Raw genomic sequence first — 113175 nt, forward strand, 5'->3', positions numbered from 1 at the left:
AGATGCGCGCTGCCGTGGGCGTGGCGGTGTTCGCCGGCATGCTGGTCGTCACGCTTGCTGGCCTGCTGTTCACACCGCTGTTCTATGTGCTGCTGCAACGCCGGCGTGCACAGGCAGCGGCCCTTGACCTCGCCCTGAACTGAACCGGAGGCTGACATGAACCGACCGAAATCCCTCTGGCGCTGGACGGCCCTGGCCATTGCAGCCTTGCTCGCAGGTTGCGCCGCACCGGCCACCGCGCCCCTCGACAAAAGCACAGCGGATGCACCGCGTTTCGCGGGCGCCCCCGAGTGGCCCCGCAGCGCGCCCGCAGCTCCTTGGGGCGCGTTGGGTGACACGGCATTGCTGAGCCACATCGAACGCGCGCTTGCGGGCAACCTCGACGTGGCGCAAGCTGTGGAACGCGTGCAGCGCTCGCGCGCACTGGCCGCTGCGGACGCAGCTGCGCGTTGGCCCGCGCTCACCGCCTCACTCGGTGCCGTCGAACGCGAAGACCGACAACGCAGCGGCAGCGCAAGCGCGGGCATCGAGCTGGCCTGGGAGGTCGACGTGTTCGGCCGTCTGCGCCACGCGAGCCACGCGCAGCGCCTGCGCATCGACGCCGCCGTGGCCGACGCCGATGCGGTGCGTCGCGCGGTGGCGGCTGAAGTGGCCCAAGCCTGGTATGCGCTGGCGAGCGCGAACGAGCGTCTGTCATTGACGCAGGCCGTCATCGACAACCGCCGCGCCACGCTGACGCTGGTGCAGCACCGCGCACGCGCCGGCCTGAGCGCACCGCTGGACGAAGCTCGCGCGCGCAGCGACCTGGCCGCCGTGCAGGCCGACGTGCCCGCTCTGCAAGCACAAGCCGCGCTGGCCTTGAACCGGCTGGCCGTGCTCGCGGGCGACACACCCGGAACACAAGCCATGCCGTCGATGGACAGCACCGCCGCGGACCCGGCCGCCATCACCCTGGAGCTGCCGGACGGCGAAACATGGCTCGCATCACGTCCTGACGTCGCCGCGGCCGAGGCCCGTATGCGCGCCCTTTCCATGGACGCCGAAGCCGTTCGTTCGGAATTTCTGCCGCGGATTTCGGTGGGTGGCTTCGTCGGCTGGTTGGCCGGCTCGGCCGTCGGCCTGAGCTCGGCCAGCACGGGGGCCTGGTTGATCGCGCCCTCGGTCAGCCTGCCGGTATTCAACGCCGGGCGCTTGCAAGCCCGCCTGGACGCCGCACGCGCTCAGGAGCACGAGGCATTGCTGCACTATCGCCAGCGCGTGCTGCTGGCCACTGAGGAGGTCGAGAACGCGCTGGCACAGGTGAGCTTCGGTCGCGCCCGACTGACGGCGCTGCAGGAGCGCAGCCGCGAGGCGGTGCGCGCGGAGCAACTGGCGCGGCTACGCTACCAGAGCGGCGCGTCCGATCTGCTGGAACTTCTCGATGCGCAACGCAGCGCCCAGCAAGCCCAGCTGGTTCTCGCCGAGGCGCTCGGGCAGCACAGACAGGACGTGACCCTGTTGCTTCGCGCGCTCGGCGCGGTCTGACGAGCGGCGGGGGCCGAACCGCCCCGGCTTTCGTGGAGGCCGGTTGGTTTACGTCAGGCCTCCGCCATGGAGGTCAGATTGGCGAGATGCGGCCAGTAGTTTGCCTCAGCCTCTGCCGGCGCGATGTAGCCGATGGGCTCAAGCAGTCGTTGGTGGTTGAACCAGGGCACCCATTGCAGGGTAGCCAATTCCACCGATTCGCGGTCTGGCCATGGGCGGCGATGAATCAACTCCGCCTTGTCCAGCCCGTTGATGGTCTCTGCTAGCGCGTTGTCGTAAGTGTCGCCCTTGCAGCCTACCGAATGCGCGATGCCCGCCTCGGCCAGGCGCTCCGTGTAGCGAATGGACACGTATTGCGACCCGCGTTCGGAGTGATGCGTCAAGTCACCATCACGCTCGGGTTGCTGAATCGGACGACCCGCGACAAGTCCCTCACGGTGCAAGGCCAGCACCTACTGGACGAGAACGCGCTGTTCCGGCGTGATAAGTCGGCGCTGTAGCAGATGCGAAGCCGAGAACTGGCTTCGAGGTCGGACGAGGGCTGAGCTCGGAATTTCGGTTTGACCGAATCGAACGTCCGCTTCATTTCAAACCAGCCGCCGATCAAATCGCTAGCGTCCCAGCCGATTCGAGCGCCATTGATCGAGCTGCCGTTGATCGTTGGCAGCCTCGGCTTCGATGGAATCCTGCGGCAACTGCTGTAGGCATTCTTCGAGCGACAAGGGTGGGTCTTGCGTGTCTTCGTTTCCGGGGCGGCGGGCGTGCTCACCCTGTGCGAATGGATTGCGAAAGCCCGGTGGGTCGGGCACGCAGTCGTCCTTGTAAATCGGGGGAATGTCCGACACGAAAGGCGAGAACGAGATGGTCTTCTCGAAGACAAGAGGCTTGCCCGTGGGGGTGGGTGGCAGCGGCGGCAGGGCTGCGATGGCCTGGCGCGCACGCTGCTCAGCCACGACGGACGTGCTCCACAAGGTGTCGAGCGCGACCAGCTTGCCGTCAGCTGCGATCGTGACCTTGAAGCGGACGATGCCCTGATCAGGCCCTTCCACCGCCGTGCCCATCATGCTGCGCACCTGGCGGCCCCAGTTGTAGCGATAGGCCTTGCTGTTCTTGAGCTGGTATCCAGCGGCGAACGCCCAGTCCTGTGCCGTGGGGGCGGGGGGTGCATCCTGGCTTAGGCCAGGGCGCACCGGCGCGGGCGATTTGCGTGCGACATTTGCGCTGCGCGCGCTGCTGGGCACTGCCAGGTCCGATCGGGCAGCACGGGGCCCAGGCGCAATTTCCTGAGGTTCAGAAGGTGTTGGCAGCACCGCTACCTCGAGCACCGAGACAAGCGGCTGCGCTGGTTGCCCTGGATCGGCGGGTCGTGACCAGTCACCACCGACCCATGCCAGCACCATCGCGTGAATGGTCAGTGAGAGCACGACAGCTACTGAGCGCCTGTGTCCGTCGGCCGCGTTTATATATCCGTGCTTGCTGATGCCGTTATTCACCATGGCATCATGTCACTTTTCCCATCGACGCAGGCACCGCCATCCAACGATGCCGCGAGCGCCTAGGTTGGGCCTCGGGGAGCCCGCAGGGCAGTCAGATGGAAGACCGATGCCGGGGTGCCGGCCAGTGCGGATGCTGATCGTCGATCCAGAAGGCGTGGGCATGGTGGGTGCCGTCGTCGTGGTCGTGCTCGATCACCTCAGGATCGTCGGCAGGCCACACCCACCAGGCCACGCACAGCGCCAGCAGGACCGCCACCCCGAGCACGGCAAAAGTGGCGCGCATGCCCCAATGGGCACCGGCCCAGCCGGCCAGGGGATAGAACAACAGCCAGCAGGCGTGCGACAGCGCGAACTGGGCCGCAAACAGCGCCGGCCTGTCGGCCGGGTGGGCCGATCGGCGCAGCAGCCGACCCGAGGGTGTCTGCGCGACCGAGTACGCAATACCGGCGACGCACCAGAGCGGCAGCAACGCGGCATAGCTTGTCACCCACATGCCTGCAGCCATCACGCCGCACAGCAGGGCCACGCCGCCCAGCATGACCGGCCGGTCCGGCCAGCGATCGAGCAGGCGGGGCAAGCCGAGCGCGGCGGCCATGGACCCGGCGCCAAAGCTCGCCAGGGCCAGTGCAAGCGCGTTCTGCGGCAGACCCCATTGCGCCTGGACCAGCACCACGGTGTTGACAAAAACCATGGCGCCCGCTGCCGCGACAGCGAAGCTGATCGCCAGCAGGCCGCGAAGGCGAGGCGTGGCCAGGTAGATGCGCAGGCCGCGCGTGGTGCGGTCGTAGAAACCACGTCGCTCGGCACTGGCGGGGCTGGGCAGGGCCACGGACACCACCAGCAGCGCCGATGCCAGGAAGCCCAGCACGGTACCGCCGAACAAGGCGTGGAAGGACATCACGCCCAGCAATGCAGCCGCCAGCATCGGGCTCAGCAGGCTCTCCAGGTCATACGCCAGGCGCGACAGCGAGAGCGCCTTGGTGTAGTCCTGCTCATCCGGCAGCACATCAGGAATCGTGGCCTGGAAGGTGGGCGTGAAGGCGGCAGAGGCTGACTGCAGCAGAAAGATGAGCAGGTAGATCTGCCAGATCTGGGTCACAAATGGCAGGCTCAACGCCACTGCCGCGCGCAGCAGATCCAGCGTGACGAGCACCGTGCGCCGCGGCAGGCGCTGAGCCATGGCGGTGGTAATCGGCGCGATGCCCACATAAGCCACCATCTTGATGGCCAGCGCGGTGCCCAGCACCAGGCCGGCGCTCTGGCCAGCCAGCTCGAACGCCAGCAGGCTGAGCGCCACGGTGGCCAGCCCGGTGCCGACCAGCGCAATCGCCTGGGCGGCGAACAGATGCCGGTAGGTGCGATGGCGCAGGACGCTCAGCATGGTTTCACCGTTCGCTCGGCTACAGGTAGCGTGTGATCTGCTTGAACTCGTCGAGCGAGGCGGCGGTTGGAGCCGCACCCTTCGCGCCGGCGATGGCGTGCTCGAGACAGTGGTCGATGTGGTCCTGCACCAAGGTCTTCTTGGCCTGCGAGATCGCCTTCTCGACGGCTTGCAGCTGCTGGGCGATGTCCAGGCATTCGCGGCCCTGCTCGATCATGTCGATCACGCTGTTGAGGTGACCGTGGGCGCGGCGCAGCCGTTTGATCAACGCGGGATGGGTTTCGTGGCGATGGGGGTGTGACATGCTCGGACTATATCCTCCCCCCCAGGTTAAGATCGCCCCCGATTCCGACCACCCTGCGCATGAGTCCACGTTCTCCAATCCCGACCTCACGCCCCACCTGGCTGGGCCGGGGCCTGCGCGTCTGGGTGCTGCTGACACTGCTTGTGGGGACCCTGGGCTCCTCGATCGGTGCCATGAACAGCCATGCGCTCGCGGTGCTCGATGCGGTGCGCTCAGCAGACATGCCGCACGGCGCCGACCAGCCGAACGCCCATGATCATTCGAACAATCATTCGCACGATGACCTGTGGCTGGCCGACATCGAGGGGGCTGCGCACTCGCACCTTGGCGCCGACCACTCGCACGACAAGGCCCATGCCTTGCCGGTTCTGATCAGGCTGGCGAATGCTGCGCCATCCGGCTGGACGCGGCGCACCATCGCCTTGTATGAGCGATGGCCGGTGCATCGGCTGGAGCGACCTCCAAAGGCGGTATGACGGCTGCGCTCTGAGCGTCGCCCGTTTCCGTCCTGGCTCGCCCGCAAAGGGCGGCCACCCGTACTTTCTTTTCAGGAGTTTCCATGCCCGGCTTCTTCGAGCCGCGGCCGGCGCTTGCCCAACGGGCATTGCGCTGGCCAGCGGCCTTCTGGCTACCCCTCGCCTTGTTCGCGCTCGCGCTCATGGGCACAACCGCTGCGCTGGCCCACGGCGTCACCCAGGGTGACAAGGGCTACATACAGGAGATATCTGGTGTCAAGCTGCTGCCCTTCATCTACCTGGGGGCCAAGCACATGATGACCGGCTACGACCACATCCTGTTTCTGTTCGGCGTCATCTTCTTCCTGTACCGGCTCAAGGACATCGGGCTCTACGTGAGCCTGTTCGCCATCGGCCACTCCACGACCATGATCCTCGGCGTGTACTTCAACGTCGGGATCAACGCCTTCCTGATCGACGCGATCATCGGTTTCTCGGTGGTCTACAAGGCGCTCGACAACCTGGGCGCCTTCCAGCGCTGGTTTGGCGTGCAACCCGACACCCGGGTGGCCACGCTGGTCTTCGGCCTGCTCCATGGCTTCGGTCTGGCCACCAAGATCCTCGACTACGAGATCTCACGCGATGGCCTGGTGCCCAACCTGCTCGCGTTCAACGTGGGCGTGGAGCTGGGTCAGTTGCTGGCGCTCGCGCTCATCCTGATCGGCATGAGCTACTGGCGCCGTACCGCCGGATTTGCCCGACACGCCTACACCGCCAACGTCGTGATGATGTCCGCCGGCTTCGTGCTGGTGGGCATGCAACTGGCGGGCTATGTTGTCTTCCACGCCTGAACCACATTCTCTGAACACCATGTACAACAGTCCTGTTCCCACCACCGCCGAGCTGCCATCCTCCCGGCAGCTGCTGCGCTCCACCGTCATTGCCGCCGTTGCGGCCGCCGTCCTGCTGGTTACGGTCGTCTTCCCTGCCGAGTACGGCAAGGACTGGACCGGCGTTGGTCGCCTGCTTGGGCTGACCGAGATGGGCGAGATCAAGACCGCGTTGGCGCGCGAAGCCGCCGAAGAGGCCGCTGCCGCAGCGCAGCAGCGAGAAGACGACCACGCCCAGCAGCACGCCAGCGGCCAGGCACATGGGCATGACAGCGCCGCGGCCGAGTCGGCGCCCGCGCCTGCACCTTCTCAGCCCGCGCCACCCCTGGTCATGCCAGCAGCGCCTGCCCCGGCGGCCGCGCCTTCCGCCGCCAGCGCGTCCGCCGTGAGCGCTTGGCGTGACGAACTGAGCCTGGTGCTCAAGCCCGGCGAGGGCACCGAGATCAAGCTGGTCATGAGAGAGGGTGAGAAGGCCTACTTTGCCTGGACAGTGCAAGGCGGAGTGGTCAACTATGACACCCACGGGGACGGCGGCGGTCGATCGATCAGCTACGTCAAGGGCCGCGGCGTTCCGTCAGACGAAGGCGAACTGGTGGCGGCGTTCACCGGTAACCACGGCTGGTTCTGGCGCAACCGTGGCAAACAGGACGTCACGCTGGTCCTGCGCACGCGAGGTGACTACAGCCAGCTCAAGCGGGCCAAGTAGTGCGGGTGGCCTGGAGCATCGCCAAGTTAACTTGACGTGGTCCAGGCCAAATCACGCGAATGTCGGTGACGCTCTAATCAAGCCGAAAAGGTGGATCAGATGCGCGACACCGGTCTGAAGGCGCAATCCGATGGGCTTGCAGATGAGGCGGCTCTAGCAGACATCGGGATGCGGTCAGGCCGCAATCCCGTTCAGACCAATTCGGTACTTCAGTGGCAGTGATAGGGTTGGGAGCCAGAGTGGCAACCATTCTTGTCAGTGCCGCCTGAGTGCGCGTGAGCAAACGATGTGGCGGCCAACGCCACTACGAAAAAGGCCACTGCTTTCCTCATATCCGTTCTCCTGTTCGGGTTGAAGTAACTCAGCATCTTCAAGTGTCGCCAGCGGAGCTAGAGCGACGAACCATGAAGCCGCCCGTCCACACAACGGGCCGCCCGAAATCTAGAAGCATCAGTTGCTCGGCGATATCCCCAATATGTAGGAGCCACCATCGCTGATGTGAGAAAGTGGACATGCCTCCAGAATGATCGAGTCGGCTCGATTGGCTAGGAGTTGCATGACTGTGAGCGAACTAGCCGTCGCAGCGGCGAACGACCGAAACGTCAGATAGAGCGCACATTCAGATGGGCAGATCGACCGGCAGCAATCGCTGCGAAGCAGAAGTCCACCGAATCGCGCGCATCGACGCGCTGACCGCTTTTGGGGTCAGAAACGGGTCACATACTCTGCAACTTACTGGCCTCAGGCACCATCGAAAGACGCACGCGGTTTCGGTCACCGCAGCTTGCCCCGTCTAACGCCCGTCCCCCTCAACCCATCGGCATTTCTCGTGCAGGTGCGCCCAGTAGCGTCCGGCCTCTTCCCCTAGCGATGGAGACGCGCATCTCGATTGCCGTTTTTGTGTGCGCGTGTCGAACCAGTTTGATGGATTCATCTTCGGACAGATCCATCAAGCGCAGAAGGAGCTTTCCTCCCATAGGTTGCGTGGAAGTTGACTCGATCAGTTGAAGCATGAACCCCTTGCTATTCAGAATAGGCACTCCGCGGAGCAAGCAGGGCTGGCTCCAGACTGGGATGTCAGATGCTCCATGGTCCGCCAGTTCGAAGCACTCTCCGTCAACATCCACCTTCTCCATAGATGGCGGCAGTACAGCCTCTGTCGCTCGCTCGATCTCAGCTGCCGTGGCGATCGGCACGAGTCCCCTCGCCGGATCGTTGGTCATGCGCCGCGCCGCAGTTGAAAGTACGGGACGATCAATGATTGCGATCTCGTGGTCCTGACATTTAGCTCGCAAACGATTCCGCCACTCCGCAACGTCCTTCTCGAAGGCCTCGTCACTCGATAGGCAAACATAGCCCTCGAGCATCATGGGCACCAAGGTTTGCTGTGCAACCTCTCGGCAGACCAGCTCAACACATAGCGCTCCTTCCTGACTGGCGAAGCGGAAGTCGAGACAGGTGAAGAACAGCGCACCTTGCTCCTGGAGCATGATGACTACCCTATCCACCCACAGCCGTGCAGCATGCGCCTGTTGCGCCGCGGTTGAGCCTGTCACGATTTCGGAATCGTAGAGAGGTCGATGCATCCCAATCGACTCATTGCGAAGCGCGCGCTTCGTATCACGCAACATTGCGCTGCTCCTGCAAAAGCTCTGCTTTGAGATGCGCCGCAAGGAACAACCCGGAAAAACCCTTCATCGAGTGGGCGCTGCCATCATGATCGGCATCCACAGTGCCTTGTTGCGCAATTTCCGAGCGAACCGATAGGTACAAGGGTGGCCTGCCGCCGCGCGGCGTCACGGAGCGAAGTTGCACATCAATGCCGAGCTCCTGGCGAATTTTGGCCAGCGCGTGCCTGGCGTTACGCTGGTTGTCGGCGGTATCGCCCACATAGTGAAGATGCAGCGACGAGAGGTTCATGCCGCTCGCGCGGATGACGCGCACCAAGGAGATGAAGGCTGGATCCGCGACGACCGTAGGCAGGTAGATGTCGCAACCCATCGATTGAAGAACATAGTCGCCCGCATTCACAACGTCATCGTCGCCCGCATGACGATCCAGGTACATCATCAAACGCTGCCACTTTTCGGAAAGCGCAGCACGCATCACCGGCTCCCAGTGATTTGCCACGAGCCATGCCGCCTTGTTCTTCTCCAGCCTGCGTGGTGACACCACCGCGTGAGCGGAGCGACTCACCAGCCAGAGCTCGTGAAGTACCCGTGCCCAGTCTGCAACGTCAATACCGGCAAGGCGGGCGATATCCGTCGCGCGCTGATCGGCGTTCTGCGATGAACTCACCAACATCAGCAAGCACTGCAGGAGAACTCGCGTTGTCAGCTCACGCGGGCGATAGCCACCCAGAGGCGAATTCGGTTCCTGAAGCGAAATGCCGTACACCTCGTCGGCCCCGCGCAGTGGCAACTTCGTGGCATACGCCTGAATCTCCTTCATGAGCAGACGTTGGCCGTCTGCATCACGAGTCCTCGCGCCAGCACGCGAGAGCTTCTTTCGCAGATTGGTATCCGACTTCGAGAGATGTGATTTCACTGATGCATGGCTGCGAGCAGTCCAGGCAGCCGCTGATTGCGTGCGAATCAGACCATCATTGAGCAGTTGCTGGTCAACCCATACCCGAATACCTTGGCCGAACTGGTGCGTGTAGGTGGTGAACATCAAGTCGTTGGCCGCATGGCCTAGTTCGTTGGCGCGCCGGTCAAAAGGGTTCTCCTGCAGCAAGCCAAGGGTGCAGAAGTCGGTGTCGTTGCCGAAGCTGACCCAGGAATGGCGCAAGTCGTGAGGAACCGATCGCGAATCGCCAGTGGCGCACTTCAGAAGAATCGACATCCACATCCGGATTTCGCTCTCGAACCAGATCGCGCCTGGCTGGTGTGGGTCGCCGAACAGAAGATCGTTCCGTTCGGCCAGTTGCGAGTTGAGTCGTTGTCGTGCGTCTGGGGGCAATGCCAGTGACCGAGCTGGGTCTTCGGCGCGCAAGGTCATGGTTAGACCATGGCGCTTGGCAAGAAGCTCCATCAAGTAGCGGATCACACGCAGGTCTTTCGTATGCGTGAGTCGACGACTCTCCTTGGTTTTGACCCTGGGGTCTGAGCGCGTCGGATTCACGGCAACCTGCAGCCGGTCTTCGAAGAGGTGGAAGTTCTCAAGGCGCAAACGCAGTGCTTCGCCCATGCGCAAGCCGCACTCTTTGGCAAGACCAATGAGAAGGCGTGTCATCGGGAGCGCTGGGCCCTGTTCGCCCTGCCTGATGCACTCGTCCGCCCAGTCCATTGCGCGAGTGGATTCGTGCGGGAAGATGACTTGTGCACGCGGAGCGATGGAGCCCGTTCGCTTTTGAGCTCGCTGGAGTTGGGTGGGCTCAATGACCTCCTGAACAACGAGCAAGTCAAGAATCGCTTGACCCACCGCGCGCACGGAAGGCTTGTTCGATTCTTCTACGCTGGCGTGCACGTCCTCGATGCGCCGCACCAGTTCCTTGACGTCGATGTTCACCAGGTCCATGTCATGCACAGCGAGGAACAGCCGCTTGGCTGCTCCCGAAAAGTACCGGCCGATACTGGACATGGCGAGATGGTGCTCGTGTACCCAGTTCAACGCCACCAAGTGCAGCGCTCTAGGCCAGTGGTGCGAATCGCCAATTCGAGGTCGCAGTGCCCTCAGATTGCGTGAGACAGTGGCGCGAGCTTCGGCCGTGCCGATCCCCGCGTGGGTGGCCCGTACGATGTCATCAACCAGATCGGCAGCTCTATCGCGGTCTGTGGCGGATCCGTTTACCGAGCTGGTGGCATGCAGCGGGTGTCTTAGGCGAGCTTGCGCAAGCTTCGCCTCGCTGATCGCCAGGGCCTCCTCGGTCTCCATGTCGATATCCCGTGTTACGAGTGAGAGATGCGTTGCTTCTCGCGCAGCCGCGCTCGGATCGAGCGCCGCCATCCTGATCTGACCGACAACATGCCCGCGCAGCGCACCAGGCAAGTAGGTCACAGCTTGGACCTTTGCACTCGCGAGCAGTCCCTCCCAGTGCCTCGGCAGGTTTCGCTTCTCGGGGTGGCTATCCATTGTTGAAAGCAGTTCGGCAATGGATTCCTCCAGGGACTGCCATTGGAGCGCCTCACTAACTGCGATGTGGGTGAAAGTGCTGATCGTGCGCTCGTCGTAGACAGGCCGTGTCACCTCGCTGGGAGATTTCACGTATTCCGCGTGTTCGCCGGGCGGCTGTGGAACAGCCCAACGAATTGATGGGCGATCTTGGTAGCGATGAACTTTTTGCAGGGCGGCGTATGCTGGTGGAACGTCTTCCGGTCGAACCACCATGTCGAACCCCACAAGGCAACCCAGCGCCAATGCGCTCGGTGAAAGCAGGGGAGAGGCCTCCAGCAGGAAGGCTTGGAAGTGCTTCAGGGGCCGTGGCGATCGCGAGACCTGTGAGGCATTCAGATGGCTGCGCTGGTGACGTTTATTGTTCGTGCTCATGGAGTACACCTGCTCAAGCCTTGCGCAGCCCGGTGGCCATGCCCAACCCCAGCATCGCGATTTGCTGCATTTGCAGCGTCCCCACCTCATTGGTCAGCTGGGCGATGCTGACGTCAGCGTAGACGGAGGCTGGGCTGTTGCCGGCGACCATGTGGCGCATGAAAAGATCAAGTGCCTTGTCCGAGCAGCCCGAGCGGTGCAGGTAGCTACACCAGTAGTGGCGGCCAACGTTCTCCTCGCAGCGCAGCAAGGGCGGCAGAACGTCCCAGGTGGTTTTGCTGTTGGCAGGCCTTACACCATTCTTGTAGATGCGAAACAGCGCGGGGACGGGTTTGTGCTGAACCACCTCAGCAAGGTGCGCAATTACCTCGGCGCCGACGGTGGTCTTGCCTGCCTGGGGATCTCGCTGGTAGCGGCTGAGCACTGCGGCGCAGTGGGCGTACCAGTTCCCGAGCAGATCGCGCACCAACGGAGTCAGGACCGCGAAACGGCTACCGGTTTTGCCCGGATCTGACTTGTCCGTCAGCGTGAGCATCTCGACGTCTGGCAAGGCCGAGTCGGCGTTCAGTTCGTACTGGGTTGACAAGCGCAAACCCAGCAGGAATGACAGGGCCATGGCGGTGAAGTCCGCATAGGCGTTGTGAACGGCGATGACGGTTGACAACGACATGCGCCTGCCTTTGGGGCAGCTTTCCACGCGCTGAACGTAGTAGCCCCAGATGGCCTGCAGCGAGTGGTCCCGAGGAAGGTAAGGAGAGCCGAAGGCCTGTCCAGGCTCGTGCTGTTGAGGCTCGGTGGACCAACCTTCGCCCACCAGAAACTTGCACCAGTCAGCGACGAAATCGTCGTTGTCAACGCGCACGTACCAAGGCCGAGCACGTCCCACCTGATCGAGTCGCAACATTGCATAGGCCCGGTGCGTGGCCTTCATGCCTGATTCCCTGGCCTGCGTCGGAAAGGCGTTGCGGGCGCGCGCGGCGGTCGGCGTGAACCCTTGGGAATCTGGCTCTTCGACTGAAATCGTCGAGACACCAACCGCGATCTGGTGATCGCGTTCGACCTGGGGAAGTATTTCGACGACGCGGACCACAGCGTGCCAGGCTTCGGGCGCCAGGCGAGCGGACCCGGCGAGGTCACGCAAGGGTGCAAGGAGTTCAATGGGCCAGGGCACGAAGTAGCTGGCTCGAACCGGCAGATAGATCTGGCCCGGGTCTACGTCCCAATGTTTGCGCTCCGAGAGGCGGTTGATCGCGACGTGCAGGCCGCCGCGCTTCAGATCCAGTGTGAGCAACTCGCCGTGCAGTGCCTCTTCACCAAGCGCCAGCGTCATCGCGCCGCGCGCGCTCAATCCTGTGAGCAGAGAGATGGTCTCAACGATGGCGCCAGGCGACTGCACCGCCAAGCGCGAGCGCAAGTCGGCCTGGTAGATGCCCATTTGAGCCGCTGTTTGCTGGCGGTGGTTGCGAACTCCAGAGCGATCCTTGACGTTGGCGTTTAGCCCGGTGCCAAGGATGTGGGCCATGTGCTCTTGCCCAGCCTCGGACAAGTCGGAGTTGGTGAGCGCTCGCCGACCAGTGCGTTGGGTCGCGATGGCCTGTAACTGCCTGACCTTTCCTGCGTAGGCCTTGCGCCAGTATTTGCCGACGCCCAGAGCGTGAAGATCGGCGGCCGTCTCAGGTCCTTCGTGACCAGGCGCTGGAATCTTCTTGAGGTCGCGGCGCAGCAGCTTCAGGTAGTCCACCTGCAGGCGTCGGCCTTGTGCCAGTGCCAAGGCGAGCTCCGCGCCGAGCGCGACAGGAATCTCAAGGCAGCGAGGATCCAGCTCTGTGCACAGCGCCCAACTCCCGTAAGTGCCCAAGCGCCCGGTCATGTGCGCGAGCGGCGTGCCATCCAGGGGGATCTGGCGCTTGGCGTATGCGGCCAATTGACATGCAAGTTCGAATTGGGGTGCCTCCCAGTCTCGATAAAATTGGTGTTCGCGAGCGAACGCCACCAATGCGCCACTTAAGGTGTGGATTGCCTGGCTGAAATTGGGCTGATCGGGCGGCACTTCAATGCAGCCCAGCAGCTGTTGGGAAAGCCCCTTGAGCTCGGACGGTATGCCTGTAAAAAATTCGTCTTGTGGACTGGGAACAGCTTTCAGGAATCCAGGGTGTGACACTTTGGGAGGCTCGCGACAGTTGTTTATCGCTTACCTAATCTCTGCCCATCAGAAGATTCGATCTGCGACTACTCATTAGCTGCCGCGTGAAATCCATCACAGTCAAATCTGGATGCCTTGCAGAGGGTCTGCGCGCGTCAGCTTTTTTCAGGATAACGAGGCGGCGTCGGTAGTCGCAAGTCGTGAAAATGTGACATTGACGATCCTCCTTCGTGAAAACGGAATGATTTTTTTGAGTCAAGGGCCTACTTGATGCAGCGTTCGGTTGCACTGGCCACAATCATTAATTAGTTTCCATTAGGCGAAAATTCGAAACGGCATAAACGTGCCGTTGGGTGTGGACTGACAATTCGTGCCTTGATGGTGACTTGATGGTGACGAGTGGTGCGCCAGGGGTGATGAGTGGTGCCGCGAGAGTGGCGGGTGGCACCAATAACCTGGCTGACCCAGGGTTATTTTGATGTTGTCCAGCGCGTCTCGCCCTGCAGGGCTATGGTCTTCATTACTAAGCGTACTGCTGGAGAGGCCGCCAAGCTTTTTGCGGTGAACTTGTGACAGTCAAGGTGTTGTGGTCGTTGACGGACACTAATTGATGTCACATGTAGGAAGGGCTAAGTCGTTGATCTCATTGATTTGAGCCGACGAATCCCGATTAACGCATCTAGAAATCGCTGTATCTACCCAGCGATTGTCTGGGCTCCGAAGCCAAGGGTCGTGGGTTCGATCCCCGCCAGCCGCGCCAAAGTTCTCACCCGCCCTGGGTGATTTCGACGCCCTGCAGCCTTGCTACGCTCCGATCCACTCGGTGTGTTTCTGGACGTCGATGACTTGCGGTCGGCCCTGAGTCGTGACATGGTCCGTGTCTTCCCATTCGAAGCCACTGGAGATCGCCGTGCCGCTCTACCTCGTCGAACGCCATTTCGCAGAAGCCCTCGATCTCGATCCCGCCAAGGTCAATGCCGTCTCGCAGGTCAATGGCGAACTGGGCGTGAACTGGGTGTTCTCCTTTCTCAGTGCCGACAAGCGCAAGTCCTACTGCCTGTACGAGGCCAAGGACCCGGATGCCTTGCGCGAGGCCGCCCGGCGCAATGGCGTACCGATCGACGCGATCGTGGAGGTTTCCCAGGCCTACGGCGCGCACATTGCCGTTCCGGCCTAGCAACGCCATGGGGGCGCCCCTTCAGCTGGTCGACGGCGAGGAGCCGATGAGCGCCTCAACACGAGGCGCCAGGGCCATCAGGCCCAGGGCGGTGGATTCATCCAGCGCCTGCGCCAGCAGGGCCTGTGCGCGTCGCGCATCGCCTTTGCGGGCACGCCTCAGCAGCATCCAGCCGTAGCGGTGGTGGCCGTGGGCCACCCACACGCGCGAGCCGGCCGCGCTGTGGGCCGCGATCGCCACCTCGAAGTGGGCTTGCGCCTCGTCCCAGCGTTCCAACACAGTGGCCAGGCTGCCCAGCAATCGGTCGGTCGAGCCCAGGCAGGGGCCGCTTGAGTCGCCCAGCAGGGCCATGCCCGCCCGGCTGCTCAGCAGGTCGTAGAGCAGGCCGGCGCGCGACTGGTCTTCGAGGTAGACGCAGACTTCGGCAAGCAGCATGACCGAGGTTGTGCGGGCGGCGTCGCTCAGACGGCCCTGCAGGCGATGCCAGGCCACGCCGTCGTATTCGGTCTGGCAGGCCTCGCGCATGTCGAGTTCGGCGTAGATCAGGGCCAGGCCCGGCTTCCAGGTCTGGGCCTCTGCGTTGGTGCGCACGAAGTGCTCCAGCATGGGCAGCGCCTCGCGCAGGCGGCCTTGCTCGCGCCGCAGGCAGAACATCTGCATGCCGAAGGCGCTGACGACCTTGTCTTCGGCCACCCCGCGGCCGGTCTGCAAAGCCTGCATGGCCCAGCGCTCCGCCTCGTCCAGGCGGCCCTCGTTGATGGCCATCAGCACCTCCATGTGCTGGCACACCGCGAGCCAGAAGGGCGATCGCCATTGCGTGGCCAGCGCCCGGCCGCGGGCGCAGACACTGGCCAGCTGTGCACTGTCACCCACGTGCATCAGGTCGCACATGAAGTACGCCACCAGCTGCGACACCCGTTCGCGCAGATCGAGCTGCTCTGCGAGGTCCCAGGCCTCCCGGGTAGCGGCCAGGCGGTCGTGCAGCATTTCGGGCCAGAACACGGCCGCCGAGATGGCGGCAAGTGCCATGTGCAGGCAGCGCGGATCGTTGAGCTCGCGCGCCAGGGCCACGGCGTTGCGGTGCGCCTCCATGGCCTCGTCGGGTCGATCGCAGTAGATGTAGGCCACGCACAAACGGGAGACGAGTTCAACGCGCACGCTGTCGTTGGCCGGATAGCCGGCGATGGCTTCCAGCAGCATCGCCACCGCCGCTTCGCCCGAGCGGCTGGCCTGGGTGCTGCTGTTGGCATAGCCGATGGCGGCTCTCGCGAACGCGTCGGCCTGATCGCCCTGGCGGGCCAATGTGGCGGCTTGGCGAAACAGCTCGTTGGCGGCGTCCACATTGCCATGCCACAACTGCGCATCGCCCAGCGCCTGCAGCACCCGGCAGCGCCGCTGCAGGTCGCGTGGCTGGTGGCGCTGAAGCAACTGCAGCGCCACGTCGTAGAGGCGCACGGCCTCTTCGAAAGCCAGCACGCGACCGGCGTGCCCGGCGGCGCGCTCGGCGTAGTCCAGTGCCTTGTGCGCGGCCGCACCCGGGCCGGCTTCGCTGAAGTGCACCGCCAGTTGAGACCAGACACTGGGGTCGTCGCTCCCGTGGCGCTGCTCCAGCGCTTCGCCAATGCGCAGGTGCAGGCGGGCCCGTCGCAGCGGAAGCATTTCGTCGTACAGCGTTTCGCGGATCAGGGCGTGGCTGAAGCGAAAGTCCTGCGCATCGGGCATCGGTTCGATGAGGCTTTCGTCCAACGCCTCTTCCAGGGTCTGCAGCAGGGCATCCTCGTCGGTGTCGGCATCGAGGTCGCTCAGCAGCGCCAGGTCGAACCGGCGACCCATGCAGGCGGCCACCGCCAGCGTGCGCGCCGCCGCCGGCGACAGGCGATTGAGGCGCTGGCCAATCACCTCGCGCACGCCTGCCGGAATGGCCTTCAACCAGGGCGCGTCCTCATCCGCCGCGTTCAAGCCCTGAGGCCCCTGGGTGTCGAGCAGGTAGCGCAGCGTCTCGACGAGAAACAACGGGTGTCCCTCGGTGCGCTCGTGCAGGGCTTGTACAAGCCGCGCGTTGGCGGATTGGCCACTGATGGCACTGGCGAATTCCTGCGTCTCGCCGACGCTGAGGCCGCGCATCTCGATGCGCTGGCACCCACTGGCGCGGGTCAACTCGGCCAGGGTGTCGAACAACGGATGTTGGCGCGAGAGTTCCGTGTCTCGGTAGGTGCCGACGATGAGCAAGGCGCAGTCCGAGAGCTCATGGGCCAGAAAGGCCAGCAGTCGCAGCGAGGACGCGTCCGCCCAGTGCAGGTCTTCGAACGCCAGCAGCACCGGTGCATGTTGCGTGACCCGGCGCCAGAAGCCGACCACCGCGTCGAAGAGCCGAAAGCGCGACTGTTGCGAATCGCTGGCGCTGTCGCTGTCGGCCCTCACGCCGAAGCGCTCGGCCACCTCGGGCGCGATGGCGGCAATGTCGGCGATGCCATTGCCCAGCAAGGCCATGGCCTGCTCGTCGCTGCAAGCGTTGAGCTGCCCACGGATCAACTGGCGCCAGGGCCAGAAGGGCGGGGCGCCGGCTTCCTCCGGGCAGCGGCCCCAGCCGACCTCCACGCCTTCGCGCTGCGCCTGCCAGGCCAGTCGCTGCAGCAGGTGCGATTTGCCGATGCCCCCTGAGCCCGCCAGCAGCACCATGCGCCCCGTGCCGCGGCGCGCGCTGTCCAGCGCGGCCATCAGTTGGGCGAGTTCCGTCTTGCGTCCCACGAAGAGATCGGCAGGGCGTTCTTCGGTGGGTGCTGCTCGCGGCGACGGCGTCAACCCGGCGGGCATCAATGCGCCCGACGCGAGCGAAGGCGTCGCGGCCTCATCGCTCACCGACAGCGCGGCCGAGAAGCGGTAGCCCCGGGCGGGAATCGTGGCCACGGCATCACGCCCCAGCAGCTTGCGCAAAGCCGATACCTGCACCGAGAGGTTGTTCTCCTCGACCACCAGACCGGGCCACACCCGGTCCAGCAACTCGGCCTTGCCCAACACGCGATCGCGCGACTCGATCAGGCACACGAGCAGGTCGAACGCGCGCGCGCCCAGCTCGGCGGCCTGGCCGTCGACGAGCACGAGTCGCTGGTCCGGCAGGACCTCGACGCGGCCAAACGTGTAGCGCGTGGGCATGGGGTGCTTTCTCCTCAGGGCGAGACCATACCCGCGTTGGACGCAAAACCGGTTCCCCCATGCGCGCATTGGCCACGTCGCCCTGCTTGATTAGGAACGTTTAGGCGCTGTTTAGGCACGCCAAAGGACGGCAGACCCCCCTCGGCGAGACAGTTCATCCATCGACAACGACCCACCCGGGTCACTCCACCGAAGGACCGAACCATGAACGCCACCACCCTGATCTCCACCGCCCTGCAGGCCGCCCCGATGCCTGTGGGCGAACGCATTCAACAGCGTCTGCGCCAGGTGCGCCGTCGCCTGGCCAAGGCCGCTCCCGCACCGCGTGCCTGTGTCGAGCTGTCGCTGCGACGCGATCAGCTGCACAGCGTGCCCAACCCTCAGGGCCGCGAGGTCCGCTGCCTGGAAGGCCGCCTGTGGCTGACCTTCGAGCACTGCCCGGTGGACGTGTTCCTCGACCCCGGCGACAGCCTGCACTGCGGCACCCACCAGGGCCTGGTGATCGAGGCGATCAAGCCCGCGCGCTGCCTGATCGTCTGAGCGCCGGCTTGTTCAAACCCACTCATTGGAGATCGTCATGACCCAGACCATGCTTGCAGCTCCCGAGTCCGATTCGACCCTCGTCTCGTTCTGGAACCGGATTCTGGCGCCCAAGTTCCTGCGCTTCCAGCACGTGCTGGTTGGTGGCATGTCGCGCCACAGCGAGGCCGTGATGCCACTGCTGCCGATCGCCAATGGCGACCACGCTCTCGATGTGGGGTGTGGCTTCGGCGACACCGCCCTGGCGCTGGCGCAGCGCGTCGGCCCGCAAGGTCGCGTGCTGGGCATCGATTGCTGCCAGGACTTTCTCGACATCGCCGAGCAAACCGCTCGCGACGTCGGCGCACAGCACCTGCAGTTCCAGCGCGGCGATGCCGAGTTCGGTTTGCCGGTCGAAGCCTTCGACTTCGTCTTCGCCCGTTTCGGCACCATGTTTTTCACCAACCCGGTGGCGGGACTGCGTTCGATGCGTCGTGCGCTCAAGCCCGGTGGCCGGATGGCCCACGTCGTCTGGCGCCGGCGCGAGGACAACCCCTGGCTGACCGCGGCTCGCGACACCGTGCTTCGCTATCTGCCGGCGCCCGGCGAGAACGCCCAGACCTGCGGCCCCGGCCCGTTCTCGATGGCCGACCCGGCCCGCACGCGGGCGCAGATGGAGGCCGCCGGCTTCACCGAGATCGAGTTCCGTTGCGTCGATGCCCGCGTCCTGGTGGGCAGCTCGGTGGCCGACGCCATTGCCTTTCAGCTGGCCCTCGGGCCGGCTGGCGAGACCTTCCGCGAGGCCGGGCCGCTCGCAGAAGAACGACGCCCGCAGATCGAGGCCGCCCTGGCGGACCTGTTTGCAGACGTTGAAACCGACAGCCAGGGACTGTGGATGGACAGCTCCTCCTGGCTGATCACGGCCTGCGCACCGGGCGCGCGCTGAAGCGCCCAACCCCTTGTTCTCCCTGTTCTTGTCATTCAACCCCCGAAAGGAAATCACCATGTCCCAAGCCACCCTGACCCCGCCCACCGCCACGGCCCCCACCGCGGCACCCGTCAACCCCAACAAAGCCCTCTGGGAGAAAGGCGACTTCACCCGCATCGCCCGCACCATGCGCGAGAGCGGCGACGCCCTCGTGCGCGGCCTCGACGTGCAACCCGGCATGCAGGTGCTCGACCTGGGCTGCGGCGACGGCACCACCGCTGTGCCTGCAGCACAACTGGGCGCCCAGGTGCTCGGCGTCGACATCTCGTCGCCCCTCGTGCAGGCCGGCAACCGCCGCGTCCAGGCGCTGGGCCTGTCCAACCTGCACTTCCAGGAAGGCGATGCCTGCGACCTGCAAGGCATTGGCGACCAGCGCTTCGACCTGCTGGTGAGCATCTTTGGCGCCATGTTCGCGCCGAAGCCCTTCGATGTGGCCAAAGAGGCGGTGCGCGTGGTTCGCTCCGGCGGGCGCATCGTGATGGGCAACTGGATCCCCAACGACCCGACCCTGGTCGCGCAGATCCTGAAGATCTGCTCGGCCTACTCGCCGCCCCCGCCGGCCGGCTTCATCAGCCCGATGACCTGGGGCGTGGAAGCCAACGTCATCGAGCGCTTCGTCGCCGCCGGCGTGCCCGAATCGAACATCGCTTTCGAGCGCTGCACCTACACCTTCGGCGGCGACCTCTCGCCGGCCGAGTTCCTGAGCGAGTTCCGCCACTACTACGGCCCGACGATGAATGCGTTTGCCGCTGCCGAGCAGCAGGGCAAGGCCGAAGGTCTGCAAGGCGAACTCGGCGCCCTGTTCGAGCGCGAGAACCGCAACCCCAACAAGGGCGCCATCACCATCCCCGCCACCTTCCTCAAAGTCACGGTGACCTGCCCCTGAGCTGCTCCGTATCCATTGTTTTCTCTCCCACCCAGTCAACCCCCGAAAGGAATCACCATGTCACAAGCCATCCTCGCCAAAGCCCCGGTCAGCAACGGCGTCAACGTCGACGCCCTCATGGGCGCACGCGGTGCCTTCGAACAGGCTCCGCAGGCTGCGGCCTTCACCTTCCGCAGCAGCTGCGACTGGATCAGCGGCACCCACAGCCGCAACAGCATCAACGGCTTCTTCGGCCTCGGCCAGGAGCACCAGCGCGCGCGCAGCTTCGCCATCGAGTCGGACCACCCCGAAGTGTTCGCCGCCAAGGACAGCGCCCCGACGCCACCCGAGATCGTGCTCTCGGCCCTGGCCAGCTGCCTCACCGGCGGCGTGGCGGCGGTCGCGCAACACCGCGGCATCCAGCTGCGCTCGGTGCGTGCCACGGTTGAGGGTGACCTCGATGTGCGCGGCATCCTGGGCGTGGACCCGGAGGTGCGCAATGGCTTTTCGGCCATCCGTGTGTCCTTCGACATCGACGCCGACGCCACACCCGAACAGGTGCAGGCGCTGGTGGCGCAGTCGCAAAAGCGCTCGGCCGTCTACGACATCCTGACCAACCCGATCAACGTGTCGGTGCAGGTCGCCAACTGAGCCGCGTGCCTGCCGGAGCCCATGCCATGAAACGCATCACAACGGTCGTGGTGGGCGCCGGTCAGGCCGGGCTCGCCATGAGTCACTGCCTGAGCGAGCGCAACGTCGAGCACGTGGTGCTCGACCGCGGCGAAGTGGCCCAGAGCTGGCGCAGCCAGCGCTGGGACAGCCTGAAGCTGTTGACGCCGCGCTGGCAGAGCCGATTGCCAGGCCTCGACTACCGTGGCCCGGACCCCGATGGCTACATGTCCATGCGCGAGGTGGTGGACTTCCTGTCCGGCTACGCCGAACGCGCCTGGGCCCCCATCGAAACCCACACCAGCGTGCACGCCATCACCCCGCACGGCGACGGCTACCGCGTGGCCACCCAGCATGGCGAATGGCAGTGTCGCCAGGTGGTGCTCGCCACCGGCGCGTGCCGTGTGGCCAACGTGCCCGCGCTGTCGGCGGCCCTGCCGGCGGACGTGGTGCAACGCACGCCCCTGACCTACCGCAACCCCGACCAGCTGCCCCAGGGGCCGGTGCTGGTGGTGGGCGCGTCGGCCAGCGGCATGCAACTGGCGGCGGAGTTGCGCGCCAGTGGTCGCGAGGTCACGCTGGCCGTGGGCGAGCACATCCGCATGCCGCGCCACTACCGTGGGCGCGACATCCAGTGGTGGATGGACCGCGCCGGCCTGCTCGACATGCACGCCGACGAGGTTGACGACCTTGAGCGTGCGCGGCGCGTGCCCTCGCTGCAGCTCATGGGCTCGCACACGCGCCAGTGGCTGGACCTCAACAGCCTGCAGGACGCGGGCGTGCGCATCACCGGTCGCCTGGTGGATGTGCGCGACGGCGAAGCGCTGTTCGCCGGTTCCCTGGCCAACCAGTGCGCCCTGTCGGACCTGAAGATGAACCGCCTGCTGGACAGCGTGGACGCCTGGGCGGATGTCGCCATGCCAGGCCACATGCCGCCACCCCAGCGTTATGCGCCGACCCGCTGCCCCGCCATGCCACCCCTGCGTCTGCCGGTGTCGGGCGGGCGCATTCGCAGCGTGATCTGGGCCACCGGCTTCCGCCCCGATTTCAGCTGCCTGCGGCTGCCGGTGTTCGACACCCGCGGTCGCCTGCGCCACCAGCAAGGCCATGTGGCCCCGGGCCTGGCGGTGCTGGGCCTGCCCTTCATGCGGCGCCGCAAATCGGCACTGCTCGATGGCGTGGGCGACGACGCACGCGAGCTGGCCGATCACCTGGCGCGCAGCCTGGGGCGGCAGGCCGCCTGAGCCCTGCAGGGCGCTCACCCCTTGATTGATGGAGACCACCATGAACCCCCTTGCACCCCGCGACCAACAGATTCAGTGCAACCAGAACCAGTTCATTCGCGAGCTGCGGGCCGACCCGGGCCTGGCCGTGGTCACCACGCGCACGCAAGGTCGGGTCGAAGACGGGCTGACCTGCCACATCCGGCAGGGGCGCTTCGAGGTAGTGAGTGACCTGGGCCGCCGCATGGGCGGCGACGGCGCGGGCCCGTCGCCCAGCTTCTATGCACGCGCCGGCATCGTCGGCTGCGTGGCCATCGGCATCAAGATGGCGGCGGCACGCAGCGGCCTCGGCTTTCGCTCGGTGCATGTGTCGGTGGAGACCGACATGGACGACGGCGCCTTGCTGGGCGTGGGCGATCGCAGCGCCGCACCGCTGGCCACCCGCATAACGATCGCCATCGACACCGACGCCGATGCGCCAGCGGTGGATGCACTGGTGCAACGCGTGTTGGCGATGGACCCCTGGTACCTGGCGCTGCGCGACGCGCAATGCGTCACCACCCGGGTGGACACGGTGGTGCCCGAGTCGGTGTGACCGCGTGCGCCGTTGCGTTGGCCACCGTTCGCGAGGCGTTCAGCGCTCAACGCTGGCGCGAAGAATCTCTTCCGTCACGACTTTCTTCCAGGCCGCGACGCGCGATTCGGTGACCGTTGAGGCATGGGCGGCAATGCTGATGGCCAGGTGGGCAGCGCCCTGGGTGGCCGGTAGCGCACAGCCCATGCCGAAGCCGTCGTTGACCACCGTGCCTTGACTGATGGCATAGCCGGTGCGCTGTGCCAGCAGCACCGCGGCCCGCAGTGCGTCCGCACTCAATCGCGGGTAGCGGGCCAGGCCCGGCGCCACCGCGCGGATGGTGTCCTCCACTTGCGCTGGCTCCAGTGCAGCCAGCAGTGCCGTGGCACCCGCGCCCACGCCCAGCAGTCGTCGTTGCCCCACGTCCACCGGCACAAAGCGCACCACCGCATGGCCATCTGCCTTGGCCAGGCACACCGCCTCGATGCCGCTGCGTCGCATGAGATAGCTGGTGACGCCCGTCAACTGAGCCACCCGGTCGACCACCGGCCGCCAGCGCAGCACGTCTTGCCCGCTGGGCGCCGGCGTGAGGCCGAGTTCGTGCACCAGCGGTCCCATGCGGTAGAGGTGATCGTCCGCGCGCGACACCAGACCCTCCTCAATCAGGCAGGCCAGGATGCGGTGCACCGTGGAGCGGGGCAGGCCCAGCCGCTGCGCGATGCCGGCGAGCCTGTCCCCGTTGGCGCCCGCCTGTGCGATGGCGCGCAGCACGCTCGCGGCTCGGCGGATGGATTGGGTGCCGTCGGTGGATGCGGGGGGCCTCATGGGTGATGGTTCGCGGGTTGTGTGCGGTGGTTTGGAAGTATGTCCATATGGTGGAACGACGCAGATGTGTTTTCCCTAGCCGATCGGGATTTGACTGCCGATTCTCAAATTACTTTCCTAGAATTTTTGCCCTGCAACCTTGTTGCTTGCCCTGTGTTTGTTCCACATATTGAGACAGGAGACGTTCATGACCGCATACCGATTTGTCGGCCGACTTGCCGCCTGCCGCGGGCGCTGGCTGGCCAGCGCGCTGGTGGCTTTCGCCAGCCTGGGCCTGATGGGCGGCGCCCTGGCGCAGAGCGACTTCCCCAACCGCACCGTCAAGCTCGTGGTGCCGTTTGCCGCCGGTGGTTCTGACACCATGGCGCGCGCGTTCGCTGAGAAGCTCAGCGTGATCCTGCAGCAGCCAGTCATCGTGGAGAACAAGCCCGGCGGTGCTGCGCTCATCGGCACGAACCATGTGGCCCAGCAACCGGCCGACGGCTACACCATGCTGTGGTTGGGTGGTGGCAGTCTCACGCCGGTGTTGATCAAGGACCTCAAGTTCGAGATCCTGAAATCGCTGCGTTCGGTGGTGAGCATCGCGCGCGGTGGCATGACGCTGATGGTGCCGGGCTCCATGCCGGTGAACAACTTCGCCGAGTTCCTGGCCTATGCCAAGGCCAACCCGGGCAAGCTCAACTACTCGCACACGGCGGGCAGCATTCTTCTCTCGGCCGAAATGCTCAAGGCCAAGGCCGGCTTCGAGGCGGTGGCCATCCCGTACAAGGGGTCCACGCAGGTGGCCACGGCACTGATGACCAACGAGATCCAGATGGGCATCGACGTGCCGGTGTTCTACCTGGGGATGATCAAGGACGGCCGCATCAAAGCCATTGCGCACGGTGGCCAGGAGCGATCGCCCTCGCTACCCGATGTGCCCACACTGGCCGAGGTCGGCGTGCGCGATCTGACCTTCGCGTTCTCCTACGGCATCTGGGTGCCCGCGGGCACGCCGGACCCGGTGGTCAACAAGCTCAACGCCGCCTTCAACGAAGTGCTGAAGGACCCGGCGATCCGTGATCGTCTGTCGCAAGCCGGTGTGGTACCGGTCGGTGGTGGTGTCGACGTGCATGCGCAGAACGTCAAGGCCGAGCAGGACATGTGGGCCGCAGCCGCCAAGCAGATCGACTACCACCCGCAATGAGCGTACCCGCGCTGTTTTCGCTGGCGGGCAAGGCCGTCGTCGTCACCGGCGCGGGCAGGGGCATCGGCCGCGGCATAGCCGAGTCGCTGGCGCAATGCGGTGCCCGCGTGGTGCTGGCCGGTCGATCGCCCGTGCCGCTGCGCGAGACGCAGCATGCACTTGAGGTCGCGGGCGCCGAGGCGATGACCGTGGTGGGCGACATCACGCGGGCCGATGATCGTGCCCGCCTGCTGCAGGCCGCCCTCGATCGCTTCGGCTACGTCGATGGGTGGATCAACAACGCCGGCAGCGCTGCACCTGAGGACGTCGGCCCGCTCGACACCATCGGCGAGGCGCAATGGGACCGGGTGGTCGATCTCAATCTGAAGGCCGCCTTCTTCGCGTCGCAGATGGCCGCGCACGCCATGTCGCGTGGAGGCGCCATCGTCAACATCACGTCTCGCAGCGCGTCCTACCCGAACCCGGGCACCGGTCACTATGGCGCGGCCAAGGCGGCGCTGGAGAACCTCACACGCACGATGGCGGCCGAGTGGGGACACCGCGGTATCCGGGTCAACGCCGTGGCGCCTGGCGTGGTGATGACCGAAGAGCTGGCCAAGACCTTCAACACGCCCGAGCGCATCCAGCGGCAGGTGGACACGGTGCCGCTGCAGCGCCTGGGTCGCCCAGAGGACATCGGGCCCTTGTGTGCCTATCTCGTCAGCGACGCCGCCGGGTGGACCACCGGGGCCCTGATTCCGGTCAACGGCGGCAGCTTTGTGCCCATGGGCTACCTGAGCTATCTCAACAGGGTCAAGCGCGCGCGCGTCTAGGAAACACCAATGGATTTCTCATGGTCGGCCGAGCAGGCCGAACTGCGCCAACGGGTGCGTGATCTGCTTGCCAGGGAACTGCCGCCCGACTGGGACCACACCAGCCGCCACGGACCGGGCAGCCCCGGGCAGACCGCGTTCTCGCTCGACTTTTGCCCCCGCCTGGCTGCGGCGGGCCTGCTGGTGCCGCATTGGCCGGTGGAGTTCGGTGGCAGCGGTGCACCGCCCTGGCACCACTTCATCATTGGCGAGGAGTTGTGGGCGGCCGGCGAGCCGCGTGGCGCGCAGTACATGAACGTCAACTTCATCGGCCAGACCCTCATGCGCTTTGGCTCGCCCGAGCAGCAGCGCCGATACCTGCCGCCGATGGCAGCGGGCCAGGCGATCTGGTGCCAGGGCTTTTCCGAACCCTCGGCCGGCTCCGATCTGGCGTCTCTGCGCACGCGGGCCGAGCGCCAGGGTGACGCTTATGTGATCAACGGCTCGAAGATCTGGACTTCGTACGCCGGCCTGGCGCAGACCTGCTTCCTGCTGGCGCGCACCGGTGGCGCCGGACGTCAGGGCATCTGCATCTTCCTGGTACCCATGGACACGCCAGGCATCACGGTCCGGGCCATTCCTTCGCTCATCGGCGAGGGTGACATCCACGAGGTCTTCTTCGACAACGTGGTGGTGCCGGCCGACTGCCGCCTGGGCGAAGAGGGCCAGGCCTGGCCCATCATCGGCTGGGCCCTGTCGCATGAGCGGGTCGGCATTGCCCGCTACGCCTTCTCACGGCGCGTGCTCGACGGCATGGTGCAGCAGCTGCAGTCGCAGGGTCGCTTCGACGATCCGGTGGTGCAGTCGCGCGCGGGCCAGGCACTGGCGGCCTGCGAGGCCGCGCGGCTGCTGGTCTATCGTGTGATCGACCAGCGCGCACAGGGGCTGCCGCCCAGCGCCGATGCCAACCTGGCGCGCACGGCGGTGATTGCGGCCGACCACCAGGTATCGGACTTCGGTCTGAGTTTTCTGCCCGATACCTATGTGGGCAACGGCCATCCGCTGCACCTCTCGCACCACGAACGCGCCATCGCCGCCGGCATTGCGGCCGGTGCTGCGGAAATTCAGCTCAACCTGGTGGCCCACGACTTTCTCAAGCTGCCGCGCGAGGCACGGCCATGAACTTCAACTTCAACGACGACCAGCGCGCCTTGCTCGACGCGGTGGATCAGGTGGTGCAGCACCACCGCGCCCGACAACTGCAGGCTCAGCGATTCGAAGCCCTGGACGCGATCGAGGTCGACCTTGAGGCGGGTGGCTACTTCGATGCGCTCGTGACGGAAGGGCTTGGCCCGGTGGCCGCCGCAGCCATGGTGATGGCGCTGGCGCGACTGCCCTTTTGCGTCGAACTCGGTGCGTCGGCACTGCTGGCGCCCGCCTTGGGCCTGCCCAGACCCTGCGCGGTGCTGGGTGCTGATCGCAGCGCACCCGTCCGGCATCTGCCGCAGGCGACCTGTGTGGTGGCCATCGAGGCCAACGGGGTGTTCGTTGCACGACCGGGCGCGGACGATGTGCGCACCGTGGACAGCCTGTGGTCATACCCCATGGGGGCGTTGAACAACCACGCTGCCTTGCATTGGACGAAGCTCGACGCCAATCCGGTGGACTGCCTCGACCGTTGGCGCGTGGCGATGGCGGCCGAGATTGCCGGGTGCCTGGGTGCGGCCCTCGACAGCGTGGTGCAACACGTGAGTGACCGCCGCCAGTTCGGCCGCCCCCTTGGCAGTTTGCAGGCGGTGCAGCACCGGCTGGCCCAATCGGCCGTGGCCATCGAGGGTGTGCGCTGGCTCACGCTAGCGGCTGCTGCGCAGCATGTGGGTTCGGCGCTGGCGTTGGCGCAGGCTCAATGGGTGGTGCGCTCGGTGAGCTACGACTTGCACCAGTTCATGGGCGCCATGGGCCTCACGCTTGAGCACCCGCTGCACCGCTGGACCTACCGCGCCAAGCGTCTGCAGTCGGAGCTCGGTGCCTGCGAGCAGCAATTCCGCTCCGCGGCACAGGCCGCCTGGCCTGCCTGATCCTTTGAAAGCCATTCCGTGAAGCGCCTTCCCCTCACCGGTATCCGGGTTCTGGACCTCAGTCGCATCCTGGCCGCACCTTTGGCCGCCCAATCGCTTGGCGACCTGGGTGCCGAGATCATCAAGGTCGAGCGCCCCGGGCGTGGCGACGAAGCGCGCCGCTGGGGGCCGCCTTTCCTCAAAGACCGTGACGGAAAGGACACGCGCGAGTCGCCGATGTACCTCTCGGCCAACCGCAACAAACGCTCGATCACGATTGACCTGGCGCAGGCCGAGGGTCAGGCCCTGGTGCGGCGACTGGTGGCCTGCAGTGACGTGCTGATCGAGAACTACAAAGTGGGTGACCTTCAGCGCTATGGACTGGACTTCACCTCTCTGCGTGAGGTGAACCCCCGTCTGGTGTATTGCTCGGTCACCGGTTTCGGTCAGACAGGCCCCTACGCTGCGCAACCTGGCTATGACACGGTGTTCCAGGCCATGAGTGGCCTCATGGCCGTCACCGGCCTGCCCGACGGGGTGCCCGGTGGTGGCCCCATGAAGACCGGGCCCAGCCTGGCCGATTTCATGGCGGGACAGTACGCCACGGCCGGCATCCTGGCCGCGCTGTACGAGCGTGACACCCACTCGGGTGAAGGCGCTCACATTGACATCGCCCTGCTCGACAGCACCATCGCCGCGCAGTCGCACTACGTGGCCACCTACCTCGCGACCCACAACGTGCCGCCTCGGCGTGGTACGGAGGGCAATGGTGGCTTGCCGTCACAGGCCTTCGCCTGCGCCGATCGCAGCATCATCGTGATCTGCGGCAGCGAGGACCAGTACCGCGACTTCTGCAAAGTGCTGGGTCACCCCGAGCTTGCCAGTGATCCGCGCTTTGCCACCAACAGCGATCGCCTGCGCCACCGCAGCGAACTGGCTACCACCTTTGGCGCGCTCACCGCGCTGTGGTCGTCGGGCGATCTGCTGGCCGCGCTCAAGCGTGCAGGCATTCCCAGCGGGCCGGTCAACACCTACCCTGAGGTATTCGCCGACCCACAAGTGCAGCACAGGGGCCTCACGATGACGGCCGACCATGCGCAGGCGGGCCCCACGCGCTTCTATGGCAGCCCGATCCGATTTGTCGGCCAGCCCGACCGCGCGCCGATGGCGCCCCCTGTGCTTGGGCAGCACACCAACGAGGTGCTGCGCGATCTGTTGCAGTTCGACCAGGCCAGCATCGATGGCTTGCGCGAGCGTCGGGTCATCTGAGGGGCACATCGCATGGCTGCCTACGAAACCCTGACGGTCGAAGTTGAAGGAGGCGTGGCCCGCCTCACGCTCAACCGCCCCGAGGTGATGAACGCGATCAACCGGCAGATGGCGGCCGAACTCACCGATGCGCTGCACATGCTGGGTACTCGCGACGATGTGCGGGTGGTGGTGCTGCAGGGCGCGGGTGGCAACTTCTGTGCCGGCGGCGACGTGCGTGGCATGCGCGATGCCGGACCACGCAGCAGCGACGAAGCGCGCGAAGGCATGGCCTTGTACCGCCGCATGACCGAGGCCCTGCATGGCCTTGAATGTCCGGTCATTGCAGCGGCCGACGGGGTGGCTTTCGGCGCCGGCTTCAGTCTGTTGTTGCTCGCCGATCTGGTGCTGCTTGGCGAGCGCGCGCGACTGAGCATGGTCTTTGGCCGCGTCGGGCTGATCCCGGACTGTGGAGCGCTGCACACATTGCCTCGGGTGGTGGGCCTGCAGCGTGCCAAGGAACTGGTGTTCTCTGCACGCGAACTCGACGCGAGGGAAGCCGTTGCGCTGGGCGTCGCACTGGAGGTGCTGCCGGGCAACGAACTCCTGCCACGCGCCATGGCCATGGCCGCCGCACTCGGTCAGGCATCGCCGTTGGCGCTGGCACTGGCCAAGCGCGGCCTGGATGACGCCTTCGACATCGACCTTGGTGAGGCCATGGCACGCGAAGCCAATGGCCAGGCCCTGGCCCTGGGCAGTGCCTGGCACCGCGAAGCCGTGCGCCGATTCCTGGCCAAGGAGTCGCCGAGCTTTCGCTGGCCGCCCTCCAGACGCAGCGATTGATCCCGGCGTTCAGCGCCGGAACAGCCGGTGCACCTGCTCGCGAATCCACACCTGCGCCGGGTCGTTGGCGGTGCTGCTGTGCCACACCAGGCGCACTTCGTAGTCGGGTGAGGTGCCTTCGGGCAGTTCCCACACGCGCATGTCCAGGCGCTGACTGAGGATCTCGGCGTACATCTGCGGCACGATGGTCAGCAGGTCGGTGTTGAGCGCGAGGTCGGGCAGGGCGCCGAAGTGGCGCGCACGCAGCACGATGCGGTCTGACAGCTTCAGCCGCACCAGCGTCTTCTCCACGCTGCCGTGAAAGGTGGCGGTGGGCGAAGCCACCACGATGGAGGCCTGCGACAGTTGATCGGGCGTCAGGCGCGCCGTCACGCGGCCGCTGGCCGGTCGCCAGTGCGCCGAGCTCATGGCCACGTAGTGCTCGCAGAACAGCAGCTCGGTGCGGATGCCGCGCTGGCGCGGGTTGAGGATGCCGATGGCGAAGTCGATCTCGCGCGCTTCGAGCGCTCCGGGCAGGTCTTCGGCGGCCACGGCCACATTGGCCAGCCGGGCGTGCGGCGCGTGCGTGCGCAGGGCCGTGGCCAGCGCGGGCAGAAACATCATCTCGCCCAGGTCGGACAGCGAGGTGCGCCAGCGCGCTTCGCTGTGCGCGGGGTCGAAGGCCTCGCGCGCGCTCATGGTCGATTCGAGCCGGTGCAGCAGATCGGTCACCTCGGGCGCCAGGCGCTCGCAGGCGCGGGTGGACTTGAGGCCGTCGGGCGTGCGCACGAACAGCTCGTCGTTGAGGTGGCGGCGCAGCCGTGCCAGCGCGCTGCTGGTGGCCAACTGCGACAGCGACAAGGCCTTGCCGGCGGCGGTGACCGAGCCCGTGCGGTGGATGGCCGCCAGCACGCGCAGCAGGTTCAGGTCGAGTTGGCGGAAGTTCATCTTTGTCGGACGTTGTGCGTTCGGCGTTCGGCGGGTTGAGCGTCGTGGCTCAACGCTCAACGCAAAACGCTCAACCCTCAACGCAAAACGGCCCCCAAGCATATCCACACCGTGGATGTTCGACATCGACACATTCCATTGGACAGATGCGCGGCGGCTCCCTACATTCGCCCGACCCACCGGCTCGACCCCAGGAAGCCGGACACCTCACGACAGTGGAGACAACCGTGGAACGCTCTTTCCACCGCGAAATCGAGGCCCTCAAGCTGGGCCAGGGCGAGACCTTCCATGGCGAAGGCATCCTGGCCGTGACCAAGGCGCTGCTGCAGTCCGGCGTGACCTACGTCGGCGGCTACCAGGGCTCACCCATCACCCACCTGCTCGACGTGATGGTGCAGGCGCGCGACTACATGGACGAACTCGGCGTGCACGTCGAGGCCTGCACCAACGAAAGCTCGGCCGCCGCCATGCTGGCCGCGTCCATCATGTACCCGGTGCGCGGTGCCGTGACCTGGAAGTCGGTGGTCGGCACCAACGTGGCCTCCGATGCGCTGTCCAACCTGGCCTCGCCGGGCGTGATGGGCGGCGCGCTGATCGTGGTGGGTGAGGACTACGGCGAGGGCGCCAGCGTCATCCAGGAGCGCACCCACGCCTTTGCCATGAAGTCCGCGCTGTGGCTCATGGACCCGCGCCCCGACCTGCCCACCATCGTGCGCATGGTCGAGCAGTCCTTCGCGCTGTCGGAGGCATCGAACACGCCGGTGATGATGGAGCTGCGCATCCGCGCCTGCCACGTGCGCGGCAGCTTCGATGCGTCGGACAACGTGGCGCCGGCCATCTCCACGCGCCAGTTGCAGGCGGCGCCCGCGGCCTTCAGCTACGACCGGTTGTCGCACCCGCCCGCCACCTTCAAGCACGAGAAGCTCAAGTACGAAGTGCGCATGCCGGCGGCGCGCCGCTTCATCGTCGATGCGGGCCTCAACGAGACGCTGCCGGGCCGCCATGCGGATGTCGGCATCATCGTGCAGGGCGGCCTCACCAACACCGCCTTGCGCGCGCTGCAACTGGCCGGCCTGGCCGACGGCGACGGCCGCACCGACGTGCCGATGCTGGTGCTCAACGTGGTCTACCCGCTGGTGCCCGACCAGATCGCCGATTTCTGTCGCGACAAGCGCGCCGTGCTGGTGATGGAAGAAGGCCAGCCCGACTACATCGAGCAGGAGATCAACGCCCACCTGCGCCGCGCCGGCGTGACCACCGTTCTGCACGGCAAGGACCTGCTGCCCATGGGCGGCGAGTACACCGCTGAGGTCATGCTGCAGGGGCTGGAGCGTTTCGTGGCCGAGCACCTGCCGCAGGCCAGCGCCGAGCCCGCGCGCGCCATCGGCGCCGAGCTGGCGCAGCTGCGCCGCGAAGCCGCCGAGGCCCTGGGGGGCGCGGTGCCGCCGCGCCCGCCCAACTTCTGCGTCGGCTGCCCCGAACGCCCGGTGTTCGCCGCGCTCAAGCTGGTGCAGCGCGAGACCGGGCGGCTGCACATCTCGGCCGACATCGGCTGTCACTCCTTTGCCACCTTCGAGCCGTTCTCGTTCGGCCAGTCCATCCTGGGCTATGGCATGAGCATGGCCTCCAGCGCTGCGGTGAAGAACTTCTCGGCTCAGCGGCCGGTGGCCATCATGGGCGACGGCGGCTTCTGGCACAACGGCCTGCTCTCGGGCGTGAGCTCGGCTCTGCTCAACCAGGGCGACGGTGTGCTGGTGATCATGAAGAACGGCTACACCTCGGCCACCGGCACGCAGGAGACCATCTCCACGCCGGCGCAGCAGGCCAAGCAACTGGCCGAAGGTGGCAGCGCCACCGCCAGCGAAACCACCATCGAGGACACGCTCAAGGGCATGGGCGTGAAGTGGATCCGCACCGTGCACAACTACCACGTCTCGCGCGTGCGCGACGTGTTGCGCGAGGCGGTGCGCTCGCCTTTCCCCGGCCTGAAGGTGGTGGTGGCCGAAGGCGAATGCCAGCTGGAGCGCCAGCGCCGCCTGCGCCCCATCCGCGCCGAGCGGCTCAAGCGCGGCCTGCGCAGCGTGCGCGTGCGCTACGGCGTGGACGAAGACACCTGCACCGGCGATCACTCCTGCATCCGCCTCTCGGGCTGCCCCACGCTCACCGTCAAGGCCTCGTCCGATCCGCTGCGGCGCGAGCCGGTGGCGCACGTCACCAACGGCTGTGTCGGTTGCGGCCTGTGCGGCGAGGTGGCCGACGCCGCGGTGCTGTGCCCGTCGTTTCACCAGATCGAGGTGATCGCCAACCCCTCGTGGTGGGATCGGCTCACCGACCGCCTCAACCGCTTCTTCATTGGTCTGCTGCAACCGGCATGACCCACGCCGCTCCGCCCATGCCCACCTCCGCTTCTCCCTTCACCCTGCTCATCGCCGCGCTCGGCGGCGAGGGCGGTGGCGTGCTCGCCGACTGGATCGTCGAGTGCGCGCAGCGCCAGGGCCTGCCGGTGCAGGCCACCTCGGTGCCCGGCGTGGCCCAGCGCACCGGCGCCACCAGTTACTACATCGAACTGCAGCGCGAACCCTCACCGGGCGCGAAGCCAGTGTTCGCCCTGTCGCCGGTGCCGGGCAACGTTGACGTGCTGGTGGCCAGCGAACTGCTGGAGGCGGCCCGCATGGTCGAGCGCGGTTTCGTCAATGGCCGCACCACGCTGGTGGCGTCCACCCACCGCGTCTACACGACGGTCGAGAAGATGCACATGGCCGACGGCCGCCACGACCCGCAACGCCTGATCGGCGCGGCGCGCGCACTGGCCGCCCGCGCGGTGCTGTTCGACATGGACACCCTCACGCGCCGCCACGGCACGGTGGTGTCGGCGGTGATGTTCGGCGCGCTGGCCGGCGCCGGCGTGCTGCCCTGGTCGCGCGAAGTCTGCGAGGCTGTGATCCAGGCCTCGGGCCGCGGCGTGCAGGCCAGCCTGGCGGGTTTCGGTGCTGCTTTCGATGCGGCGCAGGCCGGTCAAAGCGTGGACGCCGAAGCCGCCGCCACCCTGCAGGCCGCCGAGTTGCCCGAGGACCTGCGCAGCGCCTGGGCGGGCCGGCTGAGCACCTGGCCCGAGGCGGTTCAACGCCTGGCCGCGCACGGCGCGCTGCGTTGCCTGGACTACCAGAACCGCGCGCACGCCGAGCACTTTCTTCAGCGCGTGGACGCCCTGGTGGGCGCCTGCGTGCCCGGTGCCGAGGCCGCGCGCGACGAGGCGGTGCGGCACCTGGCGCTGTGGATGTGCTACGAGGACGTGATCCGCGTGGCCGACCTCAAGAGCCGGGCCGCGCGCTTTGCGCGGGTGCGCCGCGAGGCCGAGGCGCGCGACGGCGAGATCGTGCGCATCACCGAACACTTCAAACCCGGCCCCGACGAGGTGGCGGCGGTGCTGCCGCGCGCGCTGGGCGCCTGGCTGGTCGGCGTGGCCGAGCGGCGCGGCTGGATGGGGCGCGCCCACGTTGGCCTGCACATTCGCACCAGCAGCGTGTGGGGCTTCCTGATGCTGCGCACGCTGGCCTGGCTGCGCCCCTTGCGCCCGCGTTCGCTGCGCTATGCGCAGGAGGACGCGGCCCAGTACAGCTGGCTGGAGGCCATGGTGCGGCTGATGCCGGTCGCACCGCGCCTGGCCGCCAGCGTGGCCGGCCTGCCGCAGGTGCTCAAGGGCTATGGCGAGACGCAGGCGCGTGGCCGCCAGAACCACGCCCGCCTGTGGGCCGAGCACGTCGCGCCCGCGCTGGCCCACCTGAACGCCATTGATGACGGCGCCGCGGCATTGGCCTTCGAGCAGGCCTTGCGCAGCACGCTGGCCGACCCCGAAGGCACGCTCAACACCGCGCACGCCCACCGCTCGGGCGGCGCACAGCCCGTGTTCTGGGCGCCGCGCGCCACGGCCACCGGCGCCACGTCTTCCCCTGTTCCCCCCGCCACGTAAGCCGCGTGGCCTGTGCTTCGTTCCCGCCCACAACCACCTGAAGGAGACAACACCATGAGCCATCGATTCCACCCCGTGCTGCGACTGTCCGCGCTCGCCTTGCTGGCGCTGGGCGCGGCGGCCGCACAGGCACAGGACAAGCCCGTCGAACTCAAGTTCGCGCACTGGCTGCCGCCATCCCACCCGCTGGCCAAGCTGGGCTTCGAGCCCTGGGCCAAGTCGGTCGAAGAGGCTTCCAAGGGTTCGATCAGGGTGATGCTGTTTCCCGCGCAGCAACTGGGCAAGGCGGCCGACCATTACGACATGGCGCGCGATGGCATCGCGCAGATGACCTGGGTGAACCCGGGCTACCAGGCCGGTCGTTTCCCGCTGATCGCCGCGGGTGAACTGCCGTTCCTGCTCGGCAAGCCGGGCCCGAGCTCGGCCGCGCTGGACCAGTGGTACCGCCAGTACGCGGGCACCGAAATGAAGGACGTGAAGTTCTGCTTTGCGCACGTGCACGTCGGCACCTTCCACTCCAAGGAGCCCATCACCGAACCCGGTCAGCTCAAGGGCATGAAGATCCGCTCGGCCAACGGCACGGTGGCGCAGACCATGAGCCTGCTGGGTGCGACCAACGTGCAGGTCTCGGCTCCCGAGGCGCGCGACGCGCTGCAAAAAGGCCTGGCCGATGCCATCACCTTCCCCTGGAAATCCATCATCTCCTTCGGCATCGACAAGGCGGTGAAGTACCACACCGACATGCGCTTCTACGCGTCCGACTTCGTGTGGGTGATGAACAAGCCCTGGTACGACGGCCTGGCCGCGGGCCAGAAAAAGGTGATCGACGACCACTGCAACAACGCCTGGGCGAGCAAGGTCGGCACCGCCTGGGGTGACGACGAGGACAGCGGCCGCGAAGCGCTGGAGAAGATGGCCGGCCACACCCTGGTCAAGGTCTCGCCCGCGCAGATGGACGCCTGGAAGAAGGCGGTTGAGCCCGTGTACGGCGAATGGGTCAAGGCCGCCAGCGCCACCGGTGCGAACGGACAGGCCGCGCTGGACGGGTTGCGCAAGGAGCTGGCTGCGCGCCAGGCCAACTGATGCGCCGGCTGCTGTCGACGGTCGAGACGCTGGCTGCGCTCTCGCTGCTGGTCATCGCCTTGCTGACGGCCACCAACGTGGCGGTCCGCTATGCCTTTGGCTGGCAGATCCCCGACTGGTTCGACGGCACCCAGATGCTGCTGGGCATCGCGATGTTCTGGGGCATCGCGCTGGCCACCTGGTACGGCACGCACATCGCGGTCGATCTGTTGTGGGAGGCCTTCGGTGCGCGCGGCAAGCGCGTGATCGATGTACTGGCCACGCTGATCACCGTGGTGTTCCTGGTGCCGCTGGCCTGGATGGTGTGGGTCAAGGTCGGTGGCACCGGCAACCAGGGGACCATGGACCTGCGCCTGCCGCTCAAGTGGTTCTACAGCGCGGCCGCGCTGGGCGCCACGGTGGCGGCGGTGCTGGCCGTGGCGCGACTGGTGCTGCTGCCCATGGGGCGGGCGGCCAGTGCGCATGGACAAGACGAGGCCGAAGGGGCTGTGAATGGATCGTGATTGGGTGGCCCTGCTGGGCTTTGTCGGCATGTTCGGCCTGATGGCCTTGCGCGTGCCCATTGGTGCCGCGATGGGCATCGCCGGTGTGGCGGGTTTTGCCGCGCTGGCCGGGCTCACGCCGGGCCTGAACCTGCTGGCCAACGTGCCCTTGTCGGTGCTGACCGACTACAACCTCATCGTCATCCCGATGTTCATCCTGATGGGCGCCTTCGCGTCGCACTCGGGCATGAGCGCCGAGCTGTTCGCTGCCGGCCGCGCGTGGTTGCACCACCGCCGCGGCGGTCTGGCACTGGCCTCGGTGGTGGCTTGCGGTGGTTTCTCGGCCATCAACGGCTCGTCGGTGGCCACGGCCGCCACGATGACGCAGGTGGCGTTGCCGGAGATGCGTCGTTCGGGCTACGAACCCGGCATCTCGGCCGGCCTGATTGCCGCGGGCGGCACGCTGGGCATCATGATCCCGCCCTCGGTGATCCTGGTGCTCTACGGGATCATGACCGAGGTCGACATCACCCAGCTCTTTGCGGCCGGCGTGGTGCCCGGCCTGCTGGCGGTGGTGTTTTATTCGGTGGTGGTGGCGCTGATCGCGCGCATCAAGCCCGAGTGGATGCCGCGTGGCGAGCGGCACAGCTGGGGCGAACGTTTTGCCGCACTGCGTCCGCTGTGGGCGGTGGTGGTGCTGTTCGTGTTCGTGCTCGGCGGCATCTATGGTGGTCTGTTCACCGTGCAGGAGGCCGCGGGTGTGGGCGCCACCGGCACGCTGGTCATCGGCATGGCGCGTGGGCGTCTGCGCTGGCGCGAGATCAAGGCCGCGCTCATCAGTGCATTGCGCGTGTCCTCGGCCATCATGACCATCGTGGTCGGTGCCTACCTGTTCGGCTACTTCCTCACCATCACCCAGTTCACGCAGAACGCGGTCGATGTGCTGGTTGCTTTGCCGATCGGCCCCTACGGTGTGCTGGCGCTGGTGATGCTGGGCTATCTGGTGCTGGGCGCGGTGATGGACGAGCTCGCCATGCTGCTGCTGACCGTGCCCATCGTGTTTCCGGCCATGGTGCACCTGGGTTTCGATCCGGTGTGGTTCGGCGTGATCGTGGTGATGGCGGTGACCTTCGGCATGATCTGCCCGCCCGTGGGCATGAACGTGTTCGTGATCAATTCAATCGCGCGCGATCTGTCGCTGGGCCGCATCTACCGCGGCACCGCGCCCTTCATCGCGGCCGACGTACTGCGCCTGCTGATCCTGTGCGCGTTCCCGTCGATCTCGCTCTGGCTGCCGCACCTGCTGGCATAGCGGTCAGAAAGGTCAGCAACCACGCCATGCCCGGGTCGTCCGTCGCGTGGCGTGCGTACGCGATCTGGTGGCGGAAGGGGTCGGCCTCATAGGGCAGCGCGCGGATGCACAGGCCGGCTTCTGCGGGTCGATCCGGCAGCAGATCGCGCGGTACCGTCAGCAGCAGGTCGGTGTTACCCAGCAGGCCCAACGCGGCGCCGAAGTGCGCCGCCACCAGCCGGATGTTGCGCTCGTGGCCCAGGCGGGCGAGTGTCTGGTCGATGCCACCGAACGAGCCGGGCTGCACCAGCACCTGCAGGTGTTGCGCGCCGAGGTAACGCGCCAGCGTGAACGGGCCGCGTGCCAGTGGGTGGCTGGTGCGCATGGCGCACACGTAGGGCACCTCGCGCACCGTGCGCACCGCGATGGCGTCGTCCGCGCTGTTGAACAGGCCCAGCGCCAGGTCAAGCGCGCCGGCGCGGAGCATGTCGGCCGCATTGCTGCGCCCCACGTGCAGCAGCTGCAGGCGCAGGCCGGGGGCCTCGGCCAGCAGCGACCCCAGTAGGGGGCCGAGCAATGCCGTGGCGGCGTGGTCGGAACAACCCACCTGAAACTGCCGGGTGGTGGTCTGGGGGTCGAACGCGCTCGAGAGCGAGAACACACGTTGCGCCCGCACGAGGATGGCGCGCACCTCGGGGTGCAGGGCCATGGCGTGCGGCGTGGGGACCATGGTGTGCCCCTGACGCCGCACGATGTCGTCGCCACAGGCCGCGCGCAGGCGCTGCAGGGCGTGGCTCACCGCCGGTTGCGTGAGCGCCAGCCGATCGGCCGCGCGCGTCACGCTGCGCTCGGTGAGCACGGTGTCGAAGACCACCAGCAGGTTGAGGTCGAGGCGGCGCAGGTCCATGGGGTGTCCATCAATCCGGTGCATGGACTGTGATGGAAACATGTCATTGGTGTCCATCCGGGTCACAACCTAGAGTGCGCCGGTGCCCAGGATTCCGCAGAGACGTCCAGGGATTTTCGGGTTCGAAAACCACAAGGAGACACACCATGAACTGCCTGCACCTCCGTGCCCGACGACTCTGGATCGCCGCGGCGCTGGCCTTCCTGCTGCCCTGGTTGCCCCAGGCCCGTGCGCAAACGGCTGCCTGGCCAGACAAGCCGGTGCGCATCGTTGTGCCGTTCGGCGCGGGCGGCAGCACCGATGCGCTGGCCCGCATCGTGGGCGAAAAGCTCAGTGCGGCGATCGGGCAGCCGGTGGTGATCGAGAACCGCGCGGGCGCCGCCGGTGCCATCGGCGCAGCGTCGGTGGCCAAGGCACCGGCCGATGGCTACACCCTGCTCATCGCCACCAGCAGCACGCACGCGGTGCTGCCCAACCTGCGCAGCCTGCCCTACGACGTGCAGCGCGACTTCACGCCGGTGGCACGCCTGGCCACCGCTCCCAACGTGCTGGTGGTCAGCCCGCAGCTGAAGGTGGGCAGCGTGGCCGAGCTTGTCGCCTTGGCGAAGCAGCGTGCATTGCCGATGAACTATTCGTCCAGCGGCAACGGCTCGGTCACCCACCTCATCGGCGCCGACTTCGCGCAGCGTGCCGGTGTGCGCACCACCCACGTGCCCTACAAGACCGGCATCCAGGCCTTGCCCGATCTGCACGGCGGGCAGATCGACTTCGCGTTCGACAGCATCGTGTGGACTTTGCCCCAGTCGCAGGCGGGCAAGGTGAAGGCGCTGGCCATCGGCAGTGCGCAGCGTTCGCCACTGGCCCCCGATCTGCCCACCTTGCGCGAGGCCGGCTTTGCCGACTTCGACGGCACCACCTGGTTTGCGCTGATGGCGCCCGCGGGCCTGGACGCCGCCATCGTCGAACGCCTCAACCGCGAGGTGAACGCCGTGCTGCGGGACCCGGACCTGCGCGCCCAGTTTCAGCGCCAGGGGGCCGAGGCCCTGGGCGGCACGCCGCAGGAATTGTCCGCGCTGGTGCGCGAGGACGGCCAGCGCTGGGCCAGCGTCATCCGCACCGGCGGCATCAAGATCGACCAGTGAACCGACCAACAACTTCGACACCCATCGCCATGTCTGTCCATTTCCGCGACCTCGTTGCCAGCGAACGCCCGCTGGTGCTGCCCGGCGCCCACGATGCGCTGTCGGCCATGCTGATCCAGCAGGCCGGCTTCAAGGCCTATTTCATCGGAGGCTTCCCGGTGGTGGGCGTGCGCCATGGCCTGCCAGACATCGGCCTGGCCGCACTGGGGGAGTTGTCGGTCGCGGTGCGCGACATCCTTGCCGTGTCCGACCTGCCGGTGCTGGTGGACGTGGACAACGGCTATGGCGACGTGAAGAACGTGGTGCACGCGGTGCACACCTACGAACGCATGGGCGTGCAGGCGCTGTTCTTTGAAGACCAGGTCTCGCCCAAGCGCTGTGGCCACATCGCGGGCAAGGAGCTGCTGCCCTGCGAAGAGATGGAGCGCCGCATCCGGGCCGCGGCCGAGCAGCGGCGCGATCCGCGCACCTTCATCATTGCGCGCACCGATGCGCGCGAGGTGATCGGCATGGACGAGGCCTTGCGCCGGGGCGAGCGCTATGCCCGCGCGGGTGCCGACGGCATCTTCATCGAGGCGCCCGAGTCGGTGGCCGAGCTCGAGCACGTGGGGCGTGCGCTGGCCGGCGTGCCGCTGATGGCCAACATGCTCGAAGGCGGTCGAACCCCCATCCTCAAGCCGGCCGAGCTCGAGGCCATGGGCTTTCGCATTGCCATCTACGGCATCTCGCTGCTCATGCGCATCGTGCGCACCATGCAGGCCAGCCTGGCCGACCTGCACAGCGGCGAGCTCAAGCTGGTGGGAACGGGCGTGGGCTTCGAGGAATACAAGCGCATCGTCGGCTTCCCGCGTTGGGCCGGGATCGAGACGCAGTACAGCCGCTAGTGTTCTGTCCCGCTATTTGCGGGACAGAACACTGGCCCGCGACTCAAGCACCGTCGTTCGACGGCAGACGCATCCAGAAGGTGGCGCCATCACCGGGTGCCGAGCGGGCCCAGATCTGCCCGCCGTGGCGCTCGACGGCGCGCGAAGCGATGGCCAGCCCGATGCCGGTGCCCGGCACTTGGGTGTCGCCGTGCAGGCGCTGAAACAGGCCGAAGAGCTTGTCGGCCTGCGCCATGTCGAAGCCCATGCCGTTGTCGCGCACGAAGTAGGCACGCTCGGCGGCGTCGTAGCCCACGTGCACGCGTGGCGGTTGCTGGTGGCGCGAGTACTTCGCGGCGTTGTCCATCAGGTTGCGCAGCGCCTGCTTGATGAGCTTGTGGTCGCCGCGCGCCGGTGGCAGGGGGTCGATGGTGAGCGCTACCTGGGAGGCGCGCAGGCCCAGTTGCTGGTCGATGTCGTGGGCCATGGTGTGCATGTCGACGTGAGCCTCGGCGATGTCGGCGCGCACCACGGCCAGCACATCCAGCATCTCGGTGAGCATCTGCCCCATGCGTTTGGAGGCGTTGACGATGCGGTTGAGTGAGTCGACGCCGGCGGCGCTCAAGTGATGCGGCTCGGTGGCCACCAGCACCGAGGCAAAGCCGTTGACCGAGCGCAGTGGCGTGCGCAGGTCGTGCGCGATCGAATAGGCGATGGCCTCCATGTCGCGCAGGGTGCGCTCCAGGTGGCGCGTGCGCTCCTGCACCTTGCGTTCCAGCTCGGTGTTGAGCGAGCTGAGCATCTCCTGCGCTTGCACCCGTTCGCTGATGTCGATGTGGGTGCCCGACATGTACAGCGGCTTGCCGTCGCGGGCGCGGCGGTGCACGCGCCCGCGGGTGTTGACCCACACCCAGTGGCCGTCCTTGTGGCGCATGCGGATGTCGCACTCGTAGTACGGCAGTTCCCCGGCGATGTGCGCGTCGCGCACGGCGTTGGCCTTCAGCAGATCATCCGGGTGCACCAGCCGTATCCAGGTCTGGTCGGTGACGGGTTCGAGCTCCTGCAGTGTGTAGCCCACGATCTGCGCCCAGCGGTCGTTGACCGTGAGGCGCTCCGAACCGAGGTCGTTTTCCCAGACGCCGGGGCGCGTGGCTTCCAGCACCCAGGCCAGCCGCTGCCGTTCCTGGTCGAGCGCTTGCTGGCTGGCGACGTAGGAGCTGACGTCGGTGATGGTGCGCACCCAGCCACCCTCGGGCAGGGGCTGGGTGCCGATCTCCAGAAAGCGCCCGTTCTGCGTCTCGCGCAGGTAGGTGCCGGGCGCCTCGCTGTCGCCAGCGACCTTGACGTAGTGGCGGGCGGTGGCATCCACGTACTCGAAGCCGGGGCCGAAGTCCCCACGTGCGGCCATGAAGCGCGATACATCGGCGTGGGTTGGTGAGGCCTGCATGAGCGACTCGGGCAGGTCCAGCAACTCAAGCAGGCGCTGGTTGTAGAAGGACACACGCCCGTCGGGCTCGATCTTGCCCAGACCCTGGTTCATGCTTTGCAGGGTCACCTGCAAGGCGCGACGCTGTGCTTCCAGTTCTCGGCTGGTCTGGGCAAGCTCTTCCAGCGTCAGGTCGCGCTGGCGGGCCGAGCGCCAGGCCAGCAACAGCTGGGCGGTGGCGCTGGTCATGGGCTCCAGAAAACCCATCTCGAACATGACGTTGGCGGGGTCCCGGTGTTGCAGGCCGAGCAATCCCACCAGGCCATCGGGCCCTTTGAGTGGCACCAGCACCAGCGGGTGATGGCCCACCAGGTGGGCGCTCAGCGCGGCATGACCGGCATGGTCAGGTTTCAGCACGGCACAGCGACCGCTGGTGAGCTGCGCCAGCGCAACCGGATCGTCGAGCGTGAATCGCCCCTCGCGGTCCTGGGTGTCGAGCAGTTGGCCCACCAGTGCCGGTGTGGTTGGATCGGCGCCGAGTGCCGCGCTCTCCAGCTCGACCAGAAAGGCGGCGTCCGGGCGCGCCACACCGGCGATCTCGCGCAGCAGCCGGGGAAACACCTCGCCCTTGTTCTCGGTGCGGATGTAGAGGCCCTGGATGATGCGGATCGCCTCCAGCAACTGTTGCTGGCGATCCAGGGCCTGGCGGGCGGCGCGCTCTTCGGTCACATCGGCCAGAAAGCCGTGCCACAGCACCCTGCCGTCGGGCAAGGCATCGGGTGTGGCCTCGAAGCGGATCCAGCGCTCGGCGCCATCGGGCAGGTGCACGCGGTAGCGCTCTCGCCAGGGCTGCAGCGTGCGGGAGAAATGGTCCAGGTCTTCCAGCATGCGGGGCAGGTCGTCCGGTGCCACCCGTTTGAACAGGGTGCGCGCATCGGTGATTGATTCGTGCGCGCCCAGCTGAAGCATGTCGCGCGCGCGATCACTCATGAAGGTGATTTCGGTGCTGCCATCGACGTTGCGCAGCGCCTGGTACATCATCCCCGGCGCATGCTGGGCCACCTGGTTGAGCAGGTCGAGCTGGGACTGCAGTCTGGCGCGGGCGGTTCGCTCGGCGGTCACGTCCTGCACCACGCCGAAATCGGTGTACGGATTGCCGGGCACCTGCGAGCGGCTCATGCGGGTGCGCATCCAGAGTTGCTGCCCGTCCGGGCGGATCCAGCGAAAGTCCATGAAGCTGCCGTCGAGCGCGGCGCGGTGTGCCAGCCAGGCCTCGCGGTCGTCGGGGTGGATGCCGCCGCGCGCACGCTGCTTGTCCATCGGTTGCCCCGGTGTGCGCCCGGTCACCGCGTACAGGCCTTCGCTCCAGCGCACGGTGTCGCTGCCTTCGCGGTTGGTCCAGGCACCGAGTTGCGCCAGAAGCTCCATCTCGCCGTGCAGTTCGTTGCGCGCCTGGAGCTCGCGGTTGGCTTCGACCAGTTCGTCCAGCGCGCGCTGGAGGTTTTGCTGGGTGACGGCTTCGGACTGGGCCTCGGTGATGCAGGTCAACAGCAACTCGGTGCCATCGACGTTCAGCACCTCGGTCTTGAGGCGGACCTTGCGGTGGTCGGCGGTGGCGGCCCGCAGGGGGTACAGGCGATCGGCGTCGTGGTCGCCTTTGAGAAAGCCCTCGCGCTGGTCGGCGTCGCGCCAGATGCCCAGGGACACGGTGGTCTGGCCGATGGCCGCCTCGCGCGTGAAACCGGTGAGTGCACACCACGCGTCGTTGACCGCCAGGATGCAGCCATCGCCCAGGCGGCTGACCACGCAGGCCGTGGGCAGGTGCGCGAACAGCAGGCCGAAGGGCAGCGAGGGCGCTGTGCCGATGACCTGACCGGTTTGGGTCTCGGAGCGGGCAGACATCGTCTCAGGAACCGGTCCTGTGGTGCGGGGCTGGCTGTGTTGCCCCGGTTTGTCTCCCTGTTGTACCTGTGCTTACGGATCGCGTGAGCAAGTATGCACAAAGTCGCCAACAGCGCCTGACAGTCCGTCGCCCGGTTTGGTGTTCTGCCAACACCGACAGCGCTGTCCGCGCTGCAGGCGGGCTCAGTGACGATCGGTCAGGCGGGTAATTCCCAATGCCTTGAGCACGTACTTCTCGTAGACGGGCTCGGAACTGCCGCTCTTCATCTTGTAGATGAAGTACTTCTCGAAGGCGATCTTGGCCAGGTGCACCCACTTGCCCTTCTTGAACCAGTTCACGTTGCGCGGCGGAATCTGCGGCAGCGCCACGAAGGCGGCGCCGGTGTCGCCCATGTCGGCCAGGCAGATGGCGTTCCAGGTGCCTTTGGCGGTGGCGGGCTGCCCGGCGATGTCGGCGGCAATGTTGTGCACGATGGCCGTCACCATGGACTCGATCATGTAACCCGTCTTGGGTGCACCGGTTGGCACCGGGGTGGCTTCCACCGGCGGAATGGCCACGCACACGCCGGCCGAGTAGATGTTGCGGTACTTCTTGCTGCGCTGGTATTCGTCGATGATCACGAAGCCGCGCGGGTTGCACAGGCCCTCGACATTGGCCACCGCGTCCACGCCCTTGAAGGCCGGCAGCATCATGCTGTAGTTGAACGGCAGCTCGTGTTCGCGCTTGACCTGACCCATGTCGTCGAGCTCGGTGACGAACATCTTGCTGTCCTCGACCTTGGTGACCTTGGCGTTGCAGATCCACTTGATGTCGTGGTTGCGCAGCTCGCTCTCGAGCATGCCCTTGGAGTCGCCCACACCGCCCAGGCCGAGGTGGCCGATGTAGGGCTCGCTGGTCACGAAGGTGATGGGCACCTTGTGGCGCAGTTTGCGCTTTTGCAGGTCGCGGCTGAAGATGAAGGCGAACTCGTAGGCCGGACCGAAGCACGAGGCGCCGGGCATGGCGCCAATGATGGCCGGCCCCGGTGCATCGAGGAAGCGTTCGTAGGCCGTGAGGGCGTGGTCGGCGTGGTCGACCGAGCACACCGACTGGGTGTGGCCCTCGGTTGGTCCGGCGCCGGGCACCTCTTCAAAGGCCAGGCGCGGGCCGGTGGTGATCACCAGGTAGTCGTAGTCCACACGGCTGCCGTCAAGCAGCTCGATGGCGTTGTTCTCGGCGTCGATGCGGGCCGCGGCCTGGCCGATGAACTCGATGCCGCGCTTCTTGAGCAGCGGCTCGATCGGCAGGGTGATGGCCTCGCGGGTGCGCCAGCCCACCGCACGCCAGGGATTGGACGGCACGAACTGAAAGTAGTCGACCGCGTTGATGACGGTGATGCGGTGCGAGCCGCCAAGTTCGGCGCGCAGCTCGTAGGCCGCGGGCATGCCGCCGATGCCGGCGCCAAGAACAACGATGTGGGCCATGGGGTGTCTCCTCGGTGGGTGGTTGGGGTCAGTGGGTCAGTTGGGCATTCGCGGTGTTCAAGGTCTGTTCGTCGAGGGCGCCAGCGAGCGAGGCCAGTTGCAGGCGCAGCATCAGTCGCTGCACGCGTGCCTGCAGCAGGGCCAGCTCGGCGCCGCGGGCGTCGTTCTGGGCGTTCAGCAGGTCCAGCGTGGTGCGGTCACCGGCCTGCAGACCGACCTGCGTGGCGTCCAGCCGCGCGCGGCTGGCGGTGAGTGCGGCATCGAGGGCGTCCAGGCGGGCCTGGGCCACCTGCAGCTGTTGCCAGGTGTCGCGCGTCTGAAGCGTCACCTGCTGGCGCAGCTGTTCCTGCTCGGCGCGGGCCTGCTCGACCAAGGCCAGCCCTTCGCGGTGCTGCGCACTGCGCATGCCGCCGGTGTAGAGCGGCACGTTGAGCACCACACCGATGGCCTGCTGGCGCGTCGTCTGGCTGGCGCGGCCGAAGTCGCCATCGCCTGAGAGCCGCTCGCGGCCCAGGCGGGCCACGGCATCCAGGGTGGGCGAGAAGGCTGCACCGCTGGCGTCGGCCTTGGCCTGCGCCACCGCCACCTGGGTGGCGGCCAGGCGCAGACCCGGGTTGTGCTGCTCGGCGCGGGCCAGCCATTCGTCCAGGCTACCGGTGGTGGTTGCGACGGCGTGGCTGGTTGGCAGCGACAGGCCCGTCTCGCCCATCGCCAGACCGGTGAGGTCGCTCAGTGCCTGGCGGTTGAAAGCCAGTCGCGTCTGTGCGGCCAGCAGTTCGGACTGCAGCGCCGCGGCGCGCGCCGTGGCTTCGTGCACGTCGGTGATGGGCTTGTCGCCGATCTGAAAGCGGTCGCGCGCCTCGGTGGCCGCGCGCTGCACCGACTGCGCCTGCTGTTGCAGCAGGCGCACCTGTTCGGCAGCCACGGCGGCCTCGAAATAGGTTTGCGCGGTGCGCAGCATCAGGTCTTGCTGGGCCTGCGCCCATTGCACCTCGGCCGCCTGCGCCGACAGCGACAGGGCCTGGCCCTGGGCAGTGCGCTCGCGGCTGATCAGCGGCTGGCGCAGCACAAGGTCGACCCGCGTGCCGGTGCCGCCGGTGACGGAGGTGTCAAAGCTCACGCCGGTGGACTGGCCGAAGCCGGGGGCCGCGAACTGCGCCCCGCGGATCGACGACTCGGCACCCGCGTAGGACAGGCCGGCTTCCAGCCCGATGGTGGGACGCCACAGCGCGCGCGACTGCTCATGGCGCGCCAGGCCGGCGTCGCGCGCCGCCTGGGCCGCCGTGGCCTGTGGCGCGTGCTGGCGTGCGCCGGCCCAGGCCTCGGCCAGGTCCAGCGCCCAGGCGGACGGCGCCGACAGCGCAGCCAGCGCGGCCAGCGCCATCGCGCTCAGTGGAAGTCGCTTGCGCATGGGGCTCACCCGCCGGCTCATTCGCCGGCTTTGGCGCCGAGCTTGCGCATGATGATTTCCAGCGGGCACCAGCGGGTCAGCGCGCTTTGCAGCAGGTTGGCGCCGACGAAGGCGGTGAAGGCCAGCCACCAGGTGTTGACGAACAGCGGGCTGCCCGGCACGCCGAGGGCGAGCGAGATGAGGATGAAGCTGCCGGCGAAGAGGCGAACGATTTGCCACGAGTTCATGAGGGTTCTCCTTGAGGTTGGGTTGAGGCAAGCGGGGCTGGCTCGTGGCGGTAGGCCACGAAATACAGCAAGGGGATGACCACCAGCGTGAGCAGCGTGCTCACGAAGATGCCGAAGATCAGCGAGATCGCCAGACCGTTGAAGATCGGGTCGTCGAGGATGAAGAACGCTCCCAGCATGGCCGCCAGGCCGGTGAGCACGATGGGCTGCGCGCGAGTCGCGGCGGAGCGCACCACGGCTTGCTTGAGCGGCATGCCTTCGGCCACCTGCAGCCGGATGAAGTCCACCAGCAGGATGGAGTTGCGCACGATGATGCCGGCCAGCGCGATCATGCCGATCATGCTGGTGGCGGTGAATTGCGCGCCCAGCAAGGCGTGGCCGGGCATCACGCCGACGATGGTCAGCGGGATGGGCGCCATGATGATCAGCGGCGTGAGGTAGGAGCCGAACTGCGCCACCACCAGCAGGTAGATCAGCACCAGACCCACGGCGTAGGCGGCGCCCATGTCGCGGAAGGTCTCGTAGGTGATCTGCCACTCGCCGTCCCACTTGATGGCGTAGTCGCGCCAGGTGTCGGCGGGCTGGCTGATGAAGGTCTCGCCCAGCGAGCCGCCACCGGGCGGCGTGATCTTCGCCAGCGCCGGGCGCATCTGGAACATGCCGTAGAGCGGGCTGTCGAGCGCGCCGGCCATGTCGCCGACGACGAAGTGCACCGGCAGGCCGTCCTTGTGGAACACCGGTTGCTCGCGCAGGCTGTCGGTGATCTGCACCAGCTCGCGGATCGGCACGATCTGGCCGGCCGCACCGCGCACACCCAGTTGCAGCAAGGCATCGAGGCTGCCGTGCAACTCACTCGGCAACTGAAGGGTGGCGGCGGCCGGGTACTTGCTCGCGTCGTGCAGGTAGGTGGTGGCCTCGCCCGCCAGACCAGCGCGCAGCGTGCTCACGATGGCGGCCTGCGGCACGCCCAGCAGCGCGGCCTTGCGGCGGTCGATGTTGAGCAGTTGTCGCGGCGCGTCGGCAATGCCAGAGTCGTCGATGTCGACCACGCCCGGCGTCTGCTCGAACACCTGGCGCACCGCTTGGGCGACGGTGCGGCGGCCGTCGGCGTCGGGGCCATAGACCTCGGCCACGATGGGCGAGAGCACCGGCGGGCCGGGGGGCACTTCGACCACCTTGACGTTGGCGCCGTGGCGTTGGCCGATGGCTTGCAGCGCCGGGCGCACACGGGTGGCGATGGCGTGGCTCTGCTCGCTGCGCTCGTGCTTGTCGACCAGGTTGACCTGCAGGTCGCCGACCTCGCCGCCGGCGCGCAGGTAGTACTGGCGCACCAGGCCGTTGAAGTTGATGGGGGCAGCGGTGCCGGCATAGGCCTGGTAGTCCACCACCTCGGGCTGCTGTGCCACGTAGGCGCCCAGCTCGCGCAACACCGCGGCAGTGCGCTCCACCGGCGTGCCGGCGGGCATGTCCACCACCACCTGGAACTCCGACTTGTTGTCGAAGGGCAGCATCTTGAGCACCACCAGGCCGAACACCGGCAGCGCCAGCGACAGCGCGATCAGGCCGGCCACGCCCAGGCCCAGCAGCTTGCGGTTGCGACCGCCGCGGCGCTCGTCGAGCAGGGGGCGGAAGACCCGGTCGAACAGCGGACCGATGCGCGCGGCCAGGCCTTTGGGGGCGTGGTCGCCGTGGGCACCACCGTCTGCGCCGCCGGTGTGCTTGAGCCACAGGCGCGACAACCAGGGCGTCACGATGAAGGCGATTGCCAGCGACAACAGCATGCCCATGCTGGCGTTGATCGGGATCGGGCTCATGTACGGACCCATCAGGCCCGAGACGAAGGCCATGGGCAGCAGCGCCGCGATCACGGTCAGCGTGGCCAGGATGGTGGGGCCGCCCACTTCGTCGACCGCACCGGGGATCAGCTCAACCAGCGTCTTGTGTGGGTACAGCGCCATGTGGCGGTGGATGTTCTCGACCACCACGATGGCGTCGTCGACCAGGATGCCGATCGAGAAGATCAACGCGAACAGCGACACCCGGTTGAGCGTGAAGCCCCAGGCCCAGGAGGCGAACAGCGTGACGGTGAGCGTGAGGATCACCGCGGTGCCGACGATGGCGGCCTCGCGGCGGCCCAGGGCCAGGAACACCAGCGCCACGACCGAGGCGGTCGCGAACATCAGCTTCTGGATCAGCTTCATCGCCTTGTCGTTGGCGGTGGCGCCATAGTTGCGCGTCTCGGCCACTTGCACGTTGGACGGGATCAGCGTGTTCTTGACCGTGTCCACGCGCTGCATCACGGCGTCGGCCACGGCGATGGCGTTCTCGCCCGGCTTCTTGGTGATGGCCAGCGTGACCGCCGGGTATTCGCCACCGTCTTTGCCGGTCACGCCGTGCCACACATAGCGTTGCGCCGGCAGCGGGCCGTCGACCACGCGGGCCACGTCCTGCAGGAACACCGGGCGGCCCTGGCGAACGCCGACCACCAGCTCACCGACCTCGCGCGCATCGCGCAGGTAGGGGCCGGCTTCCAGCGCCACGGCGCGGTCGCCAGCGAGCAGGTCGCCCACCGGTGCGCCCAGGTTGGCCGACTGCAACGCCTGGCGCAGCTCGGGCACGGTGACGCCGGCACCGGCCATGCGGGCGGGGTCGATCTCGACCCGGATGGCGCGGCCCGGGCCACCGATGGTGGTGATCTCGCGCGTGCCCTTGACGTGCTTGAGGTCGGCCTCCAGCGTGTGGGCCACGCGCTCCAGGTCGAAGGCGCCCAGCGCCGGGTCCTGGCTGAACAGGGTGAGCGTGACGATGGGCACGTCGTCGATGCCCTTGGGCTTGATCAGCGGCTCGCCCACGCCCAGGCCGGCGGGCAGCCAGTCGGCGTTGGCGTTAACGGTGTCGTACAGGCGCACCAGCGCTTCGGTGCGCGGCACGCCCACCTCGAACTGCACGGTGACGATGGCCACGCCGGGGCGCGAGACGCTCATCACGTGCTCCACCCCCGCCATCTGCGACAGCACCTGCTCGGCCGGTGTCGCCACCATCTGCTCCACGTCCTTGACCGATGCCCCGGGGAAGGGGATCAGCACGTTGGCCATGGTCACGTTGATCTGCGGCTCTTCCTCGCGCGGCGTGACGAGCACCGCGAACATGCCCAGCAGCAGGGCCACCAGGGCCAGCAGCGGGGTGATGTGCGCGCTCTGGAAGAAGCGGGCAATGCGTCCGGAAATGCCCATCACCGCACCTTGGCCGCGGCTTGCGGGTCGAGGGCCACGCGCTCACCGGCGCGCAAACCCGAGAGGATTTCCACCTGGTCGCCGCTGACCGGCCCCAGGCGCACCTGGCGCAGCAGTGGACGGGCGTCGCTGCCGATCACGTAGACCGCGGTCAGCTCGGCACGGCGCACCACCGCCGCCAGCGGCACGCTGATGCGCGCGCCGTCGGTGCTGGCGCCGGGCAGCCACACACGGGCAAAGCTGCCTGGTGCGACCGTGGTGCCGGCGGGCAGGTCGAAGCGCACGGTGACGGTGTGGGTGGCGGGGTCGACCGCCGGCAGCACCTGCCAGCGGGTGGGGGTGATGCGCGCGGCGTCCAGTCCGGGCACGTCGATGCGGGCGGCACCGCCGTTGGCGTCCAGGCGGGTGGCCGCGGTCTGCGGCAGTGCGGCCGACACCCGCAGGGCGGCGGGGTCGTGCAAAGTCACCAGCGCGCGGCCCGGCATGGCCATGTCGCCCAGCACCACGGCCACGTCGGACACCACGCCGTCGTACGGCGCCTTGACCACATAGAAGCCCGATTCGGTGCGGGCCGCACCGGCGGCGGCCACCTGCGCGGCCGACTGGGCCTGGGTGGCCTTGTACTGGGCCTCGGCGCGGTCGAGTGCGGCCTGGCTGATGTAGTTCTTCTGGAACAGCTGTTTCTGGCGCTCGTACTCGCGCGTGGCCGCGACCTGGGCGGCGCGCGCGGCCTGCACCTGGGCGGCGGCCGCGCCGGCCTGTTGCTCGGCCGCGCGGGCGTCCAGTCGCAGCAGTACCTGACCGGCCTTGACGCGGTCGCCGGCCTTCACCGTCAGCGCCACCACGGCGCCGGGCACCTGGGCGGCCACCACGGTCTGGCGCACGGCCTCCACGGTGCCGTCAAAGGCGTCGGCCTGTGCCACGCCGCTGGCGGTCACCGGGGCGCTGGCCAGGTCGGCGGCAACCACCGGCCAGGCCGGCACGGCCAACGCCGCCGTCACGGCGGCGGTCAGCAGCGAGCGCTTCGGCATCCATTCCATTTGTCTCTCCTGGGTTCACAAGTTGTGCAATGAAGGCTATTATGTGAGCACATAGTTAAATAGTCAATAAGCAAATGAGCATGCTTTCAAGGAAAAAGCCGATCGGGCATGATCCGGGCTCCTCACTGCGCACATGTCCGTCCATGCAAGGCTTGTCTGCCGAGGCCCTGGAACAGGTGGCCTCTTACTTTCAGGCGCTCTCCGAGCCCACCCGACTGCACATCCTCAACCTGCTGCGCGAGGGTGAGCACAACGTGGGTGAGCTGGCGCAGGCCTGTGGCTACACCTCGGCCAACATCTCGCGCCACCTGGCGGTGCTCATGCAGCACGGCCTGGTCGAGCGCGAGGGCCGCGGCACCGCGGTCTACTACCGTATCGCCGATGAATCGGTGTATGCGCTGTGCGATCTGGTCTGCGGCTCGTTGGCGCGCCAGTTCGATCGCAAGGCCGAAGACCGCAAGGCCTTTGTGCGCAGCGTGCGCGCTGTGCCCCGCCCACGCCAGTAAGGGCTGACCTCTTCCGATCAGGCAAAAAAAATCCCGCAGCAGGCTGCGGGACTCTCACGGTGCCTGCGCTGGAGCAGGCGATGGGCGATCAGATCTTGGCCGAGGTGATGTAGCTGTCGTAGCGCCACTCGGAGAAGCGGCTCCACAGCACCTGGTCGCGCTGGAAGGCGCGCATGTCCTGGTGGATCTTCTTGAACTCGGGCGACTTGGCTTCGTGCGCGGCAAACACCTCTTGCGCGGCCTTGAAGCCGGCATCCATCACCGCCTTCGGGAAGGCCACCAGCTTGGTGCCCGACGCCACCAAACGCTTGAGCGCCATCGGGTTCTGGGCGTCGTACTTGGCGGTCATGTCGCGCGCGGCCACGGCGCCAGCGGCGCGCACGATGGCCTTGTTCTCGGGTGACAGCGCCTCGAAGGCCTTCTTGTTGATGAAGAACTCCAGTTCGGCGCCACCTTCCCACCAACCCGGGTAGTGATAGAACGGCGCGACCTTGTTGAAGCCCAGGCGCTCGTCGTCGAACGGACCGACGAACTCGGTGGCGTCCAGCGTGCCCTTTTCCAGCGCCTGGTAGACCTCACCGGCCGGCATGTTCTGCGCCACCACGCCCAGCTTGGCCATGGACTCGCCGAACAGACCGCCACCCAGGCGCATCTTCAGGCCCTTGAGGTCGGCCACGGACTTGATCTCCTTGCGGTACCAGCCGCCCATCTGGGTGCCGGTGTTGCCAGAGCTCATGGAGAGGATGTTGTACTTGGCGTAGAACGCGTCGAGCAGCTTGCGCCCGTTGCCGTGCTCCATCCAGGCGTCCATGTGGCGCGCGGTCAGGCCGAAGGGCACGGCGCAACCAAAGGCGAACACCGGGTCCTTGCCGGTGAAGTAGTAGGGCGCGGTCTGCGCCATCTCGATGGTGTTGTCCTGGATGCCATCGACCACACCGAAGGCCGGCAGCAACTCGCCTGCGGCGTGCACCGACACCTCGAACTTGCCGCCCGACAGCGCCTTGACGGTCTCTGCAAACTTCTCGGCCGAGCCGAAGATGGTCGGCAGCGACTTGGGAAAACTCGATGCCAGGCGCCAGCGAACAGCGGCCTGGGCTTGCACCGCGGGCGCCACGCCAGCGGTGAACACACCGGCGATGCCAGCGTGCTTGATCAACGAACGACGATCCATGAAAACGGTCTCCGCAACAGACAAAAAAGGCACCGCAGTGCCCACACAACAAAGGGCGCCGCGGCGCCCGGACGACAGGAACAGGAAATAGTAAGTATGCCCTCTATTTGAAGCCCGCCCGGGCAGGAGGGTCGGACCGGGTGTGTGGACGTCTGCGCTGGAGGATCGGGCAAGCAATTCGCAGCATCGGGCTAACGCCCGACCCTGTGAAACAGGAACACTCCGTGCCCACTGGCCGTGCGCGCATGGCTGGATCGTGCATATCCACCTATCTGTTTCCGGGAGACCCCCATGACCCGACTGCAAGTCAATGGCCGCGACCACGCGCTCGACGTGGACCCCGGCACCCCCGTGCTCTGGGCACTGCGCGACACGCTGGGCCTGAGCGGCACCAAGTTCGGCTGCGGCGCGGCGCAGTGCGGCGCCTGCACCGTGCACCTGGACGGCCAGGCCATCCGGTCCTGCGTCACGCCGATCGGCAGCGTCGAAGGCCGCGCCATCACCACCATCGAGGCCGTCACCGATGGCAAGGACCCGATTGGGCGTGCCGTGCGCGACGCCTGGGTCAAACACGATGTGGCGCAATGTGGCTATTGCCAGAGTGGCCAGATCATGAGCGCCACCGCCTTCCTCAAATCCCTGCCCAAAGGCACGCGCCCGAGCGCGGCCGACATCGACGCGGCCATGGCCGGCAACATCTGCCGCTGTGGCACCTACGACCGTATCCGCGCCGCGGTGGCCGACGCCGCGCGCGCCATCGTATGAGCACAGGGGGTACCATGAACCAGCACATCCACGAACTGCCCCGCGCGCTGCAGCACCTGATCGCACGCCACGAAGGGCGCCAACCTGGCGTGGCCGAACTGCCCCGTCGGGGCTTTCTCAAACTGGCGGTGGCCAGCGGCTTTGCGCTCGGCGTCTACCCGGCCGGCGTGCTCGCACAAGACAAGCCGGCCGCCGGCCTCAAGCCCACGCAGCAACCGGCCGCTTTTGTGGCCATTGCGCGCGACGGTACCGTCACCGTGACGGTCAACCGGCTCGAGTTCGGCCAAGGCGTGCAGACCGCGCTGCCGATGATCCTGGCCGAGGAGCTGGACGCCGACTGGGCGCGCGTGAAGTCGCAACTCGGCACCAACGACATGGCCTATGCCGACCCCTTGTGGGGCCTGCACATCACGGGTGGCTCCAACTCCATCAAGAACAGCTTCATGCAGTACCGCGAGCTGGGTGCGCGCACGCGCGCCATGCTGCTGGCCGCTGCGGCCGGGCGCTGGAAGGTTGACGTGGCCTCGTTGCGCACCGAGGCCGGCCAGGTCATCGGTCCCGGTGGCAAGCGCCTGGGCTATGGCGAGCTGGCCGACGCCGCCATGCAAGGCCCGGTGCCCGAAGCGGTGGTGCTCAAGGACCCCAAGACCTTTCGCCTGATCGGCCGCGCCACGACGCGGCTGGATGCGCGCGCCAAGAGCAGCGGCCAGCAGGCCTTCGGCATCGACGTGCGCCAGCCTGGCCAGCTCACCGCCGTGGTGGCGCGCCCGCCGGTGTTCGGCGCCAAGCTGAGCAGCGTTGACGACAGCGCCGCGCGCGCGGTGAAGGGCGTCAAGGCGGTGCTGCGTGTGCCGCTGGACCGTGGCGCCGAAGGCGTGGTGGTGATCGCCGACGGCTACTGGCCGGCCAAGACGGGGCGCGACGCACTCAAGCTGGGCTGGGCCACCGACGCGGTCGACAAGGTCGACAGCGACAAGCTGCTGACCCAGTACCGCGAGATGGCGGCAACGCCGGGTGCCAAACAGTTCGACGCCGACATGGGGCCGCTGGCTGGCGCGTCCAAGCGCATCGACGCCGAGTTCGTGTTCCCCTACCTGGCGCACGCGCCGATGGAGCCGCTCAACTGCACCGTCGGCTTCACCGGCGACGCGGCGACGCTGTGGGTGGGCTCGCAGATGCCGGGCCTGGACGGCATGGCCGCTGCGCGCACGCTGGGCCTCAAGCCCGAGCAGGTGAAGGTGGTGGTGCAGGCCGCGGGTGGCGGCTTCGGTCGCCGCGCTATTGCCACCAGCGACTACGTGGTGGAAGCCTGCACGATCGCCAAGGCGGCACGCGCGGCCGGCCTGCAGGTGCCGATCCGCACCCTGTGGAGCCGCGAGGACGACATCCATGGCGGCTACTACCGCCCGATGCACCTGCACCGCGCCAGCATCGGCTTCGACGACCAGGGCAAGGTGCTGGCCTGGGACCACGTCATCGTGGGTCAGTCCATCCTGTCGGGCACGCCCTTCGAGCCCATGATGGTCAAGAACGGCATCGACGGCACGGCGGTCGAAGGCATGCGCGAGCCCTACCCCTTCCCGATGCGGCTGACGGTACACCACCCCAAGGTGAACGTGCCGGTGCTGTGGTGGCGCAGCGTGGGCTCCACCCACACCGCGTTCGTCATGGAGACGCTGGTCGACCAGATCGCGCGCGCCACCGGGCAGGATCCGGTCGCCTACCGCATGGCGCAGTTCGGCGACAAGCACCCGCGCCACCGCGCGGCGCTGCAACTGGCGGTGGACAAGAGCGGCTACGCGCACAAGAAGCTGCCGGCCGGGCACGCCTATGGCGTGGCGGTGCATGAAAGCTTCGAGTCGGTGGTGGCCTACGTGGTCCAGGCCTCGGTGAAAGACGGCCAGGCCGTGCTGCACCAGGTCACGGCCGGGGTGCACTGCAACCTGGCGGTGAACCCGCGTACGGTCGAGGCGCAGGTGCAGGGTGCGGCCCTCATGGGCCTGGGCATGTGCCTGCCGGGCGCGGCCATCACGCTCAAGGACGGCGTGGTCGAGCAGAGCAACTTTGGCGACTACCGCGTGGCGCGCATCACCGAGATGCCGCAGATCGCGGTGCACATCGTGCCCAGTGCCGATCCGCCCACCGGCATGGGTGAGCCCGGCCTGCCACCGCTGGCACCGGCCTTTGCCAACGCAGTCGCCCAGCTCACCGGCAAGCCGCTGCGCGAGCTGCCGTTCAAGCTGGCGTGATCAGGTCGCGCGCAGGCGCATCGGTCAGGGACACATAGCCCAGGCCGGTGCCGCCGCGCGCGTTCTCGCGATCGCGCAAGGGCGACAGGCCGAACTGGCGGCTGTACTCGCGGCTGAACTGCGAGGGGCTTTGATAGCCCACGCGAAACGCGGCGCTGCCCACGTCGAGTCCGTCCACCAGCATCAGCCGGCGCGCCTCCTGCAGGCGCAGCCGCTTCTGGTATTGCAATGGCGACATGGCCGTCATCAGGTTGAAGTGGTGGTGCAGCGACGAGGTGCTCATGCCGACCTGGCTGGCCAGGGCGTCGATGCGCAGCGGCTGCGCAAAGTTCTGCCGCAACCAGCCCACCGCGCGCGCGATCTTGTTGCCCGGGCTGTTGGCCGCCGCGATGCGCAGCAGCGTCGGCCCGTGCGGCCCGGTCAGCAGCCGGTACAGGATCTCCTGCTCGATCAGCGGTGCCAGCGCCGCAATGTCATGCGGGCGCTCGAGCAAGCGCACCAGACGCAGGATGGCGTCCACCAGTTCGCCCGGTGCCTTGTGCACTGCGACGCCGCGCAGGGGGTCGCCCCGCATCACCTCCGGGGGCAGGCTTACGCGCTCGAGCACCTCCTGCAGCCGCATGCTGTCGATGGCCATGCCCAGGCTGAGCTTGGGGCGCTCGGGCGTGGCCTCGACGATGCACGAGACCACCGGCAGGTCCAGCGTCACGACGAGGCAGTCGCCCGCGCCGTAGTGAAACACTTCATCGCCCAGTGTCAGCCGCTTCGTGCCCTGCGTCACCAGCGCAAAACAGGGCCACTGCGCCATGTGCATGGGCAGCGACGGCGAGCTCTGGCGGGCAAAGAACAGGTGGTCAACGGCGGTCGGCGTCAGGCCGTCCGACTCGGTGGAGCGGGCGATGACGGCGTTGATCTCGCTCAGGGCGTCGTGGGTGTGGGACACGGATTGGGCAAGTGCGGCGGAGGAGCCGGAATGATCGCCCAGCAGGGTGACCCTGTGGCGAATGGGGGGTTTTGCGCGCCATGTTCCGGACCATCCGGCATGCCTGCCGGCGTTTTGGGCAAGCCACTCAGGCCTGGCCGTGCGCGTTCTCGGCCAGCAGCTGTGCCAGCCGCCGGGCGCCCGGCCCGGCGTTGTCGCGGTCGGCGAACACCAGGTAGAGGTCCGCAAAGCGCTCGCCGCCGCGGCGCATCGGCACGGGTTTGAGCTGGCCGCTGCGCAGCTCTTCCTGAATGTGTTCCTCGGGCAGCCAGGCAAACCCGTAGCCCCGACGCACCGCTTCGATCGAGGTGGACAAGTGCCCCACCGTCCAGCGCTGGGGCACCTGCATCGAAGGCTCGCTGCTGCGCTCGGGGCTGCTTTCGCGCACCACCAGGTGCCGATGCTGGCGCAGGTCGCGCGCAGTGATGGGGCGGCCCAGCTGGTGCAGTGGGTGGTCCGGGTGCGCCACCAGCCGGAAACACACCTGCATCAGTCGCTCGCCTTCATAGCCGGACGGGGTGGTGCCGTAGATCGCCAGGTCAATGGCGCGCTGCTCCAGCAGCGACGTGCGGTGCCCCAGCACCGCCTCCACCACTTCGATGCGGGTGTGCGGCGCCTCTTCGCTGAACCGTGCAAGGCAATCGAACAGCCGCTGGTGCGGGTACACCACTTCCACCGCAAGCCGCAGCTCGGCCTCCCAGCCCAGCGACAGGCGCGCGCTCGCCGTCTCGATGGCCAGCGCCTCTTCCACCAGAAAGCGCGCGCGCCGGTACAGCTGCTGTCCGGCAGCCGTGAGCACCGCCTTGCGCCCCTGCAGCTCGAAGGCCTTCACACCAAGCAGCGACTCGATCTGCTGCACCGCATAGGTCACCGAGGACTGGCTGCGGTGCAGTTGCTCGGCCGCGCGGGCGTGGGTGCCCGCCTGAACGACCGCCACCAGGGCGGCCCATTGGTCGAGGGTGACATGGGGTCTGGCCATGGCAGATTATCGATTCGTTCGATGAAAACCAGCAAAAGTTTGCGCTATTCGATCGATTTATCGAATGCTGCAATGCAGGCATTCACCGAAAGGAACCGCCATGCAATCCCTGCTCGTCATCCGCTCCAGCCTGCTGCTTGGCAGCGGCCAGTCCAACCAACTCATCGATCGCTACGTCGCCAACTGGCGCACCGCCAACCCCAATGGCCAGGTGGTCGAACGCGACCTGGCCCGACAACCCATTGCCCACCTGGACATGGCCCGCGTGGCCGCCTTCTCCACACCGGCCGATCAACGCAGCGCCGAGCAACAGGCGCTGGTGGCCGAGTCCGATGCGCTCATTGCCGAACTGAAAGCCGCCGATGACATCGTGATCGGCCTGCCGCTCTACAACTTCGGCGTGCCCTCCACGCTAAAGGCCTGGATCGACCAGGTGGCCCGCGCCGGCGTGAGCTTTCGATACACCGCGCAAGGCCCCGAAGGTTTGATCAAGGGCAAGCGCGTGTACGTGATCACCACGCGCGGCGGCCACTACCGCGACCAGCCGCACGACACCCAGACGCCCTATGTGCGCAACGTGCTGGGCTTTCTCGGCATGACCGACCTGCAGTTCGTGCACGCCGAAGGTCTGGCCCTGGGCGACGACGCGCGCCGTGACAGCCTGCAAGCAGCCGAAGCGCAGATCGACGCCCTGTTCGACGAAGTGGCGGCCTGACCCCGCCTCAGCGGGCGCCCTTGATGGCGGCCGCGAGGAAGCGAATGAATCGCGGGTCGGTGGCATAGGCCACGTGCACCCGGATTGCCGGTTCGTCGGAGCGGCGTTCCGGGTGAAAGACAGCGCCGGGCGCCAGAAAGATCCCGGCCGCCGCGGCCTGGCGCGCCAGGTTTCGCTCGCTCAGGCCGGGGGGCAGCCGCACCCACAGGTAGTAGCCCGCGGGGTCGGCGGCCTGCGCTGGCGCCCCGGCACGGGTCAGTGCCCGCAAGGCCGGCGGATAGGCCTCTGCCAGGCGTGCCTTGAGCCGGTTGATGTGGCGCCGATACTGGCCGGTGGTGATGAACTGGTGGACTACGCGCTCCACGATGTCGGAGGTGGACACCACCGTCACCATCTTGAGATCGCACAACGCACCGACATGGTGGGCCGCGCCCGCGATGTAGCCCACCCGCAGGCTGGCCGACAAGGTCTTGGAGAAGCTGCTCACGTAGATCACCCGATCGAGCTGGTCCAGCGCCGCCAGTCGCGGCGCGGACGCCGGCTGCAGGTCGGCAAACGGGTCGTCTTCGACCACCAGGCAGTCGTGCTCGGCGGCAAGTTGCAGCAGCTTGTGGGCTTTGGGCAGGCTGATGGAGCCACCCGTGGGGTTGTGGGCCAGTGACTGCGTGAAGAACACGCGTGGCCGCAGGCTTTGCATCAGCCGGGCCATGGCGTCAAGGTCGGGCCCGTCTGCCAGGCGCGGCACACCGGCCATCTCGATCTTGGCCAGCTTGAGCTTGCCAAACAGCGGGTAGTAGCCCGGCGAGTCAACCAATACGGTGTCGCCGGCGTCGAGCAGGTGGCGCACGATGAGATCGAGCGCGTGGTTGGCGCCCTGGGTGAGCAACACCTGAGGTGTCTGCACATGGATGGCACGCTCGTTGAGCAGGCGAGCCACCGTCTCGCGCAACGGCAGGTAACCCCAGGGCGATCCATAGCCGTGTTCGCTGGCTTCGCCGCTGCGGGTGAGCCGAAGGTGCCGCGTGAGGTCGGCCCCCTCCATCCACGAAGCCGGCGGGCGTCCATCGCCCACGCGCACTTCGTAGTGCTGCTCCAGTTGTTCGCGCAAGAGCGAGACAACGTCGACGGCCTCGCTGACGTGCGAAGCCGGCGCAGCCGCGCGCGAGCGCGCCACACGCCGCACATAAAAGCCCGAACCGGGCCGCGACTCGGCATAGCCCCGGGCCACCAGTCGGTTGTAGGCCTCGACGACGGTGTTGACGCCCACGCCCTCCTTGGTGGCGGCGTCGCGCACCGAACGCAGGCGGCTGCCGGCGGTCATGCCGCCCTGATCGATGGCCTGCATCAACCGCAGCGTGAGCGACTCGGCCTTGGTGCTGCCTTGCGGATCCATGGGCGTTCCTCGGTTTCCCTGTGGGGACTGTGCCCATTGCGCAATGGGTACAGTTTGTTCATCTGTGTCCAAACTGTACCCATGGGTGGCGGTCACTGTCCATAGACTTTTCGCGAGCGCAGCACTGCGCCTCGTTCAGCTCGCACAAGGTGCGGCGAACCGACAACCACAAGCCATTGGAGACAAACCATGAAGCCTCAAGCGATCCAACGTCGCGGTCTGCTCAAGTCCGCTCTCGCCGCTACTGCGGCCGCACCTCTGGCGGTGCACGCCCAGTCTGCCGCTGTGACCTGGCGCATGCAGGCGCTCTGGGACGGCGGGACCACCCCACAGAAATACGAGGAGCGCTTCGTCGCCCGGGTGGCCGAACTTACCGGTGGCAAGTTCAAGATCAACCTGTTCTCGGCCGGGCAGATCGTGCCGGCCGCGCAGGCATTCGATGCGGTACGTGGTGGTGCCTTCGAGATGATGAAGACCTTCGACGGCTACGAGGCCGGCAAGATTCCGGCGTTTGCCTTCACCAGCACCATCCCCTTCGGTTTTGCCGAGAGCGACGAGTACGAAGCCTGGTTCTACGAGCGCGGTGGCCTCGACATGGTGCGTCAGGCCTACGCACCCGCCGGTCTGCACTACATCGCACCCACGGTGTATGGGCAGGAGCCGCTGCACTCGAAGGTGCCGATCCGCAAGATCGCCGACCTCAGTGGCAAGAAAGGGCGCTTCGTCGGCCTGGCCTCGGCCGTCATGGGCGCCATGGGTGTGTCGGTGACGCCGTTGCCCACGGGGGAGGTGTACTCCGCGCTGGACAAGGGCGTGATCGACATGGCCGACCGTGGCGACCTGACGGCAAACTTCGAAGCGGGCCTGGCCGAGGTGGCCAAGTACGTGGTGGTGCCGGGCTTTCACCAGCCCACGACGGCCACCGCCTATGTGGCCAACCGCGGCGCGCACGATCGGCTGCCGGCCGAGTACAAGGCGGCGCTGGCATTGGCGGCGCGCGAGGTGTCGTCGGCCCTGCGCCAGCACATCCTGGTCAACGACGCCACCGTGCTGTCGAAGTACGCCGCCAAGGGTTGCGAAATCATCCGCTTCAGCCCGGCCGACGTGGCCGCGGCGCGGCCCAAGGCGATGGAAGCCTGGCGCACCGCCACCAAGGGCGATGCACTGGCCACGCGCATCCTGGACAGCCAGGTGGCGTTCATGAAGGAACTCGGCCTGCTGGGCTGATCGGGCTGCCGCCCTTTGCCCGTGGTGCGCGCCAGCGGCACCCCGGGCCACCGTCTGTTTTCTGAGGAGCAAGGCATGCCCGTCTGGCTGTCTGTCGCCACGTCGGCGATCACTGCGCTCAACCGCCGCCTGTTCATGCTGGTGGTGTGGCTGATGGCGATCGTCGTCCCCGTCATGTTGTTCGAGGTGGTGGCGCGTTATGTGTTCAACGCGCCCACCGTCTGGGGCATGGAGCTGGCGGTGATGCTGTTCGGCCCCTACTTCCTGCTGGGTGGGCCCTACCTGCTGCACCTCAAGGGTCACGTCGCGCTGGATCTGGTGCGGCAGCGCCTGAGCCCGGTGTGGCTGCGCCGCCTTGACCTGGTGAACTACCCGGTGATCGTGCTGTTCTGCGCGATCCTGCTGTTGCACAGCGTGCCGGCCGCCTGGAGCGCCTGGAGCTACCGGGAGACCAGCTTCTCGGCCTGGAACCCGCCGGTGTGGCCCATCAAGGCAACGGTGCCGTTGGCACTGGCGCTCATGTTGTTGCAGGCGCTGGTGGAGTTCGTGCGCACCTGGTTCCACGAAGCGCCGACGGCGACGGAGTCGGCATGAGCCCCAATCTGATCCTGCTGCTGATGTTCGGCAGCCTCACGCTGTTCATGTTGAGTGGCCTGCCGATTGCCTTTGTGCTGGGCGGCTTGTCCCTGCTGTTCACCGTCACGCTGTGGGAGCCCAACGCGGTGATCGTGCTGGTGCTGCAGATCTTCGACACGATGAAGTCGGAGGCGCTGCTGGCCATTCCGCTGTTCATCCTGATGGCCTGCATCCTGCAGCGCTCGGGCGTGATCGAAGACCTCTACCGCGCCATGGAGATGTGGTTCGGTCGCGTGCGCGGTGGTCTGGCCATTGGCACGGTGATCATCTGCGTGGTGATGGCGGCCATGACCGGCGTGGTCGGCGCGGCCGTCACGGCCATGGGCATCCTGGCCCTGCCGGAGATGCTGCGCCGCGGCTACCGGCCCGAACTCGCGCTCGGCACCATCTGCGCCTCGGGCACGCTGGGCATCCTCATTCCGCCTTCGGTGCTGACCATCGTCTACGCCGTCACCGCGCAGGTGTCCATTGGCCAGATGCTGATCGCCGGTCTGATCCCCGGCCTCATCCTGGCAACCCTCTACATCGGCTACATCGTGGTGGTCGGCTGGCTCAAGCCTGAATGGGTGCCGCTCGATGACCGGGCACAGGGTGCGAGCACCACAGAGAAGGTGCGCGCGCTCAAGGCGCTGGTGTTCCCATCGATGCTGATCGTCCTGATCCTTGGCTCGATCTTCTTCGGCGTCGCCACGCCGACCGAGTCGGCCGCGGTGGGCGTGGCTGGTGCCATGGTGCCCGCCGCCCTCAAGGGCCGTCTGCGGCGAGCCATGTTGCAGGAAGCGGGCATCGACGCGTTGAAGGCGACGTCGATGATTCTGTGGATCACGCTGGGTGCCAAGGCCTACGTGGCCATCTTCACCGGCCTGGGTGGCGCCGACACCTTGCTCAATTTCATCCAGGGCCTGGATGTCAATCGCTGGGTGGTGCTGGCGGCCATGATGCTGTTGCTGGTGTTCCTCGGCACCGTGCTCGACGAGCTGGGCATCATCTTGCTCACGGTGCCGGTCTTCCTGCCGATCGTGCGCCTGCTGGGCTTCGACGAGATCTGGTTCGGCGTGCTCTACGCCATCACCATCCAGATGGGCTACATCAGCCCGCCCTTTGGCTACACGTTGTTCTACATCAAGGGCACGCTGCCGGCGCGCATCCACATGGGGCAGGTCTACCGCGGCGTGCTCCCATTCTTCCTGCTTCAGTTCATCGGCCTGCTGATCTGCGCAGCGCTGCCGGACCTCATCACCTACCTGCCGCGCCTGATGGCTGCGCGCTGACCGCCTTCAACCACTTCGGACTTTGTCATGAGCACCACCGAACCGAGCAGCCGCATCGCCGGCTTCCACAAACTGTCGATCGCCGATCGCATCGATGCGCTGGCCCGTTTTGCCGATCTCGATGCGAGCGATTGCGCCCTGTTGGGCAACACCGGCAACCTCGCGCCCGACCTGGCCGATCACCTGATCGAAAACGTGGTGGGCACGATGAACGTGCCACTGGGCATGGCCACCAACATGCGCATCGACGGACGCGACCGTCTGATCCCCATGGCCACCGAAGAATCGTCCGTGGTGGCTGCGGTCTGCAATGCCGCACGGCAGTGCTACGACGCAGGCGGCTTCACGACCTCGATGTCGGGCACGCTGATGATTGCGCAGATCCAGCTGTCGAACGTGGCAGACCCCTACCAGGCCCGGGTGCGCATCCTGGAGCGGCGCGACGAGGTGCAGGCCCTTTGTGACGCCTGTGACCCGGTGCTGGTCAAGCTGGGTGGTGGCTTTCGCGACCTGGAGGTGCGCGTGCTCGAGACCCGGGGCGGCACCATGGTCATCACGCACATCGTGGTCGACACGCGCGACGCGATGGGCGCCAACGCGGTCAACACCATGGCCGAACGCCTGGCGCCCGAGATCGCGCGCTGGACCGGCGGCCAAACCAACCTGCGCATCCTGTCCAACCTCGCCGACCGGCGCCTGGCGCGCGCGCGCTGCGTCTGGCCGGTGGCCGCCATCGGGGGCGACGCGGTGCGCGACGCCATGGTCTCGGCCTACCACTTTGCCGACGCCGACCCCTATCGGGCGGCGACCCACAACAAGGGCATCATGAACGGCATCAGCGCCGTCGTGCTGGCCACTGGTAATGACACCCGCGCCGTGGAAGCGGGTGCACACGCCTACGCGGCGCGAGGCGGTCGCTACGCAAGCCTCACACATTGGGAGGTGACGGCCAGTGGCGATCTGGCCGGCAGCATCGAGCTGCCGATGGCGGTCGGGCTGGTCGGCGGCGCCACCAAGCTGCACCCCACCGCACGGCTGTCGCTGAAGGTGCTCGGTGTGCAGTCGGCACAGGCGCTCGCGCGGGTGATCGCAGCGGTCGGGCTGGCGCAGAACTTCTCGGCCATGAAGGCGTTGGCCACCACCGGCATTCAAAAGGGCCACATGGCCCTGCATTCGCAAAACATCGCGATGATGGCTGGCGCCGTCGGCGCCGAGATCGAACAGGTGGCGCGCGTTCTGGTCGAGCGCGGCACGGTGCGCCTGGATGTGGCCGAGGCCGAACTGACGAAGTTGCGCGCGGGCGCAGCGGCCTGAGCGGCCGCTGCGCCGTCGGCGCGCTCAGCCCACCTTCACCGGCACGAACAGCACCGCGTCCTCGCGCCGCAGCTGCAGGGCGACGGTGCCTTTGCCTTTGAGGTCCTTGACCGCGGCCCGCACCTCGTCGGCGCTGGTCACGGGCTTGCCGTTGACGCCCATCAGGATGTCGCCCGGTTGCACGCCCGCGATTTCGGCCGGACCACTGACACCTTCGATCACCAGGCCGCGACGCTGGCCAGTGGCCTCGCGCTCGTCGGGTGACAGCGGGCGCAGCGCCAGACCGAGTTTGACCCCTTCTGCATTGCCGGCGCCCTTGTCGACGTTCTGGGTCGAGGCGTCCTGCGCGCCGCTCAGCTTGGCCGAAGTCTCACCGTCGTGGTGGTCGCGCCAGTACGCAATGTCGACCTTGTCGCCCGGCTTGGCCTCGCCGATGGCCAGTGGCAGATCGGCCACGCGGTCGATGTCGCGCCCGTTGACCTTGAGGACCACGTCGCCGGGCCGCAGACCGGCCTTTTGCGCCGGGCTGTCGGACTCGACTTCGGCGATCAATGCGCCGCGTGGACTCTTGAGGCCAAAGGACTCGGCCAGTGCCTGATCGACTTCCTGCGCCGACACACCCAGGTGCGCGTGCTCGGCGTGCCCGGTGCGCAGGATCTGGTCCTTGACCTTCATGGCCACGTCGATCGGGATGGCAAACGCCAGGCCCTGGTAGCCGCCGGTCTGGCTGTAGATCTGCGAGTTGATGCCCACGACTTGTCCCTTGGCGTTGAACAGCGGCCCGCCGGAGTTGCCGGGGTTGATGGCCACGTCGGTCTGGATGAAGGGCACGGCGCTTTCGTCCGGCAGGCTGCGGCCCTTGGCGCTCACGACGCCGGCGGTGGCGGTGTTCTCGAAGCCATACGGCGAACCAATCGCCAGCACCCACTCGCCCACCTTGAGCTGCTGCTCGCTGCCCAGCGGCACCACGGGCAGTCCCTTGGCGTCGATCTTGAGCACCGCCACGTCGGTGGTCGGGTCCACGCCCACCACCTTGGCCGAGTACTCGCGCCGGTCGCGCAGTTTGACGGTGACGCGGTTGGCGCCTTCCACCACGTGGGCGTTGGTCAGGATCACACCGTCGCTGTCGACGATGAAGCCGGATCCCTGTCCCCGCACCAGCTTGGGCGCCTGTTGTTGTTGCCCGAACGGGCCGAAGCCGAACGGCAAGCCCTCAAAGGGGTTGCCGTCGCCTTCATTCATGCGCACCTTGCGCATGCCGCTGACCGCGATGTTGACGACCGCGTCGCCATGCGCCTGTGCAATGGACGAGAAGTCGGGCGTGGCGGTGGCCAGCACGGGTGCAGTGTGGGCACTGGCCGCGGCAGCGACCGCAGGGGTGGGGCCCGAAGTGTGAGCGGCCTGTCGGTCGTGGAACCACTGGGTGCTCCAGCCGCCCACCGCGCCGGACACCACCATGGCGCCGATCAGGGGCAGCAGCTTCCAGTTCGACGAAGGCGCGTTGCGCTCGGGAGGGGTTTCGGTGTCGATGTTCATGAGGGTTCTCCTTTGTCGAGCTGGACCATCAGCAAGGCGTCGCCGGCCTGTCGCAATGCGCTCAGCGCCTCCCAGGGGTGGTGCTGGCGCAGGTGAAATGCCGCCTCCTCGATGTGCATCGACGACACCGTGCCTTCGGAAGCCCCCTCGCGCAGCAACCAGCGTGCGTGGCCGATGCGGCGCGCGGCCTGGTCGTCGTGGTCGCAATAGATCGCCACGATGGCTTCGCGCACGTCATCGCGCAGGGCCTGGACGTCGGCGCTGGTGTTGACGATCGGGTGGGGAACGGCGTGGCCGGTGGCGTGGATCAGGGAGTCGATGCCCACCATGGACGCTTGCATTTCGTTCATTGCGTTCTCCGGCTGGCGTTGTGCCGGGCACCGTGCCCGGGTTTTGGTTCCAGCGTGTGAGACGCATGGTGGTCGCCCGATGTGGCCTGCGTGCTACCGCTGGCCGCGGCCATGTTTCGTTTGAAACCTGCCGGTGCAAACGCCGGCCCGCTCAGCGCGCGAGCACGCCGCGCCAGCCTCCGGCAATCAGCGAGGCCACATCGAGCAGCACACCGGGCAAGGCCAGTCCACCCGGGCAGGCCAGGTAGCGCGGCTGCCACTCAGGATCGAACTTCTGCTTGTAGGCGCGCAGCCCCTGGAAGTTGTAGAAGTGCTCGCCGGAGCGGTACAGCGTGGTCCCCAGCCGGTGCCACAGCGGCGCCAGGGGGTGTGACTCCAGGCCCGACAGCGGCGCCATGCCCAGGCTGAAGCTTTGGTAGCCCTTGGCGGCACCCCACAACATCACCTGGGTGAACAGGACGTCCATGACCCCGCCCACCGCCTGCGGGTCATGGCGCATCAGGTCGATGGACAACTCGTCGTGCCCATTGCCCGGCCACAGGTTGGCAAAGGCAACGATGCGCCCTTCCTTGCGCACCAGGGCGATCGGAAAGTGGCGCAGGTAGTCGGCATCGAAACGCCCGAGCGAGAAGCCCTTCTCGCGCGTGGCCTTGCCCTGCAGCCAATGGTCCGAGACCTCGCGCAGTTGCGCCATGTGTGCCTCGACCTCCCCGGGCGCGATCACCTCGAATTGCAGGCCCTCGCGCTCGGCCCGGCGCAGGGCCTGGCGCAGGTGGGCGCGGCGTGGGCCCTCGAGCGAGAAGCCTGACAAGGGCACCACCGCCTCCTCGCCGAGCTTGATGGCGCTCAGGCCCATGTCGAGGTAGAGCGGCAGGCGATCAGCGCTGACCTGGTAGAACACCGCGCGCCCGCCGTGCCGGTCGGCCATTTCGCGCAGCCGCCAGGCCAGGGCCTCGCCGGCCTCGGCCTCGCCCACCGGGTCACCCATGGCGATCCAGCTGCGGCCCTGCACCTGGTACATCAGCATGGCCTGCTGGTGGTCGTCGAACAGCAGGCGCTTGTCGCCCAGCAGGGCCAGTGCGGCATCGGTGCGCGGGCATTGGGCCACCAGGGTCTGCGCCAGGCGCAGCTGCCCGCCATCGACCTGTTGCGGCGCCGCGCCGCGCGGGCGCACCGCCTGCCAGGTCAGCAAGCCCAGGCAGGCCACGGCCACCAGCAGGCTGGCACGCAGGTAGCGCGGCGCATCGGCGCGCAACGCAAACTGCCACCACAGATCGTTGGCGTATTCAACGTGTCGAAAGCTGAACAGGCCGAGCCAGACCGAGGCCACCACCACCGCCCCCACGCCCAGCCACACCTGGGGGCCCATGGCCTGCAAGTCGTTGGCCAGGTGCCAGCGTGACTGTCGCCGAAAGCCGGCTTTGCCCGCGGCGAGCACGCCCGCGGCCAGCACCGCAATCACCGCCTCGGGCACGTCCAGTCCCTTGGTCAATGACGCCAGGGCGCCGGCCAGCAACAGGACCATGGCCAGGCGCCGCGCGGCGTCGACGCGTTGCAGCAGCGCGCGCGAGAGGATCAGCAAGGCCAGGCCGATCAGGCTGCCCGCCAGGTGCGAGAACTCGATGGCTGCCAGCGGCACCACTTCGCGCAGCGCGTGCAGGCGCGAGGAGTCGGCCGGCAGGCTGCCCGACAGCAGCAGCACCGCGCCAGCGGCAAAGGCCAGGGTGGCGCTCAACCAGGGCGCCAGCCAGGCCGCCACCGGTTGCGTGTAGGCCAGCCATTGCCGCGCGCGCGTGGCGTGGGCGCGCAGCACCAGCCCCAATGCCAGCAAGGCGGCCAGGCCCAGGGGAAGCAGGTAGTAGACGGCCCGGTACGCCAGGCTGGCGGCGAGCAGGTGGTGGGCCGGCACCTGGGGCAGTGCCGCGATCAGCACCGCCTCGAACACACCGATGCCGCCGGGCACATGGCTCACGATGCCCGCCACCATGGCCAGCAGATAGATGCCGAGGAAGGGCAGCCACGCGATGGCCCCGTCGGGCAGCAGACACCACAGCACCAGCGAGGCCGAGGCCAGATCGATCAGCGACAGCCCCAGTTGCATCGTTGCCTGCGGCAACGATGGCAACGGCAATTGCCAGTCGCGCAGGCTCAGTGTGGGTGCGCCGAAGGCCACGCGGGCCAGCACGCCCAGTGGCACCGCGCACAGCAGGGCGCCGGCCACGTGACCCCAGGCGGGCGCCAGGTGAACGGCTCGCAGCGTGGACGCGGGCTCCAGCCACAGCGCCAGGCCCACGCACAGCGTGACGCCCAGGCCGAAGGACAAACCCACCAGCCCCGACAGCGTGGCCACCTCGCCGGGGTTGAGTCCCCAGGCGCCGTACAGCCGCAAGCGCACCGCGCCGCCGCTGAGCACCGACAGCCCCACGTTGTGTCCCAGGGCGGTGGCCATGAACGCGGTGGCGGCCGCGTGCGGCCAGGGCACCGCGCGGCGCATCACGCGCAGCGCGATCAGGTCGTAGGCCACCAGTGCCGCATAGCTGCAGGCCGTGGCGGTCAGGGCCAGGCCCAACGACAGTGGTGGCAGCGCACGCAGCTGTTGCACCACGTCGCGCAGGTGCGCCCCCGCCAGTGCGCGATGCAACCAGGCCAGTGCCAGCGCCAGCAACAGCAGGCTTGCCGCGCTGGCGATCCAGCGCCAGGGCAGTCCGGCCCATCGGGCCGGCAAGGAGGGTGGGGTGACGGGGCTCATCCGGTCGTATGGGTCGGCCGGTCATTCTGCAAAAAAAACGGCCATCCGCAGATGGCCGTTCAAAAGGCGCGAGGAGGCGCGCCCGAGGGGCTTACTTGGTGGTCTCGGTCTTGGTGTCTGCCTTGATGTCCGCCTTCATGTCGGCTTTCGCGGCGGGCTTGTGGCTGGCCAGTTCGAGCTTGTGCTTCTGCGCCAGCTCTTTCTCTTCCTTCTTCTTGGCCACCGCCTGGTCGTGCTTGGCCTTGCGCTCGGCCTCTTTCTTGGCGAGCTGTTCCTTCTTCTGCAGTGCCAGGTCCTTCTTGGTCTGCGCGGGCATCGTCATGGTGGCCGACGTGGCCGGCTTGGTGGCCGGCGCCGTGGTGGTGCCTTGCGCCCAGGTGCTGGCACCCAGGGCAGCGATCGCCGAGGCAATGAGGGCGTTGCGAACGTTCATGAAAATCTCCAGGGTTGCAGCGGTGTCGGAGGGTGGTGATTGCTGCGTTGTTCTGACCACGCAGCGAATGCTCGCGGTGCTTGCCGCACGGCATGTGTCGGCGCCGGAGGGCGCCGGTTTCACTTGCAACGTCGGCGTTGCAGGAACAGGCGCTCGAGCGTGTCGCTGAGCTCGGCCAGTGACAGCGGCTTCTTGATCACCGCGTCCACACCCGAGTCGGCCGCGCGGCGCTCGAAGTCGGTGCCCCCGTAGGCGGTCACGATGACGCTGACGATGTCGGGCGCCAGGGCCTTGCAACGGGCGATCAGGCTCAGGCCGTTGAGTCCGGGCATGAGCTGGTCGCTGATCACCGCATCGAACAGCGCGGGCTCGGTGGTGAAGGCGGCCAGCGCGTCGCTCGACTGGGTGAAGCCGCGCGGTTCGTAGCCCAGGTCGGCCAGGGTTTCTTCCAGCAACTCCACCAGAGCGGGTTCGTCGTCCACCACCAGGATCACTTCGCCCTGGCCGCCGGCGGTGGGCACCACGGGCGCGGCCGCCGCATTGGGCGGCACCTGGCCCGCCACCGGTCGCCACGGCACGTACAGGTCGAAGCGCGTGCCTTCGCCCGGGGCGGTCTGGAGGTCGAGCGCGCCATCGGCGTCCCGCACGGTGTTGTGCACCACCGTCATGCCCAGGCCGGTGCCACCGGTGCCGGCGCGCGTGGTGAAGAAGGGGTCCAGCAGGTGCGGCAGGTGCTCGGGGGCAATGCCGGGTCCGTCGTCGAGCACGCTCAGGCGCAGCCAGTGGCCGGGCCGCAACTGACCATGCCAGAGCACGCGCGGCTCGGTCACCGTCTCCAGGTGCAGGCTGGCCTGCAGCCGCCCCTGGCCGTGCAGCGCCTGCACGGCGTTGCGCAGCAGGTTCAGGCAGGCCTCGAACCAGGCCACCGGATCGCCGTCGAGCGTGACGTCGTCGATGGCCATGTCCAGGCTCGCGTGCACCGTGGCGGGCAGCCCCTCGGTGGCCAGGGCCCAGGCCTCGCGCAGGACCTCGCGCGGGCGCACCTGTCGGGGCTGGCCGTCGCTGCCCTGGCCGGACGCGGTGAGGCGTTCCACCAGGGTCTTGCCGCGGCGTGCCGCCTCCAGGATGCGATCGAGGTGCACGCGCGTGGGGTGATCGGGTGCTGTCTGCTCGTGGGCGCGCTCGCCAAAGCCCTGGATGGCCGCCAGCACGTTGTTGAAATCGTGCGCCACACCGCCGGCCAGCGTGCCCAGGGCTTCCAGGCGGCGCGCGCGCTGCAGTTGCTCGTCGAGCCGACGGGCCTGATCGGCCATGGCGACCTCGTCGGTCACGTCGTAGGCGGTGCCCGCCAGCGCCGGTGCGGCGCCGTCGGTGCGTGCCAGTGCACGGCCGCGCACGCGCACATGGCGTGGCGTTTGCCCGGGCGGCGTGACCCGCAACGTGACCGAGAAGTCTGCGTTGCCCTGCGCCAGGTGCGCGCGCAAGGCCTCGGCCAGGCGCGCGCGTTCGTCGGCGTCGATGCGGTCGTCCCAGCCCAGCGGTGCGTTGGCGCGCGCCTCGTCGCCCGGCAGAAAGCCCATGAGCTCTCGCATGCGCGGCGACAGGTAGTGGCGCTCCCGTTCGGGCAACCATTCCCACAGGCCCTCGCGTGCCGCGTTGAAGGCGCGCGCCGCGCGCGCCTGCTGGCGCTGCAGGTGGTGTTGACTCAGTTCGCGCCAGCGCTGCTCGCGGGCGTGGCGCAGGCTCAGTGCGGCCGTGATGAGCAAGGCGATGCCACCGACGGCGGCGGCCAGCGCCGCCTGACCACGCCAGTCCTGCAGCACGGCGTCGCGGTCGCGTGTGAGCACCATGGTCATGGGCGCGCGCTGCAAGGCGCGCCCGACCACCAGCCAGTGGCGATCGCGACCGCCGGCGTGGGTGCTGTCCAGGTCCAGTGTCCAGGCGCGCTCGTCGGCGGGTGGGCGCCAGCCTTCGGGCCACACCACGGTGTCGCTGACGGCGGGCTCGGCCAGCCAGAGCCGACCATCGCTGCGCACCAGCTGCAGACGTGCATCGGCGGCCGGGCTGGTGCGGGTGAAGCCGCCCACCAGCAGCGATGGGTCGGCCGCCAACACGATCACGCCGGCCTGGCGCCCATCACCCAGGTACCAGGGCATGGACAAGGGCACCCAGGGTTGCGGCTCGCCGGGCCAGCGTTCGGGCGTGCCCAGGCCGGCGCTGCCGGGCGGTGCACCCAGGGCCGCGCGGAAGTAGTCGGCCTGCGCCAGCGGCGGCGGTTCGGCATCGTCGTCGGCGCTTTGCAGCACGCTGCCGTCGGGCCCGGCGATCAGCAGCTGGCGTACCCACGGCAGGGCCGCGGCCCGCGCGCGCAACAGGGGTTGGGCCACCGGGTCGCTGGGGTGCCAGCTGCCGCTGGCGAGTTCTTCGGTGGTGGCCTGCATGGCGGTTTGCGACGCCGCCAGGGCGCTGTCGGCCTGGTCGGCCAGCGCCGCCACCAGGGCGCCCAGGGTGCGGCGTTCGGCGTCCAGGTTCTGCTGGCGCAGGCCGGCCAGACCGGCGGCCAGCCCCAGCAGCAGCAGTGCGGCCAGCAGCACCGGCAGCACCACCGAGCGGTGCAGCACCACCTCGCGCCAGCGCGGGGGTGCGGTGTCCGCTTCGTCGTCGTCGAGAAAGAGTTCGGTGGTGGGCATGGCCGTGCGCGCGAGGCGTTGACGCTACCATCGAATCCGCGCGGGCGCAGGTGCCGCGCCTGGAGCCTTGCATGTCCGTGTCGGAAGAAGCCCCGGGGTCGGAGACCCCGCCCCACATCCTGGTCGTTGACGACGACCCCGCGCTGCGCGAGCTGCTGCAGGGCTACCTGGGGGACTCCGACATGCGAGTCACCACCGTGGACGGCGGCAAGGCCATGTTCGATGCACTCGAAGCCGAGGCCATCGACCTGGTGGTCCTCGACCTGCGCCTGCCCGGCGAAGATGGCCTGTCGCTGGCGCGGCGACTGCGCGAGCGCGCCGCCATTCCCGTGATCCTGCTCACCGGTCGCGCCGAAGAAGCCGACCGGGTGATGGGTCTGGAGCTGGGCGCCGACGACTACGTGACCAAGCCCTTCAGCCCGCGTGAGCTGCTGGCGCGCATTCGCGCCGTGCTGCGCCGTTACCAGCAGCGCGCGCCGCTGGACGAGGTGCGCAGCGACAAACGCCGCGCGTTCCGGTTCGCGGGTTGGGAGTTCAACCTGCGCACCCGGCGTCTGCTGGCGCCGGACGGCCGCAAGCTGGACCTGACCAACAACGAGTACAGCCTGCTGGTGGCGTTTTGCAGCGCGCCACAGCGCGTGCTCAGCCGCGACCAGTTGCTCGACCTCTCGCGCCTGCACAACGCCGAGGTGTACGACCGCGCCATCGACGTGCAGGTGCTGCGCCTGCGCCGCAAGCTCGAGGTCGACCACGCCAAGCCCACGCTGATCGTCACCGAGCGCGGCGCGGGCTACCGGTTCAACACGGCGGTCGAAACGCTGGTCTGAGCGATTGGTCCCGTGACCTACAGCGTGCGGGCCAGCGCCTGCGCGGCCTGCGTGAGCCGCGGCAGGAACTGCGGCAGATCGGCCAGCGAGACGCGCGCCGATGGCGCCTGCAAAGCCAGCGCGCAACGCACCGCGCGCTCGCCGCTGGCGCGCACTGGCACCGCAATGCACACCAGACCGTCGACGAACTCCTCGGCGTCGAAGGCGTGGCCCTGGCGCCGGATGGTGGCGAGCTCGGCGTCGAGGGCCTCGCGCTCGGTCAGGGTGGCGGCGGTGTGGCGGCTCAGGGTCAGGTTGTCGAGGAGGGCCTGGCGGCGCGCCGCGTGCAGGTGCGCGAGAAACAACTTGCCGCTGGCCGAGCAGTGCAGCGGCACGCGGGTGCCGGGGCGCAGTTCGAGGCGCAGGGGAAACGCCGACTCCACGCGGTCGAGGTAGACCACTTCGGCGCCCGACAGCGCGGTGAGGTTGCAGCTCTCGCCGATGTCGGCCACCAGCTGGCGCAGCACCGCGTGCCGCACGCCGTGCTGCGTGCTGGCACCCAGCGCGCCTTCGCCCAGGCGCAGCAGGCGCGAGGCCAGGCCATAGCGGCGCCCGTCGGGCTCGCGCTGCAGCCAGCCGCCGGCCTCCAGTTGCGCCAGCATGCGGTGCACCGTGGGCTTGGGCCAGCCACAGGCGGCCACGGCCTCGGGCAGGCTCAACGGGCGGGCCTCGCGCACCAGCAGGTCGAGCAGATCCAGCAGGCGCAGGCCAGGGGTGGTGGGGTCGATAGGAATGTCGGACATCTCGAAATTCGAGACAGATCGTGAAAAGTTTTCGAGACGCAGTGTAGGGGCCTCTACAGTCGCCGTCCAGATCAAGACAACGGAGACAACCGCCTTGCCATTCCAGAACGCCGTATTGACGGGCGCCTGTGGCGGCCTGGGCCAGGCGCTGGCGCGCCGGCTCATTGCCGGGGGTGCGCGCGTGGCCCTGGTGGGGCTGCAACGCGACGCACTGGACAAGCTGGCCGCGCTGGCGCCGGCGCGCTGCGCGGTCTACACACCCGACGTGAGCGACGCGGCCGCCATGCGTGCCGTGGCTGCCGACTGGCTGCCGCGCTTCGGCGCGCCAGACCTGGTGATTGCCAACGCGGGTGTGGCGGGCGGCTTCGACACCGCCGAGCCCGACGACCTGCGCGTGATGCGCCGCATGCTCGAGATCAACCTGCTTGGCGTGGCGACCACCTTCTCGCCCTTTCTGGCACCCATGCGCGACAGCGGCCGCCGCGGCGCGCTGGTGGGCGTGGCCAGCATTGCCGGCTGGCGTGGCATGCCGGGCAACGGCGCCTACTGTGCGAGCAAGGCGGGGCTCATCACCTACCTGCAAAGCCTGCGCGCCGAGTTGCGCCCGACGCGCCTGCGGGTGCACACCGTCAGCCCTGGCTACCTGCGCACCGCGCTCACCGCGGGCAACCGCTTTGCCATGCCGGGCCTGCTCGAGCCCGACGAAGCCGCATCGGCCTTGCTCGCCGGCGTGGCCGGCGGCGAGGAGCACATCGTGCTGCCGCGGCGCGTGGGCTGGCTCTCGCGCGCGCTGGGGCTGTTGCCCGCGCGGCTGCACGACCGCATCCTGCTGGGCCAGCCGCGCAAGCCGCGCGCGGGCGAACCCGGCGCCACCGACATCCCCGGATTGAAATGACCCCATCGACCGAACAACAGATCGCCCTCATCGGCGCCGGCCCCTCGGGCCTGGCCGGCGCGCGCTGCCTGCAAAAACACGGCATCGCCTTTCAGGGCTTCGAGACGCACAGCGACGTGGGTGGGCTGTGGAACATCGGCAACCCGCGCTCCACGGTGTACGAATCGGCGCACCTGATCTCCAGCAAGCACATGACGGAGTTCAACGAATTCCCCATGCCCGAACACGTCGCCGATTACCCGAGCCACCGCGAGCTGCTGGACTACTTCGGTGCCTTTGCCACGCATTTCGGGCTGCGCGATCACTACCGATTCAACACGCGCGTGCTCAAGGCAGAGCCGGTGTTGGACGCGCCCGACACGCTGTGGCGCGTGACCTCGCAGACCGGTGAAGCCGCACCGGTGACCGAGACCTACAAGGGCGTGGTGATTGCCAACGGCACGCTGGCCGAGCCCAACCTGCCGCGCTTCGAGGGCCAGTTCGATGGCGAGATCTGGCACACGGCGCAGTACAAGTCGGCCACCCAGCTGGCGGGCAAGCGCGTGCTCATCGTGGGCGCCGGCAACTCGGGTTGCGACATCGCGGTCGACGCGGTGCACCACGCGCGCAGCGTCGACATCTCGGTGCGCCGCGGCTATTACTTCGTGCCCAAGTACGTGTTCGGCAAACCGGCCGATACGGTGGGCGGCAAGTTCAAGTTGCCGCCCTGGCTCAAGCAGCGCGTCGACAGCACCATCCTCAAGTGGTTCACCGGTGACCCGGTGCGCTTCGGCTTCCCCCAGCCCGCGTACCGCATGTACGAATCGCACCCGGTGGTGAACTCGCTCATCCTGTACCACATCGGTCATGGTGACGTGGGCGTGCGCGCCGACATCGCGCGCCTGGACGGCCACACCGTGCACTTCAAGGACGGCAGTGCGCGCGACTACGACCTGATCCTCACGGCCACCGGCTACAAGCTGCACTACCCCTTCATGGATCGCGCGCTGCTCAACTGGGAGGGCATGGCACCGAGGCTGTACCTCAACATCTTTGCGCCGCGCTTCGACCGCGTGGCGGTGCTGGGCATGGTGGAGGCCAGCGGTCTGGGCTGGCAGGGCCGCTACGAACAGGCCGAGCTGGTGGCGCGCTACTTCAAGGCGCTCGACGCCGGTGCGCCGCAGGCCGCTGCGCTCAAGGCCGCCAAGCTCGGGCCGCCACCCGATCTGTCGGGTGGCTACCGCTACCTGCAGCTCGAGCGCATGGCCTACTACGTGCACAAGGACACCTACCGCAACGCCGTGCGCGAAGCGGCCAGGGCGTTCGGCTGATCACCGGGAGTGACGATGCTGCCTGTCGACGAAATCCGGCTCAACTTCAACCCCGCCTCGCTCGCGGTGCTCAACGCGGTGCTGGCGTTTCTGATGTTCGGCATCTCGCTGGACACGCGCATCGACGACTTCCGCCGCGTGCTGCGCATGCCGCTGGCGTTTGCGGTGGGCATCGCGGCGCAGTTCCTTGCGCTGCCGGCGATCACCTTCGGCCTCACGCTGCTGCTGGGCGTGGGCCCGAGCATCGCGCTCGGCATGATCCTGGTGGCCTGCTGCCCACCGGGCAACGTGAGCAACATCCTCACGCACCGCGCCAACGGCAACGTGGCGCTGAGCGTGTCGATGACGGCGGTCTCCAACGCCATCGCCATCGTCGCCATGCCGCTCAACTTTGCGTTCTGGGGCGGCATCCACCCCAGCGCCTCGGCACTGCTCAAGACGATTGCGCTCGACCCGCTGCAGATGGTGGGCCACATCCTGCTGATCATCGGCCTGCCGTTCGCACTGGGTCTGTGGGTGGCGCACCGCTTCCCGGTGCTGACAGCGCGCTTCAAGAAGCCCGTGCGCATTCTGAGTTTTCTGGCGCTCATCGGCTTCATCGTGGGCGCCATTGCCGGCAACTGGCGCTACTTCCTCGACTACGTGGGCCTGGTCATCCTGGCCGTGGCCTTGCACGATGCACTGGCCTTCGCGATCGGCTGGCTGTGCGCGCGTGCGGCGGGCCTGCCGGACTACGACCGCCGCGCCTTGTCGATCGAGGTGGGCATCCGCAACGCGGGGCTGGGCCTGGTGCTGATCTTCAGCTTCTTCGGCGGCCTGGGCGGCATGGCGGTGGTGGCCGGGGTGTGGGGCTTCTGGGACATCATCGCCGGCATGCTGCTCGCTGGATGGTGGGGGCGCCGCCCGCTGCAGGGCGGCGTGCCGGCCGTGGCCAAGGCATGAGAGACGCATGAGAGCCCAACGCATCCTCATCACCGGCGCCGACGGTTTTCTGGGCCGCGGCCTGGTGGCGGCACTGGCGCAGCGGCCCGACACGGCCTGCGTGGTGGCCACCGACGTGCGCGCCGTGCCGCCCGAGCGTCAGTTGCCCGGCATCGTCTACCGCGTGGTCGATGTGCGCGACCAGGGCCTGGGCGCGGTCATGGCCGAGCACCGCATCGACACCGTGGTGCACCTGGCCTCCATCGTCACACCGGGCAAGGACTCGTCGCGCGAGATTGAATACGCGGTGGACGTGGGCGGCACACGCAACGTGCTCAGCGCCTGCCTGGCGCACGGCGTGAAGCACCTCGTGGTGTCCTCCAGTGGCGCCGCTTATGGCTACCACCCCGACAACGCCGACTGGCTCAGCGAGGACCACCCGTTGCGCGGTCACCCTGCCTTTGCCTATGCCGACCACAAACGCCAGGTCGAAGAAATGCTGGCCGAGGCGCGCAGCAATCACCCGACGTTGGCGCAGACGGTGCTGCGCATCGGCACCATCCTGGGTGAGCGGGTGGACAACCAGATCACCGCGCTGTTCGAGAAACCGCGCCCCATCGCCATCGCGGGCAGCGACAGCCCCTTCGTCTTCATCTGGGACGACGACGTCATCGGCGCCTTGCTGCACGCGCTCAGTGGCGACGCGCCCGAAGGTTGCTTCAACCTGGCCGGCGACGGTGCGCTGAGCATCCACGACATCGCCGCGCGACTGGGCAAGCGCGCGCGGGTGTTGCCCGCGCCCCTGCTGCGCCTGGCCCTCACGGTGGGACGCGCGCTGGGCGTCTCGCGCTACGGGCCGGAGCAGCTCGACTTTCTGCGCTACCGCCCGGTGCTGCGCAACAGCGCGCTCAAGAACCGCTTCGGCTATGTGCCGAAGAAGACCAGCGCCGAGGCCTTCGACGCCTTTGTCGCCGCGCGCCGCGCGCAGGGGCGACCGCTGTGAGTGCGGTGACACCGCTTTCGCGTGGCGACTGGCTGCGCGCGCTGGGCGTGGTGGTGATCTGGGGCCTGAACTTCGTGGTCATGAAGCTCGGCCTGCAGTCGCTCAGCCCCATGCTGCTGGGCGCGCTGCGGTTTGCGGCAGCGGCCTTGCCCTTTCTGCTGTTCGTGCGACCGCCGCCATTGCCGTGGCGATTCATTGCGGGCTACGGGCTGGCACAGGGCCTGGGGCAGTTCGGTTTTCTGTTCCTGGGTTTGAAGCTCGGCATGACGGCCGGCATGGCCTCGGTGGTGATGCAGACGCAGGCCTTCTTCACGCTGGCCCTGGCGGTGCCGCTGTTGCACGAGCGCGCCCGCGCGCACCAGTGGCTGGGCCTGGTGGTGGCGCTGGCCGGCCTGTTGCTGATCGCGGCCGCACACGGCGAGGGACCGGGCCAGATGACGCTGGCGGGTTTCGTGCTCACGCTGTCGGCGGCCTTCATGTGGGCGGTGTCCAACCTGGTGGCGCGGCGCGCCAGCCAGGTGGCGCGCTACGAACCGTTTCCCTTCATCGTGTGGAGCAGCGTGTTTCCCATCGTGCCGTTCTGCCTGCTCGCGCTGTGGACCGAAGGACCCTCGGTGGTGGCGCAACAACTCGCGGGCATGGGTGTGGGCGCGTGGTTTGCCGTGCTCTACCTCGCGCTGGGCGCCACCTTGCTGGCCTACAGCCTGTGGACCCGTTTGCTGCAACGACATGCGGCGGCGCGGGTCACGCCGTTCTCGTTGTTGGTGCCGGTGGTGGGCCTGTGGGCCGCCTGGGCGGCGTATGGCGAAGCGCCGGTGCTGCAGCAGTGGCTGGGCGCCGCCGCGGTACTTGGTGGCCTGGTGATCAACCAGATTGGGGGATGGTGGTCCGGCTCGCGCGTGCGCAGCGCGTGATCGCCTCGCTCACGCCATCAATGCGGGCGTTCGGTTGATCGGCCAGACGGGCGCCGCCGTCGCGGGCCGAGGTGCCCAGGCAACAGAGCGCGTATGGCCGCCACCCGTGACTCGGCGAATCCTTCCCGCCACATCAGGGCCACCGGCACGGCGGGTATGGGCGGCGATACATCAAGCTTGACGACCCGGCGCTGCGCGTGGGATGCCTGCAAGGCAGCGGCGGGTACCACGCCAACACCGATGCCTTGCGCAACCAGTTCGATGTTGGTCAATGGACTGGTGGACTCCACCAGTGGCGCGGGTGCCACCACGCCTTCCCTGACGAAGCACTCCTCGAGGGCGCGCCGAACCATGGAGCCGCTGGCCGGCATGATCCATCGCGCCATCGCCAGTCGATGCCAGCGGATGCGCCGCAGGCCAGCCATGGGGTGTCGCGGACTGGCGATCACGACCACCGCCTCGTCGAACAGCTTCTCGTAGCGCAAGCGCGAGCGCAGTGCATCGGGCAGGTGTGGTGGGTAGCTGGTGAGCAGCGCGTCCAGCTCACCGGCTTCCAGTGCCTCCAGCAAACGCGGCACCCGCTCTTCCATCAGCAGCACCCGACCGGCCGACGCTGTGAAGGCGGCCAGCAGTGGCGGCAAATAGCCTTGCGCCACAAACGGTGGAGCACCGATGCGCAATGTCTGCATGGGCTCCACGGCGGTAACGTCCTCGTGCAGCTGGCCGAGCTCACCCAGGAGTGCCATCGCACCACGCACTGCTGCACTGCCACGCGCCGTGGTCACCACGCCGCGCGCGCTGCGTTCGAACAGTGGCACGCCGAAGACCGACTCGATCTCGCCCAGGGCCTTGCTCAAGGCCGGCTGGGTGAGGTTCAGGGCCTGCGCTGCGCCACGCAGGCTGCCGCAGCGGTCCAGCTCGATCAACAACTGCAGGTGGCGAAAGCGCAGACGCGAGGCTAGGCGTTGCAACGCGGGGGTGGAAGCGGTTGGCATTGTGATCACCTTTGGTAATCAGCTTATGAAAACTTATCACTTCCGGCAATGCGTGAAGGTCCCTACGCTTGACGCCGTTCCCTGCCCGTCGGGCTTCCCATCGACACACGAATTGCTGGAGACAAATACATGCAACGCAGACAACTGCTGGCAGCCGCGCTGCCCATGGCCCTGGCCGCTCATGGCGTTCGCGCCAGCGAGCCTTATCCGAACCGGCCGGTTCGCGTGATCGTTCCGTACGCCGCGGGTGGCGGGCCCGACGTGCTGTTGCGTCAGTTCATGCCGCGCGTGCGCGACACGCTCGGCCAGTCGCTGGTGGCCGAGAACAAGGTGGGGGCCGCGGGCGTGCTGGCCGCCCAGTACGTGGCCCAGCAAGCCGCCGATGGCTACACGCTGCTGATGGGCTCGAACACCCACCTGATCCAGAAGCTGCTGCAGCCTGCGATCAACGTCGATCCGGTGGCGGACTTCGCGCCCATCTGCAACATGGCCGCCTCGCCCACCGTGATGGTGGTTCGCGCCGACGGTCCCTACCGCAGCGTGCAGGACGTGATTGCCGCTGCTAAGGCGTCGCCCGGTGACTTCAACTATGGCTCCGGCGGCATTGGCACCTCGGCGCACCTGGCCGCTGCCACGCTGGTGTCCCTGGCGGGCTTCAAGGCCACGCACATTCCCCTGCGCGGGTCGGTGGAGATCACGGCTTCGCTGCTGCGTGGAGATGTCCATTTCGCGTTTCCGGTCGCCGGCACTGGCGTGCCGCAGGTCAAGGGCGGCAAGCTGCGCATGCTGGCGGTGACATCGTCGCGCCGACTGCCCGAGTTTCCGGACGTGCCCACCTTGCAGGAGGTGCTCGGCAACGAGCTCGCTGTGCAGGAGTCCTGGTTTGGCTTCTGGGCGCCCGCCAAGACTTCGGCAGAGGTGATGACCACCTTGCACCGGGCCATCGCCAGCGCCTTGAAGGACCCGCAGGTGGCGGCGCAGTTTGGTGCCAGCGGCAACTCGGTGATCACGAGCGCCTCACCCGAGGCATTCGCAGCCTTTGTGCGCAGCGAGAACGGCAAATGGGCCGACATCATCAAGCTGGCCGGCGTGACGGCCAGCTGAGGAGCACGGCATGTTTCTGCCGCTTCAAGGCGTTCGGGTGGTGGACCTCTCGCACGTGATCGCCGGGCCGCTGGCCTCGTTCTATCTGGCCCAGCTTGGTGCCGAGGTGATCAAGATCGAACCACCTTCGGGTGACGTGATGCGCAACGCCAAGCAAGAGGAGGGCGACTTGCCGGACGGCTTCGTCGCGCTCAATGCGGGCAAGCAGTCGGCGGTGCACGACATCCGCACGCCTGAGGGCCTGGCGGCTGTTCGAGAACTGGCGCGAGGTGCAGACGTCTTCATCGAAAACCTGCGGCCCGGGACAGTGGCGCGCTACGGCCTGGGCGAAGCGTCCTTGCGGGAGATCAACCCTTCACTCGTGTATTGCTCGATATCCGGCTATGGACAGCAAGGGGAGTGGTCACAGCGCGGCGCGTACGACCACGTCATTCAGGCGCTGACCGGCATGATGATGATGTCGGGCGATGACCCGGATGGCCCGCCGGTGAAGGTGGGTTTCCCTGTCATCGATGTGGCCGCCGGCGTGCTTGCGTCGATGGCCATCATGGGGGCGTTGACGCAGCGCGCGCGTGACGGCTGCGGCCAGACCATCGATGCCTCCATGGTGCAGGCCTCGCTCATGCTGATGTACCCCAACGTCAGTGCGTTTCTCAGCAGCGGTGTCGAGCCCAGGCGGGTGGGCAACCGTGGCTACACAGGCAGCCCCACGGCCGATACCTATCGGTGCTGCGACGGCTGGCTGGCCACGGCGGCCAACACGCCAGCGCAGTTTCGTCGGCTGGCGGCGGTGCTGGACCTGAGTGACTTGTGCGAAGACGAGCGCGCCCTGGATCTGGTGGCCTTTCGGGCCGACGCGGGGTTTGTGGTGGCGAGGGATCTGCCGTACTTGCGCGAGCGATTTAACGCCGCCTTCGCCAGCCGCAGCGCGGCCGACATGGAGGAGCGTCTGAACGCTGAGGGTGTGCCGGCGGCGCGCGTGCGCTCGCTCGGTGAGTTCGTGCGCGAGGTGCGCGACGGCGACAAGGTGACGATGCCGGCCTGGCAGTTTGCCCAGGGAGAGCGGCGGGTACACACCGCTGGCCTGGGCTTTCACCTGGCGGCGTCATCGATGCAGATCAGCAGACCGGGTGCGCCCGCGTTGGGTGCCGGCGCTGCGCGGACGAAGCCGGAACCGTCCACGTCTGTCGAGTCGGTGTCCGCCTGCGACTGAAGAAGTGAGTGTTCAGCCCGTCACCGCCTCGCGCTGAAACAGAAAGCTGTCCGAGTAGAAGAACGCCGGGTCGGCGCCGCGTGCGGCGAGCGTGGCCTTGGCGTCGGCAATCATGGCCGGCGAGCCACACAGGTAGAACGCGCACTCACCCAGCTGGTCGCCCAGGTCTTCGAGCACCGCCTGCTGCACATGCCCTCGGCGGCCCGGCCACTCGGCGCCCGCGCGTGAGAGCACCGGCACGTAGTTGAACTCGTACAGGCCGTCGCCCCAGGTCCGGATGGCCTCGTCGAGGTACAGGTCGGCCTCGGTGCGCGCGCCCCAGTACAGGTGGATCGGAGGGCAGTCTTCGTCGCCCTTGAGCGACTCCAGCATGGCCTTGAGCGGCGCCAGGCCGGTGCCGGTGGCCAGCATGACGATGGGGCGGTAGTCCTGCGGGCGCAGGCAGAAGCTGCCCAGTGGCAGTTCCACCTCCAGCGCGTCGCCGGGCTGCAGGGTGCCCAGCTCGGCGTCGGTGAAGCGGCCGCCGGGGATGCGCCGGATGTGGAAGTCCACACGCGTGCCGTCGGGGCGCGAGGCCATCGAGAAGCTGCGGTGGCCGCCGTCGGGCAGGTGCACGTTCATGTACTGACCGGGTCGGAAGCGGAAGTCCGCATCCACCGGCAGTTCCAGGCACAGGCGCGTGACGTCGCCGCACAAGGCGTGGACCTGTTCCACGCGCGCCAGCATGCGTTGGGCAGGCGCGCCGAGGTCGGGCACATCGGCGCTCACCACCAGGTCGCCGCAGGCGCGGGCCTGGCACAGCAGGGCCTGGCCCGCGGCGGCCTCTTCTTCGCTCAGGCCCATCGGCAGTTCGTCGTCTTCGTAGCGCACGGCGCCTTCGACGATGCGAACGCGGCAGGTGCCGCAGCCGCCGGAGCGGCAGTCGTAGGCAAAGGGCACGTCGCTGCGGCGCGCCGCGCTCAGCACGGCCTCATCGCCGTCGGCGTCGAAGCTGTGCCCCGTTTCCAGCCAGGTGATGCGGTGGGCCATGGCTGTTGCGCTCAGTACTTGAGGTCGGCCTTGACCTGCACGTCCAGGCCTTGTTCGGCCAGCAGATCCTTGAGTGCTTGCAGGGCAGCGAGGCCGCAGGCGGTGTCCTGTTCGCCATTGCCGCCGCTCAGGCCCACGCCCCCCACCACCTCACCGTTCACAACGATGGGGAAGCCACCCACGAAGACCGCGAACTTGCCCTCAAAGCTCCACTGGATGCCGAAGGCTTCGTTGCCGGGCAGGGCGGGCCCGTTGGGCGGGGTGTTGAACAGATGCGTGGAGCGCTTGTGGCCGGCGGCGGTGAAGGCCTTGTTCCAGGCGATCTGCGGGCCGGTCACGCGGGCGCCGTCCATGCGCTCCATCACCACGGGAAAGCCGCCTTCGTCGGTGATGCACACGGTTTCGGGCACGCCCAGGGCCTGGGCTTTGTCGAGGGCGGCGGCGGCCATGCGGCGCGCTTCGGGCAGTTGCAGCTTGAGTGCGGATTTCATGTGCTTGATCTCTGGGTTCACAGGCCGCGGTAGACGACCTTGGTCTGGGTGAAGAATTCGAGGCCGACGCGGCCGGACTCGCGGAAGGTCGAGGTGCTCGAGTTCTTCATGCCACCGAAAGGCGCGTTGACGAGGTTGCCGGTGGTGGTGCGGTTGATCTTGACCGTGCCCGACTGGATGTCGCTGGCGAAGTCGTGCATGTAGCGCGCGTTGCGCGTGGCGATGGCGGCCGACAGACCGTACTCGCTGTCGTTGGCCTTGGCCATGGCCTCTGCAAACGAATCGGCTTCGATCACGGCGATCACCGGGCCGAAGATCTCTTCGCGGGCGATGCGCATGTCCTGCGTCACGTTGTCGAACACGGCGGGCGTCACGTAGTAGCCCTTGTCGTAGGGCGCGCCGCTGAGGCGCTCACCGCCGCACAGCAGACGCGCTTCCTGGCGGCCGATGTCGAGGTAATTGAGCACGGTTTCGAGCTGCTTGGCGGTGGCCAGCGGGCCCAGGTCCATGCCGGGCTGGCTGCCCGGGCCGATCTTGAGCGTGGCGATGCGATCGACCAGCTTGCGGGTGAAGGCTTCCTTCACCGCCTTCATCACGATGACGCGACTGGTGCCGGTGCAGGCCTGGCCCGTGAGCGAGAAGCCGCCCTTGATGGCCAGCTCCACCGCCTGGTCCAGGTCGGCGTCTTCCATCACGATCAGCGGGTTCTTGCCACCCAGTTCCATCTGCAGCCGCGTGGTCAGGTGCACGGTGCGGTGGATGTGCATGCCGGCCTGCGTCGAGCCGGTGAACGAGATGGCGCGGATCGACTTCGAGGTGGTGATGATCGGGCCGACATCGCCGGCACGGCCGGTGATGTAGTTGATGACGCCCTTGGGAACACCCGCCTCCACCAGCGCCTCGACCAGGCGCAGGCCGCTCAGCGGCGCGTCCGACGAGGGTTTGAAGACGATGGTGTTGCCGGTGATGAGCGCGGGGGCGATCTTGCGCGCCGGGATGGACGCCGGGAAGTTCCACGGCGAGATGACCGAGACCACGCCCAGCGGCTCGCGCTGGCTGTAGACCAGCATGTTGCCGTCGTCCTGGGGATAGGTTTCGCCGCCGAAGGTCTGGCCTTCGATCGCGTAGAAGCGGAAGGTCTGCGCCGCGCGCAGGAACTCGTCCTTGCCGAGCGCGACCGACTTGCCTTCCTCACGGCTGAGCTCTTCGCCAAAGCGCTGGGCATTGGCTTCGAGGTAGTCGGCCGCCTTGTTGAGCAGGCGCGCGCGCTGGCTCACCGTGGTCTTGCGCCAGGTGTCGAAGGCGACGGTGGCGGCGTTGACCGCGTCTTCCGCGTCGAGCGCGGTCGAGGCCTGAAAGCGCCCGACGAGCTCGTCGGTGTTGGCCGGGTTGATGTTGTCGAAGGTGCGTGCGCTGCGGCACTTCACCCACTGACCATCGATGAAGTTCAGGAACTCCGCGACCGCGGGGGCCTGGACGGTGGTTTCGGGCAGCAAGGCTTCGGCGGTGGTGCTCATGGTGCGAGGGTCCGTGGGGGAAGAGGGCGCAATCGAAGCGGCGGGCCGCAGGGGCGCGGCCCGCCGCTTTGGCTTCAGGCCGCGGCCAGTGCCGGCTGTTGGAGGCCCGGGGCGACGTAGTCGTTGTAAAGAGCGGTCGTGTACAGCAGTCGCATTTCGGCGCCGATCTCGCAGATGCGCAGGCAGCGCTTTTGCAGCTCGGGCGTGTTGGCGTGCTCCAGCACGATCTGGTAGCCGCGCTCGCCGTGGATCTCGTCCGAGACGATGTGCAGGTCGAAGAACTCGACCTCTTCGTCGGTGAAGCCGTACTTCTCGCGCAGCGTGGGGGTCTGCTTGCGGTAGATCGACGGCACTTGCGACTCCAGGCCCACCACCAGGCCGGCCACAGCCACCACCGGGTCTTCGCGCATGGCCACGGCATAGCACCAGCTTTGCAGCGCGCGCGTGGTGGCGTTCATGTTGTCGGGGTCGACCACGCGGTCACGGGTCGTACCGCAGGCTTCGGCAAAGCGGATCAGCAGATCGGTGTGGCGGTCACCGCCGATTTCCTCTTCGTACATGTTGGCCAGCAGGAAGTCCTTGGCCTCGGTCATGTGGTCGGGCGTGCGGGCGTACAGATAGCCCAGGTAGTCGGCGAAGGGGCCAACGTAGTGGTAGTGGTTCTCGGCCCAGCGCGCGAGGTGCTCGCGCGACAGGGTGCCGCCCGCCCAGGCAAGGCTGAAGGGGGACTGGTTGGCGCTCTTGCCTTTGATGGCGTTTTCGAGAGCGGTGCGGAAGGCGTCGCGGCTGAGCAGTTCGGACATGGTGGGCTCCAGGTGGGGTGAGGGGTGAGACACCGGGGGCGGGGCGGGCTGCCGCCGTCCATTGGCGTATACAGTATACATAGGTGAACCAATTCAGCCAGATTCCTGTCCCCGGCAGCGGGAATTGGCTCACCGTGCCGAAAGTATACTGTATACTTTCGAAAATCTTCAAGCCCTTTTGCTGTACCGCCATGCCCACCGTCACCTTCCACAAGCACGGCCAGACCTACCAGGAGGAGGTGCAGCCACGCGCCAACCTGGTGGTGCGGGCCGGCATCAAGGCGTTTCCCTATCCGCACCTCAAGTACGAGTGCGGCATGGGCAAGTGCGCCAAATGCGCCACCCGGGTGATTTCGGGTGCCGAACACCTGCCGCCCCCCAACTGGAAAGAGAAGAAGCAACTCGGCGATCGCCTGGAGCAGGGCTGGCGCCTGACCTGCCAGCTCTGGCTGGAGCACGACATCGAGCTGGAGCAGGAATAAGGAGTGCCACCGCCATGACCACCTTTGTGATCCTCACGTCCAAGCCCGGCCAGTTCCACAGCGAGCCGGGCGAAGGCATGCGCCCGGTCGAAGCCTGGGACTACGTCTGCGAAGGCCGGGTGCGCGCGCGCTTCCTGGTGGCCGAGCTGCAGGCGCCCGGACGCGTGCGCGTCATCGACGACACCGAACCGGTGACCGTCAACCAGGTGCCCACCAAATTCCTCGAGTCCTTTAAAGACATCGATGGCGCTCGCCGCGAACTGCATCACCTCTGCGCGTTCGGCACCGTCAAGGCCGAACTGCGCGCCCGCCACCCTGCCGAATTCAACGCCCCATGATCCAGGTCACCTTCATCACCAACGACAACAAGCAGGTCGAAGCGCCTGAGAACAGCAACCTGCTGCGCGTGTCGCTGCGAGAAAAGGGCGGCATCCCGTTCAAATGCGGCGGCGGTCTGTGTGGCACCTGCAAGTGCCGCATCGAACAGGGCCTGGAGCACACCGACGAGGTCAAGGCCAAGGAGCGCAAACACCTGAGCGACGCCGATCTGCAAGCTGGCTACCGCATGGCGTGCCAGACCTTCCTGCGCGGTGACATCGCTGTGTCGTGGTGAGCGGCATGGAAAGCTCGCTGCTGGCCACCTTTCATGAGATGAGCTGGCTGCGCTTCGTCGCCAGCGGCGTGCTGGTGATGATCGGCGCCTGCCTGCAAGGGGTCAGCGGCCTGGGCTTTGCCATGTTCTGCGCGCCACTCACGGCGCTGTGGTTCCCGGAGCTGGTGCCCGGCCCCCTGCTGGTGTTGAGCTGCCCGCTCGCGCTCATGGGTGGGGCGCGCGACTTCGCCGCCATCGAATGGCGCATGGCGGGGGCCGCGGTCGTCGGGCGCATCGTGGGTACCGGTGTGGCGGCGGCCTGCCTGCTGTTGTTGTCGACCCAGACCCTGTCCCTGATGTTTGCCTTGCTGATCCTCACCGGCGTCAGCCTGAGCCTGACCGGCTGGCGGGTGCAGCTGAGTGCCCGCAACACCGCGGTGGCCGGGGTGGCGTCCGGGATGATGGGCACCATCACCTCGGCCGGCGCGCCGCCGTTTGCCATCGCCATGCAGCACATGCCGCCCGACAAAGTGCGCGGCACCATCGGTGCCATCTTCTTCATCGGGTCGGCCGTCTCGATCACCGTGCTCACGGTGGTGGGCCGCATGGGCACGCACGAGTACCTGCTCAGCCTGCTGCTCATGCCCTGGATGGTGGCCGGCTTCCTGTTGTCCAACCCGCTCAAACGCCACGTCCCGGCGCGTACCGTGCGTTCGCTGTTGCTGGCGCTGGCCGCCATCGGCGCCTTGCTGGTCCTGGCCCGCACGGTGTGGACCGCCTGAGCGCTCCTTCCAACGGAACAATCCATGCAACACATCAGCGACGCGGTGGTCGACGCCACCATCTCCCCCGAAGACGCGCAGGCTGTGCTCGACGACGCCTTCGCGCGCTTTGGCCGCGGTGAGGCCGCCATGCAAGCGCGCGTGCGCACCGACGCCGGTGGCGTCAAGCTCTCCACCCTGGGCGCGGTGATCCCAGGCCAGGGCGTGGTGGGGGCCAAGGTCTACACCACCATCCAGGGCCAGTTCACTTTTGTGATCCTGCTGTTCGCCGCCGACGACGGCCGCGCCCTGGCCTCGTTCGACGCCGGCGCGATCACCCGGCTTCGCACCGCGGCCTGCTCCGTCATCGCGGCGCGTCACCTCGCGCGCAACGATGCAAAGGTCATGGCCTTGTATGGCGCCGGCGTGCAAGGGCGCATGCATGCCGTGCAGATGGCCAAGGCCTTCCCGTTGAGCGAGATCCGGGTGAGCGACCCGTATGCGGCCGCCACCCTGGCAAGCGAGCTGCAGGCCGCGTGCGGTGTGCCGGTGCGCATGTGCGCGCCCGAAATAGCCGTCGAAGGCGCCGACATCGTGGTCACCGCTTCGCGTTCGACGACACCACTGTTCCGGGGCGAACAACTGGCGGCCGGCAGCTTCGTGGCCGCGATTGGTTCGAGCCTGCCGCACACGCGCGAACTCGATGACACCGCCTTGCGGCGCGCCGCCACCATCGCCGTGGAGTGGAAGCCCCAAACCCTGCAGGAAGCCGGTGACCTGGTGCTGGCCGCCCCCGGCGTGGCGCAGGCGGAGCAGGTGGTGGAGCTGGGCGAGCTGGTGGCGGGCTTGAAGCCCGGGCGCCAGAGCGCCGACGCGATCACGCTCTACAAATCGGTCGGTGTGGGCCTGGAGGACGTGGCCCTGGCCGGCCTGGTGTGGAAGCGCCTGCAGGGCTGAGCCGTGGTGCGCGGCACGCGGGCCGCGCGCGCCCGCTCAGGGTTCCATTTGTGCGGCGTTGTACACGTGGCGCATGGCCAGCAGCGAGGCCAGTTCGGCGTCGCCCTTGATGACCGCACGCAAAATCGCGGCGTGTTCATCCCAGTTTTGTTGCCCACGCGTGCGATTGAGCGGCGCGAAGATCAGTGCCGTGCGGTCCCGCAGCGAGCGCATAAGCTCCTGCAGCACCGAGTTGGCGGCAATGCTGCCCAGTGCATCGTGAAATCGCTGGTTCATCTCGAGCAGCGCAGCCTGGTCGTCGCTGTCGAGCATGCGGGTGCCTTCCTGCAGGATGCGCTCCATCTCGGCGATCTGTCGGGCGTCGTGCCGCTGGGCCGCCAGCTTGGCGTTGAGCCCCTCCAGTGTGGCCCGCACCTCAACCAGTTCGCGGATCTGCTCGGGCGTGAACGCGGTGACCGAGGCGCCGCGGCGCGGCTCGATGGTCACCAGGCCTTCGGCCGCCAGCTGACGCAGGGCTTCGCGCACCGGCATGCGCGAGACGCCCAGCTCGTCCGAGAGCCGGCTTTCCACCAGGCGCTCGCCCGGGGCGATGCCGCCACCCATGATGCGCTCGCGCAGGGCTTCGACCACCAGTGTGGTCAGCGGCGAATGGCTCGCCCCCAGCGTGGCTTTTTGCGGCAGGTTCATGGCGTGACCCGGTCTCCGTAGACAGTATGGCAACAGGCGAAACGAGGGCGTGCCCGAAGCCGCGCGATTTTATGCGAGTCAACCAAAAGTCTGCTTTCGTGGGCAGACCCCAGCGAATTCTTCATTTCCATTCGTTTTCTCAACTTGAACCTGGAGTGTTTTCATGACCCCTGATCTGCTTGTCTGGATACCGGCCTACCTGGCCCTCGGCCTCGTGGGCGGCTTTGCCTCCGGCCTGCTGGGCATCGGCGGCGGCATGCTGTTCGTGCCCTTGCTCACCTGGCTGTTCGAGGCGCAGCATTTCGAGCGCGCAAGCGTGGTGCACATGGCGCTCGGCACCTCGCTGGCCATCATCGTGTTCACCTCGATCTCCAGTGCGCGCACCCACCACGCCAAGGGCAATGTGGACTGGTCCATCGTCAAAGGCATTGCCCCCGGCATCCTGCTGGGTGGGCTCATCGGCGGCTGGCTGGCCAAGCAACTCAGCACCACGGTGCTGGCCAGCGTGTTCGCGGTGTTCGTCACCTACTCGGCGGTGCAGATGTTCCTCAACGCCAAGCCCAAGCCCACACGGCAGTTGCCGGGCGCGCTGGGCCTGTTCGGCGTCGGCACCTTCATCAGCGGTCTGTCGCAGCTGGTGGGCGCGGGCGGGGGCTTTCTGTCGGTGCCTTTCATGACATGGTGCAACGTCAACATGCACCGCGCGGTGGGTACCTCGGCTGCGCTGGGCTTGCCGATCGCGGTCATGGGCGCCCTGATGTTCTTCCTGAGTGGACGCTCGGTGTCGGGCTTGCCGCCGCACAGCCTGGGCTTCATCTACCTGCCGGCGTTCGTGGCGGTGCTGGTGACCGGTGTGCTCATGGCCCCGGTGGGCGCCCGCATGGCCAGCCGCCTGCCGGTGGCCACGCTCAAGCGGGTGTTTGCGGGCTTCCTGTTCCTGCTGGCGGCCAAGATGCTGCATTCGGCACTGACGCATTGATCACGGTGTGAAAAGCGCCCCCGCCCGAACAACCGGGCGGGGGCCAAAAAAACGCCGCGTCTGGCGCGGCGAATGCCCTGGAGGGGGCGGAAGGAAGAACTCTCCAGCGGGGCCCGCGGGCCCCGCGATGCATCAGAACAGGTGGTACATGCCCAGTGCGAGCACGTTGCCTTTCTGGTCTGCGGCGCCCGGCGTCTTGATGGTGTTGGTGCGGTAGCCGCCGTACACCGTGGTGCGCTTGCTCAAGCTGTAGAAGGCCGCCAGGCTCATGCCGGTGCGCTTGACGTCGCCAGCGCCCGCGGCAACGGTGTTGACCAGCTTGCCGGTGTAGTTGGTGTCGCTGCTGAAGCCGGTGATCTGGCCCTTGGACTGCGCGAAGCCGCCCGAGAGCAGCCAGCCGTCACCCAGCGGCACGTCGGCGCCCAGCGACCATTCGTTGGTGCTCGGCGAGCCAAACGACACCTTGCCGTAGCTGGCCAGCAGCTTGGCCACGCCGAGGTCGTACGAGGTGTTCAGGCGCGTGAACTTGATGGCGGTCGACGAGCCGGTGGCTTTCTCGGTCTGGTACGCAGCGCCGGCGAACAGCGGGCCGCTGGCGTACTTGACGTGCATGCTGGTGATCGAGCCCGAGCCGACGGTGGCGGTCTTGTTCTCGGCCATGCCGTAGCTCACCACGCCGCTGAAGCCGCCGAAGTCGGGCGTTGCGTAGTAGATGCCGTTGTTGGGCGCGTCCTTGTACGAGGTGGTCAGCCAGGCGCCCTGGTTGGGGGCCAGCGTCGAGTTCTTGGCCACCAGGGCGGCGCCGCTGATGTCATCGAACGCGCTCCAGGCCTTGCCGAAGCGCAGGTCACCGAAGCCACCCGAGACGCCAACCCAGGACTGGCGGGTGAAGGACACACCGCCAGCGCCGCCGTTGTCCATGGCAAAGCCGGACTCGAGCTGGAAGTTGACCTTGTAGCCGCCACCGATGTCTTCGCTGCCTTTGAAGCCGAAGCGGCTTTCGTAGGTGCCGCTGCTGTCGACCGAGCTCTGGCGCAGGCCGGTGGCCGCGTCCTTCTTGCTGGCCAGGTACATGTCGGCCAGACCGTAGAGCGTGACGCTCGATTGGGCCATCGCGGCGCCGGTGGCCAGGGTGGCAGAGACGAGCAGGATGCTTTTCTTCATGGGGTTTCCGAAAGGTTGAGTGGGAGGTTGAAGGACAGGGGACAGGAACTCAGAAGACGACCACGCCGACGACGGTTGCGGTGGCCAGGCCGATCAGCACCGGCAAGGTGAGCACACGCACGAGGTCGGTGACCGAGACCCGCGCGAAGCCGGCCACGGCAATCAGCGACGACCAGGCGATCAGCGTGCCGCCGCCGGTCCAGATGGCGCCCATCTGGCCGATGGCGGCCAGGGTGGTGGGGTCGATGTTGGAGACCGGGCCGAGCGCGCCGGCCAGTGCGCCGGTCAGCGGCAGGCCCGAGAAGCCGGAGCCGTCGATGCCGGTGACCATGCCCACGATCAGCAGGCCGAAGGCCACGAACAGCGGGTTGTGCGGGATCCAGTCCTGCGCGCTGCGCACCAGGTCGAACAGCAGGCTGGGCGTGCTGCCGGCGTCGCTGCCGAAGATGGCGGCGGCGGTTTCGCTGGCGCCCAGGAAGAAGAAGCCGGCGATCGGCAGCACCGAGCCCATGGCGCGGAAGGCAAACACGAAGCCTTCGGTGATGTGGTCGGCACTGGCTTCCAGCATGCGGCGCCCGCCGGTCATCGCCAGGGTCGCGAAGATCATCAGGGCCGCGGCGGCACCGCCCACAAGCGAAGCACCCGCACCACCCTTGAAGTCGCCCAGAGGCACGCCCAGCTTGGGCAGCACCATCAACACGATCACGGCCAGGAACACCAGGGGCGTCACCACCGCAAACAGGCGCGACCACTTGAATTCTTCGGCCGGCACGCTTTGCAGCTCGCGGCGCAGGTCCTGGCCGGTCACCGGCTGGTTTTCACGGCGCGTGCCTTCGGCAATTTCGGCCTTGTGGGTGGTGCCCTCGTGTTCGTGTTCGGCCAGCTCGCCCTTCACGGCCAGCTCCTGCCAGCGCTCCAGGTGCAGCGGGCTCGCGGGCTGGAACTTGCGACGGTGCAGCACGAAGATGACCACCAGTGCCACCAGACCGGTGATGACGGACAGCGCCAGTGCGCGGTCGGCCACCAGTGCCGCCGCCACACCGGCCGCCTTGGCGCTGATGCCAGGGGCCACGCCGATCACGTAGTCGGACGACAGCGCCATGCCCTGGCCGGCCACCGCGATGGCGGCCGCGCCGACGATCGGGGGCAGGCCGGCGGCGATGGCCGCGGGCAGCAGCACCGCGCACACCAGCGGCACCGCGGGCGTGGGCCAGAAGAACAGCGAGATGAAGTAGGTAATGCCCGCCAGCAGCAGGTAGGACACCGGTCCGTTCTTCATCAGCACCCGGAAGGGCTTGACCATCAGGATGTCGGACTTCAAGGCCTTGAGGGCATTGAGCAGCGCCGTCATCAGCGCGATCACCAGGAAGATGCTGAACAGCTCCTTGGCGGCCACCAGGCTGGCGCTGTAGATGCCGCCCAGGCCCGACAGCGGGCTGCCGGTCCAGGCGAGACCGACAAGAAAGGTGGCGGCGATCGACGGGACGAGCACGTTGGCGCGAAACACCATCGTCACGATGATGCTGATGACGCCGAGCAGGTACATCCAGTGCGCTGCGGTCAGGGTTACGTTGGAATCCATGGCATTGATCCGTGTTGTGTGGCCTGCATGGGGACAGGCGTTGGGGTTTCGCGGGTCTCGGCTTGGCAGCCGGTGTGGTTGGCAGTGTGGTGGTATTCGCGGCGGCCTTCCCTGGCTCCTCCCGCCGCGGTCATTGGCCTGTCACCACCGGGTGGCAGTGCGGCCGATTTTCGAGTGTGCGAATGGTATACAGAATACTGTTGGTGCATTTTGAGGGTTTTCCCGTGCCTGTTTGGTGCAAGAAAATCCCCTTCTCGGTGCGTCAATGGGTCTGAAGGCCGGTGAATCCCGGGTGAATCGGCGATATGACTGAATCAATGGATACGGTATACCGCTTGTGTGATTTCGCTACGCACACTCCGTGCCAAGGCCGGCGGACTCCCGACGCCGCAGCATTCCTGGGTTAGCCCAAGGGGGAAACCGCCAGCGAAACCGGGCTTGACAGTGCGTCCAAGTCAGTTGGTATACTGTATTCATGCTAACCGAGCCTGCCGTCTCTTCACCGCCGACCGCCCGGACCGAGGTCCGAAGCGACGCCGCCATGGTGGCCACCGGCCATCCCCTGGCCGCTCAAGCCGCCGCCAGGCTGCTGCGCGAAGGCGGCAGCGCGGTGGACGCCGCAATTGCGGCCGATGCGGTGATGGGCGTGGTCGAGCCCATGGCCACGGGCATTGGCGGCGACCTGCTCGCCATGCTGGTAATGCCCGACGGCACGCCCCACAGCTACAACGGCTCCGGGCGATCGCCCATGGCCTTCGGTGCGTCCTTGCTGAGTGGATTGCCGAACCAGCGCCTGCCCGAGCGCCATGTGCTGACCGCGACGGTACCGGGCGCGGTTCGTGGCTGGCGGGACCTGCACAACCGGCACGGCGTGGCGCCCTGGGCGTCGCTGTTTGCGGACGCCATTGCGGTGGCGCGATCAGGTTTTGCCGTTTCGCCCGTTGCGGCGCGCGAATGGGCCTTGTTCCAGCCGGTGATTGCGGCAGACGAGGAGAGTGCCCGGTTGTACCGGGCCCACGCCGTACCAAGGGCTGGAGAACTCTTCAGCAACCCCGAGCTGGCCGACACCCTCACCGACATCGCCAACGCCGGCCCGGACGCCTTCTACCTGGGACGGGCCGCGCGCGCCGCCGAAGCGGCCTGCAGCCGGTTGGGTGGGGTGCTGATGGCCAGTGACTTCGCGGCCCATCAGGGAGAGTTCACCGTACCCGTGCGCGCGCGCTTCCGCGACCTCGAGGTGCTGGAATGCCCGCCCAACACCCACGGGGTGGCGGTGCTGCACGCGTTGCAGGCGCTCGACGCCATGGCCCTGGACCCGCGGGACCCGGCCACCACGGTGGCCATGGTCGACAGCATGGACGCCGCCATGGCCCACGCCAAGCGCGTGGTGGCCGACCCGGCGGGCAACACCGTCTGCACCGTGGTGGTCGACGCCAGGGGCCTGGCAGTCACCTTGATGAGTAGCGTGTTCAAGCGATTCGGCAGCGGCATCGGTGTGCCCGGTTGCGGCTTTGCCCTGCAGAACCGCGGCTTCGGTTTCGCGCCGCCAGGACAGCTCAATGGCGCGGCACCGGGCAAACGCCCGTACCACACCGTGGTGCCCGGAGCGGCCCTGCGCAATGGCCGCTTCCATGCGGGCTTTGGGGTCGTCGGCGGGGCCATGCAGCCCCAGGGGCACGTACAGCTGATGGTGCGCACGGCCGCCTGGGGGCAGGCCTTGCAGGCTGCCATCGATGCCCCGCGTTGGCGGCTGGAGGGCAACCGACTGCTGGCCACCGAAGCGGGCACCCCCGCCGATGTCGAACGCGCCTTGCGCAATGCCGGCTACGCCGAGCCCAGCGGCGAGGGCGAACTCGGTGGCCGCAGCGACTTTGGCGGCGCACAGGTCGTGATGCGCAATGCGCACGGCGAACTGATTGGCGGCAGCGACCGCCGCAAAGACGGCATGGCCCTGGCCTGCTGATCCCATATGCGCACGCCATGGCGTGCAATCCAAGCACCTGAAAACATGAGCCTGAAGATCTATGGCACAGCGGCCTCACGCGCGATCCGCCCTTTGTGGGCCGCAGAAGAAATCGGTCTGCCCTACGAGCACATTGCCTGGCACTACCAGGGCCCGGAAGTGCGCGAACCGGCCTACCTCGCCATCAACCCCAACGGCACGGTGCCGGCGATCGATGACAACGGGGTCCGGGTGTTCGAGTCGCTGGCCATCACCCTGTACCTCGCGCAGCGCCACCCACTGGCCGGTCTGTGGAGTGCAACCGACGCAGGGCGCGCGCACATCCTGCAATGGACGCTCTGGGCCGCCACCGAAGCCGAGCCCCTGGCGCGCCAATGGTTTCACCACACCGGCTTTCTGCCACCCGAGCAGCGGATCCCCGCGATGGCCGATGCCGCGATCGACAAACTGCAGACGCGGCTTCAGGTCCTGGAGAAGCACCTGACCACACGTGAGTGGTTGGTGGAAGAGCGATTCACGGTGGCCGACCTCAATGTGGCCGCCGTGCTGCAGCGCCTGACGAGACTCGCCCGCGTGCCCTTGCCACACACCCAGGCCTGGCACCAGCGCTGCCTGTCGAGACCGGCCGCTCAGCGCGCCTGGGCGCTGCGTCCGGCCAACTGAACTTTGGAAGCCTGACTTCGGCGCCGCGAACAGCGCCTGGCATCAGGCGTGAGCCGCCCCGCCGCCCACCTGGAAGAACCCCACGGCGTCGGCCAGGCGCGCAGCCTGGGTGCGCAGACTTTCGGCCGCCGCAGCGCTCTCTTCGACGAGCGCCGCGTTCTGTTGGGTGGTCTGGTCAAGCTGGGCCACCGCTGCGTTGACCTGGCCGATGCCGTTGGTTTGCTCCGTGGCCGCGGCGCCCAGCTCGCCCATGAGGTCGCTGACGCGGCGCACCTGGGTCACGATGTCGTCCATGGCGGTGCGGGCATCGCCCACCAAGCGCGAGCCACTGGCCACCTTGTCCACGCTGTCGCCGATCAGCGTCTTGATCTCCTTGGCCGCTTGCGCACTGCGTTGCGCCAGGTTGCGCACCTCACCCGCCACCACGGCGAAGCCTCGGCCTTGCTCGCCGGCACGCGCGGCTTCCACCGCGGCATTGAGCGCCAGGATGTTGGTCTGGAAGGCGATGCCGTCGATGACGCCGATGATGTCGTTGATCTTCCTGGAGCTGGCGTTGATCTCGTCCATGGTGGCCACCACCTGGCTCACCACGTCGCCGCCGTTGACCGCGGCATGGCTGGCCGATGAGGCCAGCTGCGTGGCCTGGCGTGCGGTTTCGGCGCTGGTCTGCGCAGTGGCGTTCATCTGTTCCATCGACGCCGCCGTCTCCTGCAGGCTGCTGGCCTGGCGTTCGGTGCGCGAAGACAGGTCGGCGTTGCCGGTGGCGATCTGGCTGGTGCCGCTGGCAATGCTTTCGCTGCCCTGGCGCACTTCGCTGACGATGCGCAGCAGGCTTTCGTTCATGGTCTTGAGCGCGGTCTGCAGCTCGCCCAGTTCGTCGCGATTGGTCACGTCGATGCGCGAGCTCAGGTCGCCGGCCGCCACCGTTTGTGCCACGCGCACGGCTTCACGGATCGGTTTGACGATGAGGTGGGTGAGCAGGAGCGCCAGGCCCACGGCAGCGGCCACGGCCGCGGCGCTGGTGGCGACCATGAGGTTGCGGTTGATGGCGAAGTCGTCGTTGGACGTCACGACTTCCTTGGCCGCTTCACCTGCGATGGCTTCAAGGTAAGCATGGCCGGCTTTGATCAAGGCCTCCAACAGCGGGCGGCAATCGGTTTCCATGCGCTGCACCGCCCCCATGCGGTCGCCAGTGACGGCGCGGTTGAGGATGTCCAGCGCCACGGGCCCGTACTTGGCCTCCACCGCCACCAGGTCGTCGTACAGGCGACGCTCTTGGGCAGACGCATGCTCGTCGGCATCCAGGGCCGTGCGCAGTTGCTTGAACTGTTCAACCACCAGGCCATGGGCCACGGTGGTGGCGCGCTGCTCGTAGTCCCGATCGGCCTCGGTGCTGACGAGCACGAGGTTGCGCACGCCGATAGCGCGGGCATTGGCCGCGTCCAGGATGCCGTTGGCCAATGCCAGGCGCTGGCCGGTCTCGCCCACATATTGGGAGAAGTTGTCGTGCTCGTGGCTCAACGCGCGAATGGCCAGAACGGAGACGGCCAGCACGATCACCGACAACAGCAAAAAGCTGGCGATGAGCTTGGCTTTGATGGAGAGGCGATCGAGAAACATGGATCACCGTGCCTTTCTTGCGTGTGTGAACCGGTCGGACAAAAAGCTCGCCGGTGTGCTTGGCGTATCGGCCGTCGCCGCGGCGACATTCAGTTCCAGCAACGCCTGTCGCCGCGGGCGCCGACAGGTGGCGCGCCACTTAGTGCCTCGGTACGCAAACGGCCCGCCCCACCGGTGGAAGCGTCACACCTTCAGATGACGGGAATTCCCCGCAAGGGTGCGAGGGCGGATCCCGCGAACCGGGCCCAAGCGGTGCATGTGGTCGCACCAGCGCCCAAAGGGGTGCATGGACAGGGGTCCTGACCGCCTGTCCAGGTGCTGGGACAATCCCTATAGACGGAATACTGTATTCAATCTAGAGTGCGCCCAGCTTCTCTTCATTCCCTGTGAAGCGGGCCGTTATCTCGCCACTCCATCGGCCCGCTGCGCGCTGCGTTGCCTGGAGATCGAAGCCAATGGCACGCTGATTGCATACAGTATCTTGAAAAGTCGCCCCACCCACGCCACCGAACAGGAGTCCGCCATGTTCCACCCGAACCGTCCCGCTGTCCAACCCCTGTGGTCCCGCGCCATGCAATGGATCGGGGCCGCCGCCCTGGGTCTGGGCATGCTGGCGCCTGCGGCCGCACAGACCGCCGCTGCGCCCACCAAGGTGCGCTACGAAGAGGTGGTGCGCTCCGTGTTGTATCTGCCGGCCTATGTCGCCATGAACCAGGGCTTCTTCCGCGAAGCGGGTCTGGACGTCGGCATGAAGACCTCGCAAGGCACCGACAAGGGCATGGCCGCCTTGCTGTCGGGCAGCGCCGACATCGTGCTGATCGGCCCCGAGGCCTCCATCTACGTGGCCAACAGCGAATCGCCGGTCAAGCCCAAGATTTTTTCGGGCCTGACCGCCACCGACGGTTTCCTGTTGCTGGCCCGTGAAAAACCGGCCGGTGCCTTCGCCTGGGACCAGCTCAAGGGCAAGGCCGTGATGGGTTTCCGCCCGGGCTCCAACCCGGATGTCTTTCTTGAGACCGCCATGCGCAAGAACGGCGTCGACCCCAAGAAGGACCTGAAGATCGTCAACAACGTCGGCCCCGCTGCCCGTACCGGCGCCTGGCTGGCCGGCCAGAACGACTACGCCATCTTCCTGGAGCCCGAAGCCACGCTGCTCGAGAAGCAGGGCAAGGGCACTGTGGTGGCGTCCATCGGTCGCACCGTTGGCCCGGTGGACTACACCGTCTTCACCGCCACCGACGTCTTCCTCAAGCAGAACCCCGGCGTGGCGCAGGCCTGGACCAATGCCATCGTGAAAGCCCAGCAATACGTGGCCAAGGCACCCGCCGCCGACCTGGCCAACCACATCGCCGAGTTCTTCCCGACCATGGCCAAGCCCGATCTGATCGCCGCCATCGACCGCTACCGCAGCATCGGTCTGTGGAAGACCAACCCCACCGTGGAACGTCAGGCCATCGACACCCTGCAGGACATGCTGGTGGCCAGCGGCGTGCTAGACACGGCCAAGCGCGTGAAATACGAGCAGGTCGTGGTGACCGATTTCACCGCCAAGGCGAAGCCATGAACGCCGTGCTGGAACGCCCACCGGTGGCCGCGACCGCGGTCGAGGCCCGCATCGAGATCAACGACGTCTCGCTGCGCTACTTCACCCCGGCCGGCGAGACGCAGGCACTGGACCGCATCCAGCTGAGCATCGCGCCCGGCGAATTCGTCAGCCTCATTGGCCAGTCCGGGTGCGGCAAAAGCACCTTGCTGTCGCTGATGGCCGGCATCCTGCAGCCGTCGTCGGGTGAGGTGCGGGTGCACGGTGAACGCGTCAAAGGGCCCAGCCCCCGGGTGGGCTACATGCTGCAGCAGGACTACCTGTTCGAGTGGCGGACCATTCTCGACAACGCCATGCTGGGCGCAGAAATCCAGGGCCGCGACAAGCGAACGTCGCGCGAGCGCGCCATCGACCTGCTGCACAAATGCGGCATGGGCGACTTCCTGCACCACTATCCGCGCCAGCTCTCGGGCGGTATGCGCCAGCGCGTGGCGCTGGCCCGCACCCTGGTGACCGACCCCGACGTGGTGCTGCTCGACGAGCCCTTCTCGGCGCTCGACTCGCAAACCCGCCTGGCCATCGCCGACGAGGTGGTGGAGGTGTTGCGCGACGAGGGCAAGTCGGTGGTGCTGGTGACGCACGACATCGGCGAAGCCATTGCCATGACCGACCGCGTCGTGGTGCTCTCGCGCCGGCCGGGTCGCATCAAGTCCCAACACTTCATGCGCTTCGACGCGAGCTGCGGCGATCGCCGTCCCAGCCCCTTTGAAGTGCGCTCGCTGCCCGAGTTCAACACCTATTTCGCCATGCTGTGGGACGAGCTCGATGTCCACGTGGAAGGATGAATCCATGAACGCCAGTGCCCCCGTCACCATGGCCCAGTCGCTGCCGGCCGCGCCCGCGCCTGGGCGCGAGCCCAGCCCGGCGTACCGCGCCTGGCAGGCGCGCGAACAACGCCGCCGCCACCTCATCACCGCCACGCGCATCGCCCTGCTGTGTGCCTTTCTGGTGTTGTGGGAGGTGCTGGCCAAGACGCATGTGGTCAACCCCATGCTCACCAGCTACCCCAGCGCGCTGTGGCCCACCTTTCTGGACCTGCTGCACAACGGCAACCTGATCGGTCACACCTGGGCCACGTTCAAGGCCACCTTGGTCGGCTTTGCGCTGAGCATGGTCATCGGCATCGGCGTGGCCGCCGGCCTGTGGTGGTCGGACTTCGCGCACAAGGTGCTGGACCCCTTCCTGGTGATCGCCAACGCCATGCCCAAGATCGCCTTCGTGCCGATCTTCTACATCTGGCTCGGCTCCGAGTACTCGGTCTACGGCATGGCCGTGGCCATCGCGGTGTTCGTGACCATCATGGTGGTGTTCGACGGCTTTCAAAGCATCGACCCCAACAAGATCAAGCTGGCCCGCACCCTGGGCGCCAGCCGCGCGCAGGTGTTGCAGCTGGTGGTGCTGCCGGGCAGCGTGCCCACGCTGGTGGCCGCGCTCAAGATGAACATCGGCCTGGCCCTGGTTGGTGTCATCGTGGGCGAGTTCCAGTCGGCCAGCGAAGGTCTGGGCTTTCTCATCGTCAACGGCAGCCAGATCTTCCAGCTCAACGTGGTCATGACCGCCATCGTCGTACTGGGCCTGCTGTCGGGTCTGATGTACTTCGTGATCGCGCGCATCGAGGCCGCCATGGCCAAGCGCTACGCCTGAGGCAGGGAGACACCACATGCAGTTCCCCGATTGGGTGACGGAGCGCGTGGTGGCCCGCCAGGGCCGCCTGCACCCCTACGACACCCTGGTCGCCGAGCGCACGGCGTTCGTCATCATCGACCTGCAGAACTACTACACGCAGCCCGGCTACCTGGGCGAATGTGCGCCGTCGCGCGCCACCTTCCCGGCGGTCAACCGCCTGGCCGATGGCTTGCGCGCGGCCGGCGGGCACGTGATCTGGGTGCAGACCAGCGCCGATGGTGCCGACGACTTCTGGTCGCACCACCACGCCCACATGCTCACGCCCGAGCGCAGCGCGCGACGCCTGCGCGAACTGGCCAGCACGCACGAAGGCTTTCAGATCGCGCCGGGGTTGCGGCCGCATGCCGACGACGAACGCGTGGTCAAGCGCTGCTACAGCGCGCTGGTGCCGGGCTCTTCGCGCCTGGCCGAGGTGCTGCAAGCCCGCGGCATCACCCATGTGCTCATCGGTGGCACCGTCACCAACGTCTGCTGCGAGTCCACCGCCCGCGACGCGATGATGATGGACTACGCGACCATCATGGTCGACGACGCCTTGTCGGCCGTCACGCCCGCCGAGCACGAACACTGCCTTCAGAACTGGATGCTGTTCTTCGGCGACGTGCTGGGCGTCGACGATGTGCTGCAGCGTCTGCAACCCGCCGCCGAACCCGCCGCCGAACGCGCCGCTGCCTGATCAGCCAGGGTGTTGCCGCGCGCGCCAGCGCGCTGCGCACGCATCTCCAAGAGACCTTCCACACATGAACCTGGGTATCGATGGCCGCCGCGCACTGGTGTTCGGCGGCAGCAAGGGCATGGGCTTTGCCTGTGCGAAACACCTCTCACAAGCGGGCGTGCGCGTGTGCATCGCCGCCCGAACCGAAGCCACCCTGCGCGACGCCGCGCAACGGCTGAGCGCAGACACCGGTGCGCCCGTGGACTGGGTGGTGGCCGACATCACCACCGCCGCCGGGCGCGACGCGGCGCTGACGGCCTGTGCCGAGCCGGACATCCTGGTCAACAACGCCGACGGCTTTCCACCCGGCGACTTCCGCGACTGGGACCCGCCAACCTGGCACACCGCGCTCGACGCCATGATGATCGGCCCCATCGAGATGATCCGTCGTTGTGTCGATCCCATGATCGCGCGCGGCTTCGGGCGCATCGTCAACATCGTCTCGCGCAGCGTGAAGCTGCCGCAGGCCGACCTGGGCCTGTCCAACGGCGCGCGCTCGGGACTGGTGGGCTTCTCGGCGGGTCTGGCGCGGCAGGTGATGCGCCACAACGTCACCATCAACAACCTGTTGCCGGGCGTGTTCGCCACCGATGCCCAGCGCCGCCACGTCGACAAGCTGAGCCAGCAAAGTGGTCGCCCGTTCGACGCCATCTGGGCCGAGCGCGGCGCGGCCAACCCGGCAGGTCGCTTCGGCGACCCCGAGGAGATCGGCGCCTGGTGCGCGTTTCTGGCCTCGCGCTTCGCCGGCTACACCACAGGGCAAAGCCTGCTGGTGGACGGCGGCGACTACCCCGGCACCTTCTGAAAAACAAAACCCGTCGGGAAGGCGACGGGTTTTGTGACGGGTGGTGCCGATCAGACTTGACCGGCGCTCAGCGGGTTCAGAACGATTCCCAGTCGCCGACCTCTTCCGAAGCCACCGGCTTGCTCACCGGAGCGGCGGGCTTGGCCTTGGCCGGTGCGCTGGCCTTGACCGGGGCTGGTTTGACCACCGGCGCGGGCTTGGCCACGGGCTTGAAGGTGGGCTCGCTGCGGTGCAGGTCGCTGGCCACCAGGGCCTGGATCGCGCTGGCACCGGCGTTGCCGTCCACGCGGAAGATGCGCACCACCTCGGCCAGGCGCGAAGCCTGCTCGTTCATGCTGGTCGCGGCTGCGGCGCTTTCTTCCACCAGGGCCGCGTTCTGCTGCGTCATCTGGTCAAGGTTGGCCACGGCGGCGTTGATCTGGTTCACGCCATCGGCCTGTTCGCCCGAGGCACTGGCGATCTCGCCAATGATGTCGCGCACACGCGCCACGTTGCCCACGATCTCCGACATCGACTGACCGGCCTGGCCGACCAGCTCGGTGCCCACGGCCACCTTGTCGACCGAGGCGCTGATGAGGCCCTTGATTTCCTTGGCGGCCTGCGCGCTGCGCTGAGCCAGGTTGCGCACTTCACCGGCCACCACCGCAAAGCCGCGGCCTTGCTCGCCGGCGCGGGCGGCTTCCACCGCCGCGTTCAAAGCCAGGATGTTGGTCTGGAAGGCGATGCCGTCGATGACGCCGATGATGTCGTTGATCTTGCGCGAGGCCTGGTTGATCTCTTCCATGGTCGAGACCACTTGCGACACGACCGTGCCACCCTTTTGGGCGCTCTGGCCGGCCACGTCGGCCAGCTGGTTGGCCACGCGGGCCGAATCGGCCGACTGCTTGATGGCGCCCGACATCTGCTCCATCGAGGCAGCGGTCTGCTGCAGGCTGGACGCGGTCTGCTCGGTGCGCGAGGACAGGTCGTTGTTGCCGGTGGAGATTTCCTTGGCGGCCACGGTGATGTTCTCGGTGCCGCGCTTGACGTCGGCCACCACGTGTACCAGTCGGTCGCGCATGCTCGACAGCGCCTTGGTCATGGCGCCGAATTCGTCGCCACGGTCGTTGCTGATGGTGGCCGTGAGGTCGCCGCCCGCAATGCGCTCGGCGAAGGCCATGGTCTCGTTGAGCGGCGTGCGGATGTTGCGGATGAGGAAGAAGGCGCCAATCGCAACGCCCAGGATCAAGGAAATGATCTGCGCGTAGGCGATCTTCAGGCTCAGCGAGCGTTCGTCGGCCAGCCTGGCCTGCGCTTCGGCCAGCACGGTGCCCTGCAGTTGTGCGAACTCGCGCAAGGCGGTCATGTAGGCCGGCACCAGGCCGTTGAAGCGCATGCGGATTTCGGTGGCCGCCAGATCGTCTTCACCGTTCTTCTTGTGCGCGTTGGCCTTGCCCAGCGATTCGAGCACCACCTTGCGGGCCTCGGCGATCTTGGCCAGCTGGGCCTTCTCCGCGTCGGTCATCTCCATCGCGTTGAGGCGCTTCTGCAACTCGCTGATGCGAGCCGAGCCGGCCGGAATCAGGTCCTTGTAGATCTCGCCGATCACCGGGTCGCTCGACAGCATCGAGGCCTGCACGCGCGTGGTCGTGGTTTCGGTGATGCCGGCCCATTCGACGGCCAGCGCTGTCTTCTCGGACAGCATGGTCAGCGTGCGGGCCGACTCCTCGTTGAGCTTGCTCGAGCGCGCGCCAGCGGTGGCCACGGTGCCCAGCAGGGCCAGGATGATGAGGACGACGCCGGTCCAGAGCTTGGCGCCGACCGACATGTTGCGCAGTAGGTTCATGGTGTTACCCGCAGTGCGGGCCGGGATGGGCTGGAGGTTGAAAACTTCACCCGAAGGCCACGGGGGCCCCGGGGAATCGCCTGCCCTATCGACCGTTTGTGGGGAAAACTTGATTCGAAAAAGCGGGGAAATCACCCACAAATGCTGCGCTGCACCGTCGGCGGCAACCGCTTGTCGCCTGGCGGTCTGTTCGGGCCTGCATCAGTCGCGTCCGGCCGCTTCGATGGCCTCCGCCAAGGCCTTGGGCTGGGTGAACCAGGCCTCGTGGCTGCCGGCGCAGGCGATGTAGCGGAAAAGGCCCAGGCGCTCGGAGAGGCGGGGGTGCCAGGGCAGGCTCGCGGGCAGTGCGACATCCAGCACGCAATTGACGTAGGACTTGCCGATCGCCACCGCCGCCATCGGCTGCGTGATGGTGCTGGCCTCGGTGAAGGTGCGGTAGGGGTGCGGATTGAGCTTTGCGTAGGCGCTGCGGGCGAGCGCGATGTCGGCGTCGTTGATGAAGGCCTCGCGCCAGACCTCGAATGGCAGCATCACCGCGTTCTGGTTGGCCGCAGCCACGCCGTCGAACAGCGCGCGGTAGTGGGGCGGGACCAGGTCGTTGAGGCACTCGCCGGGCTGCGGCACAAAGGCGTTCACGTACACCAGACGGCTCAGGCGGGGCAGCACGCGCTGCGCGGCGCCACTGATCACCATGCCGCCATAGCTGTGGCCGGCCAGGCGCACCTGCTTCAGGTCGTTCGATTCGATGAAGTCCACCAGCGAGTCCACCGCGTCACCCAGGCCGGTGGTGGCGCGGTCGTCGCCGGGGCGGTTGCCCGCCAGCGTCGGGCAATGGACGGTGTGGCCGGCATTGCGCAAGTGGGCGGCCACGGCCTCCAGCTCGGCGCCGGTGTGCCAGGCGCCATGGACCAGGACATAGGTGTCTGACATGCGTGTCTCCTTCGTTGGGTCGGGACTCGCAATCTAGACCGCGGGCGCGCGCGGCGATGGCCGCTGCGCGCCAACGCCGTGGTCCTGGCGTGCCAGTGGCTGCAGGCTCAGTTGCGGCGTTGGCGTCGTGTGGTGCCGGGCGTTTGCCCGGTGGTGCGGCGGTACACGCGCACGAAGTGCGAGGCGTCGAGCAGGCCGACGCGGCGCCCGATTTCGCCCAGGCTCAGGTGGTCGAAGCGCGCATCGCCCAGCAGCCGCCCGGCCTGCGCCATGCGCAGGCGCATGAGCTCGCCGGCAAAGGTGAGGCCGGCCGCCGCCAGGCTGCGGTGCAGGCTGCGCGCACTCATGCCCACTGCCATCGCCACCTCGGCTGCGCTAAGGCCGGCCTGTGCGTGGCGCTCGGCGATGGCTTGCACGATGCGTGGGTGGTGGTCGATCGAGGCTCGCGGTGCCTCGGCGCCGGGCAGGCTCAGGGCCAGCAGGGCGCCCAGCTGGTCGGTCAGCACGGTTGCCGGCAGCGGCGTCTGCAAGCCGAGTTCGGGTTGCAGGGCGCGCGTGAAGGCCGACAGCGCCAGGCCAAAGCCCTGTTGCCCGTCGATGCGCTGCCCCACGCGCCGCTCGGCGTCGGGCAGCCACTGCTCCAGCCAGGCGGTGGGCAGCTCGATCGAGCCGGTGTTGCAGCTGGTGGGGAAGTGGAATTCGTAGCAGCGCCGCGAATCCACCAGCAGCAGGTCGCCGGGCAGCAAGCGCGTGCGCTGATCGCCTTGCGCGGCGGTCCATGCCTCGTCGTGCTTGCACAGCAGGTAGTAGTAGTTCTGTTCGCTGCGCGCGATGGCGCGTCGCGTGCGGTAGACGTCCTGGGCGCTGCCACGCACGGCGTTCAGGGTGATGGCACCCAGGGGGGCGGAGCGCAGCTCGGCCGCAAAGACGGACTGGCTGCTGCGCACGTCCATTTCGAGAAAGCCCTCGCAGACCGCGCCCACCCAGTAGTCCAGCCGCTGCTCGGGCGACACCGCGTCGGTGGACCAGCGTTGCAGTCGCTGCGTGGGAACGGAATTGGCGAGCATGCGCGCATGGTGGCGCTGCGCCCCTTGCGGTGCAACCCGAGCAAACCCGTTCAGGTCAGGGGGCGCCTCAGGACTTGGATGCGGCCTCGCGGGCCGCCTGCTCGATGATGCGCCGCAGTTCGGCCGCGCGCTGCGGGTTGGCCGGCTGCGGTTTGCCGTCGACGATGACCGAGGGCATGGCCAGGCTTTCGTGCAGGGCGCGGGTGAGGGTCAGCAGGCGCGTCACGTGCACCTGCGCCGCCGGCGGTACCTGGCCGTCCAGCGCCTGCAGCCGCTGCAGGATCTGCAGAAAGCGCGGCGCATGCACGCGCCGCGAGGCCTCGTCGGCGTCGAGCTCGTTCGTGCGCCCGGCCTTGACGTCATTGGCCTCGCGCTGCAGGGCCTGCGCGGCGGCCTGAAAGTCGCGTGCGATCTGCGGCAGCTGCTCCAGCGCCTGCACCTCGCCCGCCAGGTTGCGCCGTGCGGGCGGCGCCAGCATCGCCGCTGCTGGCAGCACCAGGGCCGCGGCCACGGCGGCCGCCACCATGCGCCGGGTGCGCAGCTGCCGATGGCTGTCGATGTCGAAACGCTCGGGCAGCAACCAGGCGAGCAGGGCGCCCGCCAGCAGGCCGCCCAGGTGGGCGGCGTTGTCGATGCCGGGCTTGGTGAAGCCCTGCACCAGCGAATACACGAGGTAGAACGAGAACGTCCCCAGGATCTGACCGCTGAACAGCCGCGGCAGCTGTTTGCGGTGCTGGGCCACGGCCGTGAGCAGTGCGCCCGCCACCCCGAACACCGCGCCCGAAGCGCCGACTGCGACCGCCGTCTGCGCGGCGAAGTACAGGCTGGCCACGCTGCCGGCCACACCGCTCACCACATAGATCAGCAGGAACTGCCGGCTGCCGAAGATGCGTTCGAGCAAGCTGCCCGCGATCCACAGCCCCACCATGTTGAACAGCAGGTGCATCAGGCCGCCGTGCAGAAAGGTCGCGCTCAGCAGCCGCCACCATTCACCGGCCTGCACCGCCGAGGTGGTGTTGCCGCCCAGCGCCAGCAGGGTGAGGGTTTTGGCTTCGATCCAGCCGCCGCCGCGCAGGCCCACAGCGACCCAGGCCAGGACGTTGAGCGCGATGAGGCACACCACCGCCCAGGGCACGGGCTTGTCGCGTTGCAGCCGCTCCTGCAGCTCGCGCGCATCGCGCAGGTCGTTGCGCACGCGGGCCGGTTGTTCGTCGTTGGCCGCCATGGGCCGGGTGGGCTCCAGGTGGTGGGTGATGGCGTCGATCGCCACTTCCTGGGTGTGCGCGTCCAGTGTCTGCAGCGACAGCACGGCCTGGCGCGCGTGGCGTCCGCTGGCATAGGGCACCCATTGCGGGTGCAAGCGCAGTCGCAGCAAACGGGCCTGCGCCGCACCTTCGACCGCCGCGCTCTCGATGCCCTCCCAGCGCAGCTTGCGGTGCCCGCCACTGAAGTAGGCCGAGGTGATGCCGCGTGGCGACAGCCGCAGAACGACCTCGCCCTTGGCGGGCACCTTGTGCAGCAGCAGCCACTCCATGCCCAGCACCACGGCCGTCGCGATCGCGAACACCACGATGAGGCCCGCGCCGCCTTGCACCTTCGCCAGGCCCAGGACAACGCCAATGGCCAGCATCCCGTACACCGCCAGCCGGATCGTCCGGCGCGGGCTCGAATCAGCCCGAAACTCCACGGCCTTTTGCATGCCACCCCCCTCTCAGATGGCGGCGATTATGGTCAAGGCGAGGCAGGGGTTCTGTGAGGGGTTCTTCAGTACTTGGTGTTGCCCGTCACCGCGCGCGGCAACTCGACGAAGAAGGTGCAGCCTTCGCCGGGTGCGCTCTGGCACCAGATGCGTCCGTCGTGGCGCTGCACGATGCGTTGGGCCAGCGCCAGGCCCATGCCGATGCCTTCGTAGTCCATCGAATGGTGCTGGCGCTGGAACATGAGGAACAGCGTCTTGGCGCGCTCCATGTCGAAGCCCACGCCGTTGTCGCGCACGAACACGATCACGTTGCCGTCGGTGCCGGGCAGGTGGCCGATCTCGATGCGGGCGTCCTCGACCCGGCGGGTGAACTTCACCGCGTTGTCCAGCAACTTGCCGAACACCTCGGCCAGCAGGATCGGGTCGCCCGCCACCGTCGGCAGCATGGTGTCGATCGACCACTGGATCACGCGCGGCTCGCTCTGCGCCTTCAAGCGGCCGGCAATGCCCAGCATCAGCGGCGTCAGCGGCACCGGCTGGGGCGCGATCTGCACGCGCCCCAGCCGGGCGAACTCCAGCAGGCCGTCGATCATCTGGCTCATGCGCCGCGCGGCGGTGGCGATCGACGCCTGGTATTGCAGCAGCTCGTGCCGCGCCTCGGGCTCCAGCACCTCCTGGGTCAGCGACACGAACTGGTTGATGTGGCGCAGCGGTGCACGCAGGTCGTGCGCCACGGTGTACGAGAACGCATCCAGCTCGCGGTGCGCCGCGTCGAGTTGTGCGGTGCGCTGCTGCACGCGCAGCTCCAGCTCGCGGTGCAGCTCGGCCGTGACGTCGGCCAGGCGTTTGGATTCGGTGAGGTCGCGCACGATGACCGATATGCCTTGCAGCTCCTCGCGCTGATTGCGCAGAGCGGTCAGCGTGGCGTGCGACCAGAAGCGCGTGCCGTCGCCGCGGCGGCTCCAGCCCTGGTGCTCGGCCTGGCCGTTGGCAAAACACTGGTCCAGCAGCAGTTGCGCGTCCAGCGGCGTGCGCGCGCCGTCCTCGGCCTGGAACAGCGCGTCCAGCGAGCGGCCCACGATCTGGCCATACGCCATGCCGAACAGGCGCTGCGCGCTTTCGGTCCAGTCGCTCACACCACCATCGGGGTCGACGAAGAAGATGGCGTGGTCGCGGATGGCGTCCGACATGAGCCGGAATCGCTGCTCGCTTTCGTACAGTTCGGCGCTGCGTTGCGACACGCGCTCTTCGAGGTCGAGGTTGGCGTTGAAGACGAAGTCCTCGGTGCGGCGGCGCTCGGTGATGTCGATCAGCTCGATGAAGAAGCCCGGCACCTCGTCCTTTTGCTGATCGGGTACGTAGTGCACTTCGAAGTAGCGCGCGGTGCCGTCGGTGCCTTCGCGTTCGGCTTCATGGCTGATGGCTTCGCCATTGAGCACCCGCGCCACGCGGGGCAACACCTCGGGCAGCACCTCGGGCCGCAGCACGCGCGCGAGTTCGAGCCCGATGACGTCGTCGGCCTGCAGTCCGTAGCCTTCGGCGTAGGCCGCGTTGCAGAAGCGGCAGACCAGCTCGGTGTCGTAGTAGGCCAGGCGCGAGGGCGTGCGGTCGGTGATGGCCTGCAGCAGCCGCAGGCGCGCCACCAGCTGGTGTTCGATGCGCTCGCGCTCGCTGATGTCGACCAGCGCCGAGCGCGAGAACGCGAAGCGACCGCCCGGCTCGCGCACCGCCTGCGACACCAACTCGACGGTGAAGTAGCCGCCGTCCTTGCCCCACAGTCGCAACTGCAGCGGCACGGCGCGCCCGGTGGTCTGCAGTTCGCGCAGGTGCTCGCGCAGTTGCTCCAGGTCGGACTCTTCGCGCAAGCGCGCCAGAGTGGGGAAGTCGGCAAAGCCGCCGTTGGCCAGGCGATCGAACTCGGCGCGGTCGCGCCCGAGCCAGCTCAGCAAGGTGTCGTTGATCTCGCGCACCCGCAGGGCCGAGTCCAGTGACAACAGGCCGCACGGCGCCTCGTTGCCGATGGCACCGGCTTCTCCCGTCACCTGCTCGCTCGCCGCTGATTGCATGTGGCCTCCCACCCGGGCGTTTGTCTCGGGTTCAGTGGGGGGTACCCCCGGGTGACCGACTCTAGCGGGCGAGGCTGCGCGGTGCAAATCCGGGACAAACCCCGGCGATGCGCTCAGGCCACGCGCTGTAACAAGGGCGCGCCAAGGGTTGTGCCCGGGGCGGTCCCTTCACCCAGGTAGGCCGCTGCCAAAGCGCCGTCGGCCGCGATCTGTGCCGCCGTTCCCTGCGCAACGATGCGACCGCCCTCCATCACATAGGCGCGATCGGCCAGCGCCAGGGCCAGCCCCGCCATCTGGTCCACCAGCAGCAACGTCATGCCCTCCTGGCGCAGGCGGTCGAGCGCTGCGAACAACTCGGCGATCACCTTGGGGGCCAGGCCCAGCGAGGGTTCGTCGAGCAGCAGCACTTGCGGGCGCGACATCAGTGCGCGGGCGATGGCCAGCATCTGCTGCTCGCCACCCGACAGCAGGCCGGCGCGCTGGTGCAGCCGTTCGCGCAGGCGCGGAAACCGGTCGAGCTGTTGTTGCACGCGCGCTTCGCGCTCGTCGGGCTGCAGGAAGGCACCGAGGCGGATGTTGTCGAGCACGCTCAGCTCGGGGAACACCTGGCGCCCCTCGGGCACCAGCACCACGCCGCGCGCCACCACCTGCTCGGCGCCCAGTTCGTGCAGGGGCGTGCCGTCGAGGTGGATGCCGCCCTGCACCGGCCGGTGCAGGCCCGCCAGCGCCTTCATCAGCGTGGACTTGCCGGCGCCATTGGCCCCCAGCAAGGCCACCACCTCGCCGCGGCGCACCTGCAGGTTGATGCCGTGCAGCACCGGCTCGGCGCCGTAGCCGGCCACCAGCGCGCCTACGCCCAGTGCTTCGGCGGCGGCGTCGGACCGACCAGCCGCCGGGCCGCCCCAAGGCTGGTCAGCCCCCTCGGGGGGCAGCGACCCGCGCAGCGGCGGAGCGTGGGGGTCGTCCATTTCACCGAGATAGGCGGCCTGCACCGCGGGGTTGGCCTGCACCTCGGCCGGCGTGCCCGCGGCCAGCCGCTCACCTGCGTCGAGCACCACCACCTGGTCGCTGATGCCCATCACCAGGGCCATGTCGTGTTCCACCAGCAGCACCGCCACACCGGCGTCGGCGATGCGCCGCAGCAGCACACCCAGCGCGAGCTTGTCTTCGCGCGACAGGCCCGCCGCGGGCTCGTCGAGCAGCAGGGCGTCGGGGTCGGTGGCCAGGGCACGGGCGATCTCGACCAGGCGCCGGTCCACGTGCGGCAGGTCGGCAGCCAGGGTGTGCGGCGAGCCGCCATAGCCGCAGAACGCCAGCAGCCCCATGGCCTGTTGCACCCGCCCTGGCGCGCGCCGCAGCGCCGCACCGAGCAGCGGGCCCAGGCGGCCGCGGCCCATGGCCAGCACCACGTTGTCGAGCACGCTCAACGAGCCGAACAGCTGCGAGGTCTGGTAGGTGCGCGCCACACCGGCGCGCGCAATGCGCACCGTGGACTGGCCGCCGAGGTCGGTCTCGCCCAGGCTGAAACCACCTGCCGTGGCCTTGTAGAAGCCGCCGAGCACATTGAGCGCGGTTGACTTGCCCGCGCCGTTGGGCCCGATCAGGCTGGTGACCTGGCCCGCCAGGGCGCGCAGGTGCAGGTCGCTCACGGCGCGCACGCCACCGAACTGCATGGTGATGCCGCGCGCCTCGATCGACGCCCGCGTGCGCCCAGACAGGGCGAGCGCGCCTGCGGCGTCACCGGCCACCGATGGCACCGCCACCGGCCACAGCCGGGCGCGCCAGCGCGCCACCAGGCCGGTCACGCCACCGGGTGCCACCCACAGCACCACCAGCAACAGCGCGCCGAAGAACAGCAGGCGGTACTCCTCCAGCCCGGCCAGCCATTCGGGCAGCAGGCCGACCACCACGGCGCCGACCACCGGGCCGGCCACCGACCCGGCGCCACCCAGCATGACGACCAGCACGAACAGGATGGACTGCAGAAAACCGAAGGTGTGTGGCGTCACAAAGCCCGACAGCGGCGCGAACAGTGCGCCCGCAGCCGCCGCCAGCACGGCCGACACGGCAAAGGCCACGGTCTTGATCACCAGTGGGTTCAGGCCCGAGGACTCGGCCGCGGTCTCGGCGTCGCGCACCGCGCGCAGCGCCGCGCCCCAGGTGCCGCGCGAGAGCCAGGCGTAGGCGGCCAGCGCCACGCCGGTGGCGGCAATGGCCAGCAGCGCCACCGCGCGCTCGCCTTGCGCAAAACCCAGCGAAGGCGAGGCCAGACCCATGATGCCGTTCTGCCCGCCGGTGAGCGCGCTGGCCTCGACGATGCCGTGCTCGACGATGAAGCCGAAGGCGATGGTGACCATGGCCAGGTAGGGGCCCTTGACCCGCAGCGCGGGCAGGGCGAGCAGGGCGCCCGCGGCGCCCCCGACCAGCGCCGCCACCGGCCAGGCGGCCCAGAAGCCCCAGCCGGCCTGGGTGGTGAGGATGGCCACCGTGTAGGCACCGATGGCGTAGAAGCCCACGTGGCCGAACGACACCTGGCCCGACAGGCCCACCAGCACGTTCAGGCCCACACCCACCAGCGCCAGCAGCGCCACGTTGGCGATGACGAACACCCAGTAGCCATTGACCGTGAGCACCAGGCCCGCGGCCAGGCCCAGCAACACCAGCACGGCGGCGATCTGCGCCGGCGTGCCCAGGCCCAGCCAGTGCCAGGCATAACGCGATTCGACCGGTCTCATACCTTCTTCACCTCGGCGCGACCGAACAGGCCGTTGGGGCGCCAGGCCAGCGCCGCGATAACCAATGCGAAGGTGAGGATCTGTGTGTAGCCCGAGCCCAGCGTGGCGGTGATCAGCGCCTCGGCCAGACCGAAGATCAGGCCGGCGATCATCACGCCCCAGGCGCTGGTGATGCCGCCCAGGATGGCCACCGCAAAGGCCTTGAGGCCGAACAGCGTGCCCATGTCGGCGGCCACGTTGAACAGCGGCGCGATCAGCACACCCGCGATGCCCGCGAACAGCGCCGACAGCGCAAAGGCCAGCGCCACCGCGCGCCGGATCGGGATGCCCATGAGCCGCGCGGCGGCGCGGTTCTGCACCACCGCCAGCATGGCCGTGCCCCAGCGCGTGCGCCGCGACAGCGTGTGCAGCACGGCGGCCAGCGCCAGGCCCACCACCGGAATGATCAGTTGCAGCGGGTACACGCCCAGGCCCAGCCCGCCCACCTCGAGTGAGGACTGCGCCAGCGGTGAAGGCAGGCTGCGCGGCTCCTTGCCGTAGGTGAACAGCACCACGTTGTCGAGCACCATGCCCAGCGCCACCGTGGCCATCAGCCAGGCGTCAGAGCCGCGGTTGACGAAGGGCCGCACGGCCAGCGCCTCGACCAGCAGGCCATAGAGCGCGCACAGCGCCAGCGCCAGCGTGATGGCGGCCCACATCGGCCAGCCGAAGGTCTGCGCAAAGCTGAAGGTGAGCACCGCGCCCAGCATCATCGAGCTGCCCTGCGCGAAATTGACCGTGCCCGAGACCGCGTAGGTCACGTAAAAACCCAGCGCCATCAGGCCGTACATGCTGCCCAGCCCGAGGCCGCTGACCAGCGCAGAGATCACCAGCATGGGGTGTCCTTGTGAGAGGTGGGGAAAGGGGGCGCCGACGCGCGCTTACTGGCAGCGTCCGTCGGCACCGAGGCGA

At 67.7% G+C, this 113175-nt stretch carries 97 protein-coding genes and 2 pseudogenes (1 of these 99 cut by a window edge); 55 read left to right on the forward strand and 44 right to left on the reverse strand.

Annotated features, from left to right (window positions below; translation table 11 throughout):
• Positions 1-143: the end of an efflux RND transporter permease subunit gene (locus KF871_RS02210; RefSeq protein ID WP_291137676.1), read on the forward strand. 3016 nt of this gene lie to the left of the window's left edge; only the last 143 of its 3159 coding nucleotides appear in the window; the start codon falls outside the window, past its left edge; it ends in the stop codon at positions 141-143.
• 13 nt (positions 144-156) lie between these two features.
• Positions 157-1524 carry an efflux transporter outer membrane subunit gene (locus KF871_RS02215; protein ID WP_291137679.1) on the forward strand — a complete coding sequence of 456 codons (1368 nt, stop codon included), beginning with the start codon at positions 157-159 and terminating at the stop codon, positions 1522-1524.
• Positions 1525-1577: 53 nt separating this feature from the next.
• Here the strand turns inward: KF871_RS02215 and KF871_RS02220 are convergent.
• From KF871_RS02220 to KF871_RS02235, 4 genes and pseudogenes are all read right to left on the reverse strand, one after another.
• A pseudogene (locus KF871_RS02220) lies at positions 1578-1931 on the reverse strand (integrase core domain-containing protein); the annotation flags it as partial.
• Positions 1932-2135: 204 nt separating this feature from the next.
• Positions 2136-3017 carry an energy transducer TonB gene (locus KF871_RS02225; protein WP_291137682.1) on the reverse strand — a complete coding sequence of 294 codons (882 nt, stop codon included), beginning with the start codon at positions 3015-3017 and terminating at the stop codon, positions 2136-2138.
• A gap of 94 nt (positions 3018-3111) precedes the next feature.
• On the reverse strand, positions 3112-4401 hold the full coding sequence (locus KF871_RS02230; RefSeq protein WP_291137685.1) for an MFS transporter: 1290 nt from the start codon (positions 4399-4401) through the stop codon (positions 3112-3114).
• Positions 4402-4420: 19 nt separating this feature from the next.
• A complete protein-coding gene (locus KF871_RS02235; protein ID WP_291137687.1) occupies positions 4421-4705 on the reverse strand; it encodes a metal-sensing transcriptional repressor in 285 nt (94 codons plus the stop codon).
• Between the two features lie 173 nt (positions 4706-4878).
• Between KF871_RS02235 and KF871_RS02240 the strand changes: the two genes are divergently transcribed.
• The 3 genes from KF871_RS02240 to KF871_RS02250 all read left to right on the forward strand — a co-directional run bounded on the left by KF871_RS02240 (position 4879) and on the right by KF871_RS02250 (position 6756).
• A complete protein-coding gene (locus KF871_RS02240; RefSeq protein WP_291137690.1) occupies positions 4879-5181 on the forward strand; it encodes a hypothetical protein in 303 nt (100 codons plus the stop codon).
• A 182-nt stretch (positions 5182-5363) separates the two neighbouring features.
• Complete coding sequence (locus KF871_RS02245) at positions 5364-6011, forward strand: HupE/UreJ family protein (RefSeq protein WP_367172015.1); 648 nt, start codon at positions 5364-5366, stop codon at positions 6009-6011.
• Positions 6012-6030: 19 nt separating this feature from the next.
• Entirely contained in the window at positions 6031-6756 is a 726-nt protein-coding gene (locus tag KF871_RS02250) for a transmembrane anchor protein (RefSeq protein ID WP_291137695.1), read from the forward strand.
• 209 nt (positions 6757-6965) lie between these two features.
• Here the strand turns inward: KF871_RS02250 and KF871_RS02255 are convergent, their stop codons facing one another.
• The 4 genes from KF871_RS02255 to KF871_RS02270 form a co-directional block, all read right to left on the reverse strand.
• Positions 6966-7124 carry a YHYH domain-containing protein gene (locus KF871_RS02255; RefSeq protein WP_367172017.1) on the reverse strand — a complete coding sequence of 53 codons (159 nt, stop codon included), beginning with the start codon at positions 7122-7124 and terminating at the stop codon, positions 6966-6968.
• A gap of 441 nt (positions 7125-7565) precedes the next feature.
• Positions 7566-8387, reverse strand: coding sequence for a hypothetical protein (locus KF871_RS02260; RefSeq protein WP_291137699.1), 822 nt, complete (start codon positions 8385-8387; stop codon positions 7566-7568).
• Positions 8377-11244 (reverse strand): hypothetical protein, encoded by a 2868-nt coding sequence (locus KF871_RS02265; protein ID WP_291137701.1) that lies wholly within the window; start codon positions 11242-11244, stop codon positions 8377-8379. The genes KF871_RS02260 and KF871_RS02265 overlap by 11 nt, the downstream gene beginning before the upstream one ends.
• Positions 11245-11257: 13 nt before the next feature.
• On the reverse strand, positions 11258-13405 hold the full coding sequence (locus KF871_RS02270) for a hypothetical protein (RefSeq protein ID WP_291137702.1): 2148 nt from the start codon (positions 13403-13405) through the stop codon (positions 11258-11260).
• 859 nt (positions 13406-14264) lie between these two features.
• Between KF871_RS02270 and KF871_RS02275 the strand changes: the two genes are divergently transcribed.
• The gene (locus tag KF871_RS02275) at positions 14265-14564 is read left to right on the forward strand and encodes a DUF4242 domain-containing protein (protein WP_291137704.1); all 300 of its coding nucleotides are present in this window, start codon (positions 14265-14267) and stop codon (positions 14562-14564) included.
• A 21-nt stretch (positions 14565-14585) separates the two neighbouring features.
• Here the strand turns inward: KF871_RS02275 and KF871_RS02280 are convergent, their stop codons facing one another.
• Entirely contained in the window at positions 14586-17717 is a 3132-nt protein-coding gene (locus KF871_RS02280) for an AAA family ATPase (RefSeq protein WP_291137705.1), read from the reverse strand.
• A 204-nt stretch (positions 17718-17921) separates the two neighbouring features.
• Here KF871_RS02280 and KF871_RS02285 point away from each other — a divergent pair, with 204 nt between their 5' ends.
• Genes KF871_RS02285 through KF871_RS18750 form a run of 7 tightly spaced genes read left to right on the forward strand, consistent with a single transcriptional unit; the run spans position 17922 to position 22793 of the window.
• Positions 17922-18257 (forward strand): DUF2917 domain-containing protein, encoded by a 336-nt coding sequence (locus KF871_RS02285; protein ID WP_291137707.1) that lies wholly within the window; start codon positions 17922-17924, stop codon positions 18255-18257.
• 37 nt (positions 18258-18294) lie between these two features.
• Positions 18295-19182 carry a methyltransferase domain-containing protein gene (locus tag KF871_RS02290; RefSeq protein WP_291137709.1) on the forward strand — a complete coding sequence of 296 codons (888 nt, stop codon included), beginning with the start codon at positions 18295-18297 and terminating at the stop codon, positions 19180-19182.
• Between the two features lie 58 nt (positions 19183-19240).
• Entirely contained in the window at positions 19241-20110 is an 870-nt protein-coding gene (locus tag KF871_RS02295; protein ID WP_291137710.1) for a class I SAM-dependent methyltransferase, read from the forward strand.
• Between the two features lie 57 nt (positions 20111-20167).
• Complete coding sequence (locus KF871_RS02300) at positions 20168-20740, forward strand: OsmC family protein (protein ID WP_291137712.1); 573 nt, start codon at positions 20168-20170, stop codon at positions 20738-20740.
• A gap of 26 nt (positions 20741-20766) precedes the next feature.
• On the forward strand, positions 20767-22002 hold the full coding sequence (locus tag KF871_RS02305) for an NAD(P)/FAD-dependent oxidoreductase (RefSeq protein WP_291137713.1): 1236 nt from the start codon (positions 20767-20769) through the stop codon (positions 22000-22002).
• 40 nt (positions 22003-22042) lie between these two features.
• The gene (locus tag KF871_RS02310; RefSeq protein ID WP_291137715.1) at positions 22043-22576 is read left to right on the forward strand and encodes an OsmC family protein; all 534 of its coding nucleotides are present in this window, start codon (positions 22043-22045) and stop codon (positions 22574-22576) included.
• Entirely contained in the window at positions 22470-22793 is a 324-nt protein-coding gene (locus tag KF871_RS18750; protein WP_367172019.1) for a site-specific integrase, read from the forward strand. Before KF871_RS02310 ends, KF871_RS18750 begins: the two co-directional genes overlap by 107 nt.
• A gap of 407 nt (positions 22794-23200) precedes the next feature.
• Here the strand turns inward: KF871_RS18750 and KF871_RS18755 are convergent.
• Positions 23201-23380: pseudogene (locus KF871_RS18755) on the reverse strand (helix-turn-helix domain-containing protein); the annotation flags it as partial.
• Between the two features lie 187 nt (positions 23381-23567).
• On the opposite strand from KF871_RS18755, the gene KF871_RS02320 reads away from it, so the two are divergent.
• The 6 genes from KF871_RS02320 to KF871_RS02345 are packed head-to-tail and all read left to right on the forward strand — an operon-like array spanning position 23568 to position 29505.
• Complete coding sequence (locus KF871_RS02320) at positions 23568-24566, forward strand: tripartite tricarboxylate transporter substrate binding protein (protein ID WP_291137720.1); 999 nt, start codon at positions 23568-23570, stop codon at positions 24564-24566.
• Entirely contained in the window at positions 24563-25378 is an 816-nt protein-coding gene (locus KF871_RS02325) for an SDR family NAD(P)-dependent oxidoreductase (protein WP_291137721.1), read from the forward strand. Before KF871_RS02320 ends, KF871_RS02325 begins: the two co-directional genes overlap by 4 nt.
• Positions 25379-25387: 9 nt before the next feature.
• Positions 25388-26539, forward strand: a complete 1152-nt coding sequence (locus KF871_RS02330; RefSeq protein ID WP_291137723.1) for an acyl-CoA dehydrogenase family protein — start codon at positions 25388-25390, stop codon at positions 26537-26539.
• Positions 26536-27435, forward strand: a complete 900-nt coding sequence (locus KF871_RS02335; protein ID WP_291137726.1) for an acyl-CoA dehydrogenase family protein — start codon at positions 26536-26538, stop codon at positions 27433-27435. Before KF871_RS02330 ends, KF871_RS02335 begins: the two co-directional genes overlap by 4 nt.
• A gap of 18 nt (positions 27436-27453) precedes the next feature.
• Complete coding sequence (locus KF871_RS02340; RefSeq protein WP_291137728.1) at positions 27454-28683, forward strand: CoA transferase; 1230 nt, start codon at positions 27454-27456, stop codon at positions 28681-28683.
• Between the two features lie 12 nt (positions 28684-28695).
• Positions 28696-29505: an enoyl-CoA hydratase-related protein gene (locus KF871_RS02345; RefSeq protein WP_291137730.1), complete on the forward strand. Its 810-nt coding sequence runs from the start codon at positions 28696-28698 to the stop codon at positions 29503-29505.
• A 9-nt stretch (positions 29506-29514) separates the two neighbouring features.
• On the opposite strand, the gene KF871_RS02350 is transcribed toward KF871_RS02345, so the two are convergent.
• On the reverse strand, positions 29515-30432 hold the full coding sequence (locus KF871_RS02350; RefSeq protein WP_291137733.1) for a LysR family transcriptional regulator: 918 nt from the start codon (positions 30430-30432) through the stop codon (positions 29515-29517).
• 227 nt (positions 30433-30659) lie between these two features.
• On the opposite strand from KF871_RS02350, the gene KF871_RS02355 reads away from it, so the two are divergent.
• The 5 genes from KF871_RS02355 to KF871_RS02375 are packed head-to-tail and all read left to right on the forward strand — an operon-like array spanning position 30660 to position 37279.
• Positions 30660-32807 carry an indolepyruvate ferredoxin oxidoreductase subunit alpha gene (locus KF871_RS02355; RefSeq protein ID WP_291137736.1) on the forward strand — a complete coding sequence of 716 codons (2148 nt, stop codon included), beginning with the start codon at positions 30660-30662 and terminating at the stop codon, positions 32805-32807.
• A gap of 17 nt (positions 32808-32824) precedes the next feature.
• Positions 32825-34402 (forward strand): indolepyruvate oxidoreductase subunit beta family protein, encoded by a 1578-nt coding sequence (locus KF871_RS02360; RefSeq protein ID WP_291137739.1) that lies wholly within the window; start codon positions 32825-32827, stop codon positions 34400-34402.
• A 54-nt stretch (positions 34403-34456) separates the two neighbouring features.
• A complete protein-coding gene (locus KF871_RS02365; RefSeq protein WP_291137742.1) occupies positions 34457-35485 on the forward strand; it encodes a TRAP transporter substrate-binding protein in 1029 nt (342 codons plus the stop codon).
• Entirely contained in the window at positions 35485-35988 is a 504-nt protein-coding gene (locus tag KF871_RS02370; RefSeq protein WP_291137745.1) for a TRAP transporter small permease, read from the forward strand. Before KF871_RS02365 ends, KF871_RS02370 begins: the two co-directional genes overlap by 1 nt.
• Positions 35978-37279 (forward strand): TRAP transporter large permease, encoded by a 1302-nt coding sequence (locus KF871_RS02375; RefSeq protein ID WP_291137749.1) that lies wholly within the window; start codon positions 35978-35980, stop codon positions 37277-37279. The genes KF871_RS02370 and KF871_RS02375 overlap by 11 nt, the downstream gene beginning before the upstream one ends.
• On the opposite strand, the gene KF871_RS02380 is transcribed toward KF871_RS02375, so the two are convergent.
• Complete coding sequence (locus KF871_RS02380; protein ID WP_291137752.1) at positions 37197-38165, reverse strand: LysR family transcriptional regulator; 969 nt, start codon at positions 38163-38165, stop codon at positions 37197-37199. The two genes, KF871_RS02375 and KF871_RS02380, sit on opposite strands and share 83 nt — an antisense overlap.
• Positions 38166-38311: 146 nt before the next feature.
• On the opposite strand from KF871_RS02380, the gene KF871_RS02385 reads away from it, so the two are divergent.
• Both KF871_RS02385 and KF871_RS02390 read left to right on the forward strand, forming a co-directional pair.
• A complete protein-coding gene (locus tag KF871_RS02385; protein WP_291137755.1) occupies positions 38312-39307 on the forward strand; it encodes a tripartite tricarboxylate transporter substrate binding protein in 996 nt (331 codons plus the stop codon).
• Positions 39308-39336: 29 nt separating this feature from the next.
• On the forward strand, positions 39337-40191 hold the full coding sequence (locus tag KF871_RS02390; protein WP_291137758.1) for an isocitrate lyase/PEP mutase family protein: 855 nt from the start codon (positions 39337-39339) through the stop codon (positions 40189-40191).
• A 43-nt stretch (positions 40192-40234) separates the two neighbouring features.
• Here KF871_RS02390 and KF871_RS02395 read toward each other — a convergent pair whose 3' ends face one another.
• From KF871_RS02395 to KF871_RS02420, 6 genes are all read right to left on the reverse strand, one after another.
• Positions 40235-43498, reverse strand: a complete 3264-nt coding sequence (locus tag KF871_RS02395; RefSeq protein ID WP_291137762.1) for a PAS domain-containing protein — start codon at positions 43496-43498, stop codon at positions 40235-40237.
• A 183-nt stretch (positions 43499-43681) separates the two neighbouring features.
• Positions 43682-44962, reverse strand: a complete 1281-nt coding sequence (locus KF871_RS02400; protein ID WP_291137764.1) for an FAD-dependent oxidoreductase — start codon at positions 44960-44962, stop codon at positions 43682-43684.
• A 28-nt stretch (positions 44963-44990) separates the two neighbouring features.
• Positions 44991-46373 carry a TolC family outer membrane protein gene (locus KF871_RS02405; RefSeq protein ID WP_291137767.1) on the reverse strand — a complete coding sequence of 461 codons (1383 nt, stop codon included), beginning with the start codon at positions 46371-46373 and terminating at the stop codon, positions 44991-44993.
• Positions 46374-46390: 17 nt separating this feature from the next.
• Positions 46391-46600: a DUF2892 domain-containing protein gene (locus tag KF871_RS02410; RefSeq protein WP_291137770.1), complete on the reverse strand. Its 210-nt coding sequence runs from the start codon at positions 46598-46600 to the stop codon at positions 46391-46393.
• Positions 46597-49833, reverse strand: coding sequence for an efflux RND transporter permease subunit (locus KF871_RS02415; RefSeq protein WP_291137773.1), 3237 nt, complete (start codon positions 49831-49833; stop codon positions 46597-46599). The genes KF871_RS02410 and KF871_RS02415 overlap by 4 nt, the downstream gene beginning before the upstream one ends.
• Entirely contained in the window at positions 49833-50873 is a 1041-nt protein-coding gene (locus KF871_RS02420; protein ID WP_367172003.1) for an efflux RND transporter periplasmic adaptor subunit, read from the reverse strand. Before KF871_RS02420 ends, KF871_RS02415 begins: the two co-directional genes overlap by 1 nt.
• A 143-nt stretch (positions 50874-51016) precedes the next feature.
• Between KF871_RS02420 and KF871_RS02425 the strand changes: the two genes are divergently transcribed.
• Entirely contained in the window at positions 51017-51379 is a 363-nt protein-coding gene (locus KF871_RS02425) for a helix-turn-helix transcriptional regulator (RefSeq protein WP_291137777.1), read from the forward strand.
• Between the two features lie 88 nt (positions 51380-51467).
• On the opposite strand, the gene KF871_RS02430 is transcribed toward KF871_RS02425, so the two are convergent.
• Positions 51468-52550, reverse strand: coding sequence for a TRAP transporter substrate-binding protein (locus KF871_RS02430; RefSeq protein ID WP_291137781.1), 1083 nt, complete (start codon positions 52548-52550; stop codon positions 51468-51470).
• A gap of 291 nt (positions 52551-52841) precedes the next feature.
• On the opposite strand from KF871_RS02430, the gene KF871_RS02435 reads away from it, so the two are divergent.
• Together KF871_RS02435 and KF871_RS02440 are read left to right on the forward strand one after the other, a co-directional pair.
• The gene (locus KF871_RS02435) at positions 52842-53315 is read left to right on the forward strand and encodes a (2Fe-2S)-binding protein (RefSeq protein ID WP_291137784.1); all 474 of its coding nucleotides are present in this window, start codon (positions 52842-52844) and stop codon (positions 53313-53315) included.
• A 14-nt stretch (positions 53316-53329) separates the two neighbouring features.
• On the forward strand, positions 53330-55564 hold the full coding sequence (locus KF871_RS02440; protein ID WP_291137787.1) for a xanthine dehydrogenase family protein molybdopterin-binding subunit: 2235 nt from the start codon (positions 53330-53332) through the stop codon (positions 55562-55564).
• On the opposite strand, the gene KF871_RS02445 is transcribed toward KF871_RS02440, so the two are convergent.
• Together KF871_RS02445 and KF871_RS02450 are read right to left on the reverse strand one after the other, a co-directional pair.
• A complete protein-coding gene (locus tag KF871_RS02445; protein ID WP_291137790.1) occupies positions 55551-56507 on the reverse strand; it encodes an AraC family transcriptional regulator in 957 nt (318 codons plus the stop codon). The two genes, KF871_RS02440 and KF871_RS02445, sit on opposite strands and share 14 nt — an antisense overlap.
• A gap of 127 nt (positions 56508-56634) precedes the next feature.
• On the reverse strand, positions 56635-57525 hold the full coding sequence (locus tag KF871_RS02450) for a LysR family transcriptional regulator (protein WP_291137793.1): 891 nt from the start codon (positions 57523-57525) through the stop codon (positions 56635-56637).
• A 100-nt stretch (positions 57526-57625) separates the two neighbouring features.
• Here KF871_RS02450 and KF871_RS02455 point away from each other — a divergent pair, with 100 nt between their 5' ends.
• A complete protein-coding gene (locus KF871_RS02455; protein ID WP_291137796.1) occupies positions 57626-58240 on the forward strand; it encodes an NAD(P)H-dependent oxidoreductase in 615 nt (204 codons plus the stop codon).
• Between the two features lie 7 nt (positions 58241-58247).
• Here KF871_RS02455 and KF871_RS02460 read toward each other — a convergent pair whose 3' ends face one another.
• Positions 58248-59633, reverse strand: a complete 1386-nt coding sequence (locus KF871_RS02460) for a PLP-dependent aminotransferase family protein (protein WP_291137799.1) — start codon at positions 59631-59633, stop codon at positions 58248-58250.
• 189 nt (positions 59634-59822) lie between these two features.
• Between KF871_RS02460 and dctP the strand changes: the two genes are divergently transcribed.
• The 4 genes from dctP (at position 59823) to KF871_RS02480 (ending at position 64081) form a co-directional block, all read left to right on the forward strand.
• Positions 59823-60860 carry a TRAP transporter substrate-binding protein DctP gene (gene dctP, locus KF871_RS02465; RefSeq protein ID WP_291137801.1) on the forward strand — a complete coding sequence of 346 codons (1038 nt, stop codon included), beginning with the start codon at positions 59823-59825 and terminating at the stop codon, positions 60858-60860.
• A 75-nt stretch (positions 60861-60935) separates the two neighbouring features.
• The gene (locus KF871_RS02470; RefSeq protein WP_291137804.1) at positions 60936-61454 is read left to right on the forward strand and encodes a TRAP transporter small permease subunit; all 519 of its coding nucleotides are present in this window, start codon (positions 60936-60938) and stop codon (positions 61452-61454) included.
• Positions 61451-62767 carry a TRAP transporter large permease subunit gene (locus KF871_RS02475; protein ID WP_291137807.1) on the forward strand — a complete coding sequence of 439 codons (1317 nt, stop codon included), beginning with the start codon at positions 61451-61453 and terminating at the stop codon, positions 62765-62767. Before KF871_RS02470 ends, KF871_RS02475 begins: the two co-directional genes overlap by 4 nt.
• A 27-nt stretch (positions 62768-62794) precedes the next feature.
• Positions 62795-64081 carry a hydroxymethylglutaryl-CoA reductase, degradative gene (locus tag KF871_RS02480; RefSeq protein WP_291137810.1) on the forward strand — a complete coding sequence of 429 codons (1287 nt, stop codon included), beginning with the start codon at positions 62795-62797 and terminating at the stop codon, positions 64079-64081.
• A gap of 24 nt (positions 64082-64105) precedes the next feature.
• On the opposite strand, the gene KF871_RS02485 is transcribed toward KF871_RS02480, so the two are convergent.
• The 5 genes from KF871_RS02485 to KF871_RS02505 all read right to left on the reverse strand — a co-directional run bounded on the left by KF871_RS02485 (position 64106) and on the right by KF871_RS02505 (position 71839).
• The gene (locus KF871_RS02485) at positions 64106-65617 is read right to left on the reverse strand and encodes a Do family serine endopeptidase (RefSeq protein ID WP_291137813.1); all 1512 of its coding nucleotides are present in this window, start codon (positions 65615-65617) and stop codon (positions 64106-64108) included.
• Positions 65614-65967 carry a hypothetical protein gene (locus tag KF871_RS02490; protein WP_291137816.1) on the reverse strand — a complete coding sequence of 118 codons (354 nt, stop codon included), beginning with the start codon at positions 65965-65967 and terminating at the stop codon, positions 65614-65616. Before KF871_RS02490 ends, KF871_RS02485 begins: the two co-directional genes overlap by 4 nt.
• Before the next feature lie 151 nt (positions 65968-66118).
• Positions 66119-68716 carry a bifunctional lysylphosphatidylglycerol flippase/synthetase MprF gene (gene mprF / locus KF871_RS02495; protein ID WP_291137819.1) on the reverse strand — a complete coding sequence of 866 codons (2598 nt, stop codon included), beginning with the start codon at positions 68714-68716 and terminating at the stop codon, positions 66119-66121.
• A 91-nt stretch (positions 68717-68807) separates the two neighbouring features.
• Complete coding sequence (locus KF871_RS02500; protein ID WP_291137822.1) at positions 68808-69149, reverse strand: hypothetical protein; 342 nt, start codon at positions 69147-69149, stop codon at positions 68808-68810.
• 119 nt (positions 69150-69268) lie between these two features.
• Positions 69269-71839 carry an ATP-binding protein gene (locus tag KF871_RS02505; protein ID WP_291137825.1) on the reverse strand — a complete coding sequence of 857 codons (2571 nt, stop codon included), beginning with the start codon at positions 71837-71839 and terminating at the stop codon, positions 69269-69271.
• A 71-nt stretch (positions 71840-71910) separates the two neighbouring features.
• On the opposite strand from KF871_RS02505, the gene KF871_RS02510 reads away from it, so the two are divergent.
• Positions 71911-72666 (forward strand): response regulator transcription factor, encoded by a 756-nt coding sequence (locus KF871_RS02510; RefSeq protein ID WP_291137828.1) that lies wholly within the window; start codon positions 71911-71913, stop codon positions 72664-72666.
• Positions 72667-72683: 17 nt separating this feature from the next.
• On the opposite strand, the gene KF871_RS02515 is transcribed toward KF871_RS02510, so the two are convergent.
• Complete coding sequence (locus KF871_RS02515) at positions 72684-73448, reverse strand: IclR family transcriptional regulator (RefSeq protein ID WP_291137831.1); 765 nt, start codon at positions 73446-73448, stop codon at positions 72684-72686.
• A 94-nt stretch (positions 73449-73542) separates the two neighbouring features.
• On the opposite strand from KF871_RS02515, the gene KF871_RS02520 reads away from it, so the two are divergent.
• The 5 genes from KF871_RS02520 to KF871_RS02540 are packed head-to-tail and all read left to right on the forward strand — an operon-like array spanning position 73543 to position 78491.
• Positions 73543-74343, forward strand: a complete 801-nt coding sequence (locus KF871_RS02520) for an SDR family oxidoreductase (protein WP_291137834.1) — start codon at positions 73543-73545, stop codon at positions 74341-74343.
• Entirely contained in the window at positions 74340-75653 is a 1314-nt protein-coding gene (locus tag KF871_RS02525; RefSeq protein WP_291137837.1) for an NAD(P)-binding domain-containing protein, read from the forward strand. The genes KF871_RS02520 and KF871_RS02525 overlap by 4 nt, the downstream gene beginning before the upstream one ends.
• 15 nt (positions 75654-75668) lie before the next feature.
• Complete coding sequence (locus KF871_RS02530) at positions 75669-76595, forward strand: bile acid:sodium symporter family protein (RefSeq protein ID WP_291137840.1); 927 nt, start codon at positions 75669-75671, stop codon at positions 76593-76595.
• Positions 76596-76602: 7 nt separating this feature from the next.
• Positions 76603-77577 (forward strand): SDR family oxidoreductase, encoded by a 975-nt coding sequence (locus tag KF871_RS02535; protein ID WP_291137843.1) that lies wholly within the window; start codon positions 76603-76605, stop codon positions 77575-77577.
• 5 nt (positions 77578-77582) lie between these two features.
• Positions 77583-78491, forward strand: coding sequence for an EamA family transporter (locus tag KF871_RS02540; protein ID WP_291137846.1), 909 nt, complete (start codon positions 77583-77585; stop codon positions 78489-78491).
• Positions 78492-78508: 17 nt separating this feature from the next.
• Here the strand turns inward: KF871_RS02540 and KF871_RS02545 are convergent, their stop codons facing one another.
• Complete coding sequence (locus tag KF871_RS02545) at positions 78509-79486, reverse strand: LysR family transcriptional regulator (RefSeq protein ID WP_291137848.1); 978 nt, start codon at positions 79484-79486, stop codon at positions 78509-78511.
• A gap of 129 nt (positions 79487-79615) precedes the next feature.
• Between KF871_RS02545 and KF871_RS02550 the strand changes: the two genes are divergently transcribed.
• The gene (locus KF871_RS02550) at positions 79616-80590 is read left to right on the forward strand and encodes a tripartite tricarboxylate transporter substrate binding protein (protein ID WP_291137851.1); all 975 of its coding nucleotides are present in this window, start codon (positions 79616-79618) and stop codon (positions 80588-80590) included.
• Positions 80591-80600: 10 nt separating this feature from the next.
• Positions 80601-81803 (forward strand): CoA transferase, encoded by a 1203-nt coding sequence (locus KF871_RS02555; RefSeq protein ID WP_291137855.1) that lies wholly within the window; start codon positions 80601-80603, stop codon positions 81801-81803.
• 12 nt (positions 81804-81815) lie between these two features.
• Here KF871_RS02555 and KF871_RS02560 read toward each other — a convergent pair whose 3' ends face one another.
• The 4 genes from KF871_RS02560 to KF871_RS02575 form a co-directional block, all read right to left on the reverse strand.
• Positions 81816-82832, reverse strand: coding sequence for a 2Fe-2S iron-sulfur cluster-binding protein (locus KF871_RS02560; RefSeq protein ID WP_291137858.1), 1017 nt, complete (start codon positions 82830-82832; stop codon positions 81816-81818).
• Positions 82833-82843: 11 nt separating this feature from the next.
• The gene (locus KF871_RS02565) at positions 82844-83323 is read right to left on the reverse strand and encodes a heme-binding protein (protein WP_291137861.1); all 480 of its coding nucleotides are present in this window, start codon (positions 83321-83323) and stop codon (positions 82844-82846) included.
• Positions 83324-83340: 17 nt separating this feature from the next.
• On the reverse strand, positions 83341-84840 hold the full coding sequence (locus KF871_RS02570; RefSeq protein WP_291137864.1) for an aldehyde dehydrogenase family protein: 1500 nt from the start codon (positions 84838-84840) through the stop codon (positions 83341-83343).
• A gap of 74 nt (positions 84841-84914) precedes the next feature.
• Positions 84915-85643, reverse strand: a complete 729-nt coding sequence (locus KF871_RS02575; protein WP_291137867.1) for an iron-containing redox enzyme family protein — start codon at positions 85641-85643, stop codon at positions 84915-84917.
• A 191-nt stretch (positions 85644-85834) separates the two neighbouring features.
• On the opposite strand from KF871_RS02575, the gene KF871_RS02580 reads away from it, so the two are divergent.
• The 5 genes from KF871_RS02580 to KF871_RS02600 are packed head-to-tail and all read left to right on the forward strand — an operon-like array spanning position 85835 to position 88435.
• Positions 85835-86125 carry a 2Fe-2S iron-sulfur cluster-binding protein gene (locus KF871_RS02580; protein WP_291137869.1) on the forward strand — a complete coding sequence of 97 codons (291 nt, stop codon included), beginning with the start codon at positions 85835-85837 and terminating at the stop codon, positions 86123-86125.
• Between the two features lie 14 nt (positions 86126-86139).
• Entirely contained in the window at positions 86140-86463 is a 324-nt protein-coding gene (locus tag KF871_RS02585; protein ID WP_291137872.1) for a ferredoxin, read from the forward strand.
• Positions 86460-86738 (forward strand): 2Fe-2S iron-sulfur cluster binding domain-containing protein, encoded by a 279-nt coding sequence (locus tag KF871_RS02590; RefSeq protein WP_291137875.1) that lies wholly within the window; start codon positions 86460-86462, stop codon positions 86736-86738. Before KF871_RS02585 ends, KF871_RS02590 begins: the two co-directional genes overlap by 4 nt.
• A 5-nt stretch (positions 86739-86743) precedes the next feature.
• The gene (locus tag KF871_RS02595; RefSeq protein WP_291137878.1) at positions 86744-87499 is read left to right on the forward strand and encodes a sulfite exporter TauE/SafE family protein; all 756 of its coding nucleotides are present in this window, start codon (positions 86744-86746) and stop codon (positions 87497-87499) included.
• A gap of 24 nt (positions 87500-87523) precedes the next feature.
• Entirely contained in the window at positions 87524-88435 is a 912-nt protein-coding gene (locus KF871_RS02600) for an ornithine cyclodeaminase family protein (protein WP_291137880.1), read from the forward strand.
• A gap of 36 nt (positions 88436-88471) precedes the next feature.
• Here KF871_RS02600 and KF871_RS02605 read toward each other — a convergent pair whose 3' ends face one another.
• Positions 88472-89122 carry a GntR family transcriptional regulator gene (locus tag KF871_RS02605; protein WP_291137883.1) on the reverse strand — a complete coding sequence of 217 codons (651 nt, stop codon included), beginning with the start codon at positions 89120-89122 and terminating at the stop codon, positions 88472-88474.
• Positions 89123-89285: 163 nt separating this feature from the next.
• Here KF871_RS02605 and KF871_RS02610 point away from each other — a divergent pair, with 163 nt between their 5' ends.
• Positions 89286-90101, forward strand: coding sequence for a sulfite exporter TauE/SafE family protein (locus KF871_RS02610; protein WP_291137886.1), 816 nt, complete (start codon positions 89286-89288; stop codon positions 90099-90101).
• Between the two features lie 132 nt (positions 90102-90233).
• On the opposite strand, the gene KF871_RS02615 is transcribed toward KF871_RS02610, so the two are convergent.
• Together KF871_RS02615 and KF871_RS02620 are read right to left on the reverse strand one after the other, a co-directional pair.
• A complete protein-coding gene (locus tag KF871_RS02615; RefSeq protein ID WP_291137890.1) occupies positions 90234-91265 on the reverse strand; it encodes a porin in 1032 nt (343 codons plus the stop codon).
• A gap of 49 nt (positions 91266-91314) precedes the next feature.
• Positions 91315-92847: a hypothetical protein gene (locus KF871_RS02620; RefSeq protein WP_291137893.1), complete on the reverse strand. Its 1533-nt coding sequence runs from the start codon at positions 92845-92847 to the stop codon at positions 91315-91317.
• Positions 92848-93322: 475 nt separating this feature from the next.
• On the opposite strand from KF871_RS02620, the gene KF871_RS02625 reads away from it, so the two are divergent.
• Both KF871_RS02625 and KF871_RS02630 read left to right on the forward strand, forming a co-directional pair.
• The gene (locus tag KF871_RS02625; protein WP_291137895.1) at positions 93323-94810 is read left to right on the forward strand and encodes a gamma-glutamyltransferase family protein; all 1488 of its coding nucleotides are present in this window, start codon (positions 93323-93325) and stop codon (positions 94808-94810) included.
• A gap of 45 nt (positions 94811-94855) precedes the next feature.
• Complete coding sequence (locus KF871_RS02630; protein ID WP_291137898.1) at positions 94856-95473, forward strand: glutathione S-transferase family protein; 618 nt, start codon at positions 94856-94858, stop codon at positions 95471-95473.
• Positions 95474-95515: 42 nt separating this feature from the next.
• On the opposite strand, the gene KF871_RS02635 is transcribed toward KF871_RS02630, so the two are convergent.
• Positions 95516-97093: a methyl-accepting chemotaxis protein gene (locus KF871_RS02635; RefSeq protein ID WP_291137901.1), complete on the reverse strand. Its 1578-nt coding sequence runs from the start codon at positions 97091-97093 to the stop codon at positions 95516-95518.
• 571 nt (positions 97094-97664) lie between these two features.
• Here KF871_RS02635 and KF871_RS02640 point away from each other — a divergent pair.
• The 5 genes from KF871_RS02640 (at position 97665) to KF871_RS02660 (ending at position 101902) form a co-directional block, all read left to right on the forward strand.
• Positions 97665-98657, forward strand: coding sequence for an ABC transporter substrate-binding protein (locus KF871_RS02640; RefSeq protein ID WP_291138029.1), 993 nt, complete (start codon positions 97665-97667; stop codon positions 98655-98657).
• Entirely contained in the window at positions 98654-99481 is an 828-nt protein-coding gene (locus tag KF871_RS02645; RefSeq protein ID WP_291137904.1) for an ABC transporter ATP-binding protein, read from the forward strand. Before KF871_RS02640 ends, KF871_RS02645 begins: the two co-directional genes overlap by 4 nt.
• A gap of 28 nt (positions 99482-99509) precedes the next feature.
• A complete protein-coding gene (locus KF871_RS02650; protein ID WP_367172020.1) occupies positions 99510-100340 on the forward strand; it encodes an ABC transporter permease in 831 nt (276 codons plus the stop codon).
• Between the two features lie 16 nt (positions 100341-100356).
• Complete coding sequence (locus tag KF871_RS02655) at positions 100357-101058, forward strand: cysteine hydrolase family protein (protein WP_291137909.1); 702 nt, start codon at positions 100357-100359, stop codon at positions 101056-101058.
• A 64-nt stretch (positions 101059-101122) separates the two neighbouring features.
• Positions 101123-101902, forward strand: coding sequence for an SDR family oxidoreductase (locus KF871_RS02660; RefSeq protein WP_291137911.1), 780 nt, complete (start codon positions 101123-101125; stop codon positions 101900-101902).
• 76 nt (positions 101903-101978) lie between these two features.
• On the opposite strand, the gene KF871_RS02665 is transcribed toward KF871_RS02660, so the two are convergent.
• The 7 genes from KF871_RS02665 to KF871_RS02695 all read right to left on the reverse strand — a co-directional run bounded on the left by KF871_RS02665 (position 101979) and on the right by KF871_RS02695 (position 113099).
• Positions 101979-103727, reverse strand: a complete 1749-nt coding sequence (locus tag KF871_RS02665; RefSeq protein WP_291137913.1) for a methyl-accepting chemotaxis protein — start codon at positions 103725-103727, stop codon at positions 101979-101981.
• Positions 103728-103928: 201 nt separating this feature from the next.
• Positions 103929-104657, reverse strand: coding sequence for an alpha/beta hydrolase (locus tag KF871_RS02670; RefSeq protein ID WP_291137915.1), 729 nt, complete (start codon positions 104655-104657; stop codon positions 103929-103931).
• 107 nt (positions 104658-104764) lie between these two features.
• A complete protein-coding gene (locus tag KF871_RS02675; protein ID WP_291137918.1) occupies positions 104765-105724 on the reverse strand; it encodes a helix-turn-helix domain-containing protein in 960 nt (319 codons plus the stop codon).
• Between the two features lie 67 nt (positions 105725-105791).
• Positions 105792-107423 carry a rhomboid family intramembrane serine protease gene (locus KF871_RS02680; RefSeq protein ID WP_291137921.1) on the reverse strand — a complete coding sequence of 544 codons (1632 nt, stop codon included), beginning with the start codon at positions 107421-107423 and terminating at the stop codon, positions 105792-105794.
• Between the two features lie 65 nt (positions 107424-107488).
• Positions 107489-109489, reverse strand: coding sequence for a PAS domain S-box protein (locus tag KF871_RS02685; protein ID WP_291137924.1), 2001 nt, complete (start codon positions 109487-109489; stop codon positions 107489-107491).
• Positions 109490-109602: 113 nt separating this feature from the next.
• Positions 109603-112224 carry a branched-chain amino acid ABC transporter ATP-binding protein/permease gene (locus KF871_RS02690; RefSeq protein ID WP_291137927.1) on the reverse strand — a complete coding sequence of 874 codons (2622 nt, stop codon included), beginning with the start codon at positions 112222-112224 and terminating at the stop codon, positions 109603-109605.
• Entirely contained in the window at positions 112221-113099 is an 879-nt protein-coding gene (locus KF871_RS02695; protein WP_291137930.1) for a branched-chain amino acid ABC transporter permease, read from the reverse strand. The genes KF871_RS02690 and KF871_RS02695 overlap by 4 nt, the downstream gene beginning before the upstream one ends.
• Positions 113100-113175 lie beyond the last annotated feature (76 nt).

This window comes from Hydrogenophaga sp., from assembly GCF_019635465.1.
Lineage (GTDB): Bacteria > Pseudomonadota > Gammaproteobacteria > Burkholderiales > Burkholderiaceae_C > Hydrogenophaga.

Coding starts and splice junctions, on each gene's coding strand:
- KF871_RS02530 (WP_291137840.1), top strand. CDS start 75,669: ATGCTGCCTGTCGACGAAATCCGGCTCAACTTCAACCCCGCCTCGCTC.
- KF871_RS02385 (WP_291137755.1), top strand. CDS start 38,312: ATGAACTGCCTGCACCTCCGTGCCCGACGACTCTGGATCGCCGCGGCG.
- KF871_RS02455 (WP_291137796.1), top strand. CDS start 57,626: ATGCAATCCCTGCTCGTCATCCGCTCCAGCCTGCTGCTTGGCAGCGGC.
- KF871_RS02660 (WP_291137911.1), top strand. CDS start 101,123: ATGAACCTGGGTATCGATGGCCGCCGCGCACTGGTGTTCGGCGGCAGC.
- KF871_RS02415 (WP_291137773.1), bottom strand. CDS start 49,833: ATGGGCATTTCCGGACGCATTGCCCGCTTCTTCCAGAGCGCGCACATC.
- KF871_RS02645 (WP_291137904.1), top strand. CDS start 98,654: ATGAACGCCGTGCTGGAACGCCCACCGGTGGCCGCGACCGCGGTCGAG.
- KF871_RS02350 (WP_291137733.1), bottom strand. CDS start 30,432: ATGAACTTCCGCCAACTCGACCTGAACCTGCTGCGCGTGCTGGCGGCC.
- KF871_RS02635 (WP_291137901.1), bottom strand. CDS start 97,093: ATGTTTCTCGATCGCCTCTCCATCAAAGCCAAGCTCATCGCCAGCTTT.
- KF871_RS02285 (WP_291137707.1), top strand. CDS start 17,922: ATGAACGCCACCACCCTGATCTCCACCGCCCTGCAGGCCGCCCCGATG.
- KF871_RS02640 (WP_291138029.1), top strand. CDS start 97,665: ATGCAATGGATCGGGGCCGCCGCCCTGGGTCTGGGCATGCTGGCGCCT.
- KF871_RS02475 (WP_291137807.1), top strand. CDS start 61,451: ATGAGCCCCAATCTGATCCTGCTGCTGATGTTCGGCAGCCTCACGCTG.
- KF871_RS02235 (WP_291137687.1), bottom strand. CDS start 4,705: ATGTCACACCCCCATCGCCACGAAACCCATCCCGCGTTGATCAAACGG.
- KF871_RS02675 (WP_291137918.1), bottom strand. CDS start 105,724: ATGCTCGCCAATTCCGTTCCCACGCAGCGACTGCAACGCTGGTCCACC.
- KF871_RS02655 (WP_291137909.1), top strand. CDS start 100,357: ATGCAGTTCCCCGATTGGGTGACGGAGCGCGTGGTGGCCCGCCAGGGC.
- KF871_RS02590 (WP_291137875.1), top strand. CDS start 86,460: ATGATCCAGGTCACCTTCATCACCAACGACAACAAGCAGGTCGAAGCG.
- KF871_RS02300 (WP_291137712.1), top strand. CDS start 20,168: ATGTCACAAGCCATCCTCGCCAAAGCCCCGGTCAGCAACGGCGTCAAC.
- KF871_RS02410 (WP_291137770.1), bottom strand. CDS start 46,600: ATGAACTCGTGGCAAATCGTTCGCCTCTTCGCCGGCAGCTTCATCCTC.
- KF871_RS02570 (WP_291137864.1), bottom strand. CDS start 84,840: ATGAGCACCACCGCCGAAGCCTTGCTGCCCGAAACCACCGTCCAGGCC.
- KF871_RS02440 (WP_291137787.1), top strand. CDS start 53,330: ATGAACCAGCACATCCACGAACTGCCCCGCGCGCTGCAGCACCTGATC.
- KF871_RS02650 (WP_367172020.1), top strand. CDS start 99,510: ATGGCCCAGTCGCTGCCGGCCGCGCCCGCGCCTGGGCGCGAGCCCAGC.
- KF871_RS02305 (WP_291137713.1), top strand. CDS start 20,767: ATGAAACGCATCACAACGGTCGTGGTGGGCGCCGGTCAGGCCGGGCTC.
- KF871_RS02500 (WP_291137822.1), bottom strand. CDS start 69,149: ATGAACGTTCGCAACGCCCTCATTGCCTCGGCGATCGCTGCCCTGGGT.
- KF871_RS02250 (WP_291137695.1), top strand. CDS start 6,031: ATGTACAACAGTCCTGTTCCCACCACCGCCGAGCTGCCATCCTCCCGG.
- KF871_RS02295 (WP_291137710.1), top strand. CDS start 19,241: ATGTCCCAAGCCACCCTGACCCCGCCCACCGCCACGGCCCCCACCGCG.
- KF871_RS02405 (WP_291137767.1), bottom strand. CDS start 46,373: ATGCGCAAGCGACTTCCACTGAGCGCGATGGCGCTGGCCGCGCTGGCT.
- KF871_RS02610 (WP_291137886.1), top strand. CDS start 89,286: ATGACCCCTGATCTGCTTGTCTGGATACCGGCCTACCTGGCCCTCGGC.
- KF871_RS02620 (WP_291137893.1), bottom strand. CDS start 92,847: ATGGATTCCAACGTAACCCTGACCGCAGCGCACTGGATGTACCTGCTC.
- KF871_RS02365 (WP_291137742.1), top strand. CDS start 34,457: ATGAGCCATCGATTCCACCCCGTGCTGCGACTGTCCGCGCTCGCCTTG.
- KF871_RS02490 (WP_291137816.1), bottom strand. CDS start 65,967: ATGAACGAAATGCAAGCGTCCATGGTGGGCATCGACTCCCTGATCCAC.
- KF871_RS02395 (WP_291137762.1), bottom strand. CDS start 43,498: ATGTCTGCCCGCTCCGAGACCCAAACCGGTCAGGTCATCGGCACAGCG.
- KF871_RS02370 (WP_291137745.1), top strand. CDS start 35,485: ATGCGCCGGCTGCTGTCGACGGTCGAGACGCTGGCTGCGCTCTCGCTG.
- KF871_RS02505 (WP_291137825.1), bottom strand. CDS start 71,839: ATGCCCACCACCGAACTCTTTCTCGACGACGACGAAGCGGACACCGCA.
- KF871_RS02335 (WP_291137726.1), top strand. CDS start 26,536: ATGAACTTCAACTTCAACGACGACCAGCGCGCCTTGCTCGACGCGGTG.
- KF871_RS02615 (WP_291137890.1), bottom strand. CDS start 91,265: ATGAAGAAAAGCATCCTGCTCGTCTCTGCCACCCTGGCCACCGGCGCC.
- KF871_RS02665 (WP_291137913.1), bottom strand. CDS start 103,727: ATGAACCTACTGCGCAACATGTCGGTCGGCGCCAAGCTCTGGACCGGC.
- KF871_RS02215 (WP_291137679.1), top strand. CDS start 157: ATGAACCGACCGAAATCCCTCTGGCGCTGGACGGCCCTGGCCATTGCA.
- KF871_RS02280 (WP_291137705.1), bottom strand. CDS start 17,717: ATGCCCACGCGCTACACGTTTGGCCGCGTCGAGGTCCTGCCGGACCAG.
- mprF (WP_291137819.1), bottom strand. CDS start 68,716: ATGAGCCCCGTCACCCCACCCTCCTTGCCGGCCCGATGGGCCGGACTG.
- KF871_RS02580 (WP_291137869.1), top strand. CDS start 85,835: ATGCCCACCGTCACCTTCCACAAGCACGGCCAGACCTACCAGGAGGAG.
- KF871_RS02605 (WP_291137883.1), bottom strand. CDS start 89,122: ATGAACCTGCCGCAAAAAGCCACGCTGGGGGCGAGCCATTCGCCGCTG.
- KF871_RS02595 (WP_291137878.1), top strand. CDS start 86,744: ATGGAAAGCTCGCTGCTGGCCACCTTTCATGAGATGAGCTGGCTGCGC.
- KF871_RS02320 (WP_291137720.1), top strand. CDS start 23,568: ATGACCGCATACCGATTTGTCGGCCGACTTGCCGCCTGCCGCGGGCGC.
- KF871_RS02230 (WP_291137685.1), bottom strand. CDS start 4,401: ATGCTGAGCGTCCTGCGCCATCGCACCTACCGGCATCTGTTCGCCGCC.
- KF871_RS02255 (WP_367172017.1), bottom strand. CDS start 7,124: ATGCTGAGTTACTTCAACCCGAACAGGAGAACGGATATGAGGAAAGCA.
- KF871_RS02565 (WP_291137861.1), bottom strand. CDS start 83,323: ATGAAATCCGCACTCAAGCTGCAACTGCCCGAAGCGCGCCGCATGGCC.
- KF871_RS02460 (WP_291137799.1), bottom strand. CDS start 59,633: ATGGATCCGCAAGGCAGCACCAAGGCCGAGTCGCTCACGCTGCGGTTG.
- KF871_RS02420 (WP_367172003.1), bottom strand. CDS start 50,873: ATGGAATGGATGCCGAAGCGCTCGCTGCTGACCGCCGCCGTGACGGCG.
- KF871_RS02600 (WP_291137880.1), top strand. CDS start 87,524: ATGCAACACATCAGCGACGCGGTGGTCGACGCCACCATCTCCCCCGAA.
- KF871_RS02575 (WP_291137867.1), bottom strand. CDS start 85,643: ATGTCCGAACTGCTCAGCCGCGACGCCTTCCGCACCGCTCTCGAAAAC.
- KF871_RS02470 (WP_291137804.1), top strand. CDS start 60,936: ATGCCCGTCTGGCTGTCTGTCGCCACGTCGGCGATCACTGCGCTCAAC.
- KF871_RS02545 (WP_291137848.1), bottom strand. CDS start 79,486: ATGCCAACCGCTTCCACCCCCGCGTTGCAACGCCTAGCCTCGCGTCTG.
- KF871_RS02390 (WP_291137758.1), top strand. CDS start 39,337: ATGTCTGTCCATTTCCGCGACCTCGTTGCCAGCGAACGCCCGCTGGTG.
- KF871_RS02630 (WP_291137898.1), top strand. CDS start 94,856: ATGAGCCTGAAGATCTATGGCACAGCGGCCTCACGCGCGATCCGCCCT.
- KF871_RS02585 (WP_291137872.1), top strand. CDS start 86,140: ATGACCACCTTTGTGATCCTCACGTCCAAGCCCGGCCAGTTCCACAGC.
- KF871_RS02510 (WP_291137828.1), top strand. CDS start 71,911: ATGTCCGTGTCGGAAGAAGCCCCGGGGTCGGAGACCCCGCCCCACATC.
- KF871_RS02360 (WP_291137739.1), top strand. CDS start 32,825: ATGCCCACCTCCGCTTCTCCCTTCACCCTGCTCATCGCCGCGCTCGGC.
- KF871_RS02560 (WP_291137858.1), bottom strand. CDS start 82,832: ATGGCCCACCGCATCACCTGGCTGGAAACGGGGCACAGCTTCGACGCC.
- KF871_RS02345 (WP_291137730.1), top strand. CDS start 28,696: ATGGCTGCCTACGAAACCCTGACGGTCGAAGTTGAAGGAGGCGTGGCC.
- KF871_RS02245 (WP_367172015.1), top strand. CDS start 5,364: ATGGGCACAACCGCTGCGCTGGCCCACGGCGTCACCCAGGGTGACAAG.
- KF871_RS02695 (WP_291137930.1), bottom strand. CDS start 113,099: ATGCTGGTGATCTCTGCGCTGGTCAGCGGCCTCGGGCTGGGCAGCATG.
- KF871_RS02485 (WP_291137813.1), bottom strand. CDS start 65,617: ATGAACATCGACACCGAAACCCCTCCCGAGCGCAACGCGCCTTCGTCG.
- KF871_RS02680 (WP_291137921.1), bottom strand. CDS start 107,423: ATGCAAAAGGCCGTGGAGTTTCGGGCTGATTCGAGCCCGCGCCGGACG.
- KF871_RS02425 (WP_291137777.1), top strand. CDS start 51,017: ATGCAAGGCTTGTCTGCCGAGGCCCTGGAACAGGTGGCCTCTTACTTT.
- KF871_RS02375 (WP_291137749.1), top strand. CDS start 35,978: ATGGATCGTGATTGGGTGGCCCTGCTGGGCTTTGTCGGCATGTTCGGC.
- KF871_RS02480 (WP_291137810.1), top strand. CDS start 62,795: ATGAGCACCACCGAACCGAGCAGCCGCATCGCCGGCTTCCACAAACTG.
- KF871_RS02290 (WP_291137709.1), top strand. CDS start 18,295: ATGACCCAGACCATGCTTGCAGCTCCCGAGTCCGATTCGACCCTCGTC.
- KF871_RS02430 (WP_291137781.1), bottom strand. CDS start 52,550: ATGGATCGTCGTTCGTTGATCAAGCACGCTGGCATCGCCGGTGTGTTC.
- KF871_RS02265 (WP_291137701.1), bottom strand. CDS start 11,244: ATGAGCACGAACAATAAACGTCACCAGCGCAGCCATCTGAATGCCTCA.
- KF871_RS02260 (WP_291137699.1), bottom strand. CDS start 8,387: ATGTTGCGTGATACGAAGCGCGCGCTTCGCAATGAGTCGATTGGGATG.
- dctP (WP_291137801.1), top strand. CDS start 59,823: ATGAAGCCTCAAGCGATCCAACGTCGCGGTCTGCTCAAGTCCGCTCTC.
- KF871_RS02670 (WP_291137915.1), bottom strand. CDS start 104,657: ATGTCAGACACCTATGTCCTGGTCCATGGCGCCTGGCACACCGGCGCC.
- KF871_RS02690 (WP_291137927.1), bottom strand. CDS start 112,224: ATGAGACCGGTCGAATCGCGTTATGCCTGGCACTGGCTGGGCCTGGGC.
- KF871_RS02400 (WP_291137764.1), bottom strand. CDS start 44,962: ATGGCCCACATCGTTGTTCTTGGCGCCGGCATCGGCGGCATGCCCGCG.
- KF871_RS02525 (WP_291137837.1), top strand. CDS start 74,340: ATGACCCCATCGACCGAACAACAGATCGCCCTCATCGGCGCCGGCCCC.
- KF871_RS02310 (WP_291137715.1), top strand. CDS start 22,043: ATGAACCCCCTTGCACCCCGCGACCAACAGATTCAGTGCAACCAGAAC.
- KF871_RS02550 (WP_291137851.1), top strand. CDS start 79,616: ATGCAACGCAGACAACTGCTGGCAGCCGCGCTGCCCATGGCCCTGGCC.
- KF871_RS02330 (WP_291137723.1), top strand. CDS start 25,388: ATGGATTTCTCATGGTCGGCCGAGCAGGCCGAACTGCGCCAACGGGTG.
- KF871_RS02435 (WP_291137784.1), top strand. CDS start 52,842: ATGACCCGACTGCAAGTCAATGGCCGCGACCACGCGCTCGACGTGGAC.
- KF871_RS02555 (WP_291137855.1), top strand. CDS start 80,601: ATGTTTCTGCCGCTTCAAGGCGTTCGGGTGGTGGACCTCTCGCACGTG.
- KF871_RS02450 (WP_291137793.1), bottom strand. CDS start 57,525: ATGGCCAGACCCCATGTCACCCTCGACCAATGGGCCGCCCTGGTGGCG.
- KF871_RS02625 (WP_291137895.1), top strand. CDS start 93,323: ATGCTAACCGAGCCTGCCGTCTCTTCACCGCCGACCGCCCGGACCGAG.
- KF871_RS02535 (WP_291137843.1), top strand. CDS start 76,603: ATGAGAGCCCAACGCATCCTCATCACCGGCGCCGACGGTTTTCTGGGC.
- KF871_RS02380 (WP_291137752.1), bottom strand. CDS start 38,165: ATGGACCTGCGCCGCCTCGACCTCAACCTGCTGGTGGTCTTCGACACC.
- KF871_RS18750 (WP_367172019.1), top strand. CDS start 22,470: ATGCACTGGTGCAACGCGTGTTGGCGATGGACCCCTGGTACCTGGCGC.
- KF871_RS02325 (WP_291137721.1), top strand. CDS start 24,563: ATGAGCGTACCCGCGCTGTTTTCGCTGGCGGGCAAGGCCGTCGTCGTC.
- KF871_RS02685 (WP_291137924.1), bottom strand. CDS start 109,489: ATGCAATCAGCGGCGAGCGAGCAGGTGACGGGAGAAGCCGGTGCCATC.
- KF871_RS02240 (WP_291137690.1), top strand. CDS start 4,879: ATGAACAGCCATGCGCTCGCGGTGCTCGATGCGGTGCGCTCAGCAGAC.
- KF871_RS02515 (WP_291137831.1), bottom strand. CDS start 73,448: ATGTCCGACATTCCTATCGACCCCACCACCCCTGGCCTGCGCCTGCTG.